Here is a 115,343-nt window from a genome sequence, read left to right as displayed (position 1 = left end):
GAGATCGGGGAAGATGTTGATCGCCGCGTCGGTGACAAAGATGGTATCGGCATAGGCCGGCACGTCCATGACGAAGACATGGCTGATGCGCCGATCGGTCCGCAATCCCCCGACCTTGGCCGTGACGGCTCGCATCAGCTCGTCGGTGTGAAGGCTGCCTTTCATGAGCAATTCGCCCCGCGCGGCATGGATCAATTCGACTCCCTTCGCCGCGGCATCGTCGCTGTGTGCGGCATCGACGATCTCGAAGCCGGAGATATCAAGTCCGAACCTGGCAGCGGTCCCCCTGATCTTCGCTTCCGGCCCGACCAGGAGCGGCCGGATGATGCCGGCGGAGGCGCTGTCGACCGCGCCGCGCAAGGATGTCTCGTCGCAGGGATGCACCACGATTGTCGGCGCCGGCGGGATTGCCTTGGCCGCCGCGATCAGGCGATCATACTTGCTGGGAGACTGCGTAGCCGTCGCATCTGCTGACATGATGTCGCTCCGGATCCTTCCAACTCGCGCTACGACGCCTTCGCCTTGGGATCGAAAGGGGCAACGTTCGACGCCCTTTCGGAACCTTCCGCGGTGTCGAGGCCAAACAGGCCGGCGATCTGCCGCAGCCGCCTTGCGCGCTCGCCCGTAACATCCGCACTGGCCGACAGCACCTGCTCAATCGCCTCGAATGCTGCGCGACGAACGTTCATGTCGTCAGGCAGCAATCTCGGGATTGCGGCGAGCGCCCCTTCTCGATCGAGCAACAGCATGAAGAACTGCTCGCGCACCAGCATCTTGAACTCGGCAAGAGACATGCGTGGGCCGCCGTGCTCCCGGCGGACCTCGCGCAGAGCCTCGATGCTGCGCTCGTCCACCATCCCCCGTGCCGAGCCGACATAGAGCAAGGCGCGCAGCGCCGCCTCACGGAGGCCGCCCTCACCGATCCGCGCCTTCAGCTCGGCGATGCGCTTGTCGAGCATCGCGCGATGCTCGGCGGACATCTCACGCCGGCGCGACGGCGCGGACGTTGGATCGATCCCGACCGCCGCTTGCAGCACCGGGGATCCGTAGATGCTGAGGAACATCGCTTCGCTGAGCGCCTCCTGTGAATCGCGCCAGCTGTCGAGGGCGTGAACGACCTGCTTCGAGATCTGCTCCTGGAACGCCAAGAACGGATTGTCCGTGGCGACCGGCTTGCGCTCCTCGGCGGCCTTCTCCGCTAATGATTTCACTGTCGCCATGTAGGGATTCTGGCTGCTGAACAGCTCGTATTGCAGCCGCAGCGGATGCATGTTGTGAGCCCATTCCGCCATCTGCGGCGTCACCATGCGCTTGACCCACGGTTGCACGAACTTCTGATAGGCCGCCAGGTTCATTTCCGAGATCCGCTTGGCCGTGGCAAAGCGCCGCTCATCTTCGGGCGAATTTCCGCCCATCGCGCGGATGTCGTCGAGCGTCCGCGCCTCGCAGCGCATCACCCACTGGCCGACGACCAGATCCGAACTCGCGGTCTCCTCACCCTTCGCCTCGAACGTTGCTTCATAGAGCCCGGGCGGCAGAACGTCGATCAGGTCGATGTTGCTGGAAAATTCCGCGTGCTCCTTCTTGGCGACGCCGCCGGAGACGAAGATGCCGAGATGGCCGACACTCTTGTGCACGGTGTAGACGATGGTTTGGCCATAGGCCCTGATCTCATCGACATCGGCGTAGCAATCGAGGATCCAATGCAGCGCCTGCTGCGGCGGCGTGATGTTGTCACCCTCCGAGCAGAACACCACGATCGGGGACCTGATGTTGCGGAGATCAACCTTCCGGCCATCAGACATTTCGATGTTGCCGGCGGCGAGATTGTTGCCGACGAACAGCTCATCGACGATGAACTGAATCTCCTCGGCGTTCAGGTTGACGTGGCCGCCCCACCAACGCTCGAATTCGAGGTATCGCTCTGCCTCGGTGTCGACCTTGGAATAGACGTTGTACTGCTTGGTCCAGAGCGTATTCGACGGGTTCTGGTTCTCGAAGTTTTGCACCAGCCATGCGCCATCGAATTTGCCGGCGCCGAGATCGGAGGTCAGGGCCGTCAACCAGCTTCCGCCCAAGAGCCCACCCGAATAGCGCATCGGATATTTTCCGTGCACGCCGGCCCAATAGGCCAGCGGGGCGCCGGCGATGATCAGCGGGCCGAACAGTTCTGGGCGCAGCGAGGCCAGGATCATGACGGCCCATCCGGCCTGGCAATTGCCGATCACGCAGGGCTTGCCGTCGGCATCCGGGTGAAGGCTCATGACCTTTTCGATGAAGATGGCTTCGGCACGCGCGATGCGCTCGATGGTCTGACCGGGCATCGGATCCGGCAGGAATCCGATGAAGTAGCAGGTATGGCCTGCCTTCATCGCCACCCCGATCTCGCTATCCGCCTTGAAGCCGCCGATACCGGGGCCGTGGCCCGCACGCGGATCGACCACAACGAACGGCCGCCGGCTCATGTCGATCTCGACGTTCTCGGGCGGAACGATGCGCACCAATGCGTAATTGACGGGTTCGGCGAGTCGGCGCCCGTCCATGATCAACTCGGCCGTATATTGCAGGACATGCGGGGCGGTTTGCGCGACGTGTTCCCGGTACTGATCGCCGCGCCGGCGCATGATGTCCAGGAACATGACACTGCGCTGTCCCGCATCGACCAGGTACTCGACTGCCGAGGCGACCAGCCCCGACATGGGACCACCCGGAATTTGTACCTTGTCCATGGACATGTTCTCGACCTCTCCGTCGCCTTGGCCAATTGACGGCGCTGGGCGAGGACGAACGTTGATCTAGGTCAAGATGATCTGCACGCTTCGGAGGCGTTTATCCTGCATTATAAGGCATGAGATTGGACCAGCGACATCGGCATGTCACAAGCTGCAACTTACAGCGTGCAAACCGTCCTGAAGGACGGCACTCCGATCCAGATCCGCGCGCTTCGCGCCAGCGACGAGGCGGACATGCTCGCTGCGATCGGGCGTACCGGGCCGCAGTCGCTGCAGAGCCGGTTCTTCGTTTTGAAGCGACATTTCTCCGAGAAGGAGCGCGCCTTCTTCATGGACGTGGATTTCCGCAATCACGTCGCGCTGGCAGTTCTGGTCGAGGAACAGGGTCGATACGCCATTATCGGCGGCGGCCGGTACGTTATCGTCGAGCCCGGTCAGGCCGAGATGGCTTTTGTCGTGGTGGATGCCTGGCAAGGTCGCGGCGTGGGCTCCCTATTGCTGAGGCACCTGACCGACATCGCGCGCGAGCAAGGCGTGCGAGAGCTCACGGCCGAGGTTCTGTCCGACAACGGGCCCATGCGAAATGTGTTCGCGAAGGCGGGCTTCAAGCCTGCGAGGAGTGACGATCCAAGAACAGTGCGCGTGTCTCTCAGGCTCGGATCCGCTTGAGCTTCACCTCAAAGCGATCGTGATCCGACTGATGTTGGCCGCCAGCTCGAGGCCCGCCTTCGGACCCTGCAGCACCATCGTGACGCCTTTTTCGTTGCGGAGGTGCACACCGTTGGCACCGCCGACCAGCGCGAAGCCGCCGCCGACCGAAGCGTAGGTGCCGGCGAAATCACCGACCTCCCGGATGCCGGATGCCCAGCCGTCGAGACGGCCGACGGTTGCGCCGACCGTGATGCCCAAGCTCACGCCGCTGACCGTGAAGGGATAGGTCTTGCCCCGGTACGTCAACACGCCGCTGCCGGCGCCGCCGCCGGCCAGGAGGCCTGCCTTGACGATCTTGACCCGGACCTGGCCGGAGGCTTGCGCGAAGGACGGCGTCGCCGGCGTGGTCAACCCGAACGCGAGCAGGAGCAGCGCGATCAGGCGAAATGCGCGCCGGCGCACGTGAGACTGAGGTTCTTGCGGTTCAGGGTTTTGCGGCATCGACCTTCTTCCAGGTTTCGTCGGGATCGAACAACGTGGTGCGCTCGGCGACGAATGCCGTGCGCTTGCCGAGATCCTTCTGATAGACGACGCCGGCATGGTTGACCAGGAAGGTCATCACGCCCGAATTGCCGTATTCCGCGGGCCAGGCGATCAGGGCGAAGCCGCCGATCATCTTGCCCTTGACGACGTAGTTGAGCGCACCGCCGGGCGCGTCCCGCCCCTGCCCTTTGAGGATCCTGAAGTAATAGCCGTGATAGGGTGCAGGCCCGACGTCACCGCCGCGATAGCCCTCCTTCGAGGCTTCGGCAGCCAGTGCGCCGAGCGGGCTCGGATCGCTGTCGTCGCGCCAGAACAGGCCATCCTTCTTGCCGGGCGAGGAGACGATGCGCTGCGCGTAGACACCGACGCCCTCGCCGCGGTCCTTCTCGGCATATTCGTTTTGCGCGTCGACGAAGGCCAGCGCGGTCTGGATCGCGTCGAGCTCGTTGCGGCCGATGCGACGGCGCAGCACTTCGATGCGCCCCTCGTCGGTGTCGAACGCCCAGCCCGTCCTGGTGTTGACCAGCGGAATCGGGAACGGGAAGTCGTCCGGCCCGAGTATCAAGGTGGCAGTCTTGTTGCCCTCGGCCTTGATGCCGTGCTTGGCGTCGTACATCGCGGTGAAGCGCGCCCGAATGTCGTTGTCGGCGACCTCGTCGCCGGATGACACGATGTCCTCCGCGTTCCTGCCGAGCACTTTCAAGATGTCTCTCGGGCCGCTCTTGACGGCTGCGGCAAGCGCAGACGCCGCCTCTTCCGGTGTCTTGTAGGATTCCTGCGCGAGAGAGGTCGATCCGAGCAGCGCGAGCGCGAGGACGCCGGGCAGCAACGCACGGCCAAACGATCTCAGACCGGTCATGGCATCACCTCCGCAGGAACCCTGGCGCCGCCGGCGAGCCAATCGCGATAGGTGCGGAACGTCAGCCCGAGCTTTTCGTAACGGACGCGCAGATAGCCGTCGCTGCCGCGGGTCACGGCATCGGGCATGACCTGCTCGACCTCCTGCGCCATCACGCCGACATAGGCCTTGTCGTTGCCGATATAGCTGAAGCGATAGTAGCCAAGGCCGTTCTGGAGATGACCGAGCAGGACGACATCGTGCTTCAGCGCAACGTCGGAACGCCGGCCGCCGCCGCCACCGCCGCGGAAGCCGCCTCCTCCACCGCCGCCACGCATCGCCATTCCGCCACCGCCGCCGCGGCCGGCAAAGCTTGGTCCGCCGCCGCCACCGCGCGGCATGCTCGCCATGCTGGCGCGGCCGCGCGCCGATGCTGCGGCAGCCGAGCGGCCGGAGGAGACGTTCATGGCACCGCCACGATTGCCGCCGCCGCGATTGGCCGCACCGCCACCGGCGCGGTTCGCAGCCTTGGCGCGATCGCCGCCGCCCTTGGTCGCACCTTTGGCACGATCACCGGCACCGGCACGATCGCCGCCGCTAGGCCGATCGCGCGTCCCCGCGCTGGGGCGATCGCCCGCGCCCGGACGGTCGCCGCGATTGCCGGCCCGATCACCTGGACCGCCGCGATCACCCGCACGATCCCCCGCCCGATCTCCTGCCCGATCTCCTGCACCCTGGTTGGGACGCAGCACCTGATTGCCGTCGCGGCCGCGGAAATCCATCCGGTCCGACACGCCGGCCTTCAGATTGTTGTTGCCGAAGCGCTGCTGAACATTGCTGTTGTTGTAGCGGACGCCGCCGCGATGCGCCGGATTGTGCTGCCAGCCATTGCCGATATTGGTGGTGCGATGGTTCACATAGACGTTGCGATTGCCCCAATTGCAGCCGCCGCCCCAGTAATTGCCCCAGCGTCCGATCGCCCAGGCCGTGCCGAACGCGATGCCGGCGGCGACCATGCCCGCGCCGATATAGGACGGGTAGCCCCAATAATGCGGCGGATACTCGGCATAGGGCCAGCTGCCGTAGACCGTCGCCGGGTCGTAATACGGCACGTACATCGCCGCGGGATCGGCCTGCTGGATCACGACGACCTGCTTGCCTTCCTGGGACTGGACACTGACCTTCTGCTGCTTGGTGGTGACCAGCTTCTTGTTGTCATAGGCTTTGGTGCGCAGACGCTGGATCGCGTCCATCACGTCCGGCTGCTGGGCGAGGAAGGCATCGCCCAGCTTCTTGGTCCAGTCGAGCTGGTCGCTCATCATGGTCAGGACATCGGCGGTGCTGGCCAGCGCCTTGACGCTGTCGTCCCAGGCCTGCTTCTCCACTTCCGTCTTCAGCGCGTCGCCCTTCAGGCTCTTGCGCTCCTTCAGCCAGCGGTCGGCCTGCACCACCTCCAGCGGATAGGTCGAGGCGGCCAGGACATTGGCGAGCAACTCGTCAGGATAAAGCGCGATCGGCGCGACCAAGGCTTCGAGCTGCTCGGGCTTCAAGAGCTCGGCCGCGGTCGCAGGCGGGCTTGCGGGCTGCGCCTGCGGCGCCGGGGCTGCAGGTGTCGTCGGAGTCTGCGCCATTGCGGCGACCGAAGTCGCCATCAAGAGCGCCAGCGCCATCAGGATATTGCCGCAACGAAACATCACATCCTCCCTCGACTTCCAGTGCGGGAGGATCGAGCCGGGACGCAGGCATTTGTTGATCGAGATCAACGAAACGACGCTTGCGAGCTTGTGCACCGCAAGGAGCTGCGACATTGGCTAGGATCCGCGGTAATCACGTTCCCGCCGCCGAACAGGACGGGGGATCGACGTGCCGCTGATCATTGCGCGGTCGGAAGCCGGATCGTGAACAGTGCGCCTCCCGCCGGCTGGTTCGCCCCGACGATGGTGCCGTGATGGGCCTCGACGATCGTTCTGGCGATCGCAAGCCCCATGCCCATGCCCTGCGGTTTGGTCGTGAAGAACGGATCGAACAGGCTTGCGAGATCGGAGGCGGGTATCCCCGGCCCGGTGTCGGCAACCTTGATTTCAGCCTGGTTGCCTGCACGGAGCGTCGAGACGCTGACCTCTCGCTTACCACTCCCCGCATCGGAGATCGCATCCATCGCGTTGATGATCAGGTTGAGAATGACCTGCTGAAGCTGGATCGGATCACCTTTGATGCGCAGATCGGTTAGGGCCGGTTCGTAGCTCAGGGTGATCCGGCGCCCCAGGGCGAGGGCCTTCACGAGATCAATTGCTTCGCGCACCGTATCGTTGAGCTCGATATTACTGACCTCGAACGGCGTCTTTTTCAGGACGCTGCGCAGCCTGCGGATCACTTCGCTCGCCCGTTGGTCGTCCCTTCTAATGTCGGCGAGGATGTGCCGGACCTCGACCAGATCGGGCTGGGCAGAATTGAGCATGAGCTCTGCCGTTTCGGCATTGGTCAGGATCGATCCGAGTGGCTGGTTCAATTCGTGCGCGATCGAGGTCGTCAGCTCGCCAACGGCCGAGTGGCGGTTGACGTGGGCCAGCTCTGCAAGCCGTTGGCGAGACTCGACCTCAGCCAACCGTCGGCCGCGGCGCTCATGCAGCAACCCGCTGATCAGACCCGCCTGAACCAGGAATACGGCCGCAATCATCAGCATCTGCCATTGGTAGCGCTGCCAGATGCTCGGCTCGCGAAACAGGATGACGCTTCCCGGCGGCAGGCTACTCTCGCTGATGCCCCAGCGCTGCAACTCCCGCCAGTCGTAACGCGGCGCGGCGAACGCGATCGGCTCATAATTGATGCTCGCCGGTTTCGCGCCGCCGAGAATACCGATCGCGGCGCTGACGGTTCTCGATGTCGTTTCCGCAATCAATTGCATCGGTCCGCCAACCGTGCCGTCGCCGAAAAACGGTTCCTGGTAGGAAAAGATCGGGGCGTTCGCGACGGCACGCAGGCTGCGCAAGGCCCAGTCGCTCTCATAGACGACTCCAGCCGCATCGACGGACATCAGCCCCCAGAACAGCGCGGTCTGTGCCGGCAGCTGAGATGAGCGCTTCAGGATCTCCTCGAAGGACAAATCCGAGTACCAGACCAGTTCGATCCGCTCGGCAAAAGGTTTCAGCTCCCGCTTCAGCTCTTCCATCCAAAACGTCTCGAGTGGCGAGGCACCGATGACGATCGCAACCGATTTGGTATCAGGCAGAATCCGAAGAATGTTATCGAAGGCCGCGACGAAATCGTTGCGGACGGCCACGACGACATCGTTGTCGCCAAGATCGGCGCGATCGATCAGTCGATGCTCGACTGCAGCTAGAATCAGTGGCGCGTTGGGGAACAGTCGGGCGCGGTGTTTCTGCGCAAACCGGGCGGCAGGAGCGCCGATGCTGACGACGACATCGGGAGTCGCCCCCTGGTACAGCGAGTGCAGATAATCGACAAAGGGCGCCTCGGGACCCGGATTGTTGAAGCGCGCAGTGAGAAGAGCGTGCTCCTGGATATCGAGTGGCCAGGGCGATTGCCGCTCGAGCTCGGCCTTGATGTCACGCGCATATTCGCTCCATGGCCGAAACTCGCGGCCGAAGGAATGCAGCACCAGCACGCGCTTGAGCTCGCCGCGCCGGCTCCGCTCGACCGCACCGGCTTGCCCGGCCAAGAGACACTCGGCCGCGAGCAGGCCGAGACAGAGGAACGCGGCCGCGATCCGCCGCCTCAGCAGGTCAATGGACGCGCCCCCGCTCATGCTGCACCCTCGCAGCTTACGGTAGCTGCTTTCCCAGCAATTCTAGCCGGGATCGCACCAAACCGACAGCCCCGAGACGGGCCTCAGCACCGCGTGACGACACGCCCATAGGCGTCCACGACTTGCGCGCAGGAGGGCGCATAATAGGCGCCGGCCGCCCCCGCCGCGGCACCGACCGCGACCGCACGGCGTGTCGTTCGACGCGCGACGCCGGCATAGCTCATGGGCGTGAGCGGGCGGCCCACCCTCGCCTGCGCCTCCGACAAGAAGCTGCTCTCGCCGATGCCAGGTGAACCATTCCAGGACAGTCCGGCGGCAAAGGCGACCGTTGCGGCCGCGCCGATCAAGGTCTTTCGCAGCATGATCATTTCTTGGCTCCTGTCGGTGTGCCCGGGGGAAGTTCGTCGAATTCGGCCATCGCGACCGAGTTGATCTCGATCTTGGTGGCGCCTGCCGGCGGCTTGAACACGAAGGTATCCTCGGCAAACGCGTCGGTCTTCCAGTCCCTGGTCCGCAGCGTGTATTGCGGCGCGCCCGTCACCGTCTTGCTGGTGATCACGTATTTGCGCGGCACCGGCTTGGCGCCCGTCTCGATCCAGATCTGCCAGTCGGTCTCGGGCGTGCGAAATGCGAGGTGCTCGCATTCGACCCCGTCGACCACGCCCTGCCCGATGTGCTTGCCGTCGGTCGCCGTGCCCATCAGTTCCTCGAATGCGTTGGTGAGCAGCAGATCGGTGCCGGGCATGCCGAGCCCGGAATGGGCCTGCATCTCACCGATCATCTGGTCCACCGTGCCCGCCAGCTCGGCTTGCATGTAGGCTTTGGCGTCGTTGCCGTAGAGCGAGACGGTCTTGCCGTCATAGACCAGCTCGACATCCGCATAGCCGCCGGTGCGCCTGACGCGGAGCTTGTCGGGCCTGCCCAGTTTGATCTGCCCGGAACTCGCGAACTGGATCTTCTGAAGCTCCGGCGTGATGATCTCGATGTCGCTGTCGAACGAAGCAGACAGGGTTTTCTGGCTGGTCAGATAGTCCGTCATCGATTTCAGGATCTTGGCCGGATCATCGGCGTGCGCGGGCGAGATCGCCGCGAGCAGCAGAGCCGTGCCGATGCCAGATAATTTGGTACGAAGAATTGTTGTTGATCTCATCGCATATCCTCCTCGGATGAAGGACATTGAGATGCGTCGGTGATCGTCTTGCTTGACATGAGTCAATGCTTGCACACCTCCTCGCGCGAGTTCCTATCGCGCGGGACCAGCTCAGGGCGGCCGAAACGGCAGGCGAGGACGAATTTCGGCGAACACATCTCGTCCGTCTTCCTCTCGCGATTCAATGGCCGCCGCTCAGCACGAGCGTCTGAATCGGCAGCAACAGCGCCTGGATGCGGAGCAGCAGCGCATGGACGAGGCCGACGCCGTCGACCACGTGGAGCGCGATCTTCCGGCTGGTCGGGGTGCCCTTGGCCGAGATCTCCTCGTGGTTGCTGGTGTAGGCATTGACGATGCAGCTCGAACCGGGTGTGACGCCGTCGAGGCCGCCCTTGTACAGCGGCTCCAGAAACACCAGGATCGTGCCGGGGCGGACGGCATTCTGCGGATCGATGAGCTGCTCGCCGGAGCGAAACTGCCCGGCCGCGATATAATCCTGCACCGTCGTGATCACCATGGGAATGATCACCCAGGGCTTCGAGATGCAGGTCGCTTCCGCGACCATGCCCTGCTTCATGACCTGCGCCTCGATCTGGCCGAAACCGGCCTGCAGCGACTTGCGGCCTGCCCCCTCCGGAACGAGAACACCGGCGGGGCGCATCAGCTGGTTGACGACGTCGCCGGGGCGCACCAGGAACTGCTCGACGCGCCCGTCGACGCCGGCGCGTACGAGGGTCTTGTCGAGCTCGACCTGGGCCTGGTCGAGCGCGGCTTCGGCGCTGGCCTTTTGGGCCGGCAGCAGAACCGAGACCTGCAAGGATGCCGACTGCTTCGCGGCGGTCGCGGCGTCGATGCCGGACTGTCGCTGATCGACGAGCACCTGGAGCTTGTCGATGTCACGCTGCGGAACGATGCCGGGATTGCGGCGCTGGAGCTCGGTCTTGACCTCGAGCTCGTCCTTGGCCTGCTGGTAGTTGGCCCTGGCTTCGCCGAGCTGCGCCTCGGCCTTGACCACGTCGGCCTGCGCCGTCTGCATCGCGGCATCGACTTCTGCCACCTTCCGCCTGGCGGTCTCGACCGCAGCTTTCTGCTTCGAGCTGTCGAGCGTGAACAGCACGTCGCCCTTCTTCACGGGCGCACTGAAACCCACGTTGACGTCCGCGACCCGACCGGAGCCCTCGGGCAGGATGGGCACCGTGCGGAAATAAAGCGTTGCCGAAGACGTGGCTGGATGGAAGTAGAAGATCATGGTGATCAACGACACCGTCAGCATCAGGCAGGCGGTGATGCCCCAGCGCAGCTCGTACCAGACCGAGAAAAAGGTAATCTCCTTGCCGAGGCGCTTGCCCTGGACGTAGCGACGGTAAAGGTAGTCCGGCAGGATCGTGACGAGGGAGCAGATCAGCAGCTCAAGCATGACTGCGCTCCTTCTCCTTGGCGGGTCCCGGCTTGTCCGCGGGAGGCGGCGCGACGGCCGCCTCGGCCAGGACTTCCTCCGCATCGGAGGCCGGCGTCGCGTCGGCGATCTTCTCGACGGACCCTGCGATGCTGCGCAGCGGCGTGCCGAAATCCGGAAGATCGATCATCGCGAGGAGCAGTCCGGCGATCCAGAAGATGTGCATGTGCGTGAACAGCGAGATCAGGCCGAGCACGGCGACTAGCTCGAACTGCAGTTTATGCGTTTTGTGCGCCATCCGCTCGGGCAGGCTGTGCAGCTTCCAATAGAGCGTGCCGACCCAGAGCACGGTCCCGATCAGGAATACGCCCATCACCACCATCAGCGTGTCGGTCCCGCTTCCCGGTGCGAGATAGAACGGCAGATGATGCGGTGCCATCGGATGAAGCTGCTCGCTCAAACGTCTCTCCCGGTCAAATCGTGCATGGGCACTGTGTTCTGGCATGTTCGCATTTGTTTGATTTGAGTCAAGGAACCGCGGCCGAGCCAACCTAGCGTCTGCAGCATGCTGATCGCGCAATCACCAGGAGCCGCCCATGCCCGGCCTAGACGATCTCATTCCAAGCGCCGCCCAGATTCGCAAGGAAGCCGCCCTCAAGGAGGCCGAAAAGGCGGATGAGTATGTGCGCCTTGCCGCCGCGGCCGAGGCCGAGAAGCGTGCCTTGATCGAGCGCCTGAGCAAGCCCTCGGGCAAGACCGAGGAGGAGAAGATCAAGCTCGCCTCGACGATCATCCAGCGCGCGGTGCGTAACGGCCTCACTGAAGTGCTGGTCTATCGCTTCCCCAACTCGCTGTGCACGGACAAGGGCCGCGCCATCAATCAGATGGAGAAAGGCTGGGAGAACACCCTGACCGGAATCCCGAAGGAGATCTTCCAGCTCTGGACCGATTACCTGAAACCGCGCGGCTACCGCATCTCCTATCAGATCATCGATTTTCCCGGCGGCGTGCCCGGCGACATCGGTGTGACCATATCCTGGGACGACTAGGAACGAGCGGCATGCCCAAGGACGCAGCTGCGCAGCGGATGAAGCGGAAGGATTATGAGAAGGAGCTCGAGAAGCTCCAGGTCGAACTGTGTCACCTCCAGGACTATGTGCGGGCGAACAAGCTCCGGGTCATCATCCTGTTCGAGGGCCGGGATGCCGCCGGCAAGGGCGGCACCATCAAGGCGATCACCGAGAAGGTCAGCCCGCGCGTATTCCGCGTCGTCGCCCTGCCCGCGCCGTCCGACCGCGAGAAGACGCAATTGTTCTTCCAGCGCTACATGGAGCGGTTTCCGGCCGGCGGCGAGATCGTGATCTTCGACCGGAGCTGGTACAACCGCGCCGGCGTCGAATACGTGATGGGCTTCTGCACACCCGCCGAGCACGAGCGCTTCCTCAACCTGTGCCCGCAGATGGAGAAATACGTCATCGACGGCGGTATCATCCTGGTCAAGATCTGGCTCGAGGTCGGCATGGACGAGCAGGAACGCCGCTTCAAGGCCCGGATCGACGATCCCGTCCGGCAATGGAAGCTCAGTCCGATGGACCTGGAATCGTTCCGGCGGTGGTACGATTATTCGCGGGCGCGCGATCTCATGCTGAAAAAGACGAGCACGAAGGACGCACCCTGGTTCATTATCCGGTCCGACGACAAGCGAAAGGCGCGGCTGAACTGCATCGCCCATCTTCTCGGCGCCATCCACTACCAGCGCATCAAGAAGGACAAGATCAAGCTGCCGAAGCGCTCGGACAAGGGACGCTACAACGACCAGGCCAGCCTGAAGGGAATGAACTTCGTCGCCGAAAGATTTTGAACGCGAGCGGGCTGCGCTGACGCAGCCCGCCGCCTGCTCCGATCACTTCAGACGGATCGTGACCCCGCCGACCGCGGCCGACACTTCCGCGCCGACCCTGGGACCGCTGAGCTGAAGGATCACGCCATTGGCGTTCTGCAGCTGCACGGCGCCGGCACCGGCGGCGACCGCCCCACCCGCACCGCCCACCGCGTAGGAGCCTTCGATGGACGCCGGCCCCTTCAGATTGAGCGCGCGGCCGGTGAACTTCGTCGTTGATGCTCCGATGGTGAGGCCCACGCTCATGCCCGAAACCGTGAATGGATATTTCTTGCCCCGGTAGAGCAGAACCCCCTCTCCACCGCCGGCGCCGACGATGAAGCCGCCCTTGGTGAAGACGACCGCGACCTGACCGGTATCGGCACGCGCGGACGTGCCGGAGCCGGCAAAGGCGGCGAGCGAGGCGACCAGGACAGCGCCGAAGGTGAATTTTCTCATGATGCTTCTTCCCCTTATTGAGCCAATATCATTGCGAAGTAGCCGAAGATGGTGAGAAGGATGCCCGAAACGGCATAGCCGACCGGGAATCCGATCCAGGGCACGGAGCTCTGGATCTCGACCGCGGCCTCGCGGCACGGACCGGAATGCGAGCGCGCGCCGGCAACGCCGCCCATCAGCACCGCCGGATTGATCTTGAACACGTGGAACCCGATCGCCCAGACGATGAACGGCGGGATCGTGCACGCGATGAAGCCGACGATGAAGATCTTCAGCGCCACCGCGCCGGTGAGCTGGGCCAACAGGCCTGCGCCGGCATTGACGCCGACGATCGCGACGAACACGACGAGGCCGAGATCCTCGAGCACGTTACGTGCTGCATTTGGCGTGTTGCCGAAGAAGCGCAGGCGCGACACGACCGAGGACACGATCACACCGGACAGCAATAGGCCGCCGGCATTGCCGAGGCCGACCTTGGCACCGAAGGCCGGGAATTCGATCATGCCGATCAGGAAGCCGATGATCATGCCGACTGAGAGGGTCAGCAGGTCCGTCGAAGTGTTGGCGCGCGCGATGCGGCCCCACATCTCGCCGAGCTCGTTGACCGCCGACTTCAGGCCGACCACCGAGACGATGTCCATGCGCTCCAGCTTGGTCTTGAGACCGGCGGGGATCTGCACGCCGCCACGCTCGACCTTGGTCACCTGGAGCTGGCCGGCGATGGCCGTATCGCGGAAGGATTCGAACGTGCGCCCGACGACGTCCTTGTTGAAGACGACGATATCAGCCTGGTCCATGGGTATCCCGAGCGTCTTGGCATCGGCGACCTCGGGACCGATCAGGCCCATCTTCTCGGTGAGATGCTCGGTCGAGCCGCCCAGCGCGACGATATCGCCCTTTTGCAGCACGAGATCTGGATCAGCACCCTGTGGCTCGCCGTTCCTCCCGACATTGACGATCCGGTATTCCGGATTCACCGTACGGAATTTGGCAATGCTCATCCCCACGGTCGCGGGATTTTCCAGCCGGTAGGCGCGCAGACCGAACTGGCGATAGCCGGTCAGACCGCCACCTTCGAGATCCTTGACGCCGAACTCCTTCTCATACTGTTTCGCGGCGGCCTTGGCATCGACGCCCCACCAGCGCGGCAGATACTTGCAGATCAGGATGATGCCGACGGTGCCCCAGATGTAGGTGATGCCGTAGGACAGAGCGATCATGCCCGAGGCTTCCTCGGGCTTCATGCCCTCTGGCAGCTTCACGACACCTGACGTGACGGCCTGCTCGGCTGAACCGATCGCGGCCGACATGGTTTGCGATCCCGCCAGCATCCCACCGGCGGCACCGGGCGGCAGTTCAAAGAGCTTCGCCCCCAGCACGACCAGTGTCAGGCCTAGAATGCTCGACACCACGGCGAGGAACAGGAACTTGATGCCGTCGCCGCGCAGGCTGTTGACGAAGGACGGACCGACACGCAGGCCGACGCCGTACATGAAGAGATAGTAGAACAGGCTCTTGGCAAAGTTGTTCAGCTCCAGCTTCACGCCATAGCTGGATGCCCAGACCGAGATGCCCGCACCGACCACGATGGCACCGGCGACCATGCCGAGGCCATAACCCTTGATGCTGGCCCGGCCGATATAGACGGCGAGACCGACGACGAAGAACAGCAGCAGATACGGATACTGCCGCAGAAATTCGAAAAATGCCTGCATGTTCGTCCCCTCCCGGCCTATGATGCGGCCTTGAGCTTCGGCTGCGCGCTGGGCTTTGGCTTGCCGAGCTTGGCCAAGGCTTCCGTCCGTACGAGTTTCAGCCCTTCCTTGGCGTCGTAGCCATGGATCTCCTTCACATCGAGCTTGCGCATGAAGTCGATGGTCTCCTGGGTGATGACCTGGCCGGGCACCATGATCGGGAAGCCCGGCGGATACGGAATGACGAAATTGGCCGAGACGAGCTCCGGTCCGCCCTTCAGCCTCCGATCGATCTCGGGGTCGTTGAGGCGAATGTGCTCGCAGCCGGCAACGTCATAGGCCGCGTAGAAGCCGCTGCGGATGTCACCTTCGTTGGTCTTGGTGCCGGCATCGCCGCGGAAGCTCGGATGGAAATGTGAGAAGTTCGGCAGGTCGGGCACGTCCTTCATGAGGCTCGTCACCCGTGCCTCGAAGGTCTTCCGCGCATTGGCACCGCCCTGGGCGAGGCCGCGGTCGATCTCGCCCGCGATTTCGGCGAGAACACGGACCAGATGCGCGACGTCGCTGCGGGTGTTGTTGATGTTGGACTGGACCAGGACCGAGTTGCGCGAGGTCTTGTTGACCTGAATGTTGTACTCGTTGGCAAGGATGCCCTTGAACTGCGTGCCATCATACCCGGCCATGCCGCACACCAGCGTCATGCGGGTGGGATCGAGGCAGAACTCGTCCTCGTCGAGGCTCTTAAGTGTATTCGCCCAATTGACGCCGGGGGCGAGGAAGTCGGTGAAGCCGCTCTGGCGGTACTGCGCCGGCACCATGGCGTCGGCGCCAAGGATGCGGAAGTATTTCGAGATCAGCGGATTGTTGTTGACCGCCTGGCGGATCGCGAACGCGATCTCGATTGCATTGGCGACGAGGCCATAGCCTTCCAGCTCCATCTGCCGCCGCGAGATGTCGAGGCTCGCGATCAGCTGCTGGTTCGGACTAGTCGAGGCGTGGGTGAATACGGCCTCCTTGAACTGCTGCTCGACGGTGTGGAATTCGACGTCCTTGACCGAGAGCATCGAGCCCTGGCGGATCGCCGACATCGACTTGTGGGTCGAGTTGGTCTGGTAGACGCGCAGCCGGATCTGTCTGGGGTCCGGGATCAGCCGGGTCTTGAGCAGCACCTCGTCGGACGGGTTCTTGCCGAGCTCGGCCTGTTGCTTCTCATAGGCCTCAACCGACTTGGGATTGCGCATCCATGCCTCGATCTCGTTGGCGGCGCCAAGTCCGGTGCGGCGGCGCAGGAACGGCGAGAACCGCGCGAAGCCGAACCAGGCTTCGTCCCAGAGGAAGATCAGATCGGGCTTGATGGCGAGGCATTCCTCCATCACCCGCCTCGTATTGTAGATATGGCCGTCGAAGGTGCAGTTGGTCAGGTCGACCATCTTGACGCGGTCGAGCCGGCCGTCGGCCTTAGCGCCCAGCAGCGCCTGCTTGATGGTCTTCAGCGGCACCGCGCCATACATCGAATATTCCGTCATCGGGAAGGCTTCGACATAGAGCGGCTGCGCGCCGGCCAGCACCATGCCGTAGTGGTGCGACTTGTGGCAATTGCGGTCGACGATCGCGATGTCGCCGGGCGCGAGCAGCGCCTGCACCGCCATCTTGTTGGACGTCGAGGTGCCGTTGGTGACGAAGAACACGCGGTCGGCACCGAGCGCCCTCGCCGCCTTTTCCTGCGCCTTCTTGATGTTGCCGGTCGGCTCCAGCATGCTGTCGAGACCGCCGGTGGTGGCGCTGCTCTCGGCCAGGAACAGGTTCGGGCCGTAGAACTCACCCATGTCGCGGATCCAGTCGGACTTGAAGATCGACTTGCCGCGCGCGATCGGCAGTGCGTGGAACGTGCCGATCGGACGCTGGGCGTATTTCTTGAGATTGTCGAAGAACGGCGTGTCGTAGCGATCCTGGATGCCTTCGAGGATCGACAGGTGCAGCTCCAGCAGCTCCTCAACGGAATAGAAGATGCGGCGGACGACGTCCGCCTCGGGATTGCCGGCCAATTCCTCCACGTCCCGGTTCGAGATCATGTAAAGGTCGAGTTCGGGCCTGACGCGCTTGATGATCTGGGCGAGCCGCAGCGCCGAGGCGTCGGTCTCGTCGCTGAGACCGGCCCCGGCCATGATCGAGCGCAGCACGGGCGCATCGTGGCGCGAACGCAGGCCAAAGCCCTCGTTGATGATGACGGCTCCGATGTTCGAATTGAGCATCGTCGCACAGAAAGCGTCCTCCAGGCTGCCGACGATCACGGGTTCATAGATGAACGCATCGACCGGGCGACGCAGCTTGCGCCATTCGGCGGCCAGCGCCGGCCACTGGCTGGATGATACGCCGGTGACGATCAGGGTCTCGAAATAGGGCCGACGCGCGGCATGCGCGCCGAAGCTTGGCGGCACCAGCTCCGTCGCATCGCCATTGCCATCATCCTTGGCGTTCCAGTCGCCGGCATGCTGGCGGAAGGATCGCGTCGCCAGCGCCTGGGCAATTCTCGTCGCGAGGGCGAACGATGATCCACCATCACCGGCGGCCGCAGCTTCCCGCAGCGCCCCCATCAGTTGCATGCCGGGATAGCCGTGAAATTCTTCGGTGATCGAAAGATCGGCCAGCGCCGCATCATAGGCCGAACGATTGCCCACGCGTGCCCAGGTCTTGGCTGCCTCCACGAGCTCGCGCCAGTCGTCCGCCCGCGCGCCCGGGCCGGAAAAGAACTGGTCGATACGCTTCTGTGCGGGCTTGGCGTCTTTGGACATCTGTCTCTCCCGGTCCTTTATCGAAAGGTGATGCGGGATCGTGGGTGCGACGCGGCTCGCTCTATTGATCCAAGTCAACGGTCGCGTGCATTCTGCGCGCCGACGCCGTGCCGTTCGCAGCGCAACACGGCAACATCAGGCCGTTCGTTGTGCGATGCTCGCCTGATCATCGCCGAGCAGGCTGTCGAGCGACCGCAGCCACTGGCTGCTGTCGGTCTTGTCTGCGAGCCCTTCGGCGCGCAGGAGGTCGCGGAGCTGCGCATGAGCGCCGACGATGCAGAAGGTCACCTTGCGTGACGCAAGCTCGTCGGTGAGATCATGCAACATGCGCGCGCCGGCGAGGTCGATATACGGCGACGCCGAGAGGTCGCAGGCTACCAGCCGGACGCCGGGCGACCTCCTGAGCGCAGTCAGCACGGTTTCCAGGATCGTCTCGGCATTGATGTAGAGCAGCGAGGCTTCGGGCCGGAAAGCGATGATCCCGACCAGCGGCTCGATGCCCTCGTGCCTGGCGCTATCCGAATAACGGCCGCTGCCGGGCAGGCGGCCGAGGAACGCGACATTCGGCTGCGAGGCCCGCGCCAGCAGCAGGAAGATCGAGGCGATCGAGGCCAGCAGAACGCCCTGGAGGATGCCGAGCAACAAAACGGAGATCAGCGCGATCGCCGCCGCGTAGAAATCGATCCGGCTGACCCGCCACATTCGCAGCAGCGCTCGAACGTCGACCAGCCTGTAGACGGCGGCGATGACGATCGCCGCGAGCACCGCCTTGGGCAGGTTCGTGAGCAGCCCCGTGAAGAACAGCAGGCAGAGCCCGAGCGCCACCGAACAGATCATCAGCGCCAGCGGCGTCCGCGCACCGGCATTGTCGTTCACGGCCGATTGCGACAGGCCGCCCGCGACGGGATAGCCATGGCCGAAGGCGACCGCGAGGTTCGCCGCGCCCAAGCCCAGGAACTCCTGACGAACATCGAGCGGATAGCCGTGCTTGGCGGCGAAGCTGCGGGCCGCCGATACGCCCTCGATATAGGCCAGCAGCACGCAACCTGCCGCGAGCGGAAACAGATCATCGAACGCCAGGAGGCCAAACGTCGGGGTTGCCAGCGTAGGCAGTCCTTCTGGTATCTTCCCGGTGACGGGCACACCGAGACCTGGCAAGCCCAGGAGCGTTGCCAGGGCGATCGCGAGGGCAACCACGGTGATGCCGACGGGTTTTCGCGGCAAGAGCCGTTCGCCGAGCAGAAGCAACAGCAGCGCGACCGCGCCGACGCCCAGCACCAGCAGATCGATGTCGCCGAGCTGGCCGGATAGCTTGATGGCGCGATCGAAGAAGTTGTGGCCGCCGCCGGCGATGCCGAGCAGGCTCGGCAGTTGGCTCATGATGATGGTGAGCCCGGCCCCTGCCTTGAAGCCGACCAGGATGCTGTCGCTGACGAGGCGAACCAGCACGCTGAGCTTGAACAGCCAGGCGATGAAGCACAGCACGGCCACCGCAAAGGCCGTAAGGCTTGCGATCTGCGCGTAGCGGACCGCATCGCCTCCAGCGAGAGCACCGACGGTCCCGGCGATCATCAGAGAGATTGCCGAGGTCGGGCCAATCGCGAGCTGGCGCGACGCCCCAAACAATGCATAGCCGATGCCCCCGAGCATGTAGCCGTAGACGCCGATCTGCGGCGGTAGGCCGGCGAGCGCGGCATAGGCGAGCGAGACTGGAATAGCGTAGGCGGCGAGCGTGATGCCGGCACTCGCGTCGGAGGGCAGCCATTCGCGTCGATAGGTCCCGACCCATTCGGCCGGTGGAAAGAAACGTGTCCAGGTCGGAATGGACGGCCGGTTCATCGCCCGTCCTCCGGACGGGACGCTTCGCAGCGCAGCAGCACGGTCAACAGCACGACCACAGGCAGACCCAACGCGAGATCGGGGATGCTCTTGGTCGCAAAGGCTCCGGCGGCGGCACCGAAGCCGAACACGCCGCATAGTGCGAAGAAGATGCCCGAGCGGCGCAGCGTTCCTAGTGGCGCGCCCCCTGCTGCGACTGCGAAGACGTTCTCGATGGCCTGACGCATATTGCCAGTGATCATCACCGTGCTGCACACAGCGCCTTCGACCTTGACGAACATTGCAGCCTGCATCGCCGCCACGACGGAAATACCGAGCGTTCCGGCCAGATCGGGCAACCGATTATGTAGGATGCCAATCGCTATCAGGAGCAGGATCTCGATCAACGTGCTGATAGCGCTGGCCCGCTCGCCCGCTACGCGGCGCAGCCAGACTGCGATCACGATTCCGGTCGCAAAGGCCAGGATCGGCGGCACGAAGTGCAAGGCCTTCGCCCAGTCGCCGGTCATCGCATGGACCCAAAGGAAGATCAGATTGGCGGTCTGGGCATTGGCCAACACGCCGTGGATGATCCAGGTATAGGCGTCGATATAGCCGCCTGCGAAGGCGAGCAGCAGGACAATCCCGACCGTCTCGTCGCGGCGGAACGCGCCGGCTGCGACGTCCAAGGTACTCATGTCGGCAATACGGGCTGTCGTGAACATTCCATCGCGTCATAGGCGCCGCCACGTCGCCGCCAAGGCTTGATCTGGATCAAGCAACGTCCCGTCGGGGCCAAATCAAATCACGCCAAAGCGCCGGGGAATGCCATGGAAACCGTCAGGTGGATCATCACCACCGCACCGGAAATCTTCCTGCTGCTCGCCATTGCAATCGGCACCATGCTGGGCCGCATCAGGATCCGTGGCTTCTCGATCGGAACCACCGCCTGCATCCTGATCGTCGCGGTGCTGATCGGGCAGCTCGGGAGTTTCTCGTTCCCGCCCATCCTCAGGGCGATCCTGTTCAGCCTGTTCGTGTTCACGATCGGCTACCGGTCGGGACCGGAGTTCTTCGCTTCCTTGAGCGTGCGGACGCTGGCTCAGGTCGTGCTGGCGCTGGTGATCGGAGCCACGGGGCTAGTCATTGTGCTCATCTTCGCCCGTGTCTTCACATTGGATACGGGGACGGCCGCGGGACTGACGGCGGGGGCGCTGACGCAATCCTCGGTGATCGGCACCGCATCCGGCGCGCTGGCGCAGCTCGGTCTGCCGAGCGACGTGCTGAAGCAACAGGAAGCCAACATCGCGGCGGGCTATGCGGTGACCTACGTGCTCGGCTACATCCTGACGCTGCTGTTCGTACCGTTCGCGGCGCCGCGGCTGATGCAGATCGATCTGAAAGTGGAGGCAAAAAAGCTCGAGGCGGAGCTCGCCGGCGGTGCGCCGGCGAAGACGGAAAACCTGTCCTATCGCAAATTCCAGGCCCGCGCCTATCGCGTGTCGGCCGGCGCCGGCCGCACCATCGGTGCCATCGAGGCGGAGATCGGCAGCCGCACGGTCGTGGAGCGGATCGTGCGCCGCGGGACCGACATCAAGCCGCAGCAGGACACCGTGCTCGAGGCCGGCGACGACATCGTGATTGCCGGTCCGACCGCCGCGATCGCCGCGGCCCAGCCGATCCTCGGGGCCGAGATCGACGCCGGAGAGCTGCTGGGCAACCTGCCGGGCAATGTGATCGAGGTGCTCGTCGAGAACCGCCAGCTGCACGGCCGCTCACTTCGCGAGATCGTCGACCGGCTCGGAGACAATGCACGCGGCGTTTTCCTGCGTGCGCTCACGCGCATGGGCCGGGAAGTGCCCCTCAGTCCCGACACGCGGGTCTATCTCGGCGACGTCATGACGCTGGTCGGGAGCACCAGCAATATCGCGCGGGCAACAACGCAAGTGGGATATGCCCTGAGTACCAGCGATCGGACCGACATCGCCTATCTTGCCGCCGGCATTGCAGTGGGTCTTCTCGCCGGCCTTGCCAGCTTCAAGGTCGGCACTGTCGCATTGACGCTGGGTGGTGGCGGCGGTGCGCTGATCGCCGGGCTTGTCTGCGGCTGGTTGCGGACGCGCCGGCCCGGCATCGGCGCAATGCCGCCGGCCGCGCAGCAGACCCTGAGCGACATCGGCCTTGGCGGCTTCATCGCGGCGATCGGGCTCGGCAACGGCCTTGCCGCCTGGTCGGCGATCCAGGCCCACGGTCTGTTGCTGGTCGGGATGGGCATCGTGGTCACGCTGGTCCCGATGACGGTCGGAACGCTGGTTGCCTATTATCTGCTGCGCATGAACCCCGTCGTGACCTGCGGCGCGCTCGCCGGCGCCATGACGGTCGATGCGGCCGTCACCGGCGCCTGCGATGTTGCCGAGAGTCAGACGCCGGTACTCGGCGTCGCCGTCCCCTACGCGGTCGGCAATGTCGTCCTCACGGTGCTTGGCCCGATCGTCGTGGCCGCAACCTACGCCGGTTGAAGGAGGCTGGGATGCGACGCCGGCTTACCTTGCTTCATTCTCTCGCGATCACCTTCCTCGCCCTTTTCGTGGCCGCATCGCCCGCGCGCGGCGGGGACGAGGTTCGCATCCAGGAGGAAATCTGGGCCCTGCCCCTGCCGCTGCCGATGTTCGCCTATCTGGTGCGCCCGGCCGGCGACGGTCCGTTTCCGCTCGTCATCATGAATCACGGGGTCTCGCTCGACGCGACCCAGCGCAGCCTGTTCCCGCTGGTCGAATTTCGCGACGCCGCCAAATGGTTCGCGAGGCGCGGCTATCTCGTGGTGGCGCCGGTCGGCAGCGGCTACGGCGCGCAGGCGATCGACATTCCCGAACGCGGGCTGTTCGGCCCGTTCTTCTCGAAAATCGGAAAGTGCACCAATCCCAATTTCCGCGATGCGGGCCTCGCGATCGCCCAGGTCGATCTCTGGATCATCGACTACCTCACAGCGGAGAAGCGGATCATCCCGAAGGACGTGATCGTGGTGGGCCAGTCCGCCGGCGGCTGGGGCGCGATCGCCCTATCGAGCGTGAACCCGCCGCCAGTGAAGGCCATCATTGTCTTTGCCGGGGGCCGCGGCGGGCGCGTCGACGACAAGCCGAACAACAATTGCGCGCCCGACCGCCTGGTCGAGGCCACCGCCGATTTCGGCCGCACATCGCGCGTGCCGATGCTGTGGATCTACATCGGAAACGACACGTTTTTCGGTCCCGAGCTGTCAAAGCGCATGCACGCGGCTTTCATCGCCGCCGGCGGCCGGGCCGAATATCACCTGATGCCGCCGTTCGGCGACGAGGGACATTTCTTTATCGGTTCGCCGGACGCGGTTCCGCTCTGGTCGCCCTTGGTCGCCAGGTTCCTCGATGCGCAGAACTGAATCCGGATCCCGGAGTTGCCGCCATGGCCCGTCCTCTTGATCGTCTCCTGATGGTTGCGGCCGTCGGCACCGCCACGGTCGCGATTGTCGCTCCGCTCAAGGCGGAGCAACCTGAGAAGCCTCCCGAGGTCGCAACACGCGGCCAACGCGAAGCCAACGACATCATCTATGGCAGCTGGCAGAAATTGTGCTTCAAGGCCGGCGGGGCGCCTACCCTCTGCCGAACCTCGATCACCGGCCGATTCCCGACCGGGCAGACGGCCGTGCGCATCGATCTGATCGAGCGGGAGGACGCGGCTACAGCCCGCCTGCAACTTTTCGTACCGGTCGGGATGTACCTGCAACAATCGCCGAAACTGGCCGTCGACCATGGCGCCGCGTTCCGCATTCCCTACACCTGGTGTCTCACCAATCTATGCGTCGCGGCTGACGTCGTGGCGCCAAACATCATCGACGAGATGGAAAACGGACAGACGCTTCTGCTCGAGCTCGTCGACTCGAATCTTCTTGTTGTGACGACCTTGGTTCCGCTCGCGCAATTTGCTTCCGCCCACAAGGGCGCGCCGACCAGGACGCTCGAGCAATATGTCGACGAATGACGGCCGGCGTGGAGCTACAAGACGCGGGCGCGCTCGACGGACTCGATCAAGGACTGCCCCGCAAACGGCTTGATCAGATAGGCGATGCAGCCTGAGGCGATCGCCGCGGCGCGGTTTGCCGGACTGTCATTGCCGGTGACATAGATCACCGGCGCCGCGATGCCCTTCTCGGCCAGGCTTCGCCGCACCTCGATGCCGGACTTTGCACCCAGATCGATGTCGAGGATGATGCAGATCGCGGTGTGGAACCTGTCATGATCGAGCAAGGCGTGAGCAGTGTCGAACAGTGTCGTGGCGAAGCCGTGTCCCCGCAGAAGCCTGTCCATGCTGGTACGCATGGATAGATCGTCATCAACGACAAAGACTGACTCGCGCACGGGCAAGGCGATGCGGCCTCCCTAAAGACGACGTTGGGATACTGGATACGTTCGCTCCGCTTTTTGACGCGGTATATGTGCATGTTGCACACAGCTTGTCGCACACTGTCACACGCCTCGGCATTGTCCTTTGGGACAGGCACATCAGGGGAACCTCGCGCCGTGCCGAAGCCGTCAGCGTTCGTCCGGATCGAGCATTCCGAGACGCTCTGCGATCGAAACGAGCTCCGCCAGTGAGCGAACCTGCATCTTCTCCATCACTTGATGGCGGTGTGCCTTCACGGTGCGCTCGGTGGTGCCCAGCTCATGGGCGATCTGCTTGTTGATCTGGCCGCGCACGATCAGGTCAAACACCTGTCGCTCGCGCTGAGTCAGCGTGGCCAGATGACCGCGAAACGCATCCAGCCTGCTGGCCTGGGCGCGCGCCGTCCGCTGACTGGCCAGCGCCCGCTCGATCGCATCGAGCAGCTGCTCGGAGGATATAGGTTTGGTCAGGAAGTCTTCCGCACCGGCCTTGATCGCGCGTACGGTCGTCGGCGTGTCGGCATGACCGGTGAGGAAGATGATGGGCAGCATCGATCCGGCGGCAGCCAACCGCGCCTGCAGGTCGGGACCGCTCAGGCCCGGAATCCGCACGTCGAGCAGGATGCACCCCGCCTTCCCGTCATCCGGAGCCGAGTCCAGGAGCTCCAGCGCCGAGGCGTAGGTCGCGACCTCGTATCCCGCGAGCTTCAGCCGGCGCTCGATCGCGGTCCGAAACGACTCGTCATCGTCAACAACGTGAACAAGGCCTGGCAACTCTACCTCTCGCCGAGTTTATGAGGACGCTGGACGTCCTTCTCGTTCTTTCAAGCCGATCTTCACGTTTGAAGCCCAAAATATCTGCTTTGCAATATGTCGCATCTGCCAGGTGGCAAGGGCTTCTCATCCAGCGCACCAATCGCCAACGGTGTCCTTTGGTACAATGAACCTTGGGACAATGGATAAGAATACTTCCTTGGCCGAAAATCAACTTCGGCGGGAGTGGGATTGCGCGGCGCATTTCCGGCAAAATATTTCGTCTGACAGACCAATTCGGCGGAAAGTCTGAGGAGTTGGCCTATGTTCGTTCGCATCACAACGGATTCCACGCTTCGCCCGAATACCCTCCGCGACCTCGGCATGGCAAGTCATTCAAATGCCCTGGTCAATTTAAGCGAATTTTCCTACCGAAAAGGCTCCGAGATCTACGGCGAGAAGGAGCCGGCCGAATATGTCTACCAGGTCAAGTCCGGCGCGGTGCGAAGCTACAAGCTGCTGTCGGACGGCCGCAGGCAGATCGGCGCATTTCACTTGGTTGGCGACATTTTCGGGCTCGAAAATGGCAACGAGCATCGGTTCACGACGGAAGCCATCGTCGACACCACGGTACGGCTGATCAAACGGCAGAGCTTGGAAACCGTAGCCGAGAGTGATGCCATCGTGGCCAGAAACCTGCTCAGCATGACCACGAACAACCTCCAGCATGCTGAAGACCACATGCTGCTTCTCGGCCGCAAGACCTCCCTGGAGCGCGTCGCCGCGTTCCTGCTTGAGATGGACAAACGCCTGACCGCTGCCGGGGTCATGGCGCTTCCGATGTCGCGACGCGATATTGCCGACTATCTCGGCCTGACGCTGGAGACCGTCTCGCGGGCTTTGTCGCGGCTCCATGAGCTCGGCGTGCTCGGCTTCATCGGCAACACCCAACGCCAGATCGTGCTGCTGGACCGGCACCAGCTCGCGAGCCTCGATCTGCAACCCTGAACCGGGGTTCACGAAGGGCCGCGATCGACCGTGGCGACGGCATCACGCGCGTGGCATGTCCGCGCCGGGTTTTTCCGTGAGCCCGAGATGTTCGAGGGTCCTGAGCAAGACTTCGAACAGGATGGCGGCGGACCAGCCGAACAGAAGAACACCGTTCATCGCGGTCAACGGGCCGATCAGCCGCCATTCGGGCACCGGCGTGATGTCGCCGTAGCCGAGCGTGGTGTAGTTGACGAACGCAAAGTAGAGCAGGTCCGCGTCGTCGGCGGCGTGGACGATATGATAGGTCGCAGCCCACATTAGAATTTCGAGCATGTGGGCGATCTTCAACACGACCGCGATCGCGATCATGACGCTCATGAGGTGCAATCTCGGCCGCCTGGTATGGCGCGGGACGGCGCTGCGGGCGATGGTCACGGCGACCACCGTCACGAGCGCGTGGATTCCGATATTGATCACGCTGACGAGCGTGCCGACAAGAAACTGGAGCATCATCGGTGTGAACCCAACCTCGTTTCAACCTGGGTCAACCGTGCCTCGATGGTTTCCTTTGCGACGACGGTCGCCTGATCCACCGGCGCTGACGCCGCACGGTCGATCCCCATCCATGCGGTCGCGAGCTCCCAGGCCACCGACAGGATGATCGGCCCAATGAACAGGCCGATGATTCCATGTGCGAGCGTACCGCCGATGACCCCGATCAGGATGACGAGCGTCGGCGTCGTCAGTCCGCGCCCCATCAGGAGCGGCTTCAGCACGTTGTCGAGCAGACCGACGACGACCAGATAGACCGTCAACAGCAGCGCGACGGTCAGGTCCTTGTCCATCCATATCCAGACCAGCACGGGGAGAAGGACGAGGGCAGCGCCGATCTGGACGATGGATAGCAAGAGCACGACGATCGCGAGCAGTCCCGCGCTCGGTATCTCTGCGAGCTTGAAGCCGATGCCCGCCAGCAAGGCCTGAAGGATCGCAACGCCAATGATGCCCTGCGCGACGGCGCGTATGGTGGCGCCTGCGAGCTCGAGAAAGTGCTCGCTCTGGCCGGGCACGACGCGCAAAAGGAAGCCGCGGAGCGCGGCGACGAGCTGCGCGCCGTGCGGAAGCAGAAAACCAGCGACGATCACCGACAGCAGGAATTGGAGCATTCCAATTCCGGTGTCACCGGCGAACGACAGCATCATGCCGGCGAGCGGTTTCAAGTACGGAGCCACCTCGCGCAAGGCCGCACGGATGTTCGTGTAGGCCTCGTTCCAGATTGCATAGAGCTGAGGACCTATCAACGGCCAGCTCCTGATCTGCTCCGGTGCGGCCTGGACCGCGAGATCGCCACTGCCGATCTGGCCCGCAAGATCCCGGATCCCCTCGACTGCACTGAGGCCGAGCCAGGCGGCGGGACCGATGACGATGCCCAGCGTGATCAGGGTGAGAATGGCTGAGGCTGTCCGGGGCCGGCCACCGAGGCGTTGGGCCAGCCAGGCAAAGGCGGGATGAAATGCCACCGCCAACACGGCGCTCCAGCTCAGGATCGGCACGAATGGCCGGATCACGAGGAAGGTCCAGAAGATCAGCAGCCCGAGCAGCGCGAGCCGAACCAAGAACTGGACAGCGTCCTCCGCGGACAGAAGCTGGCGAAGCGTTTTCAAAGGGCGTTGCCTTCAGGCCGACAGACCGCTGCTGGAAAGCTAGCGGAGCGGCCCACGGCAGGGGCTTGATCCAGATCAATCTAGGCGTTCAGTCGCCTTGCGCGGTCGGCGACAGGCGCGCAGCCAATTGCATCTCAGCGCAGATCGCGCGGTTCAGCGCCCGTCAGTGAGAATGCCCCGGTGCTGGACCTAAGCAATCGGACACGTCTACCGACCGAGTGGCCGTCCGAGCTCAGGAGTCGTGCTCACGTTGCTTGTGATGAGACCTTTCTTGATCTCCACCTGCACACATCGCGCACACCCGCCTTCTAACTAATTGAAAGACTTGAGCTCTCGCTCCAATCCATCATGGGGCCACGGAAAAGCGATGAGACAACATATGGATCGTATAGACTTTCGAGCCCTCGACGGGAGTAGCGGATTTCATGATCGTGCCGGGCCCGATGGCACGCTCTGCGAGCAATTGGCGCGGGGAAGGCCGGCGCCAGACCAGACGGCAAGCGGTTCGCGGCAGCACGGCGCTGCGCCGCGCTCGAACGCGTACACGTCGAGCGCGACCAGTCCACTGCCAGCGAGTAACGCGCGAAGAGCATGCTCACGTGGGACGCCGGAAGATTTGCCTTGATCTCCCGGTGCACATGTCGTGGACACGCCACCCTCTAACCAAGATGAGAAACCTAAAACCAAGATGAGAAACCTAAACTCTCGCCCCGATCCATCACGGGCCAATTTGGCCTGACAAGCTCCCGCGAGAAACAAATGCCGATACGGCCTTCCTATAACTGCACGCCGCGCGTCAAGGCACCGTCGACGACGAGGTTCGTGCCGGTGATGAAGCTCGCCGCGCGGCTTGCGAGAAACACCACAGCGTTAGCCATTTCCTGCGGTGTTCCCATTCGGCCCGTCGGATTGAGCGCCAGCGCGGTCTTGTAGAGCTCTGGATTGTTGTCCTTGATCATGTTCCAAACCCCGCCCTCGAAATAGGTATTGCCGGGCGAAACCGAATTGGCGCGGATGCCCTTCCCCGCGAGCTGATTGGCGAGCCCTTGCGTGTAGTGAATGATCGCCGCCTTGAAGGTGCCGTAGGGGCCGGCCGCGAAATCGACCTCACGCCCGGAGACGCTCGATATCGTGACGATCGCGCCGGCCGCGCTTTTCTCCAGGTACGGCATGGCCGCATTCACCAGCCGGACTGTGCCCATCATGTCGGTCGAGAATTCCTTTTGCCAACTTTCATCGTCCTGTCCGATCGCCAGCGCGCTGACATTGGCGACGACGACATCGATGCCACCGAGCTTTGACGCCATATCGCCGACCCAGGTCTTTAGAACCGCTGCGTCGGCGACATCGACCGCACCGCCAAAGGCGGCGACGCCCTTGGCCTTGAGTGCGGCGACCGTGCTTTCGACCTCGGTCAGGTTGCGGGAACACACACCGATATCGGCGCCCTCGGCAGCAAATGTCTCGGCGATCGCGCGTCCGATTCCCTTGGTGCTTCCCGTGACGAGAACCTTGGCGCCCCTGAGTCCCAGATCCATGGTCGGCTTCCTTTTCTTGGTTCAGTAGTTGTTCGCTGCCATCTTGACCAATCCGCGATAGCTGTGCGGCATGCGCATCGACACCAGATCCTTCCGCCGCACGACATTGGTCGGATAGACGCTGTCGAGATTGGTGGTGTCGACCAGCGCGGTTGCAAGCCCCGTGCCGCCGGTCGCGATCGCCTCCTGCCGCGGGAAGGCAAACGTGTCAGGGCCAAACACGCCGCTGATCCCGGGATAGCCGCGCTCGGGATCGACGACATTGGCGAAGGCCACATACAGATTGTTCTCGCCGGCGCGAACGCGGAAATGATGCCAGTGGAGCGGATCCGGGCCGGTCGGTATCGGCATCGGCTGCTCGACCTCCGTGCCGGCATGCGACGAACTGAAAGGTCCCTTGATGGCGGCAGGACAGGCGATGAGATCGCAGCCGCGCAGCGCCAGCACCCGGCCCGCCTCCGGAAACGACGCGTCGTGACCGATCAACAGCCCGATGCGGCCGATCGGTGTGTCGACGACGGTCCAGCCTTCTCCGGCCGTCGCCCAGCTTCGCTCGTCGGCGGTGAGATGCGTCTTGCGATAGACTGAGATGTCCCCATCCGGCGTGACGAGGCAAGCGCTGTTGTAGAGCGCGTCCCCGGCGCGCTCCGCAAGGCCGCAGACGAGATAGAGACCCAGCTCCTCGGCAAGCTCCTCGAGGCGATCGGTCACCGGCCCAGGTATCGGCTGCGCCGATGCCGTGGGATCACCGAGACCGGTCACTGCAAGCTCCGGGAATACGACGAGATCCGCGCCTTCCGCGCGGGCCTTGCGCGCAAGTGCTGCGATCTCCGTGAGGTTCAGCCCGACCTCATCGCGAGGTGCAAATTGCGCGACACTGACCTGCGACGTCCTTCCGGCCGGCCATGGCTCGTGGCCGTAAAGACCGAAGAAATCGCGCGGATTCCAGCTGAAGGTGTCGGTCAAGAGCTCCGGATAGAGTTCCGGCCGGCGCTGCGCGAAGACGGCTTCCCCAAGCACGCGGCGGGCGCGTGCGGCGTCGAGATCGATCTCCGACAGCAGCACGCCGTCGCCCTTGTCGCGCACGGCGATCACCTCTCCGTCCGGCGCGATCACGCAGCTCCCGCCGCTGAACTGCACGGTGCGTTCCAGCCCCCACCGGTTGCTCTCGATAACGTAGCAGCCGTTCTCGAAGGCGCGGCTGATCCAGTATGGTGCCGGCGTCCGCTCCGCCAGCCAGTTCGAGATGTGGCAGATGACGTCGGCACCGCCGAGCGCCATCAGCCGCGCGGTCTCCACGAAGTGGATGTCCATGCAGATCAGCAGCGCGATGCGGCCGATCGGGGTCTCGAACACCTGGTTGTGCAGGTCGCCCGCCGCGGCCCATTTCGGCTCGGAAATATAAGGATGAGTCTTGCGGTGACGGCCGACGATGCCGTCAGGCCCGATCAGGACGGCAGTGTTGAAATAGATGTTGTCCTCGTCGACCTCGGGCATGCCGACGACGATGTAGCAGTCATGCTTGCGCGCGAGCGCCGCGAAGCGACTCGTGGTCGGTCCCGGGATGGTCTCGACGAACGGCGCGACCTCGGCGCGGTTGAACCAGCAATAGCCTGTCGTTCCCATCTCCGGCGTCACGATCAGCTTAGCGCCGGCGGCCGCCGCCTGCTCGCAGAGCTCGAGCAGGCGCGCGATGTTGCGCGCCTTTTCGAACATGGTCGGCTCGAACTGGACGGCGGCGACTTTGTGAATGGTGGACATTCCGATCGGCCTCAGGCGAGATAGGACTTCTTGATGGAAGCACCTAACGTGTATTTGGGATCGACCATATTGCCGAGCCTGACACGGCCGGCCTGGGTCAGCAGCATATAGGCGTCGATCTCGTCGAAACCGTAGTCAGCCGCCATCCAGCGGCAGAGCTCGCGATAGGCGATGCGGGCTGCATCTTCCATCGGGCGTGCCGAGCCGATCGTCATGATGAAGTCCTTGGTCTCGAGCCGCGGCCAGGCGATGGTCCAGTTCTTGATGAGGTCGACCTGGACCGTGGTCACGGTCGGATGCTCGATGGCGACGCCGCAGAGCTCGCCATCGCCCTGCGCAGCATGGCAATCTCCGAGATAGAGCAGCGCGCCCTTGGTGTTGACGGGCAGGTAGATGATGGCGCCGACGCCGACGTCGGGCAGATCCATGTTGCCGCCATAATAATCCGGGACCAACGAAGATATCGCCTCGATCTCTGGCGAGGTACCGATGGTGCCGATGAAGGGTTCATAGGGCAACGTGATCTTGTCGTTCCACTTGGTGCCGGTCTTGGCGTCGATCTCGAGCTTCTTGACGCGCTCGGGCAGCGCCGGATTGAGCAGCGCCGTGTTGCCCGTACTGACCAGGCCGCCGAATTCCGGCATGATCACCGTGGTGCCACGCGGCTGCGGCCCGCGCGGCACGATGCTTTCGATATAGACCGCAAGCGTATCGCCCTTCTCGGCGCCATTGACGTGGATCGGCCCGTTCTGCGGATTGAGGAACGGAAAGTTGAGAATCTTCGACGGGCTGTCGGTCTCCTTCTTGATGGCGCCCTCGAACGCATCATGGGTCTCTGCGGATACGACGGCGCCCGGATCGACGGTCAGCACCGGCTTCACATAGGGGCCGTAGACATAGTGGTACTTGCCCTGCTCGCTTTCCGTGATCGTGTAGCCGGTGCCGCGCTCGCCCTTGGCGACGCCCTTGCGGGCCATGATGGAGTCTTTCTGCCAGGACATTTGCTTTTCTCCTTCTGTCGTTGGCTAGTCTTCACACCGCGAGATGGCGACGCATCTCGGCCGCATCGTCGAGGGCCGCACGATCGAGGTTCGCGACGATGCGTCCCTTGTCCATGACGTAGCAGCGCTGCGCCATGGCGCGGATCATGTCGAGGTTCTGCTCGACCAGGATGATGGTCACGCCGGTCCTGCGATTGAGCTCGACCATGTTACGTGCGATGTCCTGGACGATGTTGGGCTGGATGCCCTCCGAGGGCTCGTCGAGCAGGATGAGGTTGGGATCGGCGATCAGGACCCGTCCGATCGCGAGCTGCTGCTGCTGGCCGCCGGACATGGTGCCGGCGCGCTGATGCCAGCGCTCTTCGAGGATCGGAAAGGCCTCGACGATCTTGCGCCGGCCGGCTTCCGGAATGCCGCCGCCCTTGATCGCGGCGCCGACGGCGACGTTCTCACCGACGGTCAGCCGCGGAAACACATCGCGCCCTTGCGGCACATAGCCCATGCCGAGGCGCGCCCGCTTGTGCGCGGGAAGAAGCTCCACCGCCTCGCCGCGATAGACGATCGAGCCGCTCATCGCCGGCACGAGCCCGATAAGGCTCTTCATCAGCGTGGACTTGCCCACGCCGTTGCGACCGATGACGGCGACGATCTCCCCTTCCCGCACCTCGATCTCGAGGCCCTGGAGCACCGGCTTGCCGCCATAGCCGGCACGCAGGCCCAGCGTTGCGAGGATGACTTCTTTGCGCGGCACGTCAAGCATGAGCCTGCCCCAGGTAGATCGCTGCTACGCGCTCGTCGGCCACGATCTCGTCGATCGAGCCCTGCGCGAAGACCTGGCCGAGATGCAGCACGGTGACGCGGTGCGCGACCTGCCGGACGAACGCCATGTCGTGCTCGATCGCCAGTACGGTCATGCCGTCGGCATTGAGCCGCTGCACCATCTCGCCGGTCACGTGGGTTTCCTCGGGCGACATGCCGGCGGTGGGCTCGTCCAGCAGAAGAAGGCGCGGCTTCAGGCTGACCGCCATGCCGATCTCGAGCCATTGTTTCTGGCCATGGCTGAGATTGCCGGCGATCTGCGCCTGCTCCGATTGCAGCCCGAGGAAGCTCAGCAGCCGGCCGATCTCCGCTTCGAGCTCAGCGCCGCGATGCCGGCTCTGCAGGGCGATCTCGAGGTTCTGGCGGACCGACAGGCCCTTGAAGACACCGGGCACCTGGAACTTGACCGAGAGGCCGCGATGGATCCGCGCGAAGGATTTCAGCGCCGTGATGTTCTCTCCGGCGAAGAGAATGTCGCCGCTGCCGGGATGATGCTCGCCCAGGATCAAGCGGAACAGCGTGCTCTTCCCGGCGCCGTTCGGGCCGATCAGGCAATGGATCTCGCCGACCTGGAGCGCGAGATCGACGGAGTTGGTGACGTGCAGGCCGCCGAAATGCTTGTTCAGCTTGCGCAGCTCGAGCAGCGACATCAGCCGGCCCTCTGCGTGAAACGGGCGGCGATGCGGCCGAGCCAGTTCATCAGCCCGAGCACGAGACCGTTCGGGGCGATCAGGACCGTGAGCACCAGCAGCACACCCATGAAGACCAGCGCGTACTGGCTGCCGTAGATCGTGAGCGCCTGGAACGCGGCGAGCACCACCAGCGTGCCGATCACGGTCGACGTCAGATCGCTGCGGCCGCCGACCGCAACCCAGATCAGCGGCAATGCCGCGGCGGTCATGCCCATGCTCGACGGCGTGATATACTGCCCCCACACGGTGTAGAGCACGCCGGAGAGCCCTGCGAGCGCGGCGCCAATGACGAAGGTGATGAGCTGGTATTTGCGGATGTCGTAACCCAGCATCTCGGCCCTCTCCGGGTTCTCGCGGATCGCGACGATGACGTTGCCGAACGACGAGTTCATCAGGATGCGCAAGGCCAGATAGACAAACACCAGCAGGCCGAGCACGAGGTAATAGAGCCCGACGTCGGCGAACAGCACGATCGGCTCGCCCGGCCAGGGAATGGTCAGAGGCGGCATCGCACTCATGCCGTTGAATCCGTTGAGCCGCGCGGCTCCAATTCGCCATTCCGGTCCCGCGGTCTGCGCCATGAAGCGCTCCAGCATCAGGGTGACGGCGAGCGTGACGATGCCGAGAAAGACGCCGGCGATACGGCCGAAGAACATGAAATAGCCGAGCAGGACCGCGAACAGCGCGGCGATCGCCACCGCGATCACCAGGGCCAGCAGCGTGAAGCCGTAGGCCGAGCCGAAATTGATGGTGAGGATGCCGTAGCCATAGCCCGCGATCCCGAAAAAGGCGGTCTGGCCGAAGGAGAGCGAGCCGCCATAGCCCCAGATCAGGCACAGGCTGAGCGCTATGAACACCCAGACGAAGAAGTAGACGGTGTTGCCGACGGTGTAGCCGTCGCTGAACAGCGGATAAGCGAGCGCGGCGCCGAGCACGAGTGCGAACAGGCCCCAGAAGGCCGGACCACGACCTGCGGTCTGCGGCCCTTCGAGACGGCGGAACATTGCGAGAAGACCGGTCACGACGCCATCACCCCGTCAGGTGCGTTCGCGCAGCACGAAGCCGGAAATGCCTTTCGGCAGCACCCGGACGACGATGATGACGGCGACCAAGAGGCCGATCTGGCCGAATAGCTGTCCCTGCCAGGACGTCATTACTGATTTCACCACCGCAAGCACACCACCTGCCGGTGCCGTGCCGAGGAAGACATCAGCGCCGCCGATCACGACGGTGACGAAGGCCTCCATGATGAAGGTCGCGCCCATGGTCGGCACCAGCGTCATGGTCGGTGCGTATAGGCCGCCGGCAAGCCCGGCGAGCCCCGCCCCGCAGGCGAACGTCAGGCTGTAGATCAAGCGCGTGTCGACACCGAGTGCCGCCGCCATGTGCGGCACCTGGATGGTGGCGCGTGCCAGCACGCCGAAGCGCGTCCAGTTGAACAGCGCATAGAGCGCTGCGAGCACGCCGAGCGCGGCGCAGAACAGCACGATGCGATAGATCGAATAGGAGTAGTCGCCAACCTGGAAACTGCCGAACGGCGTTCCGACGCCCGCCATGGTCGACCCCACCATGATCAACGTGCCCTGCGTCGCGATCAGGCTGAGGCCCCAGGTGGCAACGATGGTGTCGAGCGGTCGGTCGTAGAGATGGCGGATCACCGCGAGCTCCACGACGACGCCGACCAGCGCCGACACGAGCGTGCCGGCGAGAATTCCAAGTGGCAGCGGCAGGCCGGCATGCACGGTCGCAGCGGTGACGTAGGCGCCGCACATGATGAATTCGCCATGGGCGAGATTGATCACGCCCATCATGCCGAAGATCACCGCGAGCCCGCAGGCCGAAAGCACCAGAAACGCGAAGGCGTCGCCGAATTGATAGAGCGCCGAGAAGACGTGGGCCGCAATGTCCATGAAACAACCAGGATGCAGGAGGATGCGGCGTTGCCATCGCAGATGTCCGTGGTCGCCCCGGCGCGCCGCAGGCGCCGGGGCGACCTGCCGCCGGTCAGGGCTTCGGCGGCGGATTCGACGGCGTGTACTGGGCCATCGGATCCTTCTTGGTGAGGTCGCAGCCGGCCTCACCCAGCCAGTACGGCTTGATGTCCTCCCAGACCTTTGGGAAGGAGATCGAGTGATCGGCGCCGACCTTGGCGAGATAGATCGTGTGCGACATGTGCTGGCTCTTCGGGTCGATGCAGACCTTGCCCTCCGGAGCGTCCATGCAGACGTCGCCCAGCGCGATCACCTTGCGGATCTCCTCGCGCTTGGTCGATTTCGCGCGCTCCACCATCTGCTTGTAGAGATAGACCGCGAGATACGAGTTCTCCGCCTCCTGGTTCACATAGGGCTCGCTCGGGAACTTGGCCTTGAACTTGGCGTAGAACTCCTTGCTCTTGGGCGAGTCGATCTCCTCGATGTAGTTGGTGGTGACGAACATGTCCTTCAGGCTCGGCGGCTTGAAGCGCTTGTGCTCGTAGCCCTGGCCGACGTTGACCGAGGAGGCCATCGGCAGGTTGACGTTGGCGGAGGCCGCCTGCTCGTAGTAGGAGGCCTGCGCGGTGCCGACCAGCAGCGTGACCACGAAGTCGGGCTTGGCCTTCTGGATGTTCTGGATGCTTTGGGAGAACTGAGACACACCGAGCGGGATGAACTCCTCGCCGGCCATCTTACCGCCGTTCTCCTTGACGATCTTGCGCACCCACTCCGCCGAGATCTGGCCGAAATTGTAGTCGGCGGCGAGCGTGTAGACGTTCTTGCCATACTTCTCCATCATGTAGGGGATGAGCGTGGAGAACTGCTGCTCCGGCACCGCGCCCGTCACAATCATGTGGCCGTCGCAGACGCCGCCTTCGTATTGGTTGTTGTAGAAGGCGAAGCCGTTGAACTGGTCGACGATCGGGCGATACGCCTCGCGCGAGGCCGAGGAGAAGCCCGCGAACACGACGTCCACCTTGTCGCGCTGGAGCACGCGGCGCATGAACTCCTGGTAGCGGGTGTTGTCGGACTGGGTGTCATAGGTGACGAGCTCCAGCGGCCGGCCCATGATGCCGCCGGCCTTGTTGATCTCCTCGGCGGCGAGCTGGATGGCGTGAACCTTGCCGATCGTGGCCGCGGCGAAGTCGCCGGACTGATCCTCCAGCACGCCGAGCTTGATCGGGTTTTCCGCCGCAAGCGCCAGGTGCGACCCGAGGGATGATCCGAGGACAAGCGTCCCCGTGAGGGCTGCGGCGCGCAGCCCCCGCAATACAGACTTGGTCATTTTGCTTCTCCTAGATGGCCTGCTTCTTGCCGCCTTGCAGCGTGATGCCGGTCGTGCGGCCGGACGTATCGGGCGGCTTCGCCCGCCTGCTCAGAAACTCTTCGCAATAGAGTTCCATGTTCTGCCGCGCGCGCATGCTTTCGCGACGGAGCTGGGAATAGGCACCTTCCTCGTCGAGGCCGTCCTGCTGTATCAGCAGGATGACGGCCCGGATCACCGCGCGGCGGCCGCGGCGACGCTCCTCGAGGCCCTGCAGGCGCTCGTACATCTCGGCGCGCAGCAGGAACTGGTTGATGCCCATAAACAGAGACGTGTAGACCGCGCCGCCATGCACCGGCTTGCGCAGGAACGAAGTAGCGCCGAGATTGACCAGCGCCTTCAGCCGGCTCGGCGCCTCGACGCCGACGAGACCGATTACCGGCACCGGGGGCAGTCGCGAGGCTGGGTTGACTTCGATCGCGACCGCGCCTTCGAGATCGCCGTCGATGAACAGGATGTCACGGTCGGCCTGGAGGCTCGCCGCATTGATCTGGGCGCGGCCGTCGATGATTTCGGGATACTCGGTGGAGACGCCGAGCTTAGCCAGCGTCGTTTCGAGAGCGCTTTCCCACCCTCCTCGCCTGGTGACGACGATGGCGCGGCCGCCCTTGAAGTTCTGTAGCAGTCGGGAGCTCATGATTGCACCACTTTCAAAAGCGGAGAGCGCATTGCGCTGGCAAAGCGCGGCGACGACTGAACGAGATAGGGATCCGGCGCGATCGGCTCGCGTGATTCCAGCAGCACTTCGAACTGGCCGTTGGCGGCCGAGCGGCCGATCCGCGGCGTAAGCCAGGCATGAAAAGTCTGCCGGTCGATACGGACCTCGCCTTGCGGCGCGCGCAGCCGCTGGTCGGCAACAGCAGCCCGCACCGTGCGGGCATCATCGGTTCCGGCCTGCGACAAGGCCGCAGCGAGCAGCTTGACGGCGATGTAAGAGGCTTCGGCATCGGCCGAGGACACCGGTCCATCCGGAAAGGCGCGCGTATAGGCGCCGATGAAGGCGGCATTTTCGGGCGAGTTCAGCGACGAGAAATAGACGCTCGAGGACAGATGCCCATCGACCGCATCGGGGCCGATCTCCGGCAGCTCCGGTTCCGACAGCGTGCAGCTCGCAACCGGGATCTCCGAGGCTTGATCGATGCCGCGGGCTCGGCAGGCGGCGCGGAATGCACGGAAGAACGCGTAGGCGCTGGTGCCGATCAAATTGTTGAAGACGAAGTCGGGGCGCTGGTCGATGATCGCCGCGATGACCTGGTCGACCTCGATATCGCCGACCGAGAGGTAGCGCTCGGCCAGCACGGTACCGCCCCGCGCCGTGAGCGCCTCGCGGAAGATGCGGTTGTTCTCCCACGCCCAAATGTAGTTGGAACCGACGCAGAAGGCGCGGCTGCCGACGCGCGAGGCGAGATAGTCGACCAGCGGCAGGACGTGCTGATTGGGCGCCGCACCGGTGTAGATGACGTTGTCCGAGCTCTCGAAGCCCTCGTAATGCGACGGATACCAGAGTAGGCCATCGAACTTCTCGAAGCAGGGAATAACCTCCTTGCGGCTCGACGAGGTGTAACAGCCGACCAACTGGCGGATGCCTGAATTGAGCAGTTCGTGACTGAGCGAGCGGTACTGGGCGAGATCGCCAGCCGGATTGACCACGACCGGCTCCAGCACAATCGCGCCGGCGGCGGCGTTGATCTCGTTGAACGCGAGCAGTGCGCCGTTGAGCATCGAACGCGCGACGACGCTGTACGACCCCGTCGTCGAGAACATCACACCGATGCGATATAGCGTCCGCGTCATCACTCGATCCAAAACAAAAAAGCGCCCGCCGGCCGTTAAGCCGAGGGCGCCCTCGCCGCCAACCAAACACGCAAGATGCGTGGCGTTGGAAATGGTTTGAACTCGTCGCGTTGACGGGCTGTGCTGCCCAACGCGCTTGAACGATACGGTCGTTGAGATCGAAACCGAAGTCAAGCGCGTTATTGCAGCGCAGATTGCTGTAATTCATATCGCCGTGCAGCAAATCTGTGCAACGCGGCGGCATGTGCTGACGAGATAGCATGCGTTGCATTGTCCTGCATGGCAGGTGCGAACTCGAATGTGCGGATCGCGATCGGCGCCAGTAGAGGTGCAAGATTGGCTGTTCGACAGCTTGGAGACAACGCGTTGCGCCTGGTCATGCGATCTCGTTTGCGCGTTCGGCGTCCACGCGGGCATTCGGCCGCGAAACCGAGCGAGACGAGCTAGCCTTATTGGAACTGACAGGGATTACAGGAGCAGGCCACGGCCATGCGGAGCCACTTGGTGCGAACGCTCCTCTGGGACCGAGGCGATCGCCGATGAGGAAAGGCAACGACGGCTGCCTTTCCTAACGGCCGGATTCCGGAAGGCAAAGTGACAGATGACGCTGTCTAGGCTTTCACCGACATCGCGGAGGCGATGTCCATGAGTGGCCATCCACTTCTCGATCCGGCGCACGCCAATATGCCCCAGTCCCGGCTGAGCAAGGAGTTCGGCCCTGGTATGGAGCGACGCAATCTCGAGGAGATATTTCATGCGCGTCAACGGCTCTCTGCCGATCAATGCCGCAAGGGGGCTGTGAACCAATATGACTGCAATCCGCTCCGGCAACTGACCGTAGCTTTGCTCGAAGGCTCTCCTCACGGTCAGTTCCACCCGAAGCTGCAAACATTCCAAGGATCGTTCTAAGATCACCTCTAGCAGAGCCGTATGGCGTTGTCCTTGCTGTACACGCCTCGGTTGATCTCGATTAGACAAGTTCTAGATCGAAGGCGCTCCAAATCGAAATCGGAACACGCCAAATTCCGCCGAACGGATCGCGAATGAAATGGGATGGGACCCGTTAAGCGATGAGTTCCCGGCGCGAGATTGTCGAGAGCAGAGACTCCGCAATCTCCTGCGACCGCACGGCAATCACCGAAAGCAGCGTGTCGCTCAGGCCGTGAGAGGATTCCGAATAGCCCTGGAGGTGGATCTGCGGCCGGAACGCTGGATTGGTCACGAGCCGGTAGTTGCGATCCAGCGCCGCATCGCGAATGTAGCGGCGGATCGGTTCGAGAAACCCGTGCGGCGTATCCCTGTCGTATCCCGTCGCCAGAATGACCACGTCATAGGTCGAACGACGGTTTTCGCCGCGAAACTTGTCGATCACGCCGATCTCGATGCCGTCCGGTCCCGCATCCACATTGCTAATCTCGCTGCGGGGACGCAACACGACCCTTGCGTCGCCGCCGACGCGCTGCTGGTAGAGCAGCCGATACAGCTGGTCCAGCAGGTCGGAATCGACGACGGCATAGTTGGTGTTCCGGAAGTTGCGGACGATTGCATCCCGCCGGTCGGCAGGCTGCGCGTAGACGAAGTCCGTATAGTCGGGGTTGAAGATCTCGTTGACGAAGGGACTGCTGTCGGACGGCTTGAGAGCATGGCCGCGGAAGATCAGATCGATATGCGCTTCGGGACATCGGCCCTGAAGATCGACCGTTACCTCGGTCGCGCTCTGTCCGCCACCGACGACGGCCACGCGCACGGGCCGACCGCGCGGGACAATGCGCTCGATCAGGTCGAGATAGCGGCTGGAATGCAGCAGCCTGCGATCGTCGGCAGCCTTGGCAAACACCTGCGGAACATAGGGCTGGCCTCCCACCGCGACCACGAGATTTCGCGCCAGCCGCACGGTCTCCCCGCCGGCGAGCGAGCGCGAATGCACCCGCAACGACGTCACCGTCTGCCCGGCCGTCACCGGCTCGACGGCGACGATGGTCTCGCCGTAAGCGGCCTGCGACTTGAAATGGCCCGCCACCCACTGCAGGTAATCATTGAACTCGACCCTGCTCGGATAGAACGTCCGGCAATTGATGAAATCCAGCAGGCGGCCGCGCTTGTGCAGATAGTTCACGAAGGTGAAGGGACTGGTCGGATCGCGCAAGGAGACCAGATCTTTGAGAAACGATATCTGCATGTCGCTGCCCGGAAGCAGCATGCCGCCATGCCAGGTGAAGTGCGGTTGCTTCTCCACGAACAGCGGCGTGCATTTCAGCCGTGATCGCTTCGCGCATTCGTCCAATGCGATGGCGAGTGCGAGGTTGGAAGGCCCAAATCCGACGCCAATGACGTCGTGCTCGATCGCAAGTTGATGTGACATGAAGCCGCGCTCCGCTTGCGCTTTAAGAGGAGACCGTTGGGCCGGCGGCTGCCGGAAGCCAAAGCCGATCGCCGAAGAAGCGCTCGCGCAACAGCATGACCAGGGTCGCGCGCTTGTGGGGAAAGTCGAAGTTCTTGATCTTCGCAAACCCCGAGCGCTCGAGATTGCGAAGCTGCTGGGAGTGCGCCGCCGCCGGCTCCCCGACGATCCGCTGCGTACGGCAATCGTCGAGAAACATGTAGTGCATCAGAGACGGCAGCCACGCGCTGATGTAGCGACCGCCGCGAAAAGCGTCCTCGCCCACGACCACGTGCCATCCCCGGTCATAGTCATCGGCATCATAGAACGGCGCGATGCGATTTTCCTTGGCCCAATAGAGCTCGAAATAGCCGAACGGCTCATCACCGAAGCAGCCTATCAGCGGCAGCATATGGGGATCAGCCAGGATGCCGGCCAGATACCGCCGATGCTTGTCGAGATCACCCGCCTCGTTCCAGAACGCATCGACGCGGGGGTCATTCATCCAGCGATGCAACAAATGGAGATCATTCTCGAGATCGGCCACGCGAAACGAGATGACCTCCGACAGCCAGGGAATGAAACGGCCGTACACCTTTCCCGCCGGCTTTGCGGCGCGGCGCGGATGGCGCTTGCCGTCCGTCATGACGTGGAGTTGCGGCAATGGCGGTCGTCCGGGGTTGACCAGCCAATTGTCCCGCCGCTGCATGACCAATTCGGGCATCAGCACCAGCTGCCCCTCGGACACGATGGCGAGACCACTCTCCGTCAGCTCTCGTGCAAGCGGCGCTCTTCCAGCGAAGTCCAGAACGAGCCGATCGGCGCCCGGTCGCCAGGCAAACAGCGCCTCGGCGGACGCCGACACCGCCCGTGCCGCAACCTCGCGGTCGTCCGAAGCATTCAGGATCTCGATGTGATCGACGCGCTCGCGCAGACGCAGTTCCAACGCGGTCACATCCGCGGCGACGACGCGAAGACGATCGCCCTCCTGGAAAACGGTCTGGGCGGAATATGGGCCGACCGGGAACGCACGAGGTCCACTCCCGGAATCCGAAGCCTTGTTCATCCGGCCCTCGCATCTCGATCATTGCTGAGGCGTGGTGTAGATCACTCACCTACAGGCTGACAAGAAATGCGCGCACACGCAGATTAGATTCTCTACAAATCTGACGGCCTGTCACGGAACGGGATCGCATGACGTGGTTTGCGTGCGACAGATGGCACCAGCGGCTCGCTAAAATGTGTCTAAAGCGGCGCATGGGTTGGAACTGCTGAAGCCCCAACGACGTTGCTGGCCTTCGCCTCGCTTGCGACGATCTTGCCGTCGCGCAGCCGCACCAGATGATCCGCAATCCCGAAGTAGCGATCATCGTGTGAAATCACGATGATGGTCTTTCCGAGACGCTTCAGATCGGGCAGCAGCTCCGTATAGAAGATGTGCCGGAACGCCGGATCCTGATCTGCGGCCCATTCGTCGAACACGAGCACGGGTCTTTCCTCGAGCCATGCATTCATCAGCGCCAATCGCTTGCGCTGTCCGGTCGACAGGTCCGTCGTCGTGAACACGCCGTTCTCGACCGAGACCTTGTGCGCAACCTCCAGCCGCTGGAGATAGCGTTCCGCGACATCAGGAACCACGCCCTCTCCACGAATGAGATCCTCAAACAGATAATAGTCGGAGAAGATGGTCGTGAAGAGCTGGCGGTAATCGTCGCGTGTCTCCGTCAGGACCGGCGAACCGTCCCGCAGCACGGCGCCGCCATGCGGAGCATAAAGGCCCAGCAACAACTTGATCAGGGTCGTCTTTCCGCTGCCGTTCTGCCCCACGATGAAGACGATGTCGCCTTGCCGAACGAGCAGATCAACCGGCCCGAGGACAAAGGGATCGCTGCCCGGCACGGCGCGAAAAGCATAGGTTACGCCGCGGAGCTCGATGGATTCGATGGTGGTCTTGGCGGGCGCAGCGGGAGCACTGGCCAGCAGATCGTGCTCGGGGGTCGAGAACTGCTCCGAGAGCTCCGCAATGCGGCGCATCGCGACCTGGGCGCGGCCGAGCGCCGGCAGGATGCCGATGACCTGGTCGATGGGCCCGCGCATAAAGAGCAGCACCAGCACGAACCCGCTGGACACCGCAGCGGGACTGTCGGGCCACAGGAACGGTCGCAAGGTCAGCGCCACGCCGATCACGACGAAGAACAGCATCGTCCCGAACGCCCGCGCCGTCACGAACAGATTGATCGACCTGATCTGCACCGAGCTGATCCGGTCAACGGTCTGCTGGAGCTGCTCGACATAGACGCGCCGACGGCGCACGCGATTGAGACGCAGCTCCTTGGCGCCTTCGGCGATCGCGCGATACTGCTTGTGCAGCTGATCTTCGGCCTCTCGCGCGGCGCTGAAACCGCGAACGCCGCGCGTCCTCGCATATCCATGCGCCAGCGATCCCAGAACGATGACGACTCCCGTGATCAGGAAAAGCTGCCAAGACAGCACCGCCAGGTAAACCATGCAGCCGAGCGCGATCACGAGCGACACGAAAAAAGACGAAAAGAAGAACGCGAAATCGCTGATCGTGTCGACGTCCTGCGTGAGAACCGGGATCAGGCGATGCGTCCGGTAGATTTCGAGCTGATCGATCGGCGCAGCCAGGATTTTGGCGGCGAGCGACTTACGAAGCTCGGCGATGATCCGCTGTCCGACATAATTGGCGCTGATGTCGGCGCCAATGGAACCGATCAGGATCAGAAGGCACAGGCCAGCGAAGGCGAAAAACAGCGTTACCACGTCGGCCCGCGTGGCATAAAGCCCATGATTCACGACCGCGAGCAACGCCGCGACGGAGGCACCGCCGACCACTCCCAGAACGCTGCCGCCGAGCACGAGTGGCCAGTAAGGCCGCAGGAGCTGCAGGATCTGCGTCGTCAGGCCGCTTCGTGAGTTCATGATGAGAGCCGCGCTGGAGGAGACCTGAAGCCAACCTATATGGCCGGACAAGCCGTGCCGAAGTGATGCGAATACATGATGGCGGCCCCGCAACTCCAGCGCTTATTTTCGCTGCTCTTTCGATGGATTCTAATTTGGGATCGGCAATGCCTTTAATATGATGCGGGTAGTATCGCTTTTGCATCGCAGCCGGCGAGCGAGCAGGATTTATGATCCAGAGCCGTGCCAGGCCGCGACATCCGGACATCGAAGCGCTTGCAGGCTGGCATCGGACAGGGCCGGTGGAGAATGACTTTGGACTTGCTGATCTCCGAAACCCGCATCGCGCTTCCCGACGCCGCCGGCCTCGCCGCGCGGATGATCGATCATCTGGCCGAGCATGACATTGCCTTCGAGGACCGGGACGGTCTCATGGTGGCAAAACTGCCGTTCGGCACCAGTTCCCTCGCCGTCGAGGCCGAAGCGCTCAAGATCCGCGTCGAGGCCAACGACAAGGGTAATCTGGAAATGCTGCGCTCGGTCGTCGCCTCGCATGTGATCGAGTTCGCGGGCGACATTGCCCCGACCATCATTTGGTCCGGTCACGAATCCAGCGGCGGCACGCTGGCCAATTTCCGTGAAGTGCGGCTGAAGTCCGCGAGCGCCCTGACGCCGCACATGCGGCGGCTGACCTTCACGGGCGACGATATCGCCCGTTTCGTGAATGACGACGACCTGCACGTGCGGCTGTACTTCCCGCCCGAGGGCCTCGCCAAGCCCGAATGGCCGTGGCCCGCGCCCGACGGACGTATCCTGTGGCCGGAGCCGGACCGCAGGCCCGTCACCCGCTATTACACGATCCGCCGCATCGACTTGCAGAGCCGCGAGATCGACATCGACTTCGTGGTCCATGATCATGCCGGGCCGGGCTCGGCGTTCGCCGTGAACGCGACGGCCGGCGCCATCTGCGGCATGGCCGGCCCGCTCGGCCGGGGCATTCGTCCGGCGCGCTGGATGCTGCTGGCGGGCGACGAAACCGCCCTGCCCGCCATCGCGCGAATCTTGGAGATGCTGCCCGCGACAGCGGCGGGTGAGGCCTTTATCGAGGTCGCAGACCGGCGCGAGGAAGTTCCGCTGGTCGCGCCGGCCGGGGTAGCGATCCGCTGGTTGCATCGCGAGGGCCGTCCGGCCGGGACGACGCAGCTCCTGGTCGACGCTGTCAAGGCGGTGCGATGGCCGCACCATCAGGACGTCTTCGCCTGGATCGCGTGTGAGGCGCAGGCGTTGAAGGCCCTGCGCAACCATCTGCGCGATGAGCGAGAGCTTTCCCGCGACCAACTTCTGGCCGTCGCCTATTGGAGCCTGCGCCAACCATGACGATCCAACACGCGCAGACGAGCGAAAGGACGCTCGCCTTGCCAACCGACGTCACGCAGGCCTCGCTGGAAGCGCCCGCCCCCTTGTTCCAGCTCGACCAGGTCGGCTTCGCGGTGGCCGGGCGCGCGCTGCTCGAACCGCTGACGCTATCCCTTCCCGCACGCAGCGTCGTCGGGCTGATCGGCCATAATGGCTCCGGCAAATCGACCTTGCTGAAATTATTGTCGCGCCAGCAGCCAAGCTCGTCGGGAACGATTCGTTTCGAAGGCCGCGCACTGCGCGCCTGGAGCGATCGGGACTATGCCCGCAAGGTCGCCTACCTGCCGCAGCAGACGCCGCCCGCCGCCGGCATGCTGGTCAAGGAGCTGGTCGCACTCGGCCGCTACCCCTGGCACGGCGCACTCGGACGGTTCGGTGACATCGACCGCGAGAAGGTCGCAAACGCCATGGCGTTGACCCATATCGAACCCTTTGCGGATCGCCTAGTCGATACGTTGTCCGGCGGCGAGCGCCAGCGGGTGTGGATCGCCATGCTGGTTGCGCAGGACGCCGAGTGCCTGCTGCTTGACGAGCCGACCTCGGCGCTCGACATCGCTCATCAGATCGAAGTGCTGTCGCTGGTCAGGCAGCTCGCCCGCGAGCGCAATCTCGGCGTGGTCGTGGTGCTCCACGACGTCAACATGGCCGCCCGCTTCTGCGACGAGATCATCGCTCTGCATTCCGGGAAGCTGATCGCGCGCGGCACACCGGACAAGATCATGACGCCGGCCGAGCTCGAAACCATCTACGGCATCCCCATGGGCGTGATGCCGTCGCCGGACCATGGCCATCTCATCAGCTTCGCGCGGTGAGCGCCGTCAACCGCGCTGCGGTCGCAGCAGCCAGATGAGATAAGGTCCGGCAAGCATCATGGCGAAGATCCCGGCGGGCATCTGGAACGGGAAGATCACCATGCGTCCAGCCCAATCCGCCGTGACCATCAGGATCGCCCCGATCAACGCGGCCAGCGCCGCCTGATGCAGCGCGCGCTGCGCCCCCATCATCCGTGCCATATGCGGCGCGATGAAGCCGACCAGGCTCAGAAGACCAACCATCAGCGTGGCCGTCGCCGTCAGCAACGCGGTCAGCAGCATGATGATGACGCGGCTCCGCGTCAGCGAGATGCCGATCGATCGCGAGGTCGCAGGTCCCAGCGGCAGGATATCGAGCCAGCGCGACAGCATGGGCACCATGATCAGCAGAACGAGCGCCGCGGCGGCGAGGATTGCGGCCTCGGCCGGACCGATCTGGTAGAGCGAGCCCGTCAGCAGCGACAGCAGCGTGCCGATGCGGGGATCGCCGGTCGCCAGCGCCATGGCAATGATCGCACCGAATGCCGCGCTCATGGCGACGCCTGCCAGCAGCACGCGCTCCGGACTGAACTCGGACCGCCGGCTGAACAGCAGCACCAGCGCCAGCACGATGAAGGCGCCGATCCCGGCCGCTGCTATCTGCTCCAGCCGGGTATGGGCGGGAAAGAGATAGAGCAGAACGATCACGCCCATCGCCGCGCCATAGCTGATGCCCATGACCTCCGGCGCGGCCATCGGGTTTCCGGTCATCCGCTGCAGCAGCACGCCGGCGACCGCCAGCGTCGCGCCTGCTGCCAGCGCCGACACCACGCGCGGCCAGCGCCACGGCCAGAATTCCTGCAAGCCCGACAGGCCGCTCCAGCGCCAGCCGTCGGAGCCGACGCCGAGGGCGAGTGCAATCCAGACGGCAAGCAGCAGCAAGACGAGCGCGAACAGGATCACGCGCCAGGGATGATCGAGCCGCGCCGGAGCGGATGGCGTGAGGTTTCCCATCGGCATGGTGGCCCGCAGCCGCGGCAGCAGCACGAGCAACATTGGCGCGCCGATCAGGGCCGTCACCGCACCGGCCGGCATTTCGCGATAGCCGGGCGGGATCAGAAGCACGAGCTGATCCGTCAGCCACAGCAGCAGGGCGCCGCAAAGAGGCGCCCAGATCAGCCGGTCGCGAAAGCGGCGCGCGCCCGAGAGCATGACGATTGCCGGCGCGGACAAACCGACAAATCCCATGACGCCGACCACGCTGACGACTGACGCACTGAGCGCGATCGCGATGACGAGCGCGAAGACCCGGGCCCTCGTCAGTCCGAGGCCCAGATTGCGCGCGGTCTCGTCGTCGAAGCCGAGCAAGGTCAGCGGACGAACCATCGCCGCGATCAGCACGATCGAAATCAGCAGCCGCGGCGCCAGGAACGTGACGTTGCTCCAATCCTGCTGATTGAGGAAGCCGGCGCCCCAGATGAACAGCCCGATCAGATATTCGTGGTTGAGCAGCACCAGCGCCTGGGTGGTCACCGCGCAGTAGTAGCTGACGATCAATCCGGCGAGCACCAGGACGACGGGCGACAGCGCACGCTTCCAGGTCAGCCCGAACACGCACAGGAACGCAGCGAACCCGCCGCACAGCGCAATCCACTCGCGGCCGAAGGCCAGCAGCGACGGCGCCCACAGCGTCGTCACGGCCAGCGCAAGATAGGCGCCGTTCAGGACGCCGATGGTGCTCGGCTCCGCAAGCGGATTGCGCAACACCTGCTGAGAGACCGTGCCGGCAAGACCGAGGGCGGCGCCGGCCAGCAGCGCCACTGCGATGCGCGGAAACACGGTGTAGTGCACGAGCATCTGGTGGGGATCGGTGACGTCGGGCCGCCACAACACCGGCAGCCAGGCGCCGACGGGCAGATATCCGGACAGGTTGCGCCAGGTCAGCGCGGCCGCGGCTGCCAGCAGCAAGCCGATCAGCACCGCCGGATGCATCTCCAAGCCGGACCGGCCCGGCAGTGCCTCAACCTTGCTCATGGCTTTCCCGCGGCAGACGTTCGGCGAGAAGGCGGGCGAAACGTTCTGCCGCCGGCACGCCGCCATAGAAGAACTGATTGCCAAGGACCGTCAGCCGATGCGAGCGAAGAGACGGCAGGGTTTGAAGCACAGGGCTTGCCTTCAGTAACGCTTCGACATCGGCCACCCGCGAGGTCATCAACACCAGCCGCGCGTCCGGAACCGCGGCGAGCACTTCGAGCCCAACACTGGTATGGCCCCAGGGGCCGCTCTGTCCGGTCCAGGCATTCCTCAATCCACACTGATCGAGCACCTCCTGGTAGAGGCTGTTCGGACCGAACACGAGCGCGCGGTTGCGCGCGATCTCGCTGACGAGATAGAGCGGCTTGCCGCCGCGACCCCGGAGCCGCTCGCGATAGCCGGCCATGGCGACGTCGAAACGGGCGAAATAGGCTTCGCACGCCGACTGCACCCCGAGGCGTTTGGCAAGCTCCAGCGTCGAACGGCGCGCCGTGTCGAGAGGATGCCCGCCGGGTCTGAAGATCGTGAAGGTTTCGACCGGCGCGATCAGCTTGAGCCGGGGGACGGCGGCCGCAATGCTGGGATCGATGACGATGATGTCGGGGGCGAAACTCTGCAGCAGTTCGAGATTCGGCTCCGAACGCAGACCGACCTCCTGAACGCTGGGCGGAACAGGCGGCTCGACGACGAGCCGGCCATAGCGCTCGATCTCCGGAATCACCAGCGGCACGACGCCGAGCGCCAGGATCGTCTGGGCACAGGCCCAGCCGAGCGCGGCAATTCGGAGCCCAGATTGCGGTCCACTGGTTTGGGCAAATGCCATTGGCCATGGGCCCGCAATGGCCACCCCTCCGATCGCCGCGCCCGCGCCGAGGAGCGCACGGCGCGACAGCCTATGGTCTGCAACAGACGTGCTCATGGGATCCGTTCAGGCGCCTCTCGCACAGAAGCGCGAGAGATGATGATCATGACATACTCTCGTTCACGCTGCATTGCCATATCAGGCCGCCTTTTCGCCAGCGGCGAGAAAGGCCTTGGCCAGCGCCCGCCCGATCGTCGCCCTCGCCTGCAAAGCATCGGCCACGACATTCCCCATGCGCAGGAATTCATGGATCATGCCGGGATAAACGTGCAGATCAACGGGAACGCCGGCCGCCGCCAAGCGGGCTGCATATTCGCGCCCCTCGTCCACCAGGGGATCGAACTCGGCGAGGACGATGCATGCGGGAGCAAGGCCCGACAAATCATCCGCTGCGAGCGGCGCAAAACGCCAATCGTCGCGATCCGACTCGTCGCGGAGATATTGCCGGAAGAACCAATCGACGGTGGAGCGCTCCAGGAGATGGCCGGTACCGTAGCGCTCGTAGGATGCGGAGGTCTGTCGGGAGCTGAGACCGGGATAAGCGAGAATCTGAAGCACCGGCTGCGGAAGGCCCGTGTTTGTCCTTGCTTCGATCGCGAGCGCGGCGGCAAGCGTTCCGCCGGCGCTGTCGCCGCCGACGGCGACCCGGCGCGGATCGAGCCCGATCGCACGGCCCTCGCGGCCGATCCAGGCCAGCGCATCGACGGCATCCTCGAAGGCGGTCGGAAACTTGTGCTCCGGTGCGAGCCTGTAGCCGACCGAGAGCACGGCCGCACCGCTGTCCTTGGCGAGGCCGCGGCACAATGGCTGATGCGAATCGAGGCTGCCGACGACGAAGCCGCCGCCGTGCAAGTAAAGAAGAACAGGAATGGGAGTGCGTTCGCTCGGCTGCGCGCTCGCATAGAGCCGCGCCTCGATCGTCGCGCCATCCCGCACCGGCAGCGACAAACGCCGCTCGTAGGCAAGCGCCGGCGGATCGACGTCGAGCAGCGGCGAGGACGCATCGAAATCGGTCCGCGCCTGCGCAGCAGTCAATTGCGGAAACGGAATGCGCGCGCCGCTTTCGGTGCCGGCCTGCACCATCTCGAGCAATGCCGCGATATCTGGATCAAGACTCAAAGGCTTACTCCGCCGGCTCCGGGACCGTATCCTGCGCGATCGTCGACGCCGCCGCCGGCACGAGCAGACCGCAGATCTCATCGAGCAGGCCGGCATCCCTCAGGATCGTGAAATGGTTGTCGCCAATGAGGCCGCGATCGACCGCCTTCGGCAAGTGCAATTCCAACCGATCACGCTGCGCCAGACGGGTCGACGTCCACCAGCAGAGCGGCGTGGCTTCGAGGCCCCGCGGCAGCGCGGTGTTCTGCGCCAGCCTGTTGAGATGCCGTCCGACTGCGAATGCAGCGGACAAATCATCCGCACCGAGCGAGGCGTCGTCCGCTCTCGCGCCCCTGCCCTGCTCCAAAACAGAAGCAACGAGGTCGCGAATGTGCCCCGGTGTCTCCGGCAGATCAGCACGTTTCCATGCCTCGACCTGCGCCTTGATGCGAGAGGCCGCAGCGCTCGGAAGAACCGCCGACAGCAATCCTGCGAGATCGTCGGCCCAGTGTGCCATCGACTCCTGCCGGTTCGATCCGTCCGGCTGTCGCGGCACGAAGCTGTCGACCAGCGCGAGACGATCGACGCGCTCACCGCCGCGTTCGAGCTCGGCCGCGACGAGACCGACCAGCAGTCCTCCCAAGGACCAGCCGACCAGGCTATAGGGACCGCGCGGCTGCATCCGCCGGATCTCGGCCGCGTAGTCCACGGCCATGGCTTCGAGGGAGGCGTCGGTCCACGAGGGATCGACCAGCATTCTCGATTGCAGCCCGATCACCTGCCGGTGCCCTTCGAGGCGGCGCGCCAGCGGCCCATAGTCGAACACTGTGCCGAAGCCGCCATGCACAGCGAAGACCGGGTTCACGCCGCGAACCGCGGCATTCAGCGGCAGCAGCGCCGATGGTGCGACGGCGGACGCCGCGATCGCGCTGCCGGCGAGCAAGGCGCGAATCGTCGGCTTCTGAAGCAGATCGCGCAACTTGATCTCAATCCCGAATATCTGGTCCTGACGGACCCGCGCCACGACCTTGAGACACAGGATCGAATTACCGCCAAGCTCGAAGAAATTGTCGGTGACGCCGACCTTCGGCACCTCCAGGATCTCGGACCATAGGCGCGCCATTGCAATCTCTGCCGGGGTTCGCGGGGGGACGAAGCTCCGCATCGACGCATCGGGAGCCGGCAATGCACGCCGGTCGATCTTGCCGCTCGACAATGTCGGCAACCGCTCCAGCACCATGATCCGCGCCGGCACCATATAGGCCGGCAGGATCAGCTTCAGGAAACCGGTCAAGCGCGCGACCAGCGTCTCGGCCGCATCAGGCGCGGCGTCCTCTGCAGCCTTCGGTGCGACATAGGCAATGAGCTGATTTCCGGCTGCACTCGGCACTGCCACCACCGCCGCCTGCGCAATCGCCTCGTGACGAAGCAGTGAGGTCTGGATCTCCCCGAGCTCGATGCGGAAGCCGTTGACCTTGACCTGGTCATCGCTGCGGCCGAGATATTCGACGGTGCCGTCCTCGCGCCACCGCGCCAGATCGCCAGTGCGATACAGCCGCGCTCCCGGGGTCGACGAGAATGGGTCAGGAACGAAGCGCTCGGCGGTCATGCCGGCCTTGCCGTGATAGCCGCGCGCCAGGCCGAAGCCGCCGAGATAGAGCTCGCCGGCGACACCGGCGGGAATTATGTCGAGTGCGCCATCCAGAATGTAGGCGCGACGGTCTCCGACCGGCAGGCCGATCGGCGCGTAGGGCGTGTCGCATTCGGACGCGCCATCGACCTTCCAGACCAGCGGCGTGACGACGGTTTCGGTCGGACCATAACCATTGATCAGAATACGTGGCTTGAGAACGCGCCTGACCTTGTCGAAGCCCGCCTTCGGCATCGCCTCGCCGCCGAACGAGTAGAGCTTGACCGGCGGCGGATTGCCGCTCTGCGCGACGCAATCGGCGACCTGCTGGAGGTAGGCCGGCGGCAATCCGATATGGCTGACGCGATGGGCGTGCAGGTTCTCGACCGTCTGTTCCGGCGTCCACAATTCGGCGTCACGCATCAACAGCCGTGCACCATGCGACAGAACTGTGAGCCAGCGCTCATGGGCGCCGTCGAAGGCCAGCGATAGGAAATGCAGCTCGCAGGAGCTTTCGTCGATCTCGTAGAGGCTGCCCGTGACGTGACAGTGCATCGCCAGCGGACCGTGGCCGACAGCCACGCCCTTTGGCGTCCCGGTCGAGCCCGAAGTGTAGATCAGGTAGGCTAGGTTTTCGGGATGCAGTTCACGTTGCGGCGAATGGTCGGCTCCCTCGTCGAAGTCGAACGTGGACAGCGAGATTATCTGGACACCATCCGGGATGCCATCGATCTCGAGCCGTCCGGTCAATAGAAACGCGATCGCGGCATCGCGCATGACGAATGCGCGGCGTTCCGACGGCAACTCGGGATCGAGTGGGAGGTAGGCTCCGCCCGCTTTGAGCACGGCCAGCAGCGCGATCATCGTGACTGCGGTTCGCTCGACCACCACGCCCACGCGCTGCTCGGGTTTGAGCCCGCGGGCGATCAGGTGGTGGGCCAGGCGGTTGGCCCTGCGCTCGAGGTCTCCGAACGAGAGCACCGAGCTGCCGATGGTCAGCGCCGTCCGCTCCGGATGACGCCGCGCATGGCTGCTGATCGTCTCATGCACCAGCGGCAGCGGCGCGCTCGACGTCGCGTGCCGATTGCAACGATCCGCAAGGACGGCGTCGAGCTCCGTCACGGGATCGATGCTGCCGAGCGGAACCGTGGCGTCCCGCGTCAACGCCGCCAGCAAGTGCTCGAACTGCGCCTTGATCTGCGCCGCCTGCGCCGCCGTAAAATGGCTGGGCATATAGGTGTATTCGACCTGGAGCGTGTCTTCGACCAGCACCGAGAGGTCCATCGGATAGTTCGTCACGTCGACATTCTTGAGGCCGCTGAACCGCAATGCGCCTGCGCCGCGGTGCATGCTGCGTTCGATCGGATAGTTCTCGAAGACGATGATGCTGTCGAACATGGTCTGACCGGCGCGGCCGGCCCAGCCCTGGATGTCATAGAGCGGCGTATGCTCGTAGTCCCGGATCGCCGAATTGCGGTCCTGCAGCGCGCGGAGCCATTCTCCGATCGGGCTTTCGGGCGGAAGCGTTTCGATCACGGGCAGCGTATTGATGAAGAGCCCGAGCATCTGCTGTGATCCGTCGAGACCGGCCGGACGACCGGCCACGGTTACGCCGAACGTCACGGTGTTCTGGCCCGAATAGCGTTGCAGCAGCAGCGCCCACACGCCCTGGACGACGGTGTTCAGCGTGATCCGTTCGCGCCGCGCGAACGCCTTCAGCTCGGCGGTCGCGGCCTCTCCGAGACGCGTGTAACAGCGTTCGTGGCCGGGCGCCTGGTGGCGGCGCGCGCCGAAGGCATCGGCGAGCTGCGTCGGCTGATCGAAGCTCCTGAGTTGTTCGCGCCAGAAAGCTTCGGCAGCTTTGGCGTCCTGCGCCTGCAGCCAGGCGATATAGTCGCGGTAGCGCGTCGCATTCGCGGCGGCAGCACCGACGTAATAGCACTCCAGGACTTCTCCGACGAACCTTGCCGAGCTCCAGCCGTCCATCAGGATGTGATGATAGGTCCAGATCAGCCGATACAGGTCGTTCTGGAAGCGCAACAGCCGCACCCGCTGGAGCGGCGGCCTCTGGAGATCGAACTCGGCGGCGCGCTCATCGGCAAGGGCCGCCGCAATTCTTTCATCACTGATCGCCTGCCCTCGCCAGTCCTCCTGTGCGAACGGCACGGTGGCGTCGCGATAGACGGCTTGCAGCGGGGAGCCGGAGAGCTCACGCCAGAGGAAGCCGGTCCGCAGCATCTGATGACGCGCGCTCACCTCGCGCCACGCTGTGCCGAGCCGTTCCGGGTCGAGGCCCTGGATCTCGACACTGACCTGGTTGACATAAACGCCGCTGCCGGCATCGCGCAGGCTGTGAAACAGCATGCCCTGCTGCATCGGCGACAGCGGATAGACGTCCTCGACGCGGCTCCAGTCCAGACCGAGCCGTCCGAGCTGCTCACTGGAGAGTCCCGCCAGCGAGCCGCGCTCCGATGCGGGGTCTTCCTTATCGGGCTCGACATCTCGGGACGACGCAATCAGCGCCTCGATGGTCTGATGCCGGAACACATCGCGCGGCTCGATGAGCACGCCTTCGCGCCGCGCGCGGCTCACCATCTGCAGGGAGATGATGGAATCGCCACCGAGCTCGAAGAAATTGTCGGTGACGCCGATATTGGGCTGGCGCAGCAGATCGGCCCAGATCGCGGCCAATGCGGCTTCGGCCGGCGTGCGCGGCGCCACATGCTGGGCGGGCGCCGCGAGCTGATCCGGCGCCGGCAATGCCTTGCGGTCGATCTTGCCGTTCGGCGTCAGCGGCAGACGCTCCAGCACCACGATCCGCGCCGGGACCATGTAGTCGGGCAGCGTCGAGGACAGCGCCGTTTTGAGCGCCGCCCCATCCAGCGCTTCGCCGCTGACATAGCCGACCAGTTGGCGGCCGGCGCCGGCCTCGCGCGCCACCACCACGGCCGCGCGAACGCCCGGCTGCGCCTGCAGCCGCGCCTCGATCTCACCGAGCTCGATGCGGAAGCCGCGGATCTTCACCTGGAAATCGGCCCGGCCGACATAATCGAGCACGCCGTCGGATCGCCACCGCGCGACATCGCCGGTGCGGTACAGCCGCGCGCCCGGCGGACCGAAGGGATCAGGGATGAAGCGCTCCGCGGTCAGGCCGCCGCGCCGCCAATAGCCGCGGGCGAGCCCGCTTCCGCCGATATAGAGTTCGCCGGCAACGCCGACCGGTGCGAGGTTGAGGTCACCGTCGAGAACGTAAAGCGTGGTGTTGCCGATCGGGCGGCCCAGCCGCGGACGATCGTCCCTCGCATCGAGCCGATGGCGCGCCGACCACACCGTGGTCTCGGTCGGGCCGTACAGGTTCCAGACCTCGCCGGCTTGGGCCACCAGCCGCCGCGCCAGATCCGGCGGCAGCGCCTCGCCGCCGCACAGCACCCGGCAGCTCGCCGGCAGTGCAGGGCCGTCGTGATCGAGCAGCATGCGCCAGGTCGACGGCGTTGCCTGGATCAGGGACACGCCATGCCGCTGCACGATCGCCTTGAGCTTGGCAGGATCATGCGCGGCCGCACGATCCACCAGCACGACACAGGCGCCGATCGTCAGCGGCAGCCACAGCTCCAGCACCGCGATGTCGAAAGACAGCGAGGTCAGCCCCAGCACGCGGTCGCCGGCCGACATGCCGGGCTGCTCCGCCATGGTCGCGAGGAAATTGATCACGGCGTCATGGCGGACCATCACGCCCTTGGGCAGACCGGTCGAGCCTGAGGTGTAGATCACATAGGCGAGGCTCTCGCCGTGAACGACGACATCGAGATTGCCGGCATCGCCGCCCTCGCCGTCCTGTCCATCAACGAGCCAGGCCTCTGCGCCGGTCTCCGCCAGGATGGCTGCGAACTGATCGCACAATCTCTCTTGCGTCAGCACCAGCGCCGCGCCGCTGTCGCGCAGCATGTGCGCCAGCCGCTCCGGCGGGTAATCCGGATCGAGCGGCAAATAGGCCCCGCCGGCCTTCAGCACCGCCAACAGCGCGACCAGCATCCCGACGCCGCGGTCGAGCACCAGCCCGACCACGATTTCGGTCCCAACGCCGTGATCGCGCAATCGTCGCGCCAGCCGGTTGGCGCGTGCATTCAGCGCGGCATAGCTCAGCTCCGCCTCGCCGAACACCAACGCGATCGCTTGCGGCGACTTCCGGACTTGCGCCTCGAACTGCGCAATGATCCCCGCGCGCGGTTCATCCCGACGCGTATCGTTCGCCCGTGCAAGCAGGACGTCATCCGCGGGATCGCGGGCCGCGATCATCCCGACCGGTCGATCGGCATCCATGCTCAGCGCCTCGATCAGCCGCACAAAGGCTCGCTGCAGCCGTGCGATCTGGGCCTCATCGAAATATTTGCGGTGATAGTTGAAGACGAGGCGCAGGCGCTCATCGACGCCGATGCTGGCGAACAAGGGATAGTTGCTGGTCTCGACGATCCGGGTTTCGCCGACCTGGATCTGCCGGTTCTGTCCGATCAGCGCGCGGTCGACCGGGTAATTCTCGAATACCAGGATGCTGTCGAACAGCGGCCGTCCGGGGCGCCCTGCCAGCCGCTGGATCTCATATAGCGGCGTCGCGCCGAATTCGCGCAAGGCCAGATTGCGATCCTGCAACTCGCGGAGCCATGCGCCGACGGCCTGCTGCGGGCTGACGCCGTCGATGACGGGCAACGTGTTGATGAACAGGCCGACCATCTCTTCGGCGCCGGCGAGTTCCGGCGGTCTGCCCGACACGGTGACACCGAAGCAGACCGTGCCTTGCCCGGTATGCTGTCGCAGCAACTGCGCCCATGCCGCCTGCACCAGCGTGTTCATCGTGATCCGCTCGCGCGCCGCAAATTCCTGCAAGCGTCCGGTCAGTATAGAATCCAGCTCAAGCGCGAGCGTGCCGTGGCCGGACGATTGCGCGCCCGTCGGTTCGGCGAGGCTGCCCGCCAGGAAACTCGGCTCGTCCAGTTCTGCCGTCGCGTTGCGCCAGAACGCCGCCGACGCGTCGCTGTCGCGGGCCTTCAGCCACGCGATGTAGTCGCGATAGCGGTGATGCAGTGCCGGCAGACGGCCCTCGCCATTATGCTGCATCACCTCGGCGATCAGCCGCGCCGAGCTCCACCCATCGAGCAGGATGTGGTGATGCGTCCAGATCAGCCAATGCCTGTCGTCGCCAAGCCGGATCAGCCGGACCCGCTGCAAGGGTGGTCGCGACAGGTCGAACCCGGCGGCCTGCTCCTGCCGTGAGACAGCGGCCAGCGCTGCGTCCAGTTGCGCTTGGTCCCACGTCGCACTCCGTGCCCGCCAGTCATCCTCGACAAAAGGCACCTCGGCCCGTCGATAGACGACCTGTTGCGGCGCGCCAGACAGGTCACGCCAAACAAATCCCGTCCGCAGCACCGCGTGACGATCGCTGGCTGCCTGCCAGGCGCGGCGCAGCTTTCCGGCTTCCAGCCCACGGATCTCCGCCGCGACCTGGTTGACGTAGAGCCCGCTCTCGCCGTCATGCATCGCATGGAACAACATGCCCTGCTGCATCGGCGACAATGGATAGATGTCCTCGATCTCGCGCCAATCGAGCGCAAGCCTGTCGAGCTCGGTCTGACCCAGCCCCGACAATGCCACATCCGATGGTGTCAGGCCGCAAGCGCCGCCGGTGCAGTGATCGACCAGCTCACGCAACGCAGCCTCGTACAACGCGGCCAGCCGCTCGACCGTCTCGCGCCGATAGCGCTTGCGGCCGAAGCCGAACGATAGAAACAACCGACCATCGCGCACCGTGCCGTTCACGCTCAGCCAGCGTCGCAGCGGGCTCGATGCATCCCGCGATGGGCCGGCGCTTTCCGCTGCCATCTTGAACAGCACCGCCTCATCGCCCCCATCGATCTGTCCGAGATAGTTGAACGCAATCTTCGGCTCGCCGGCATGCGATAGCGCCAAGCGTTGCTCTTCGGAGCCAAGATAACGCAATACGCCGTAGCCCAGTCCGCGGCCGGGAATGCCGCGAAGCTCCTCCTTCACGGTCTTGACCAATGACGAAGGATCTTCCGAGCCACCGGCCAATCGCACCGGAAAGGCCGTCGTAAACCAGCCGACCGTGCGCGAGAGGTCGAGATCGCCGGACAGATGCTCGCGGCCATGCCCCTCCAGCTCGACGAGAATGTCGTCCTGCCCACTCCACTGCCAGACGGCGCGTGCAAGGCCGGCAAGAAGGAGATCATTGATCTGCGTACGATAAGCCGATGGCGCCTCCGCCAGCAGGCGCTGCGTCCATTGCTCTTCGAACGACAGCAGGATTTCATCGGCATCCGCCATGCGATCGAGGTCGGCATGATCGTCGTCGCAGGGAATGTCCGCATGCGCGCCGCGGCTGGCCCAGTAAGGCAATTCCGCCGCCAGTTCAGGGGACGTTGCGTAGGTCCGTAAGCGCTGTCCCCACAGTGCGTACGCGTGGCTCTTGGGCGGAAGCACAACCGTGGCGTCGCCGTTTCCAAGCCGCGCGTAAGCTGCGGCGATGTCCTCCAGCAGAATGCGCCATGACACCCCGTCGACTACCAGATGGTGGATCACGATCAGAAAACGCTGGCTGCCATCGGCGACATCGATGCCGACCGCCCGTAACAGCTCCCCGCCGGAGATCGACAGGCTTGCCTGCGCCGACGATGCCAGCGCCGTCACGGCGACCCGGTCGATCGCCTGCCGCACCCAGAGCAGCGCATCCGCTGCCGGAGCAGAGCCGTGCTCGGCATGCCAGCTCCCCTGCCTCTGCGCGAAGCGCAGGCGCAGTGCGTCATGATGATCGACCACGGCGGCGAGCGCGCGCCGCATCACGTCCCAGTCGAGACGTTCTCTCGGCTGCAACAGCACCGCCTGATTCCAATGATCCCGGTTCTCCATGTCGTCCGCAAAGAAGCGGGACTGAATCGGCAAGAGCGGATGCGAGCCGGTGACCTGCCCCTGATGGGCGAGCGTCCCCGTGCGCTGCTCGGTCCGCGCCCCGCGCGCCAGAGCTTCGAGCGTCTGATGTTGGAATACGTCGCGGGGCTCGATCAGGTACCCGACGCGCCGGGCGCGGCTCACCATCTGGAGCGAGATGATGGAATCGCCACCAAGCTCGAAGAAATTGTCGGTGAGGCCGACGGCCGACCGGCCGAGCAGCTCGGCCCAGATCTTTGCAAAGGCGATCTCCGTCGGCGTGCGTGGCGCCTGATGATCCGCGTGGCCATGGGCCATATCGGGCGCCGGCAGCGCCTGGCGATCAACCTTGCCGCTCGGCATCAAGGGCAGCCGCTCCAGCACGGCAATTCTTGGCGGCACCATGTAATCCGGCAAGACGGCCGACAGCGCGGCCCGTAAGGCTGCCTCAGTCCACTCGCCGCTGCCGCTGACATAGCCGACAAGCTGACGGCCGGTGCCGACATCGCGCGCCACCACGACGGCGGAGCGAACACCGGGCTGCTCGAGCAACCGCGTCTCGATCTCGCCGAGCTCGATGCGGAAGCCGCGGATCTTGATCTGGTGATCCGCGCGTCCGACATAGTCGATCGCGCCATCGGCGCGCCAGCGCGCCAGGTCTCCCGACCGATAGAGCCGCTCGCCTTGCTCCCCGAAGGGATCGGGAATGAAGCGCTCCGCCGTCAGCTTCTCGCGCCGCCAATAGCCCCGCGCCAAACCGGCCCCGCCGATGAACAACTCGCCGGTCACGCCTGCCGGAACCATGTTCAGATCGGCGTCGAGGATGCGGATCGTCACGCCGGGAATGGGGCGTCCGATCGGCACGCGCGTTCCATCCTCGTCGCGACAGGTCCAATAGGTGGCGTTGATGAGAGCCTCGGTCGGTCCGTAGCGATTGTCGAACCGCACATTGGGGAACGCCGCACACACACGCGTCATGAGATCGAGCGACAGCGCCTCGCCGCCAGCAAACAGGCGCCTCAGCGAGGTGCAGCGCGCCGCGCCGGGCTCGGTCACGAAATGCTCGAGCATCTGCGGCACGAAGTGCAGCGTCGTCACGTCATGGGCGATGACGGCGTCCACCAGGAGTCGCGGCTCGCGATGCGCGCCTGGAGCCGCGATCACGAGCCGCGCGCCGGTTGCGAGCGGCCACAATATCTCCCAGACCGAGACGTCGAAGCTGAACGGGGTCTTGTGAAGCAAGGTCTCGGCAGGATCGAGACGATACTCCGCCTGCATCCAGCCGAGCCGTGCCGCGAGTGCGCGATGCGAGCAGGCGACGCCCTTGGGTAGGCCGGTCGAGCCCGACGTGTACATCACATAAGCCAGGCTGTCCGGATGAAGCGCCGGGTCGGGATTGCCGGCAGGCGCCTCGATCCGAGCTTCACCCTCGCCGTCGATTGTCCAGGCCTCGGCGTCCGCATCCGCGATTACAGAGGCCAGATGCGGAAGCAGCCGCTCCTGGGTCAGCACCAGCGCCGTTTCGCTATCACGGAGCATGTGGAGCAGGCGATCGGACGGGTAGTCGGGATCGAGTGGCAGATAGGCGCCGCCGGCCTTCAGCACGGCCAGAACGCCGACGATCAGCTCGACGCTGCGCTCGAGCGCCAAGCCGACCAGCCGGTCGCGGCCGATCCCGTGCCCCCGCAGCCGCGATGCCAGGCGATTGGCACGCGCGTTCAACTCGCCATAGCCGATCTGCCGTTCACCGAAGATCAACGCGATCGACGACGGCGAGGCCGCGGCCCGGGCTTCGATCTGCGCGACGATGCTGTCGCCAAACTTCGGTGCCCGCTCGGCGCTGCCGCCCCAGCCGAGCAATCTCTGCTCCTCATCAGCATCGAGGCTGTCCAGCGCGCCCAGCGGCCGCGAGGCGTCCGCCACGATCCTGGCCAGCAGTTGCGACAGCGAGGCCTGCAGATATCTGATATGATCGTCGTCGAAGCGGCTGCGATCGTAGCGAAAGCCCAGATTGATGCCGTCGGGCTTGGCGAAGACCGCCACCGTCAGCGCATAATTGGTAATCGAGACCTGCTCGACCCGGCCGAACCGGCGTCCGCTTTCGCTCTCGCCCCGCAGCGCCTGATCGATCGGATAGTTCTCGAACACGAGGATGTTGTCGAACAGCGCGCGACCGGAGCGGCCGGCAAGTCGCTGAATTTCGTAAAGCGGCATCCAGCCGTGATCGCGCAAATCCGTGTTGCGCGCTTGGAGATCGCGCAGCCACGCTCCGATCTCGGTTTGCGGGCTTGCCTGATCAACGACGGGCAGCGTGTTGATGAACAGGCCGACCATCTCCTCGGCCCCGCTGACCTCGGCCGGTCGGCCGGAGACCGTCGAACCGAAGCAGACCGCGCGCTGGCCGGTGTGACGACGCAGCAGCTGCGCCCAGGCGCCTTGCACCAGCGTGTTGAGCGTGACGCGCTCGCGCCGCGCAAAGGCTTGCAGGCTTGCCGTCAGATCCGCCGTGAGCAGCTGGTCCAGCGAGCCATGGCCGGAAGCACCGCGGGCTGCAGGTCGTCCCACCGTGTCCGCTAGGAAGCTGGGCTCGTCCAATTCGGCCAAGGCCGATCGCCAGAACGAGGCCGACACCTCGCGGTCCTGCCTTTGCAGCCACGCGATGTAGTCGCGATAGCGGCCCTTCACTGCTGGCAAGCGTGCGCCGCGTTCGTGCTGCAGGATCTCGGCCATCAGACGCGCGGCGCTCCAGCCGTCGAGCAGGATATGGTGGTGGGTCCAGATCAGCCAGTGGCGCGCCTCGTCGAGCCGGATCAGCCGGACCCGCTGCAATGGCGCCTGAGACAGATCGAATGCCCTGGTACGTTCGGCTTGCGCAATTCCCGCGAGCGCAACCCGCAGCTCCTCCTCTTCCATGGCGGCCGCCCGCGAGCGCCAGTCTTCTTCATCGAATGGCAAAGGCGCAGAGCGATAGACCACCTGCTGCGCGGCCCCCGACAGCTCGCGCCACGCAAATCCGGTTCGCAACACGGCGTGGCGCGAACTGATCTCGTGCCAGGCTGCGCGCAGCCTGCCGGCCTCGAGACCACGGATCTCCAGGCCGATCTGGTTGACGTAATTGCCGCTCTCGCCATCACGCAGGGCATGGAACAGCATGCCCTGCTGCATGGGCGACAGCGGATAGATGTCCTCGATCTCGCGGCAGTCGATCGTTGCGACCAGCGCGTCGAGATCAGCCTGCTTCAGCTTCGACAAGGCGAAGTCCGACGGCGTGATGCCGCGGGCGCCGCCCGTGCAATGCGCGACGAGTTCGCGCAAGGAAGCCGCGTAATGCTCGGCGAGACGTTCGATCGTTGCGCGCCGGTAACGCCTGCGGCCATAGCTGAACGACAGGCGCAACTGTCCTTCGCCGACCTGACCGTTGATGCTGACCCAGCGGCCAAGCGGCGCGCTTTCGCTGCGCATCGGCCCCGAGCTCTCGGGCGAAAGGCGAAACGGGGCACTCTCTCCCATGCTGGAATCGAATTGGCCGAGATAGTTGAAGACGATGCGCGGCTCGGGACGTGCCGCCAGGGCGCTCCGCTGCGCCTCGGTGCCGAGATGACGCAGGACGCCGTACCCCAAGCCGCGGTTGGGAACGGCCCGAAGCTCCTCCTTGACGGATTTGATCAGCGAGGCATCGTCCCCGGAGCCACCCGGCAGCCGCACCGGAAAAGCAGTGGTGAACCAGCCGATGGTGCGGGATACATCGGCGCCCGCGAAGACATCCTCGCGGCCATGGCCTTCGAGCTCGACGACGACATCCTCAGTCCCGCTCCAGCGCGAGACGGCACGCGCGAGTGCCGCCAGCAGGAGATCATTGACCTGGGTGCGGTAGGCGGTCGTGGCTTCCTTCAGCAGCCGCGTGGTCAATCCGGCGTCGAACGCCAGCAGGACTTCCTCGCCGTCGGCAACCCGATCTACCCCGCCATGATCGTCATCGCAGGGAAACGCTGCATGCGATCCTCGCTCCAACCAATAGTCGAACTCGGCTGCCAGCTCGTCGGTCGCAGCATAGGCCTGCAATCGCGCGCCCCAGGATGCATAAGAGTCGCTCCTCGCCAGCGCGACTGAAGCCGCGCCCTGGCGGAGCTGATCGTACGCCGTTGCAAAGTCTTCGAGCAGCACACGCCATGACACGCCGTCAATGACGAGATGATGCACCACCACCAGAAGACGCTGGCTACCGTCCGCGAGATCCATGCCGACCACACGCAGCAGCGGCCCGGCCAGCGACAGGCTGGCCTGAGCTTGTGAGGCGACCTTCGTGACTGCGGCGGCATCCTGGAGGTCACCACGAGTCCACAGCAGCTCGGACGTTGGCGGCGTAGCGCCGTAGGTCGCGCGCCAACCGCCATCGATCTCCTCGAAGCGCAGGCGCAGGGCTTCATGATGCGCGACGAGAGCGGCAAGCGTGAGCTCGACGAGCTTCCAGTCGAGCCGCGACTTCGGCATCAGCAGGACGGCCTGATTCCAGTGATGACGGTCCCCTGCATCCTCACCGAGGAACCGCAACTGGATCGGCAGCAGCAGGTGCTCGCGGCCGTCGAGATCGACCTCGGCGGCGACGATCTCCGCTTTGTCTTCACTCCGCGCCACGCGCGCCAGATCCTGCAAGGTCTGATGCCGGAAGACGTCACGCGGCTCGATCAGCAGGCCCGCCTGGCGCGCCCGGCCGACCAGCTGCAGCGAGATGATCGAATCGCCACCGAGCTCGAAGAAATTGTCAGTGGCGCCGATGGCGGGCTGGCCGAGCAGCTCGGCCCAGATCGCAGCGAGCACCGTCTCGACTGCGGAGCGCGGCGCGACATGCGCGGTGGTTGCGGCCGGCATCTCAGGCGCCGGCAGGGCATCGCGATCGACCTTGCCGTGCGCGGTGAGCGGCAGCCGGTCCAATCGCACGATGCGGGCCGGCACCATGTAGTCGGGCAGCTCATCCGAGAGCGCCGCGCGCATCGCCGCTTCGTCGAACGGCCCATCGCCGGCGACATAGCCGACCAGCTGACGGCTGACGCCGGCTTCACGGGCAACGACCACGGCCGATCGCACGCTGGCCTGCCGCATCAGCCATGCCTCGATCTCGCCGAGCTCGATCCGGAAGCCGCGGATCTTCACCTGATGATCGGACCGGCCCACATACTCGATGACGCCATCGGCACGCCAGCGTGCCAGATCGCCGGTGCGATACAGACGCGCGCCCGGTGCGCCAAACGGATCAGGGACGAAGCGCTCCGCCGTCAGCTCGGCGCGCTGCCAGTAACCGCGCGCCAGTCCCTCGCCGCCGATGAACAGTTCCCCGGTCACGCCGACCGGGACGATGTTGAGATCATTGTCCAGGATGTAGGCCGAGCGGCGGCCCACCGGGCGACCGATCGGGGCATAGTTGCCGTCGATCTCCTCGCTCGCATCGACCTTCCAGACCAGCGGCGTAACCACGGTTTCGGTCGGCCCGTAGCCGTTGATCAAGGTGCGCGGCTTGAGCGCGCGCTTGACCTTGTCGAAGCCGGCCTTGGGCATCGCCTCGCCGCCGAACGAGTACAGCTCGACTGGCGGCGGATCGCCACGCCACATCGCGAAATCGGCGAGCTGTTGCAGGTAGGCGGGTGGGAACCCGGCATTGGTGACGCGCTGCCGGCGCAGAACCTCGATGGTCTGTTCGGCCGACCACAGGTCGGCATCCCGCATCACAAGCGCGGCGCCGCAGGTCAATGCGGTCCAGAGCCGCTCATGGGCGCCATCGAAGGTGAAGGACAGGAAGTGCAACTCGCGCGAGTGCCGATCCATGTCGTAGAGCCCGGCCGTCACCTCGCAGTGCATGGCGAACGGACCGTGTTCGACTGCGACGCCCTTGGGGATGCCGGTGGAGCCGGAGGTGTAGATCACATAGGCAAGGCTGGTTGGCACCACCGCGATCTCCGGATCGCTTTCGCTTTCCCCCACGAAATCGACCGCGCCGAGCGGAACGACCTCGACGCCAGCCGGCGGCGCCGTCAACGCCGAACCATCCGCGTCGACCAGCACGACACGCGCGCCGGCATTGCGGAGGATGCCGACCTGTCGTCTGGCCGGATGCTCGGGATCGAGCGGCAGATAGGCTGCACCCGTCTTCAAGATGGCGAGCAGCGCTGCAACGAGGTCTGGCGAACGCCGTGCCGAGACGCCGACAAGGTCGTCGCGCCCGAAGCCGAGACGGATCAGGCGGCGCGCGAGGCGATTGGCGCGACGGTTGAGCTCGGCATAGCTGATTTCATCGTCGCCGAAGACCAGCGCCGGCGCGTCGGGCGTTTCGGCGGCCAGCCGTGCAACCGTCCGATGCACCGGTGTGAACGATGAGCTTGCCGTTTCGTCATCTGCGCGATTCCATTGCCGCAACTGCCCCAGTTCCTGTTCGGACAGCAACGCCACATCGGCGATCCCTCGCGCGTCGTCGGCGACCATGGCCTTCAGGATCGTGGTCCAATGCGCGGCAAGACGCTCGATCGTCGCCGCCTCGAACAGCGCCGTCGCATAGGTGAAGACGGCGCGGATCTCGCCTGACAGCCCCTCTTCGGTATCGAGCGCGAGGTCGAACTTGACGGTATCGACCTCTGTATCGATCGTCTCGATCTGTAGACCGGTCCGATCCGGTAGACTAGCCGACGCCCGACGACGCTGGTGATTGTAGAGGACCTGGAACAGTGGATTCTGACTCAGGCTGCGCGTGGGCTGAAGGATCTCGAGCAGACGTTCGAACGGAAGGTCCTGGTTCTCCTGTGCCTCGACAGTGGCCGCATGAACCACCGCAATGAAGTCCGCGATCGCCGCGCGGCCGTCGATCTGCGTGCGAAGCACCTGGGTATTGACGAACAGACCGATCACGCCGCGCGCTTCATCGCGATGCCTGTTGGCGACGGGCACGCCGATGTTGATGTCGGACTGTCCGGTGTACCGATAGAGCAGCAGCTTGAAGCTCGCCAGCAGGACGGCGAACAGGGTCGTGCGATGCCGCCGCGCGAGCGCGCGCAAGCCATCGGCTAGCGCCGGGTCGAGCGGGATGCGAAGTGCCGATCCCGCCAGGTCCGGGACTGCCGGGCGCGGCCGGTCGAGCGGCAGCTGGAGCACCGCCGGATCGGCGAGACGCCTGGTCCAGTAGCCGACCTGCCGTTCGCCATCGACCGCGCTCATCCAGAGACGCTGCCATTCGGCGTAGTCGGCATAGTCAATTTCCGGCTCAGGCAGCGCCGGCGCTTCACCGCGTGCGAATGCCGCGTACAGCTTCCAGAACTCGTCAACCAGCACGCCCATCGACCAGCCGTCGGCCACGATATGGTGCAGGCTGACGACGAGGGAGTGATCGCGCTCGTCGAGCGTCAGCAGCGCCGCGCGCATGAGCGGGCCGGCCTCGAGATCGAACGGCAGCGAGGCCTCCTGCCGCGCCAGCTCGCGCGCCTGCCGTTCGCGGTCGTCGCCATCAAGGGCCAGGTGCCGCAATGCGGCCGGCTGCGGAAGCTGAATGACTTGTTCGGCCTGCTCCCCTTCCTGCCGAAACACGGTACGAAGCGCGCTGTGGCGGGCGACGAGCATATCGAACGCCTGTTGCAATGCGCGTGGTTGCAGCTGGCCGCGCACGCGCACCGTCGCCGATATGTTGTAGGCGGCGCTGGACGGATCCATCCGCCACAGGAACCAGAGGCGCGCCTGCGCAAAGGACAGCGGCGCCCGCTTTCGCTCCTGGCGCACGATGGGCAGCATGGCGAGGTTGACGCCCTTCGCCGCGAGCTGCGACAGGAACGCGTGCTGCTTGCCGGAATCGAGACGCATCAGGCGCCGTGAAATGTCGCGCAGCTGCTGCTTTTGCGTGGTTGCCGTGTCACTCATCGGACAGTTCGACTTCCTTCAACATGTCGAGCATCGCTACGATGTCGTCGCTTCGCTTGTCGGTCTCGCTCTCCAGGCTCAGCGCAGCAGCCATGGTTTCAACGGACGTCAGTTCAAACAGGCGATTGAGCGGCAGGTCGTGGCCGAGATCGCGCTTGATGCGGCTGACGAGCTGGACCGCGATCAAGGAATCGCCACCGAGCTCGAAGAAGTTGTCGGTGACGCCGATATTGGGCTGGCGCAGCAGATCGGCCCAGATCGCGGCCAATGCGACCTCCGCCGGCGTGCGCGGCGCCACTTGCTGGGCGGGCGCCGCGAGCTGATCCGGCGCCGGCAATGCCTTGCGGTCGATCTTGCCGTTCGGCGTCAGCGGCAGACGCTCCAGCACCACGATCCGCGCCGGGACCATGTAGTCGGGCAGCGTCGAGGACAGCGCTGTTTTGAGCGCCGCCCCATCCAGCGCTTCGCCGCTGACATAGCCGACCAACTGACGGCCGGCGCCGGCCTCGCGCGCCACCACCACGGCGGCGCGAACGCCCGGCTGCGCCTGCAGCCGCGCCTCGATCTCACCGAGCTCGATGCGGAAGCCACGAATCTTCACCTGGTGGTCGGCCCGGCCGACATAATCGAGCACACCGTCGGATCGCCACCGCGCGACATCGCCGGTGCGGTACAGCCGCGCCCCCGGCGGACCGAAGGGATCAGGGATGAAGCGCTCCGCGGTCAGGCCGCCGCGCCGCCAATAGCCGCGGGCGAGCCCGCTTCCGCCGATATAGAGTTCGCCGGCAACGCCGACCGGTGCGAGGTTGAGGTCACCGTCGAGAACGTAAAGCGTGGTGTTGCCGATCGGGCGGCCCAGCCGCGGACGATCGTCCCTCGCATCGAGCCGATGGCGCGCCGACCACACCGTGGTCTCGGTCGGGCCGTACAGGTTCCAGACCTCGCCGGCTTGGGCCACCAGCCGCCGCGCCAGATCCGGCGGCAGCGCCTCGCCGCCGCACAGCACCCGGCAGCTCGCCGGCAGTGCAGGGCCGTCGTGATCGAGCAGCATGCGCCAGGTCGACGGCGTTGCCTGGATCACGGACACGCCATGCCGCTGCACGATCGCCTTGAGCTTGGCAGGATCATGCGCGGCCGCACGATCCACCAGCACGACACAGGCGCCGATCGTCAGCGGCAGCCACAGCTCCAGCACCGCGATGTCGAAAGACAGCGAGGTCAGCCCCAGCACGCGGTCGCCGGCCGACATGCCGGGCTGCTCCGCCATGGTCGCGAGGAAATTGATCACGGCGTCATGGCGGACCATCACGCCCTTGGGCAGACCGGTCGAGCCTGAGGTGTAGATCACATAGGCGAGGCTCTCGCCGTGGACGGCGACATCGAGATTGCCGGCATCGCCGCCCTCGCCGTCCTGTCCATCAACGAGCCAGGCCTCTGCGCCGGTCTCCGCCAGGATGGCTGCGAACTGATCGCGCAATCTCTCTTGCGTCAGCACCAGCGCCGCGCCGCTGTCGCGCAGCATGTGCGCCAGCCGCTCCGGCGGGTAATCCGGATCGAGCGGCAAATAGGCCCCGCCGGACTTCAGCACCGCCAACAGCGCGACCAGCATCCCGACGCCGCGGTCGAGCGCCAGCCCGACCACGATTTCGGTCCCGACGCCGTGATCCCGCAATCGTCGCGCCAGCCGGTTGGCGCGTGCATTCAGCGCGGCATAGCTCAGCTCCGCCTCGCCGTACACCAGCGCGATCGCTTGCGGCGACTTCCGGACTTGCGCCTCGAACTGCGTGACGAATGATCGGTCTTGCGGATAATGCGCCAGCGCCCGATTCCACACGTCCAGCAAAAGCTGACGCTCCTCGAGCGGCAAAATGTCGAGCTGCCGGACCGGCGCACGCGGCGCATGTTCCAGCGCATCGGCCAATTGGTCGAGCGCTTGCTGCATCAAGGCGCAGATGCGATCAGCCGAGAACGGATCAACGATCTGAGCGGTCAGACCAAGCGCCTGGCCATAATCCTCGACGGCCAGCATCAGCGGATAATTGGTACGCTCCTCGCCACCGAGCCATTCGATCGCGGAGTGCTCCCTGTTGGCAGCCAGATCCGCCGGCATTGCATTGTGCCGATAGTTCAGGATCGCACTGAACAGAGGCGCGGGTGCCGTGACGCCGCTGCATCGCTGCGCGAGCGCCAGCGAGGCGTGCTCGTGTGCCATCAGCTCGGTCAGCCGACGATGCGCATCACGAACGCTGTCCTCGACCGCTGTGTCGTCGAGATCGAGCCGCAGCGGCAAGGTGTTGATGAACAGGCCCATGGTGCGATCGCCGCCCGCGGCGGCCTGCATGCGACCGAACAAAACAGTCCCGAACACCACGTGCTCGCGCCCGCTGGTTCGCGCCACCACCTGCCCCCAGGCGAGATGGCAAAGGCTGGCGAGGCTGACGCCCAGCCGCCGCGCCTGCGCGCGAAGCCTTGCGTTCAAGCTCTCGGGCAGCATCAGTCGGGCTTCGGCCACGCCGGCACCGTCGCCATGCACCCGGTCCAGCCCAAATGGCGTGGTCGGCTCGTCGATGTCGGCGAGCATGCCGCGGAAGAAGCGCTCATGCTCCGCGGTCGCCGCCGATCCGCGCGCCTGTGCCACCAGATTCCGGAACGGATAGGGCGGCGGCAATTCGTGAACTCGCCCGGACAGGATCTTCACCACCTCGTCGTGCATCACCTCGAGCGTGGAATGGTCGCCGATGAGGTGATGCAGCAGGACCAGGAGCAGCCAGCGCCCGCCCTTTGGATCGGCGGCGAGCGCAAAGCGCAGCAATGGCGGCTGTCCAAGATCAATCCGATGGAAACGCGGATCGAATCGTCGAGCCAGCTGCTCATCCGCCGGACCTTCGCCATCCAGCACGACCTCGGTGACGACCAAGGGCGCCTGCCGCCAAACCACCTGTGCCGGCGTGGACAGTCCGTTCCACACGATGGACGTTCGCAGAATGTCGTGACGGGCGACCACCTGCCGGACCGCGTCGAGATAACGATCGAGCAGGCCGCGGTCAGTAAAAGCCATCCGGCCAACCAGCAGATAGGGATCGCCTTCCTTCGACAGCAGGTGATGGAAGAGGATGCCATCCTGAAGCGGCGAGAGGCCGTAGACGTCCTGGATGTTGGCGACGCCGCCGGGAACGCCGGCCACGATGCTGTCGATGTCGGATTGTGTCAACGTGATCAGCGGCAGCAATTCCGGTGTGATCGCCGTCGTCTGCTGGGTGATCCGATTGACCGGAACGTCGGCTTCTACGCCGCCATCGAGGCTGGCGGCAAAGTCCCCCAGCACCGGCTTCGCGAACAGCATGCGCGCATCCGCCTTCAGCGCATGCCGCTGCAATCGCTCCAGCATGCGCACTGCGAGCAGCGAGTGGCCGCCGAGCTCGAAGAAGTGGTCACTGCGTCCGATCCGCTCGACGCCCAAGAGCTCGGCCCAGATACTTGCGACAATCTGCTCGACCTCGCCTCGCGGCGGCTCGAAACGGCGCCGCGCATATGCATCGTTCTCCGCCGCCGGCAGCGCCTTGCGGTCGACCTTGCCATTCGGCGTGAGCGGGAGTGCATCGAGACTTACGAACGCTGACGGCACCATGTAGTCCGGCAGACACGCACGCAGGTGATCGCGCAACGCGCTGGCCAATTCATTGGCATCGAGCCCCGCGCCATTGCCGCGACGTACGGCGACATAGGCGACAAGCCGCGCGTCACCACCGTGATCCCGCTGCACCAGCACGGTTGAATCGGCCACGTCGGCGTGCTCGTTGAGCCGAAACTCGATCTCGCCGAGCTCGATGCGAAAGCCACGGATCTTGACCTGATGGTCGTTGCGGCCGAGAAACGCAATATTGCCATCCGGGAGATAGCGGCCGAGATCGCCGGTGCGGTACATGCGTGCATCCGCATCGCCGCAGAAGGGATCGCGCACGAAGCGTTCCGCCGTCAGATCGGCGCGATTGAGATAACCGCGCGCGACACCGACCCCTCCGATATGGATTTCGCCCACCGCGCCGAGCGGAACGGGCGTACCGAACCGGTCCAGAAGATAGATTCGCGCATTCGGCAGCGGTCGACCGATCGGAGCGGCGTCGCCGTCAAAACCCTGATGCCGCAACCAGCTCGTGGCGCAAACCGTTGCCTCCGTCGGCCCATAACCGTTGAAGACGGCAATACCAGGAGGCAATCCCTTGACCAGCTCGGCCTTGGGCAATTCACCGGCAAGAACGAGAACCCGCAACGAGGCGAGCCGTTCGAGATCGGTCCGCCCGTGCAGCATCGCCGGCGGCAGGGTCGCATGCGTGATCGTGTTGTCCGCGAGATAGCCGAACAATGCCGTGGTGTCCTGATGCTCGCGCGTGCCGGCCAGAAACAGCGCGGCGCCCGAGCACAGCGCCATGACGATTTCCCAGATGCTGGCATCGAAGCTGAGCGAGGCAAACTGCACGACGCGGCTGCTCGAATTGACGCTGAACAACGCCCGCTGCGCCAACGCCAGATTCACCAGGCCACGGTGCTCGACCATTACCCCCTTCGGCCGGCCGGTCGAGCCGGACGTGTAGATGATGTACGCGAGGCTTCGCGCAGTCAGTCCTTCGACGAGACCACTCGGATCCGAGGTCGCCTGCCCTGTGCCTGCATCGGGGTCGACGATCTCGCAGGTCCCATCCGGAATGATCGCGCGTCCTGTGCCGTCTGCGATCAGCAGGCGCGGCCTGGCATCGTCGATAATCTGACGTAGCCGCTCTGTGGGATAAGCGGGATCGAGCGGCAGATAGGCACCGCCCGCCTTCAGCACGGCCAGCAGGCTTACTACCATGGCAATGCCGCGCGGCAGGCAGATCGCAACGGGCTGATCCGGCACCAATCCCAAGGTGATCAAGTGCCGCGCAAGCCTGTTCGCTCGCGCATCGAGCTCGCTATAGCTCAGACGAACGTCCTCGTGCGCCAGCGCAATGGCATCCGGCGCCCTTCTCACCTGCTCCGCAAATAGATCGTGAATGCAGCTTTCGGAGGGAAACGGCGTGGTCGTCTCGTTCCACGTGTCCAGAACGCGCCTGCGCTCATCGACACCAATGATATCGATCCGGTCGACCACCTGGTCCGCATCGGAGATCATGGCCCGCAGCACGGTCAACAGATAGCCCCGATGGCGCGTGATCGTCGCCTCGTCGAACAGCGACGTCGCATAATTCAGGGAGCCGACAATGCGCCCGTCCATCTCGCCGAGATTGAGCTCGAGATCGAACTTGACCTGTTGCAGCGGAATATCAGCGACCTCGGCCTTGAGGCCAGGCAACTCGAGGGCTCCCATGTCGTTGCTTTGCCAGGCGAATACGACCTGGAAGACCGGCGTCTGCTCCGGCCGTCGCAGCGGTTGAACGATCTCGACGACCTGCTCGAACGGCAGATCCTGATGATCCTGCGCCGCGAGCGCCGCCGCACGCACGCGGCGGAGGAGCTCGGTGACGCTCGGCTCGGCCGCGAGATCGACGCGGAGAGCCAGCATGTTGACGAAGAATCCGATCAGGCCCTCGATCTCCGGCCTGCCTCGATTGGCCGTCGGCGTCCCGATCACGATATCCGTCTGCCCGGAGAGTCTCGACAGCACGGCTGCCCAGGCTGCCAGCACCGTCATGAAGGCGCTGGCGCCATACGCCTGGCTCAGTCGCCTGATACCGGATGCGAGCTCCGCATCGATCTCGATCGGCAGGGACGCGCCGGCGAGCGACCTGATTGGCGGACGCGGCCGGTCTGTCGGCAATTCGAGCACGGCAGGGGCATCCGCGAGCGCTTCTCGCCAATAATCGACCTGCCGCTGCAAGCGCTCGCCCGACAGCCATCGGCGCTGCCAGGCGGCATAGTCCGGATACTGAATTGCCAATGGCGGCAGAGGATCGTCCTTGCCTGCGGCGAACGCCCGGTAGAGAGCACCGAGCTCACGCATGAGCACGCCGATCGACCAGCCGTCCGAGACGATGTGATGCTGGGTGAGCAAGAAGAGATGGTCTCGCTCCGCCATCCGGATCAGGCGACCGCGGACCAACGGTCCTGCGGCGAGATCGAACGGCGTCGCGGCCTCCTCGCGGCAGAGGCGCGCCAGCTCCTGCTCGCGATCGTCCCGACCACTCAGATCATGTTCGAGCAGCGGCACACGTTCATCCGTCGGCAGCAGCACCACGCGCGGCTGTTCGTCCACCACGCGAAAGACGCTGCGCAGCGCTTCGTGGCGCGCGAATACACGATCGATGCTGCGACGCAAGGCTTCGAGATCGAGCTCGCCCGTAAGCCGCAATGCGCCGCGAATGTGATAGCTGGAATTCGTACCATCGAGCTGCGCCAGCAGCCAGAGCCGCTGCTGCGCAAAGGACATTTCCAACGATCCGCTCCGCGCCACCACCGGGATAGCGCTAGCGTCACTCCGGCCACGATTCCTGGCCAGCGCGACGAGCTTTCTCATCTGCTGGGGATCCAGATCGCGTAAGCTCGGCTTTGCCGTGTCAGCCATGCTCACTGCTCCGTTCCCACCAGTTCCCGGAGCTCTTCGGCATCGAATTCTTGCTCGATGAGCCTGATCGACACGACCCGGGCAAATGACGCAAGGTCGGGATGAGCGAACAGATCCGAGACCGCGATTGACACGCCGATTTCCTGCGACACCCGGCTCAGCACCCGCACGGCGAGCAGGGAATGTCCGCCGAGCTCGAAGAAGTGATCGTTGCGTCCGACCTGATCGACGTCGAGCAGCTCCGCCCAGATCCCGGCCAGCGCAAGCTCGATCTCGTCCTCGGGTGCCTCGTAGGTGCGACGCGCCAACGCATCCTCGCCCGGCGCCGGCAGTGCACGCCGATCGATCTTCCCGTTGGGGGTGAGCGGCAGCTGCTCCAGCACCGTCACCGACGACGGCACCATGTAGTCAGGCAGAACGGCAGACAGTGCCTCGCGCAAGGCGCGGCCGTCGAGCGACGGCTCGCCGCTCGCATAGGCGAGCAATTGGCGCCCGGTCCTGCCCTCCCCCGTCACCACGGCCGCCGCACGCACGCCGCGCTGCTCCAGCAGGCGCGATTCGATCTCTCCGAGCTCGATACGGAAGCCGCGGATCTTCACCTGCTGGTCGGCACGGCCGACATATTCGATCACGCCGTCGTCGCGCCAGCGCGCGAGATCGCCGGTGCGATAGAGGCGCGTGCCATCGTCGCTGAACGGATCGGGGACGAACCTCTCCGCGGTCAGTGCAGCCCGTTTCAGATAGCCGCGGGCCTGGCCAACACCGCCGATGAACAGCTCGCCGGTGACACCGACGGGAACGATATTGAGGTCGGAATCGAGGATGTGCGCCGACCTCGCACCGACGGGCCGTCCGATCGGTGCGGACTGGTGAGGCTTCAGCGCGGCGGCGTCGACGATCCACGCCGTCGGCGCGATCACCGTCTCGGTCGGGCCGTAGGCGTTGACCAGAAGATCGATATCGACGGCCTCGCGAAACGCCCTGACCCCGGTATCGGACCAGGCTTCGCCGCCGACGATACAGGCCCTGATCGCCAGCCTGCGCCCGCCCTGCCGCAATACCGCGCTCAATTGATCCGCATAGGCCGGCGGCAGGAAGATCGAGGTCACCGCATTACGGGTCATCTCGCTGACGAGATCGTCAATCAGAAGACCGGGCTTCGAAGGCAGGACGAGCGAACCGCCCGTCATCAGCGGCACCAGCCATCGCTCGTGGGCGATGTCGAAATTGATCGATGCCGTCTGGAACTCGCGGTCACGCGAGGTCATGCGGTACAGCCGGCCGATGGCTTCGCAATGCATCGCCAGCGGTCCGCGCGCGACCGCCACGCCTTTCGGCGCGCCGGTCGACCCGGACGTGTAGATGACATAGGCCAGGCTGTCCGGATGGATTTCGATGTCGAGGTTCCCGCCGTCCTCGCCGGCGCGCGGCGATGGCTCCTCGATGCAGAGCGCCTCGACCCCGGCTTCGCGCAGCACCGGTGCAAGCGGCTCGAGCAGCGCGCCTTGCGTCAGGACCAGCGCCGCGCCGCCGTCACGCAGCATGTAGGCAAGCCGCTCGGACGGATAATCCGGATCGAGCGGCAGATAGGCGCCGCCGGCCTTCAGAACCGCGAGCAGCGCGATGATCATGTCCGGGCTTCGGCTCAAGGCAATGCCGACCAGCCGATCCGGACCGACGTTCCAGAGGCGAAGGCGTCGTGCGAGCGCGTTCGCACGCACGTTCAACTCGCCATAGGAGATGCGCTGGTCGCCGCAGACGATGGCAATGGCAGACCGCGCCTGCGCGGCCTGCGCTTCGATATGCATCACGACGTCGGCGCAGGATGATGCGGAGGTCAGCCGCGCTGCGCCACTCCATTCGAGCGCTCGTCGCGCGTCCCGCTCGACTGCCGCAGAGAGATCACCGAGCGCACGTTCCGCATTCGCCGCGATCCGTTCCAGCAGGCCGTGGAGAATGTCGCGAAGGCGCAGGATCGCCGCCTCGTCGAACCGGCGGGAATCATAGTTGAATTCGATCTTCAGCCTGTCGCTCGCAGCGAACACCGCGACTGCCAGCGCATAGTTCGTCGGCGTCACATGCGCCACACGTCCCAGCCGCGGACCACCTTCCCCGCCCCGCAGCACCCCCTCGTCGATCGGATAGTTCTCGAACACCAGGATGCTGTCGAACAGCGGCTGCCCGGCATGGCCGGCGAGGCGCTGAATGTCGTAGAGCGGCGTCCATCCGTGCTCACGCAGCGCCAAATTCTGCTCCTGCAACTGGCGCAGCCAATCGCCCACGATGGCTTGTGGGCTGGTCGCATCGACGATGGGAAGCGTGTTGATGAAGAGACCCACCATCTCCTCTGAACCTGGCAATTCGGCCGGACGACCCGATATCGTCACGCCGAAAGAGACCGCGGACTGCCCCGAATGACGCCGCAGCAGCTGCGCCCATGCCCCTTGTATGAGCGTATTGAGCGTCACCCGTTCGCGCTTTGCGAAGGACTTCAGCCGCTCGGTCAGCGCTGCGTCCACCGCAAGCCCGACGCTGGCATGGCCTTCGGCCAGGGATGTTTTGGGAGACGCCAGTGTGTTCGCGAGCAATATGGGCGTTTCGAGCCCTGCCAAAGCCTCGCGCCAGAACCTCTCGGCGCTTTCGCGATCACGGCCCTGCAACCATGCAATGTAGTCGCGATAGCCGCCCTGCACGGCCGGCAGCGGGTGACCGCTCGCCTGCTGCAACACCTCCGCCACGAGCCGGGCCGAGCTCCAACCATCGACGAAGATGTGATGATGGGTCCAGATCAGCCAGTGCCTGTCGTCATCGAGCCGGATCAGGCGGATACGCTGAAGCGGCGGCTGCGAAATGTCGAAGCCCATCGCGCGCTCACGCCGGGATATCTCGGCTAGCGCGGCTTGCAGGTCCGCAGGCGCGCTGTCGCGCCAATCCTCCGCGATGAACGGCACCGTCACTTGGCGATGCACCATCTGCTGCGCTGCGCCCGACAGGTTCTGCCAGACAAAACCGGTCCGCAGGGCCGCATGCCGGTCGCTGACCATCTGCCACGCGGCTTTCAGCTTGCCTGCATCGACGCCGAACAGCTCGAGCCCGACCTGATTCACATAGGCGTCGTTGGCACCATCGCGCAGCGCATGAAACAGCATGCCCTGCTGCATCGGCGAGAGCGGATAGATGTCCTCAATGCCGCGAATATCCAGGTTCGCAGCTAACCGATCGAGGTCGGCTTGAGCGAGCCCAGACAGCGGGACATCCGATGGCGTGAGGCCGAACGCTCCATTGCAGCAATGGGCGATCAGTTCGCGCAGTGCGTCTTTGTAATGTGCGGCGAGCCGCTCGACCGTCACGTGCCGGTAACGCTTGCGTCCATATCCGAGAGACAATTCCAGCCGGCCCTCACGCACGAGGCCTGTAATGTTCAGCCAGCCGCGCATGGGCGCCGTGGCGCTACGCGAAGGACCTGCGCTCTCCGCTGCGAAGGAGAAGCGCTGGTTGGTTCCTATGTTGGCGTCGAAGCGGCCTAGATAATTGAAGACGATCTGCGGCTCCGCCAATTGCGCCAGAGCATGGCGTTGCTGCTCGGAGCCGAGATGGCGCAGCACGCCATAGCCGATCCCGCGGTTCGGAATCGCACGAAGCGTCTCCTTGACCGCCTTGATCAGCGACGCCTCGTCGCCTGCATCTTTCAGTCGGACCGGGAAGGCCGTCGTGAACCAGCCGACGGTGCGCGACACATCCGCATCCGGGAAGATCTCCTCGCGGCCATGGCCTTCGAGCTCCACGGTGATCTCGTCGTGCTGGCTCCAGCGCGACACCGCGCGCACGAGACCGGCGAGCAGGAGATCGTTGACCTGGGTCCGATAGGCAGCCGGCGCCTGTTCGAGCAGTTGCGACGTCAGGTAGGCATCGAACACCAATGATACCTCGCCGCCGTCACCGACACGATCGACGTCGCCATGGTCGTCGTCGCATGGCAGGCGCGCGCCGGCACCACGATCCAGCCAATACGGCAATTCGGCCGCGATCTCCGCCGTTCCCGCATAGGCATGCAGCCGCTCGCTCCACGAGGCAAAGGAGTCGCTCTTTGGCGGCAGCGCGACGGGACTGCCACGCTGCAGCTGGTCATAGGCCAACGCCAGGTCTTCCAGCAGGATACGCCAGGACACGCCATCGACGACGAGATGATGGATCGCAAGCAGCAAGCGCTGGCTACCGTCCGCCAGGTCCATGCCGACCGCGCGCAGCAGCGGTCCCGAAGACAGTGAGAGGCTTTCCTGCGCGGCACCGGCGAGCGCCGTGACCTCCGTCGCGCCGCCGACGCCCGCATGAAGCCATAACAATTCTGCTGACCCCGGCGCCGGCGCCTGCTCCGCCCGCCAGGCGCCATCCACCTGCCTGAACCGCAGGCGCAACGCATCGTGATGATCCAAGATGGCCGCAAGCGCGCGCCGCAGCGTCTCCCAATCGACCTGCATCCGGGGCAGCAGCAGAACCGCTTGGTTCCAGTGATCCCGGTTGGCAATGTCCTCGACGAAGAAGCGCGTCTGAATCGGCATCAGATGGGACATGCCAGATGCGGTGTCGCCGACTGACGCCTTCGCCGCCGGTCTCTCCTTCTTGGTCGTCCCAGTCGATATCACGGCAACCGTCGCCAACCCGGCAACCGTCTGCTGGCTGAAGATCTGCTTCGGAGTAAGCCGGATGCCGCGCTTGCGCAAACGGGCGATGATCTGCAGGCTCAGGATCGAATCGCCGCCGAGTTCGAAGAAATTGTCATTGCGGCCGACGCGCTCGCGAACGAGCACCTCGCACCAGACCGCCGCGATCGCAATTTCAATATCCCCCGCAGGCGCGGCATAGCCGGCCGACGCCCCCTCTTCGGCCGGTTCGGGCAAGGCGCGACGATCGACCTTTCCATTGGGCGTCAGCGGCAATTGCGCCAACATGACGATGTGTGACGGAACCATATAGTCCGGCACGGTTGCAGCCAGCTGTTGCTTGATCGCATCGGCCGGTGGAGCGGCGCCGCTCTCAGCCACGCAATAGGCGATCAGCTCCTGGCGCTCACTCGCACCGATTGGCCGTGAAACGACCACCGCGTCACCGATCCCCTGCAGCGCCTTGATGACACGCGCGACCTCGCCCAACTCGATGCGATAGCCGCGCAACTTGATCTGGTCATCAGAACGACCCAGGAATATCAGCCGACCCTCGCGGTCGCAGCGGCCACGATCCCCGGTTCGGTAGAGGCGCTCGCCCGCGGCGCCGAACGGATCCGGCACGAAGCGTTCCGCGGTCAGGCCCGCCGCGCCGCGATAGCCGCGCGCCAGCCCGGCGCCGCCGACATAGAGCTCGCCAACCACGCCGATCGGCACCTCGTTCAAGGCGTCATCGAGGACATGGACGCGCAGATTGGCAAGAGGCAGACCGATTGGAACCGGACCGTCCCCGCGGCCTGCCGCGCACTCATGCGTCACCGCACCGACGGTCGTTTCCGTGGGCCCGTAGTGATTCAGGATCCGGCATTCCGGCCGCAAGCGCCGGACGTCGTCCAGGAGCGCACCATCGCACGCTTCGCCGCCCAGGACGAGCGCGTCGCGGGGGAGCAGATCGGCCGAGCGCGAGGCCTGAAGCAGCCCTCGCAGATGGCTCGGCACGATCTTGAGAATGTCGACCTCGCCCTCGCGCATCGCTTGCGCAAACGCATCCGCATCGAACACGGCCTCCGGTGACAGCAGATGCAACGTGCCGCCGGATGCGAGCGCACCGAACAGGACAGTGTGGCCGAGGTCGGCCGCTACCGTCGAAACCATCGCCATGCTCGCCGACGGGCGCGGCTTCAGGCGCTGCAACAGGGCTTGCACGTAATTGGCCAAGGCCCCGTGCGAGACGCTGACGCCCTTAGGCGCGCCGGTCGATCCGGAGGTATAGATGACGTAAGCGGTCTGCGTTGGATGAATGGTCGTGTCGAGCGGCAGGCTCGACACCTCGGCGCGCGCCGCTTCCGCCTCCGCGTCGAGCACCAGGCAGCCCAGCTCGCGCGCATCCGCCAATTTGTCGCCCGCCGCAAGCATGATGTCGATGCCGCCGTCGGTCAGGATACGGCGGACGCGCTGCAACGGCCATTTCGGATCGAGCGGGACATAAGAGCCGCCCGCCTTCAGCACACCGAGCAAGGCGACGACAAAGGCCGGCGAGCGCTCGATCCACAGCGCAACCGGTGTCTCGCGTGCCACGCCCGTGGCGATGAGGGCGTGCGCGATACGGTTCGACCGGTGCTCGAGCGCCGCAAAGGTCAATTGCTCCCGGCCACATCGAATGGCGATGGCGGTCTGTCGATCCGCGATCGCCGCGCGATGAAGGCTCACCACATCGGCGAAGCCGAACGCCGCAGCCTCGCTCGGCAGGGTCTGCCGGTGTTCGTCGTCGATGACGAAGTCCGATATCCGCCGCTCGGCATTGTCGGCAATCTGGCGCAGCATCGAACCGAATTGCGTCGCCAATCGCGCGATAGTCGGACGATCGAACAGATCGGTGGCGTAGTTGAACGTGACCTTCATGCCGACGCCATCGATGACGTCGAGGGCGACATCGAAATGCGAACCAGCGAGATCGACAATGTCGATGTCGGCGGCGAGCCCCTCGACGCCGGAGAAACCGCCCGGCGCCGTCATGTAGTTGAACTTCGCCTGGAACAGGGGATTGTGCCCACCGCTGCGTTCGGGCTTGAGGCCGTCGACCAGCATTTCGAATGGAAGATCCTGGTGCGTCAGCGCCTCGACCACCGACTCCCTGACCTGACGCAACAGGCTGGTGAAGCTCGCTTCGGCGGCCATCTCGGCCCGCAGCACCAGCGTGTTGACGAAACATCCGATCAGTCGTTCGAGCTGCGTATGCCGACGCCCGGCGACCGGCACGCCGACACGCAAATCGCTCTGCCCGGTGTAGCGATGGAGCAGCGCGTAATATGCCCCAAGCAGCAGCATGAAGACGCTGACGTGATGCTCGCCGGCGATTTCCCGGAGCCGGGACGCAAGTGTGCCGTCGATGGCAAGGCCGATCGTATCGCCGGCATGGCTCTGGATCGTCGGGCGCGGCCGATCATGCGGCAGCGCCAGCACGGGGTGAACATCGCCGAGCTTGGCGCGCCAATAGGCGAGCTGCCGATCGCCCTCCCCGCCCGCAAGCCAGCTTCGCTGCCAGGCCGCAAAATCAGCATATTGAATCGCCGGAACCGGCGGCACGCTTGTACCCTGACCGGTACCGGCTCGATAGAGAGCGGCCAGCTCTTCGAGCAACACATCAAGCGACCAACCATCGACGATGATGTGATGGGCAAGCAACAGCAATTCGTAGGCATCGTCCGCCAGCTGAAGCATCACCGCCCGCAACAGCGGCCCGTTCACGAGATCGAACGGCTTGCCGAGCTCGGATCGCCTGATCGTCTCCGCGCGCTCCGAGCGTTCCCGTGCAGAATAAGCTCGAATATCCTCATGCCGGATGCCGATGCTCATGACATCGTGGACGAGCTGCGTTCCGCGGCCGTCCCTGGCGACGAATGTGGTCCGCAATATCTCGTGACGACGGACGATCTCGCCGAAAGCACGCGAAAGCACTGTACAGTCGAGCCGTCCCTTCAGACCGATTGTGCTCGCAACGGTATAGGCTGTCCCAGCAGGGTCCATGTTCCAGAGGAACCAGAGCCGATCCTGCGCGTGCGACAGCCTCGCGCGATCGGCCGCGGCGGACCATGGGATCGGCGGGAGCGCCCGGCCAGCACCGGTGCCCGCCAGGGCATCGATCCGGCCAGCAAAGGCCGCAAGCGCCGGCGCGTCGAAGAAGGTGCGCAGCTCCACTTCCACGTCCAGGCGGTCGCGGATCGCCGCGGCGACTTGACCAGCCGCGATCGAGTTTCCGCCCAGCACAAAGAAATCGTCCTCGCGATGCACCGCCGCGACGCCAAGTGCGTCGCACCAGATCGAGGCGACGGCGCGCTCGGTATCAGTCGCCGGCACCGTCAGGGATGCAGCGCCGCGGCGACGTCCTCTCTCGAACACCGCGAAGCTGTCGAGCGTGTTGTCGGCGAGACGCGCTGCGCAGGCCGACCGCTGCAGCTTGCCGCTCGTGGTCAGCGGCATCGCTTGCGGATTCAGCAGAACGATCACGGCCGGATATTCCTGCGCCTGCCGGAGGACGGCTTCGCCGATCGCATGTGCGAGCGCTTCCGGGTTGGTGCGCTTGAGCACGGCGCGGCTGAACTCCGCCGCCACTCCGATGGCTTCACGCCCGTCGACCTCGACGGGAAAGGCGGCAACCCGTCCGCGGCGGACGGATTCGACCTCGGCTTCGACCGCCTGCTCAACATCCGTCGGATAGACGTTCTGCCCGCGAACGATCAAGAGGTCCTTGAGACGACCGGCCACCACGAGTGCGCCGTCGCGAAGGAAGCCGATGTCGCCGGTCCGCAGCCAACGCGCGCCATCTCGCTCGACGAAGGCGTGATGCGTGGCCTCGACATTGTTCCAGTAGCCGAGCGCGACACTGGGACCGGCGACCCAGATCTCACCCACCTCACTCGCCTCCGTCCCCGCCGATCCGTCGACACGCATGATGCGCACGGCGTGACCAGCAGCAGTTCGGCCGCATGCCACGAGGTCCGTACCTTCGCTGGCGCTCGCGATGCGGCCGGCAGCGAGTTCCGCGGTGTCGAGCGTATAGCTCACGGTCTCGGCGGTGATATCGCCGGCCGTGACCAGCAGCGTCGCCTCCGCAAGGCCATAGCAGGCCGTCAACGCCCGCCGATTGAAGCCGGCACGCGCAAACCGGTCGCCAAATTTCTCGAAGGTGGTCCGGCGGACGAACTCCGAGCCCGAGAACGCAAACCTCCACCGGCTGAGGTCGAGCCGACGGATGGTCTCTTCCGAGATGCGGTCGGTGCAGAGTGAGTACGCGAAGTCGGGGCCGCCGCTCATCGTGCCGCCGTGGCGGTCAATGGCCTCGAGCCAACGTCGCGGCCGCTCAAGGAAATTCCGCGGCGACATCAGGACGCCGGTAAAGCCCGTGAACAGCGGGTTCAGAAGCCCGCCAATCAGTCCCATGTCGTGATAGAGCGGTAGCCAGCTGACAAAGACGTCGTCCGGCGTTCCGCCAGCGGCCGCTTCAATGGCTCGTTCGTTGGCCGCCAGATTGCCATGAGAGACGCAAACGCCCTTCGGCTGCGAGGTCGATCCGGACGTGTATTGGAGAAATGCGATCTCATCGGCGGCAGGCCTCGTCTCGCACCAGTCCGCCGCGAGATCGGACGAAATCGTGTCCACCGCAACGATCTCCACGTCGGCGAGCTCGGGCAATGCCGCCTCGATGAGACCGCGCAGCCCCGTCTCCACCAGGATGAAGCGAGGCGCGGCATCGCGCAGGATACCGTTGAGTCGTCCCGCATAGCGATCGGGGCCGCCCTCAGGCGGATACGCCGGCACGGCGATTACGCTCGAATACAGGCAGGCATAGAATGCGACTGCATAGTTGATCCCGCTCGGAAGCAGAATCACCGCCCGTTCGCCTGCCCCACCCATCTGCTGCAACCACGCCGCAAGTGCCCTGATCCGAGCGTCGAGCGCGGCGAACGTCAGCTCGTGGGCGACGTCGTCGCCTTCGAGGAACCGCAAAGCCACCTTCTCCGGTCGCAAGGCAGCGTGCTCTCGCAAGCGTTCGACGAGGTTGGATCTGTCCATGTTCTCGAATTCCTATCCGGCCGCGCGCCGAAAATCCCCACCGCCCGAATGAGACGTGCCGCCGATCACCCTTGCCGATCACCGCTGCCGATGAGCTTCGGCCATTGCGACGATCACCTTGCGCGGCCCCTTGAACGGGGCACGCGCGTGCGCCGTGAGCATGTTGTCGAGCATCACGACGTCGCCGGCCTGCCAGGGAAAGCTGATCTTATGCTTCTCGAGAACGGTCCGGACCGTTGACAGCGTCTCATCCTCGATCGTCGAACCGTCGCCATAGAAGACGTTGCGCGGCAGATCGGCTTCGTTCTCGACCACGTCGAGCAGACTCTCGCGCACCTCCGGCTCGAGATTGGAGACGTGGAACAAATGCGCCTGGTTGAACCAGACCCAGTCACCGGTGATCGGGTGCTGCGCCGTGCCCTGACAGATCTGGCGCGTGCGGAGCTCGCCGTCTTCCTTCCACTCGCATTCGATGTCGTGGCGAGCGCAGTAAGCCTCCACCTCCGATCTGGAGTCGGTGCCGAACACCTGCTGCCATTCGACGTCGAGCCCGTTGCCGTAGTTCCGCACATACATCACGCCCTTGTCGGCAAACCGCCCGCGAATCGCCGGCGGCATGTCGCGATAGATGGCGCGGCTGTCGGCGATCGGCGTCTCGCCGCCTTCCAGCGCCGGCTGCATGCAGTAGAACCAGATCTTCATCGGCCAATCGCGGGTATAGGCCTGCTCGTTATGCAGCGGGATATGCTGGTGCGGCGGATACTCCGTGGACGTGTAGACGCCCGAGGTCACCTGCGAACGCGGCGTCGACCCGAACTCGTAGGTCAGCAGCGGATGACCGAAATCGGCCGCGAAGGCCCGAAACGCATCGGGACCATCGAGCGAGAAATCGCGAAATACGATGCCGCCGCTGTCGGTCAGGTACCGGTCGATCGTCGCACGCAGCATGGGAAGGGATTGGCCGAGCGGCTGCCCGGCCTCACCTGGCCTGAGCAGCATGGGGAGAGTCTTGCCGTCAATGAGTGGCTGGACGGAGAATGCGCTCATGATCCTCGCTCCGATGCGAAGCAGTCGATCGCCCCGATTGCCGGACCAGCGCCCAGCCGATCCGGTCGATCAGCTCGGCCTGCTCTGTGTGAATGAAGAAGTGATGCCCGGGCAGAATATCGAGCGTGAATGCCGCCGAGGTCTCCTGCCGCCAAGCCTCGAGTGCTTCGCGGCTGGTCTCGTCGTCCGCTCCGCCAAAAACGTGTACCGGGCACGGCAATGGACGCCGCGGCCGGTAGACATAGGCCCCGCACATCAGAAAGTCTGCGCGCAGCACCGGCAGCGCGGACCGCATCAGCTCTGCATTCGACAGCGCCTCGTCGGGCGTGCCCTGAAGATTGCGCAGCTCCTGCATCAGCGCTTCGTCGCTCAGGGGATGGCGCCACTTGCTGCCGTCCCGAACCGCCGGCGACTCCGCACCCGAGGCGAAGAGAATGGCCGGCGCAGGCACTCCGCGATCGAGCAGGCCATGTGCGAGCTCGAACGCGATCACGGCGCCGAGGCTGTGCCCGAACAACGCGTAGGGCCCGTCGAGCTGCGCGGCAAGCTCGCCAGCGAGCTGCGCTGCCAGCACGCGCGGATCGGTCGCCAGCGGCTCGTCCATGCGCGCGCCGCGCCCGGGCCATTCCACCGGCCGAACGTCGATCCACGACGGCAGCAGCCTGCGCCACCGCGCATAGAACATGGCGCTGCCGCCGGAATAAGGCAGACAAAGAAGCCGCATCGGACGACCGAGCCCCGCTGGCTACGCCGACTGCCGAGGCGCCGCATCGTCCATGAATTTGCGCAAGCTGAGCGGGCGCATGTCGGTCCACACCTGTTCGATGTGGTCGAGACATTCCTTCTTGCTGCCGGTCTTCCCCACCGCCTTCCAGCCGCTCGGAATTTCCTTGAACGTCGGCCAGATGGAGTATTGCTCCTCGTGATTGACGACGACGGTGAAGGTGACGTCGTCCCTGTCGAATACCATCATGACTCGGTCCCCTTTTCGGAAAGCGAAAGCAGAGACGTTTGACTAGGTCAGAAGAAGACGAGGGTCAAAGCAATATCGACGCGCCTTTTTTTAAGACCTCAAAACTGGCGACGCGCGAACACAATGCAACCTCCGCGCTTGCCCGGCAACACGCGGGAAAATATTGGGATTTCGGGACAGATCGCGGATTGCTGTAATTCTAAACGCGCAAGCAGGAACTTTCTCGAGGCGGCAAGATCGCGCATTCATGTCGAACAGCGCTTCATTGTGCTGTCATCAATCTCGAAGAATAGCTTTCCTGACCATGGACCAACGAAAACCGCCGCGGACGAGTTCCGCGGCGGTACGCATCGGAAGTACCAAGGACTTGGCGTTCAGAAGTTGAACGTTGTCGACAGGAGGTAGGTGCGCGGCGCGCCGAGCGAGACTGCACTGCTCACGGTACGATAAGAATTCCAGTACGCCTCGTTGAACACGTTCTCTACGCTGGCGCGAACAACAATCGGTTTGCCGTTCCACGGCGACAGAAAGGTGTAGCGTGCGCCAAGGTCGACTCGCGTCCACGCAGGAAGCTCCTGTGTATTCGCATCGTTGGCGTAGCTCTCGCTAGTGTAGATAACCCGGCCAGTCATAGTCAGCCCCGGCAGGAACGGGGTGTCCCACTCGGCGCCCAGGTTCAGGTTAACCGCCGACACGCCAACGGGAACTTTGCCGTTGTAGTTGACGATGATCGATCCGACGGAGACCGCCTGCCTCACAACCTCGCCGTCAATGAAGGTCACGCCACCCAGCACCCGGAACGTCGGGGTCAGCTCACCGAAGGTGAACAGTTCGAAGCCCCGATTGCGCTGCTCGCCGGAAAGCCGCCTCGCAGGTAGGGTTTGCCCCGGCACTGCGACCGAAATAATGTTCGGGCTGGTAATGTCAAATGCGCTAGCCGTAAATCCGATCCGGCCCATATCGACCTTCATGCCGACTTCCTTCTGCTTCGTCTGAGCAGGAGGAATGATCTCGCCGACGTTGGAGTACGACGTGGCGCCGACAACGACTTCAGGTGCCTTTAAGCCTTCGATGTAGTTTGCGTAAAGGGAGATGTTCTCCACCGGCTTGACGATGACCGCATAACCGGGGCTCCAGGTCGGAACGTCGACACTCGATTTGGCAGAGGTCAACAGGTTCACGCTATCCACGCCTGCCGTTTGCCGCCTCGCGCCGACAACGAACTGAAGCCTTTCGTTGAACATCGACATCGTGTCAGCGATACCGACGCTGCTAAGCTTGGTCCGCGTCTCCAAATTCTGGACGACAGTAGCGAAGTTCGGATAAGGGATCGGAACCGGATTGTACAAATTCGAATTGACCGCAGCGCCTGCCCTACCGAACGAACTGTAATCGCGCTCGAAAGCCGAGTAGTTCACAGTCAAGAGGTGATTGATGGGGCCGGTATCGACCGAGGCTCGCAGCCCGACCTCACCCGTATAATTGTCATAAACATCTCGCCCGCTGAATGGAGCGGCCGTCCAGTTGCCGTTCGCGCTCGTGATGCGCGGCGATGGATAGACGTAGTCGATCTCGCTCTTGTGGTATCCAGCCGCACCATATGCAGTCACCGACTCCGTCAGATCGACTTCGCCACGCGTCATGGCAAACGCATCTTTCGGTTTCCATGTCGCCCATTCCGGCATGTAATTGGCGCCGGGCTTCGGAAGGGCAGGAACCGGAATAGTGGTCGCGAATGGAGGACTAGTGGTAAACGTCAGGAACCGCAGCGGCGGCTTCAGATTATCGGCCTGATAGCCGATATCCGTTGAAAAGCGCACGCGTTCGCCCCGGTAGTCGAGATTGAGCACGGCGTTGCCGAACTGATCAGTCTGCCGATCATACGCAGTCGAGCCGCCCCGCGCCTCACCATTGAACCGGACGCCCCATTCCTTATGTTCGCCGTATCGACGGCTCACATCGGTCTGCAATCCGAACTGAGACTTTGATATATAAAGTGCAGTAAGTTGTGTGATGTCGAAGTCCGGTGCGCGCTTCGTCACCAAGTTAATGCTGCCACCATTGGCGCCTGCAGGCGGCATGCCGCCGAGAAGCACCCCCGGGCCCTTCAGAACCTCGACCCGCTCCAGGAAATTCGCTGACGTGGAATAGAACGGCGCCATTCCATAGAGGCCGTTCATGGCATAGTCGCCACTGTCATGATAGAATCCCCTGATGTAGACGCCATCAATGCCGTTGCCGGCAGGAGTCTTCATTCGGACCGAGGGATCGTTGAACAGAACGTCGCCGACAGTTCGCGCCTGCTGATTCTTGATCAACTCCGCCGTATAGCTCGTCTGGTTGAACGGCGTGTTCATCACGCCGCGATTACCGAGCAGGCCGAGACTCCCGCCGGTCGCGACCTGGCCGCCTGCGTAGGCGGGCGGCACCGTGCCGACCGTACCGGTCGAAGGCACCACATAGGGAACGGGTGCAGCCTGGCGCGGAGCCGCCGCGGCGACGGATCGCTGTCCACGCGAGGCGCGCGTCGACTGTGATCTCTGGACCGGCTGACGGACTCTCGGCTTCGGAGCATCGACGGTCACGGGCGGCAGATTGGATTGCGCAGCCGCATGCTGAAGGTCACCCGAAGATTCCATCGACAGTGCGAGATAACTCACCGCCCCCAACGATAGTGTACGCACGATTTTCCTGGCCGAGAGTTCACGCGTCATTCCTACGCCCCAATTCCACTAGCAAGCAAGTCCCCGTCGCTTCCTAACATATGACGGCGCTGCGAGAAGGAATTGGGACCTAGAAATCATCTAAGGTTGCACGACAAACCGTCGTGGTCGGAGAGCGATTACCTGTTTCGAATCTCACCGCGCAAATTCGAATGCTTCTAGATTCAAATCGTTCTAATCGGCGATCCAACGTGTGACATGCAGGCGGTACGCTGTCACTCCGTCCGGAATTCTCGATTTAGCCAAGCAGGTTGCGTATAGTGCGCATGAATATTCTTGCACCAACGTCTATCAACTGATCCGGAAAGTCGTAGTTCGGCTCATGCAACCCGGGATGCTCTTTGCCGGCTCCCAGGAAAAACATCGCCGACTTCGCACGGGAGCCAAAACGTCCGAAGTCCTCGGAACCACGCAGCGGAAGGCCCTCCGCCGAATGTCGCACCCCCTCTGCGTCCAGCGCGCTTCTAAGATGGGCAACAGCATCGACGTCGTTTGCGCAATGATTGAAGACGTCGCGATAAGCGATTTCCGTGCTCAGCCCCTCACCGGCCGTCACGCGTCGAACCAAGTCTTCCGCCTCCAGTCGGAGCCGTTCCATCATCACGTCGGTGCATGTTCTCAGTGTCGCCCACAACTCGCCGAAGCCCGGCGCGATACCGAACGCAGGCTCCCCAAGTCTTGCGTGGGTGACCGTCAGCATCGAGAAGTCGTCGTCCAGCTCCGTACCGTGCCCAAGCGCGGGAATCTCCAGCAGAAGCCTGGCGAGCGCGTCTTTCGGGGAGATACCGAGCTCCGGATTCGACGCGTGCGTGGTTCGTCCCAATAATCTGATCCGCATTCCTTGCGAGGCGCAGTTCACCAAGCCCTCGGCAAGGGAGACCTGTCCAAAACCGAGCCCAGGTAGGTTATGCAGCGCGAAGACAAAGTCGGGCCGCACCTGCTCAAACTTCGCGTCAGCCAGAACGGCGGCCGCACCGGACCCGTCCTCCTCGGCCGGCTGAAACAGGAGCGCTACGCGACCTCGGCTTGGACGTTGCTGGCTCAGATTTTGCGCTACGGCCGCCAGAATTGCCATATGACCATCATGACCGCAGAGATGGGCTTTTCCTGCTACCAGTGATCGATGCTTGAGTTCTGATTTTTCCTGGATCGGCAGTGCATCCAGTTCGGCCCGAAGCATGATCGTCGGGCCAGACTCACGTCCATCATAGATTCCAAGCACGCCGTGACCACCGAGGCCCGAAACGATCCTGTCGGCACCCGCCGCCTGAAGACGGGCCCGCACGGCTTCCGCGGTGTTTGCCTCTTGCCCCGACAGTTCCGGCACGGCGTGAAGATGGCGTCGCCATGCCACCAATTCATTCAGATCGTTCTCGGTCAGGAACATTGGGCTTCTTTCTCTCTCATGACCGGCGGCGAAACGCCTGTTGTAGTCGCTGCACTGCTCTCGTCAATTCGATCGCGCGGAAGCCGAGGTCAGCATCACGCCTCAGACCGCCTGCTCAGATTTGCCGTCGATAGATTTCTTTGCATCTCCCGGTGCACACATCGTGCACACGCCGCCCCTTAGCCGATTGAAAATATTGAGCTCTCGCTCCAATCCATCATGGGCGCCGTAGAGAGCTTTCCATCGTCGCGGTCTCGCCGCGGGCCTGCGGCCGACGCCTTCGTCAGCGCGGGACGACGGCCGTCGCTTCGATCTCGACACGCGAGGATGGCTCGACGAGACGCACGATCTGCACAAGCGCCATGCTGGGGTAGTGGGCGCCAATGACCTCGCGATAGACCTTGCCGAGCGCCTTCAGGTTCGACACATATTCGTCCATGTCCACGACGTACCAGGTCAGGCGCACGAGATGGTCCGGCCGCGCGCCGCCCTCTGCCAGGATCGCGACGATGTTTTCGAGCGTCTGGCGGACCTGCGCAACGAGTCCGTCGGCAAATCGCCCGGCTGCGTCCCAACCGACCACACCACCCGTCACGATGAGTCGTCCTTCAGCCATGACGCCGTTCGCATACCCCCTCGGCTGCGGCCAGCCGCTGGGCTGAAGCAGTTGCAGACCGCCCGTCGCGGGGACTTCCGGCTTGCTGATCGTGCACATGCGTAGTTCTCAATCCTCTCAGCGCGGCTTCAACAGCTCGCGGGCGACAATCAATTTCTGGACCTCGGTCGCGCCCTCGTAGATGCGCAGCGCGCGGATTTCGCGGTAGAGACTTTCGACGACCTCTCCCTTGCGCACGCCGCGCCCGCCGAACATCTGGACGGCACGGTCGATGACGCGCTGCGCGGTCTCGGTGGCGGTCAGCTTCGCCATGGCAGCTTCGCGCGTCGTCGGAAGCTTCTGCACATCGCGACGCCAGGCCGCGCGGTAGGTCAGCAACGCCGCGGCGTCGGTGTCGGTCGCCATGTCGCCGAGCGCGGCCTGGGTCAGTTGAAGATCCCCCAGCGTCGCACCGAACATGTTTCGGCTGCGCGCATGCGACAATGCCTCGTCGAGCGCGCGACGGGCAAAGCCGACGGCTGCGGCGGCGACCGATGCGCGGAAAATATCCAGCGTCTGCATCGCGAGCTTGAACCCGCCCCCGGGCGCGCCGAGCCTGCGGCTCGCGGGAATCCGGCAATTGGTGAAGCGCAACGTCGCCAGCGGGTGCGGCGCAATCACGTCGATGCGCTCGGCAATGCTAAAACCGGGATCATCCGGAAAGACGACGAAGGCCGAAATGCCGCGGGCGCCCGGCGCCTCGCCCGTTCGAGCGAACAGCGTATAGACATCGGCAATGCCGCCGTTCGAGATCCAGGTCTTCTCGCCGTCGATGACGAAGTTGTCGCCGTCGGCCCGCGCCGTGCAGGACATCGCCGCGACGTCCGATCCCGCCTCCTTCTCGGACAACGCGAAGGCCGCGAGCCATTCGCCGGAACGCACCTTCGGCAGCACGGCCTTGCGCAGCTCCGCCGAGCCACCCAGTGCAATCGCTCCGGAGCCAAGCCCCTGCATGGCGAAAGCAAAATCGGCGAGGCCATCGGCATAGGCCAGCGACTCGCGCGACAGGCAGATCGAGCGGGAATCGATCGACGTCGCATCGCCATCGGGCGCCGCGACCGCGCAATCGAGCAACCCCGCCTCGCCCATCGCGCGCACAAGCTTGCGACAGGCGCCATCCACATCATTGTGATCGATCTTGTCGAGGGCTCCCGACTGCACGAAGCGATCGAGCGCTTCGCCGATCGCAAGATGGCGGGGCTCGAAGAACGGCCAGTCCAGCCATTCGCGCCGGATCATCTTTACCACGGAGTTCATCCGATCCCTCCTTCGCTCACGGCGCGGCCACGGCAGCGGCACGCGCCAGATTGGCTTCGTATTGTCCCTTGGCGGACAGATATTGCTTCGGCCAGTTGACCGCTGTGATGCCGATGCGCGCGGCTTCGTGCAGCGTCCAGGCCGGGTCGGCAAGATGCGGCCGCGCAATCGCGCAGAGATCCGCGCGGCCAGCCGCGAGAATCGAGTTGGCGTGATCGGCCTCGGAGATCGCGCCGACTGCAATCGTCTCGATGCCGACTTCGTTGCGGATCAGATCGGCGAATGGCGTCTGGAACAGGCGGCCGTAGATCGGCCGTTCCTCCTTCCAGACCTGTCCCGAGGAGCAATCGATCACGTCTGCTCCCGCCTCCTTGAACATCACAGCGAAGATCGCAGCGTCGGCCGGCGTGTTGCCGCCTTCGGTCCAGTCATGGCAGGACAGCCGCACCGACATCGGCCGATCGGAGGGCCATGCCGCGCGCATCGCCCTGAACACCTCCAGCGGAAAGCGCGCACGATTCTCGTGGTTGCCGCCATATTCGTCAGTTCGCCGGTTGGTCAGCGGCGACAGGAAGCTCGACAGCAAATAGCCATGGGCGCAATGAAGCTCGAGCCAATCGACACCGGCGTCGGCTGCACGGCGCGTTGCGGCGACGAAATCGTCGCGGACGCGGACCATGTCGGTGCGGTTCATTTGCCGCGGCAACTGGCTGCGCGGCAGATAGGGCAGCGCGGAAGCCGAGATCAGCGGCCAATTGCCTGAAGCCAGCGGCTGGTCAATCCCCTCCCAAGCGAGCCGGGTCGATCCCTTCCGCCCGGCATGGCCGAGCTGGATGCCGACCTTGGCGTGTCCGAGGCTATGGATCAGATCGACCAGCCGGCACCATTGTGCCGCTTGCTCATCGTTCCAGAGCCCGAGACAGCCCGGCGTGATCCTGGCATCCGGTGAGACGCAGGTCATCTCGGCAAAGATCAAAGCGGCGCCACCCATGGCGCGCGCTCCGAGGTGAGCGATGTGGAAGTCGTTGATCAGCCCATCCTTCGCCGAATACATCGCCATCGGCGAGACCATGATGCGGTTCGCCAGCGTGAGGCCGCGCACGCGGTGCGGCGTCAGCATCGGTGGCGGTACCCGTTCGTCGTCCTCGACGGCGATGCCCGAGCGCGCGGCAAACCATCGCTCGAATCCTTCCAGCCAGGCACGGTCGCGCAGGCGCAGGTTTTCATGGCTGATACGCTGCGAACGCGTCAGCATCGAATAGAAGAACTGCGGCGGCTCGAGCGTATCGGCATAGCGCCGGCCGACCACCTCGAACCATTCCATGGCATTGCGCGCCGCGTTCTGGATGCGCGCCACGTCGACGCGGCGCACTTCCTCGTAGGCCTCCAGCACGGTCTGGATGCGGTCGCGACCGTGACCATGGCGATCGAACTGGTTGGCGAGCTCGATGGCGTCGTCGAGCGCAAGCTTGGTGCCCGACCCGATGGCGAAATGCGCGGTGTGCGCTGCGTCCCCCATCAGCACGACGTGGGAGCGGCCGTTGAACACGCTCCACTTGCCGCAGATCAGGCGGCTGAAATTGAGCCAGGCCGAGCCGCGCAGATGGCGGGCGTTGGTCAAAAGCTTCGCACCGTCGAGCGTCTCGGCAAAGATCTTTTCGCAGAAGTCGATCGACCCCTGCTGATCGAGCTCGCCCAGCCCGTGAGCATTGTAGGCTTCTTCCGTGGTCTCGACGATGAAGGTCGAGGTTTCCGCATCGAACTTGTAGATATGTGCCTGGAACCAGCCGTGCTCCGTCCTCTGGAAGTCGAACGTGAAGGCGTCGAACGCCTTCTTGGTGCCGAGCCAGATGTAGCGGTTCGGCCGGATCACCATGTCCGGCTGGAACTGTTCGGCATAGCGGGCGCGAATCCTGGAGTTGACACCGTCGCAGGCGACGATCAGGTCGGCGTCGGGGAATTCGAGATCGGACTCCACCTCACGCTCGAAGGCGAGCTCGACACCCAGAGCCTCGCAGCGCCTCTGGAGAATGTTGAGCAGATGCTTGCGGCCAATGCCGATGAAGCCGTGGCCGGTCGTGCGCTGGCGCGTCCCCTTGAAGACCAGTTCGATGTCGTCCCAATGATTGAAGGCGTTCTCGATCTCGGCCGCGCTCTCGGGGTCGGCAAGACGCATCGCAGACATCATGGCATCGGAGAATACCACCCCCCAGCCAAACGTATCGTAGGGCTTGTTGCGCTCGACGACCGTGATGACATGTTCCGGATGTCGACGCTTCATCAGGAGGCCCAGATAGAGGCCGGCCGGCCCGCCGCCGATACAGACTATGCGCATGATCCCTCGCTTTCGCGCGTTGCGCCGAGCTCTCACCCAAATTATTTTAAGTATAAAATATTTCCTCGATGCGTGCATTGTCAAGACGGTTCTGCAAAGACCTCGGAGGGCACGCCCCTCACCGCAGCGCCGATCCTGAAATTTAGTGTAAATCGGATACACGGCGGCGCCGATTCCGGATCCCTCGGACCCAGCCTTGAATTTACTTTTGGCACGAACTATCTTGCCAATGTCCACGAGAGCTGCGTCAGCTTTCGTAAGCCACGACGCCCGGGAGATTCGATTGGCACTCGCGAAGGAGTCCACGCCTGTTTCGGCCAGGAACGAGACGGATCAGGAGGCTGAGTACAGGGCTCAAACACGCCTTTGGCTCCGACTGCTCGCCTGCACGTCCCTCATCGAAGGCGAGTTGCGGCGCCGGTTTCGCGAAGAGTTCGACTTCACGATGCCCCGCTTCGACGTTCTCGCCCAGCTCGACCGCGAACCAAGCGGACTTGTGCTGGGAGAGCTGCCCAAGCGCCTGATGGTCTCGGCCGGGAACCTCACGCCAATCGTCGACCGCCTGGTCGCAGATGGATACATCACTCGCACGGCGTCGAACCTCGACCGGCGCGTGCAGATCGTCTGTATGACGGTCGAAGGCCGCAAGATCTTCAGGCGAATGGCCAAGAGCCACGGCGCATGGCTTGCCGAGCTGCTGGCGGATTTCCCGGCAGATCGGTTCGATGGATTGATCGGCGAGCTCGACGAACTCAAGGCCGCCGTCAGGGACGCCTTGCAAAAACCTTGAGCGAATACGACGTCAGCGTCGTATCTTCACGCCGGCCGCTTCGCGATCCCATGTATCCGTCGTGACACCGGCATCGCGCAGCACGCCCTTCTTGATCTTGCCGTTCTCCGTCAGCGGCATCTGACTGAGGATTCGCACATAGCGCGGAATGGCGAAATAGGCGATCCGCCCTTCGCAATGCCTGACGATGTCGACCGGCTGTAGCAAGTGCCCCGGTTCCAGCAGAATCGCAGCAGCAACTTCGTCCTCACCCAACTCCGACGGCAGCGGGTAGATCGCGCAGGCAGCGACCGCGGGATGCGCCTGGATCGCCTGCTCGACCTCCCACGAGGACACGTTCTCGCCACGCCTGCGGATGGAATCCTTCATGCGATCGATGAAGCGGTAATGCCCGTCGGAATCGCGAACGACCCGATCGCCTGAGTGGAACCACAGATTTCGCCAGGCCTCCACTGACTTCTCCGGCATGCCGAAATAGCCGGACGCGAACGCAAAGGGTTCTCGCGCGCGAAGCACGAGCTCGCCGGCCTCTCCATCAGGCAGCTCGGAATCATTCTCGTCGACGATCCGCGCCTCGATACCATCGGCCAGGTACCCCATCGTCCCCGCCCGATCCGACGGAATCGTGCCGGCGAAGACAAAATTCGTCTCGGTCGACCCGTAGCCGTCGACCAGCGGTACGCCGAAGCGCTCGTGGAACGGGCCGTGGATTTGCGGCGGCACGCCGCCGCCAAGCGCGACACGAAGACGATGCATTGACTCGTCTGCGCTCCTCGGCTGCGCCAGGAGCATCGACGCCATCGCACCGAGCAGATAGCCGACCGTCGCATTGTGCTGTCGCGCGGCAGCCCAAAAGCCGGAAGCAGAGAATTTCGGCTCGAGCACGTACGTGCATCCGTTCAGCAGCGCCTGATAGAACGCATTCAGCGCGTTGGTGTGGAACAGCGGCAGCGTCGTGAACAGCACATCGCCCTCGCGGATTCCGAGCGCCCGCGCCGAATAGATGCCCCACCAGAACAGCTGCGCCTGCGGACAGCACACACCCTTCGCAGGCCCCGTGGTGCCCGACGTATAGAGGATCGCAACGGTGTCACCGGGACGCACGGCGCCGGCCGGGGCTGCGGCGCCAAGAGACGGCAGCGAGACCGCGGAAAGCCTGGCACCGATTGCGTCGGCAGCAGCTCCGATGATCCAGGTCCGAGGCGGCAGCTCGACATCCGCCTCGACACTCTCGACCGCGCTGCCGAACTGAGCCTCGACGACGAGCAGCGCGGGGCGCGAGTTGCGGAAAATGTGGGACAGCTGGAAGCCGCGCAACGCGGTATTGATCGGGACCGCAATCGCCCCCAGCCACGCACAACCGAGATAGACCTGCAAGAACTCGGGACGGTTCGAGCACATCAGCGCGACCCGGTCGCCCGGCTTGATCCCGGCATCGACCAGCGTCTGGGCCGACGCGGCCGCAATCGCCGCGGCCTGCGCAAAGCTCCAGCGCGCCTCTCCGGCAATGAGCAGAAGGCGATCGCCGTAACGCTCCGCCTGCCGCGTGAGCATCGTCGAGAGGATGCGCTCAGACGGCGGAAACGACGCCATCGCCCGCGCCCAGGCAGGCGTCACGTCGTCACCGCCGACCACCTCGGTGATGTTCGCCAGCGCATCTTTCTCAATTGCGACCATGCGCGCACCTCAAGGCAACAGCTTGTACTTGCCGTCCTCGATCTGAACCATGATGCGCGAGCGATCGTCCACCCCATGCCGGTCCGCCGGCGTGTAGGTGTAGACGCCCTGCGTCCCCACGACCTCCTTGGTGGCGAACAGCGCCTGGCGAATCGCGGTACGGAACTCGGGTGAGCCTGGCTTGGCACCGGTTGCCAGAGCACGCTTGGCGGCGTCGGCGAAGATCAGCCAGCCGTCGAAGGAATAGGACGAGAATGAATCCGTCGGCGCCTCGCCGTTGGCCTTTTCGAAGGCCGAGCGGAAATCCAGGGCGACCTTCTGGATTGGATTGCTGGCCGGAAGCTGCTCCGCCGCGGTCACAGGTCCCGTCGGGCACATGATGCCGTTGGCGGCTTTGCCGGCCAGACGAAGGAAATCGGCGCTGATCAGCCCGTGATTGCCATAGAGCGGTCCCTTATATCCCCGCTCGGACAGAGCGATGACCGGCAGCGCGCCTGGCGTGCCGGTGCCGCCGAGCATGATGGCGTCGGGACGCGCGGCGAGTGCGCGCAGCACCTGAGCCGTCACCGAGGAGTCCGACCGGGCGTAGCGTTCGTTGGCGACGACCTTGATGCCGGCGGCCTTCGCACTCTGCTCGAGCGAGCTGTACATGAGATCGCCGAACGCATCGGAAAAACCGATGAAGGCGACGGTCGTCAGGCCCTTCGCCTTCATGTGGTCGACGATTCCTTGCACCAGAAGCGGCGTGGGCTGCGGCGTCTGCACGACCCAGGGACCGCTGTCGCCTGACGGCACCGGTGCGATCGGCGACACCGCGATCATCGGAATCTTCATCTCGATGGCCGCGGTCGCCATCGCGAGCGTCTGGGGAGCGCCGGACGTGCCGATCAGGATATCGACCTTCTCTTGCTCGACCAGCTTGCGCGCATTGCGTGCCGACGCGGTCGGATCGGAGCCGTCATCGAGCTGGATGACCCGCAGCTTCTCGCCGCCGATTTCGCCGATATAGGCCTGACCTGCCGCGATCCCCTTCGCGTTGGGAATACCGATCGATGACACCGGCCCGCTGAGGCCGGTGACGAATCCGACGAGGATCTCGGCTCGCGCGAATTGCGGAACGGCAAGCAGCAATGCAGTGGAAGCCACCAGGCTCTTGATCAAGTTCATGGCACCTGTCTTTCGGGAGAATTTCTTGGTCTGATTGGCGAGCGCCATGGATTGGGCTCAGGTCGACGACATCAGAGCGATAACTCGAAGCGGGCTGCCGGAACCGTTCTGGATCTTCAGTGGCGAGGCCACGATGACGGCGCCGGTGGCCGGAAGCTGATCCAGGTTACACAGGCATTGCAGGCCGTAGCGGCCCGCGCCGTGCAGAAAGTGATGCGCCGGATAAGGCGGCTCGAAATGCCCGGCCTGCCCCGCATCCGTGCCGATGGTTTCGGTGCCGAAACCGATGACACCGCGCTCCTCCACCAGCCACTTCATCACCGCCGGGTTCGGGCCCGGCGTATGCGCGCCGTCGTCCCCGAGATTGGAGTAATCGCGCCAGCCCTTCTTCGACCAGTCGGTCCTGAGCAACACCCAATTCCGCTCGGGGATACGGCCGTGCCTGGCTTCCCAGGCTTCGACAATCGGGACCGTCAGCAGAAAATCAGGATCCTGCGCCGCCTGCGCCGAGCAGTCGATGACACAGGCCGGTGCGATCATGTCCTTGGCGGGCATCGTGTCGACGGCATTGTTCGGCAGGTTCTTGCCGGTGAACCAGTGAATCGGCGCGTCGAAATGCGTGCCGGTGTGTTCGCCGAACGTAACGTTGTTCCAGTACCAGGCCGGGCCGCGACCATCGTATCGCGATATCTCCTGGATGCGGACAGGCGCGGCCTGACCGAACTCCGGCGGGAGGACGATGACCGGAAAGTCCGGACTGAGTGTGAAGGTCAGATCGACGACGCGGACCGCGCCGGAAGAAATCGCACTCGCCAGCTCCAGGAGACTCTTGCTTTGCATCGTCACGTCCTCCAGCTCGGTTGAAATCCCGCTTCTTATCGGTCGAGCTCGCGCTCGAGCGCTTTCGGATTGGCCGCGAGACGTTGCCGGATCTCTTCGGCGATGTCTCCGACATACATCTCTTCGAGCCCGTCCTTGAGGCCCGACACGATCGCCTGCGCGATCGCGCGCGGTGCGACCTTCGGCGGCGGCACGGTCTGGAACCATTCGGTGTCGACAGGGCCGGTAAACAGGTTCATCACCCGGACGCCGCCCGGCCGCAGCTCCGCGCGCAAGCAATGCGACAACGACAGGCAGGCGGCCTGCGAAGCAGAGTAGGCGCCGAAGGCGGGCCAGTTCGCCAGCGCATAGACCGAGAGAATATTGACCCATGCCGCGCTGCTGTTGATGCCGTCGGCACCGCGCATCCGCATGGCGGGGCCAAAGGCTTGAGCCAGATTGATGAAGCCGAGATAGGCCTGATCGATCTCGTCCCGTGCGATGCTCGTGCCCCTGCGGTCGAGCAGGCCGCCCGGCCGGACATACTCCGTCGTGTTGACGAGAATATCGACCTTGCCGCCGATGTCGGCCGCAAGATCGGTAGCCGATTTTTCGTCAGCCGCATCGAGAGTCACGATCTCGATCCCGTCCTGACCGCGCAGCCGCTCCTCGCCAGCGAACGGCCGCCATGGTTCGGCAATGCCGACGAACACCGTCTTGGCGCCCGCCGCCTTCAAAGCGGTGACGGCTTCCTGACCGATGACGCTGCGGCCATTGGTGACGAGCACGCGACGGAATTTCGGATCGGCCGTCATTTCCCGCCACTGCTTGTCGTCTGCCATGTTGGGAGTCTCCCTTTCGGGACGAGCAAAGGCCACCGCCTGGCCGCTCTTGTCGAGTTGCAACGACATGCTGACGGCCGCGCCCTCTGCGCAGTCGGCATGAAGATGTGCGACGATCATCGGACCGCAATCCATCTTGATGAGGCCGATCCGCCACGGCGCCCGTTCGCGGAAATAGACGTCGCTCGGCACCCGTGCCGTTGTCTCGGCAAGCAATACACCTCGCCGCGGCGCATCGACGAAAGCGAGGCCGGCCGAAAGACAGGACGGGCAGGCTTCGCGCGCCGGGTAGGCAAAGGTGCCGCAAGCCTCGCAACGCTGCAGCATGAAGCGGCCTTCGGCGGCCGCGCGCGTGAACCCGTGCGACATTCTGCTGCGCGGTCGCGGTGGCGAGGCCGGTAGCCGCGTCCGCAGCAGCGGGTTCTTGCGCCGGGGCGGCTTGATCGGCTCAATCATCGCGAAGGTCCAACAAGGATCGCGGCACCTGAGGCGAGACCACGATCATAGTTGATCATACCGAACCCCGAGGCCAGGGCGAGGCTGGCATTCCTGACCTGCGTGGGACCGGCACTGCCCAGAACCTGCCGCAGCCCTTCAACGAGACCGAGATAGGCGCCGGCGGCACCGGCCTGCCCGACCGAGAGCTGTCCGCCCGAGGTATTGTGCGGGAAGTCGCCGTCGATGGTGAGATCGTGTTGGCGCACGAACTCAGCGCCCTCGCCCTTCTTGCAGAATCCGAGATCCTCGAACTGCATCATCGTGATGACGGGATAGTCGTCATAGGTTTGCACGACATCGAGATCGTCAGGCTTGACGCCGGCCATCGTATAGAGCTCGCCGACATCCATCGCCCAGCCGCCGCGCACCTGCATCGGATCGTCGGCAAAGGCATTGTGCCGCTCGATCGTCGCAAGGAGCCGCGCGGCGGGCAGCTTCAGGGATGAAGCCGTCTCATCGCGCATCACGAGGAAAGCTTCCGCGCCCGCACAGGGCATCACGCAATCAAACAGGTGGATCGGATCAGAAATCGGCCGGGCCGCCAGGTATTGCTCGAGCGTGAGCGGCGCCTTCATCAGCGCATGCGGGTTGCGCAGGGCATTGGCGCGCTGGGCGACAGCGATCTTGCCGACGTCCTCGCGCGCGACGCCGAACATCCGCATATAGTTGCGCGCAATCAGCGCAAAGCTGGCATTGGCGCCGCCCGCGCCGTAAGGATAGACGGCGTCCTGATTGAACCGCGAGAAATTCTCCAGCGTCAGCCTGAACGAATCAACGTGATTGGTGTCGCCAGCGACGCACGCCACGATGTCGGCATCGCGCGCCTGAACAGCGCGCGCCGCCTTGCGCAGCGCCGCGATGGCGCTGGCGCCGCCGAGCGGGATCGTGTCCAACCACCGGACGCAGAGTCCGAAATGCTGCGTCAATCCGATGCCACTGTCCGTGCCCATGGTGAAACTGGAGACGCACAGGCCGTCGATATCGGAGGCCTTGATGCCGGCCTGCGCAACGAGCGCGCTCAGCGCCCGCCCGATCCACCACTGCGCGCTCTCGATGGAGTAGCGCATATAGGGAATCGTGACGGGAGCCGCGATCACCACGCCGTCATATGGTGCGCGCAAGGTGTTGGTCACCGACCGCCCTCGTTCATCCGCCTCAGACCACCGTCAGTTTCACGTCAATATTGCCGCGGGTTGCGTTCGAATAGGGGCAACGCTCATGCGCACCGGCAACGACCTCTTCGGCCACGGCCTTCTCGACACCGGGCAGGTTGACCTTCAGCTCGACAGCGAGCGCATATCCGACGGGCACCGGCCCCATCGCAACCTTCGCAGTCACGGACGGCTCGGCAGAGGGCACCACCTTCCGCGTGCGCGCGACGAGCTTGACCGCGCCGAGAAAGCAAGCGGCATAGCCGGCCGCAAAGAGCTGCTCGGGATTGGTGCCTTCGCCACCGGGACCGCCCATCGATTTCGGCAAGGACAGGGACACCGAGAGCAGACCGTCAACGCTGGCCGCCTTGCCATCCCGACCTCCGGTCGCCGTCACCTCGGTCTCGTACAGGATCTTTTCGGGGGTCATTATGATTGTTCTCCAGGAACGGCTTTTCGAGCACTAGCGACTGTTGCGGGCAAGTAGCGCGCGGAAGTCATCGCGGGCCTGGGCGCTGGCCCGCCTGAAGCTCGGCCCGCGGCTGGGCTCGGTGCCATTGAGCTTCCGGAGCTGTACCCACATCTCGGCACTCTTGAGCGCCACGGCCGCGCAGTTGACCACCGGAGCGTGGCCGACCTTCAGGCCATGCTCTCGCCCGATCAAGAGGCCTGGCAACACGCCGGCCGGGATCACGACATCCGCGCCGCGTTCCACCAGCGGGAGCGCGCAGGCGACGAAGTCCTTGATCATGCGGGCTTGCGCGGCAGCGTTTCCGGCGAACGCATCGGCGAAATCATCCGGCCTGCAGCCAAGGCCGGTCACATGGACGACGCGATCGCCGAGGCCGTAACGCTCAGCCTGCTCATAGTGCAAGACCTCGAAGACGGGATCGAGCGTCACAAGACCTAGCCGCCGCCCGAGTTGTGAGGCCGCCAGCAACGTCGCCTCGCCGGTCCCGATCACGGGAATGTCGAGCGTCGAGCGCAGCTCGTAGAGTCCGGGATCCTGAAAATGCCCCATGACGAAGGCGTCGAACCCACCCTCCTCCGCTGCGATGCCGTTGTCGATTGCCTGGACCGCACAGCGCAATTCCGCAAGCCGTCCGAACTCGCGGTCGGGCGGACTGATGCCCTGGACGTGGACCATCGTGCCTGGCGCAGCGATGTCGTTCAGGTATTCCGACAGCCGCGCCATGTAGGGCGCATTCACGCTCGCATCAACAAAGCTCTGCCAGAAGATGCGCATCGTCCTTCTCCTCAAGCGGTGATCGGAGGATCGGTCGTCGGCTGCCGATGAATATATTTCAATCATAAACTAATTGACGCGTCAAATGCGCGCGGCGGCGACGGCGACCAGTGCCGTAGGGGTCAAGGCGAGCACGGCGTTTTCGATCGGTCGAATAGCGCAGAAGCGCCGCACACTGACGAAATTGTATGCAACAACATTTTTTTCTGACAGCCCCGTGACACGTGTTGACGGCGCCACCGGAGTTACTTTAGGCTTTAAGTAATTCCTCGCCGGTCAAAGACCGGTGGCCATGACAATGATGTTGCAGGGCACCGATTTTGAGAGACTCGATCGTGTGGACAGTCGCCGTGCTCGAACAGCCGGCCTTAGCAGCAGCATCGCCGGTCGCGCATCGCGGCCGCATCGACGACCATTCATCGCTCCGGAAAACGCCCGCTTGCATGTACCGGTGGGCCTATCGTTCGCGCGGCACGCAACATCATGGCTGCTGAGCGCCGGGCGAGCACACTCTCTTCGGTCGCGCCCGGTATTTGGCGCCGCAGCAATGTTTTCAATCGGTCGGTTCGTCGTTCGGGGACCCCGCGCGGCAGCATCGAAGCATTCCTATCCAGCATCAACGGAGGAGAACGCATATGCGCAAGACTCTGAGCTTACTTGCACTTGCCGCCGGCATCGTCACAGCCCCCGCCGCACGGGCCGATATCACCATCGGCTTCGTCACCTCGCTCAGCGGCAACGGCTCGTCGATCGGCATCCCCTACGGGCGCGGCATCAACGCGGCCTATGAATACAAGAAGACCGTCAACGGCGAGACCATCCGCCTGATCCAGCTCGACGACGGCTCCGACCCGTCGGCCGCGACCCGCAACGCGCGCAAGCTGGTGGAAGAAGAGAAGGTCGACCTTCTGATAGGCACCGCGACGGCGCCCTCGACCATCGCCATGGCGGCGGTGGCGAGCGAATTGAAAGTGCCGATGATCGCGGTCTCGCCGATCGGCAAACTGCCGGAAACACCCGAGCAGTGGGTGGTGTCGGTGCCGCAGCCTGCGTCCCTCCTCGTCAAGATCATCGCCGATCGCATGAAGCGCGATGGCATGAAGAACATCGGCTATATCGGCTTCTCCGACGCGTGGGGGGATCTCGTCTACAACGGCGCCAAGGCGGCGGAAGCCGCCGGCGACGTCAAGATCCAGACCAACGAGCGCTATGCGCGCACCGACACTTCGGTCACCGCGCAGATCCTCAAAGTGCTCGCGGCGCGGCCGGACGCCGTGCTGGACGGCGGCTCGGGGACGCAAGGCGCGCTGCCTCTCCTCAGCCTCGCGGAGCGCGGCTTCAAGGGAAACACCTACGGCACGGTGGCGCTCGTCAATCCGGACTTCGTGAACGTCGGTGGCAAGGCGGCTGAAGGCATCCAGGTCTCCGCCGGTCCGGTCATCGTGGCCGAGCAGCTGCCCGACGAACATTTCGCCAAGAAGATCGCGCTGGATTTCCGCAGCGTCTACCAGAAGGTCCATAACATCCCGACCACCGACGGCTTCTCCGCGTACTCGTTCGACGCCTGGCTGATCTTCGTCAACGCAGCGGAGCGCGCGCTCAAGACGGCGAAGCCCGGCACGGCGGAATTCCGCGCCGCCCTGCGGGACGCGATCCTCAGCACCAAGGAGCTGCCGGGCGTGCATGCCATCTACAACTTCAAGCCCGGCGCGGTGACCGGCGTCGATGAGCGCGCCCTGGTCGTGGTGCGCCTGACGGGCGGCGCCTGGAAATACGCGCCGTAGTCGGACGGCGGCAGGCCACCAGAACAAGGGGACGGCGTTCTCAATGACGAGCGACATCGCAGCCATTCTTGCGATCGACGGGATCGCCACCGGCGCAGTCTATGCGCTGGTGGCGATCGGGACCGTCCTCATCTTCACCGTGACACGGGTCATCTTCATTCCCTTTGGCGACATCGCGGCCTTCACGGCGCTGACGCTGGCGGCGCTCGACGCGAAGCGCTTTCCGGGCACAGGCGCGCTGGTCGTCATCCTTGCGTGCCTCGCAACCCTGATCGAGATCATCACGCTGCTGCGCAACGGCGAGCGTCGGCTGCTTCCGCGCGCTCTCTTCTTCTATCTCGCATTGCCGCTGGCCGTGGTTGGCCTCGCCTGGCTGACCATGCGCGCCGAGCCGCCGCTCGCCATCAGGCTCGTGCTGGCCTTGATGCTGATCACCCCCATCGCCCCGCTGCTGGACCGGATCGTCTTCCGTCCCATTGCGGACGGAACGGTGCTGCTGCTCCTGACCGTCTCCGTCGCCCTGCACTTCGCGCTGGTCGGCCTTGGGCTGCTCTTCTTCGGTCCCGAGGGTGTCAGGACCGAGCCGCTGACGTCATTGTCGACCGAGTTTGCGGGCGTGCTGATCTCGGGCCAGACCATGCTGATCGTGATCGCAGCCCTCGTCTTCTCCGGCCTGCTCTATCTCTTCTTCGACTTCACGCTGGTCGGTAAATCGCTCCGCGCGACGGCCGTGAACCGGACCGGCTCCCGCCTGATGGGCATACGCCCCGCCCGCGCCGGCACCATCGCCTATCTCCTGGGCTCGCTGATGGCCGGCGTCTCCGGAATCCTGATCGCGCCCGTCAACACCATATTCTACGATTCCGGCTTCCTGCTTGGCCTCAAGGCCTTCGTCGGCGCCATCGTCGGCGGCATGACCAGCTATCCCGGCGCGGCCATCGGCGCCGTCGGCGTCGGTATCCTCGAAAGCTTCGCATCGTTCGAGAGCAGCGCGCTGAAGGATGTCATCGTGTTCTCGCTTCTGATCCCGATCCTGATCTGGCGATCCCTCGCCTCGCTGCATTCCGAGGAGGAGATCGAGGAATGACGCGCCTTCACGTTCAGCTCGCAGCGGTGGCGGCGGTAGCGTGCCTCGCGCTCGCGCCACTCGTCCTCAACCCCTTCAGCATCACGCTGATGAACTATATCGGCATCTATTCGCTGGTCGCGATCGGCCTTGCCCTGCTCACCGGCGTCGGCGGCATCGTGTCCTTCGGACAGGCCGCCTTCGTCGGCGTCGCGGCCTATGCCACCGCCTGGGTCTCTGCTCTGAATGGACATTCCCCCTGGCTCGGCCTCGTGTTCGGGGTGGCGCTGACCTGCGGTGTCGCGACCGTCCTCGGCGTCGTCACCTTGCGGCTCCAGGGCCATTTCCTGTCGCTCTCGACCGTCGCCTGGGGGCTCGCCATCGGCTTCCTGTTCGGCAATGTCGAGGGGCTCGGGCGCTTCAACGGCATCTCCTCGATCCCGCCGATCAGTATCGGATCACTCGCGCTCGTCTCGAGCGCCCAGATCTATTTCCTGATCTGGGGCATCGTCGTCGTGGTGCTATTCCTCGGCTACAATCTCCTCGACTCCCGGGTCGGCCGCGCCATGCGCGCGCTGCGCGGCGGCAACATCCTGGTCGAAAGCCTCGGCATCAACGCGTTCCGGATCAAGCTCGTAACCTTCGTGATCGCGGCCTTCCTCGCCTCGCTCTCCGGCTGGCTCTACGCCCATATGAGCCGCTTCATCAGCCCGGGCCCGTTCGATGCCGGCATGGGCATCGAATATCTGATGATGTCGATGGTCGGCGGCGCCGGCAGCCTGCTCGGCGGCGTCGTGGGCGCCGCTATCGTCACCCTGCTCAAGAACAGCGTGCAGGACTATCTGCCGCTGATCGCCAAGGGCGCGTCCGGCCAGCTCGAGATCGTCGCCTTCTCCGCGCTGTTCATCCTGTTCCTGCAATGGGCGCGGCAGGGCATCGTGCCGTTCGTCGCGCGCTACTTGCCGAAGATCAAGCGCGAACGGCCGCAAGCCGCCCCGCCCCTGCCTCGCCGTCCCCAGCCGACACCGGGCGAACTGCTTCTGAAGGTCGACGGCGCCGAGCGGCGGTTCGGCGGTCTCGTCGCGGTCAACAATGTCAGCTTCGAGGTCCGCTCCGGCGAGATCCTCGCCGTCATCGGCCCGAACGGTGCCGGCAAGAGCACAATGTTCAACTGCCTGACCGGTGCGCTCAGGGTCAACAAGGGCGAGATCGTCTTTGCCGGCCGCGCCATCACGCGCGACCCTCAATCCCGCATCGCGAGGGACGGAATCGCCAGGACATTCCAGCATGTGAAGCTGCGGCCGCGCATGAGCCTGCTCGAAAATGTCATGCTCGGCACCTACGCGCGCACCAGCACGGGCCTGTTCGCCGGCGCCCTCCGCCTCAACCAGCGCGAGGAAGCCAGCACCCGGCACGAGGCCTTGAAGCAGCTCGAACGCGTCGGGCTCGGCGACAAGCCGTTCGAGCTCGCGGGCAATCTGCCGCTCGGCAACCAGCGCATCCTGGAGATCGCGCGCGCGCTCGCCGCAGACCCGGCGCTGCTGGTGCTGGACGAGCCGGCCGCGGGCCTGCGCCGCCAGGAGAAGCTCAGGCTTGCGGAGCTGCTCCGCTCGCTGCGTTCGGACCATCTGACCATCCTCATCGTCGAGCATGACATGGAGTTCGTGATGTCGCTGGTCGACCGCATCGTCGTGCTCGACTTCGGCTCCAAGCTCTGCGAGGGCGCGCCCGCCGCGATCCGCAGCGACGAACGGGTTCAAGAGGCCTATCTCGGAGGCGTCGCGTGAGCGAGATGTTTTCCATGACGGACGTGACCGTCTGCTACGACAATGTCGAAGCGGTCCGCAACGTCTCGCTGTCGGTCGAGGAAGGCCAGATCGTTACCGTGATCGGCCCGAACGGCGCCGGCAAGACCACGCTGCTGATGGCCGCGATCGGGCTGCTCGCCTCCCGCGGCCGCCTCGTCTTTCAGGGCAACGACATCGGCAGGATGTCGGTCGAGGACCGCGTCGAGCGCCGGCTGTGCCTCGTGCCGGAGAAACGCGAGCTGTTCTCCGACATGTCGGTCGCCGACAATCTCCTGCTCGGCTCCTACAGCCTGCGCGACCGCTCGGGCGTCCAGAAGACATTGGACGAGGTCTATGATCGCTTTCCGCGCCTGAAGGAGCGGCAGCGCCAGGCGGCTGGCACCCTCTCCGGCGGCGAGCGCCAGATGCTGGCGCTCGGGCGCGCGCTGATGGCCAAGCCGAAGCTGCTCATGCTCGACGAGCCGAGCCTCGGCCTCGCACCGCTGATCGTGCGTGAGATCTTTCGCACCATTGCCTCGCTGCGCGATCTCGGCGTCTCGATCCTGCTGGTCGAGCAGAACGCCCGCGCCGCGCTGGAGACGGCCGACTACGGCTATGTGCTGGAGACCGGCGAGATCGTGCAGTCCGGCCCCGCCAAGGATCTCATCCACGATCCCCGGCTAATCACGGCCTATCTCGGCGGACACTAGCGCCGGCCTGGACAGGCCCCGCTCGCTGAAAACACAAAACGTCGAAAACAACCCCATGCACAGTAGCCGGTCACAGCGATTTCAATGACTTGGCGGCGAGCCTTGCGGATTTTACGAAAACCGCTTGTTCCGTCGGGCAAAACAGGGGCATAATGCCATCATCGCCGCTCCGGATGCCGACGGCTTCAACCGCCAACCTGGACTTCCGTTTTCATAGGTCACTGCAAGACGCGCCGACAGTCTGAATGCCGTGCGACGCCAATTCTCCAACGCTCTCGCCAATCCAGGGCGTGGACTCATAACGCGCGGCCAGCCATAGCCGGATAGATGCGAGTTGGACGAAGGCGAGGTTGTTTCCCGCAAGCCTGTCGTAGCGCGTCGCCACACGACGACATTGTTTGATCCTGCTGAAGAAACGTTCGACCTGGTTACGAGCGCGATAACGGCTGAAACAGATCGGGTCGCGGCGATTGCTTTCCCTTCGGGTCTTTGGACATAGAGTGACTTACATCACCCTTTTCAAGTACCCCCCTCCGATCGTGCGCCGCACGTCGCGCTGATTTTGAACTCCCCCGCTTTGCGTGGCCACCAACGGCTACTCTGAACTCGAACTCCATAGGGAGGAAACCATGATTACCAAGACGCTGTTCGTCGGACTTCTTACAGCCGGATTTTTCTCTGCATCTTTCGCAGTTGATGCAGAAGCCGAACCAACTCGTTCCCAGCAGGTGAAAAACGTGGGAACCAGCCAGAATGGTGCCCGGGCGGGCTCCATGGATAGCTGGCCCCAGACGATGGACGAACTGACCAACGCCTATAATTGTGGTCCGTATGCGGACAAAGAGTCGGCCAAGAAGTGCAAGAAGTAAGCGCGTTTTTTGATCGCTCCAGTGCTGCTGAAGGGGTCAGCTACCCGCTGGCCCTTTCACTTTGGGCAGTAGCTCCGTGACGACCACAACTTGTCAGGGACGGGTGACGCTCCTCTTACGGCCGTGTTGCACTGGGACGCGGACTCACTAAGGCGCAGCCACAGCTTGATTGACGCGAGTTGAACCAAGCTACGGTAGTTGGCAGCAAGCCTGTCATAGCGTGTCGCCACGCAACGACATTGTTTGATCCTGTTAAAGAACCGCTCGACCCGATTGCGGTGCGGTAGAGATAGGGCTGAAGCAGATCGGATTGGTGCGGTTGCTTTTCGGCGGGATGTTGGCCACGCGCCCTTCCGCTCATGCCTTGGCGGAACGCTCCTTCCTGCGGCCCCTTTGCAGCCGCGATCCGGCGAGTTAGCCTCCCTTTGCTTTAGTCAACCCAGCCAAGGGGCACCTCATGGAGATTGATGGAAGCTGTCACTGTGGTGACATTCGATACAAGGCGGAGGTCAACCCGGACAACGTGATCATCTGCCACTGTACGGATTGTCAGACACTATCAGGCGGTGCCTTCCGTACGGCGGTTCCCGCCGTGGAGGGTACGTTCGTGTTGTTGTCCGGCGCGCCGAAGCGCTACGTCAAAACCGGAGAGAGTGGCAACAAGCGCGAGCAAGCATTCTGCGGCAACTGTGGCACGCACCTCTACTCCGCTCCACCGGGTCTCGCTTCGAGAGTGGTGGCGTTGCGGGTCGGCAGCATCCGACAGCGAGATCAACTCGTTCCCAAGGATCAGTACTGGTGCCGCTCGTCTCAGAAATGGTTGCAGGGCCTCTCCTCGATAAAGAGGACAGAGAAGCAGCCAGTCTTCGATCCCAAAGGCGGCTTCGGCAGTTCAGCCATCGACTAAGCAGATCTGCAGCTGTGAGCCGGAGACTGCAGAGGCGAGCACTACGCAAGGACGCGGCTTTCGATTTCGCCGCGCTCGATCGTCAGCGTCACGTCGGCGAAGGTCTCGAGCAGCTTCGGGTTCGACTCCGTGATCAGCAGGGTAATGTCCCGGTCCTGCGAACGAAGCCGACGCAGCGCCTCGGCGTACCTCTGCGCCAGCACAGGGGCGAGGCCCTGGAACGGCTCGTCCAGAATGACGAGGCGGGTGCCTAGCATCAGGGCGCGCCCGAGGGCGACCATCTTGCCTTGGCCGCCCGAGACGGAGCCCGCCGGGCGACCTGCCAGTTCCCTGAGCTCCGGCAGGACGGAGTAGGCTCGCTCCAGCCGCCGGCGCGCCTCGTCCGCGCCAAGTTTCGCGACGCGAGCGGGCAGAAGAATGTTTTCTTCCACCGTAAAGGCCGAGAAGAGACGACGGTCCTCGGGAGCGTAGCCGATGCCTAAGAAGGGCCTGCGGTGCGGAGGAACATGTCCCAGGTCCTGACCGCCCAGGCGCACGATGCCGCTCGCCTTCGTGAAGCCCATGATGGTCCGTACCGTCGTGGTCTTGCCGGCTCCGTTTCGCCCGATGAGCGCGGCGGTCGCGCCCGGCGGCAACGAGAAGGTGACGCTGCGCAGCACCGGCGCATCGGCGATCGCGACGTTGACGTTCTCGAAGTCCAGCATCGCCGTCATATGCCGATCACCTGTTCGCGGACCTTGGGATCGGCCAGAACCTCCGCCGGCGTGCCGACCTTTTGGATCTTCCCGACGTTCCACACCGCGACTCGGTGGGCATAACGCTCCACCATGTCCATGTCGTGCTCGACGAAGACCGAAGTCACCTTCTCCTTGGCGAGCGCGGACGTCAGGATGTCCATGATCTCCAGCTTCTCGGCGGAGGCGACGCCCGAGGTGGGCTCGTCCATCAGCAGCAGTCTGGGCTTCAGCGCGAGCGCTAGAGCGATGTCGACCAGCTTGCGTTGTCCCTCGGGAAGCTCCCTCGCCTTGCGAGATGCGTACGACTTGACGCCGACGAGATCCAGAAGGCGCTCCATTTCAGGCAGCTCAGGCAGCGTAGAAAGAGCCGTGAAGCCGGAAGGGCTTCCCAGCCGTGAGGCCGCGGCGATCAGCATGTTCTCCATCACAGTCTGATCGAGAAAAAGCTGCGGTATCTGAAAGGCCCGCGCGATGCCGAGCTTGGTGATCGTGCGCGGGAGCTGCGCCGTGATTTCCTGGCCTAGGAAGGTGATGCTTCCGGCCTGCGGCCGCAGATAACCCGTCGAGATGTTGAGGAAGGTGGTCTTTCCGGCGCCGTTCGGTCCGATGATCGCGAGGTTCTCGCCTTGGAGCACGTCCAGATCGACACCGTCGGCGGCGACGACGCCACCGAACCGAATCTTGATGCCCTTCGCGGAAAGGAGGACGTTGGCCATCAATGTCCTCCCTGCTTCGCCTGGCCGTAGCGCTGCCTGAGACCTATCAGTCCGTTAGGCGCATAGAGAATGATGACGATCAAGACCACGCCGAGGATCAGCTGCCAGGTATCGGCCAGGTGGGCCGCCGCATAGAAGCGCACGCACTCGAACATCGCCGCGCCGGCGAACGCTCCGAAGGCGTGGGCGCTGCCGCCGAGGATCGCGATGAAGACGAACTCGCCCGACTTCGTCCAGAACCCGAACTCGGGCGTGGCGATCTGCTGGATGATCGCCACCAGCGTGCCGCCGATGCCGCCGAGAAAAGCCGAGATCACGTAGCCTATCAGAAGCACGCGCCGTGCGGACGTCCCGAGGTACTCGAGCCGGGTCTCGTTCGATTTGATGGCACGCAGCATGTGTCCGAGCGGACTATCGAGATAGCGTTGCACGCCGTAGAAGGCGACGACCGCGATCAAGAGGCTCACGTAAAGGATGACGTACTGGAAGGTTTCGGGCGCAAACGACAGCCCCAACAGGGCCGGACGAGGGACGCGGATGCCGTCGGCGCCGTTGGTGTAATGAAACATCTTCTCCAGCAGCGACCACAACACCATCGAAAACGCCAGATTCAGCATTCCGAAAAAGATTTCCCGGTAGCGCACGACGAAGAGCCCGACGATGAGGCCGAAGATTGCGGAGGTTATGCCGCCCAACGCGATGAAGAGCACGATGTCGCCGCCACCGACGTACTTGCCCCAGAACGCCGCGGTGTACGCCCCGGTAGCGAAGAACATTGCATGTCCGAACGACACCTGCCCCGCCTGCAGCAGAAGAATGATACCGAGAACGACGATGCCCTTCGCGAGGATCAACGCGAACAAGGTCGCCCAGCTCGATACCAAAAGGGGCGCGACGGCGCTGACCAGAAAGAAGATGATCGCGATCGCGGTGACCGGCTTGATGCGACCGCTCATCATATTTTCCTTACCTGCACGGCGCCGAACAGTCCGAACGGACGCACCAGAAGCACCAGCACCATCAGCAGATAGGGAACGAGAACTTCGAATTCCGGCTGGAGATAGATCACGAAGGCACGGGTCAGGCCGATCATCAGCGCGGTGAGCGCGGTGCCCTCGATCTGGCCGAGACCCGCGGTCGCAGCGACGGCAAAGGAAAGCACGATCATATCGGCGCCCATACCGGGGACCAGCGAGGTGGTCGGCGAGGCCAGCGCTCCTCCCAACGCGGCCAGACTCGCGCCGATGACGAAGGTGACGAAATAGACGCGTTTTGCGTCAATCCCGATGGCCGTCGAAGCTTCGCGGTCCTCCGTGACCGCAAGGATCACCGCTCCCGACAACGTCCTGCGCAGGAAGTAGCGGAGCCCGAACAGCGTCGCCAATGCGACGCCGGGCAGCAGAATGACCTGGTACGACGTGTAGCTGACGCCGAACACGGCGATGTTGGGAAGCAGTCTCAACGGCTCCGCGGCGAAGATGGGCTGCACGCCCCAGATCAGACGCTGCAGGTTGTCCATGATCATGAAGGCGGCGAAAGTGATCAGAAGCTGGAGGACGTCCTCCTGTCCGGAGAGCGGTCGCAGCAGAAACCGTTCGATGAAACCGCCGCACACGACGCCGATCACGATGGAGGCGGCCAGCAGCGCGGGATAGGTGAGCCAAGGCGATATCGGCGCGACTGCAAGGCTGAACGTCGCAGCCAGGTAGGCGCCGAACGCGTACAGCGACCCGTGCGCGACGTTGACCACGCGCAGCACGCCGAAAATCAGGCTGAGCCCGACCGAGACCAAGAACACCAATGCGGCGTAGCTGATCCCATCGAGGATCGCCAAAATAGCGAGTGTCGAGTTCATGATGGCCTTCGGAAAGGTCCGTCCTCCGGGACGAGGCTCGGAGGACGGGAATCAAAAGTCGAGCGTGCCGTTACTGAGCTTTGAAGGTCGGCACGTCCATCTTGACGAAGTCCGGCTTGAGCGTCTTGAGCCACTCAACCGACCGTACGCCCGCCGGGTTGGTGATCACCTTCGGATCGAAGATCATCATGTTGTCGAGCAGCTTGAAGTCGTACCCCGGAACGGACTTGGTGACGCCGACCAGCTGAGCTTCGAGACCCTGGTTGTCCTCGGGCCGCAGCGTAATCGGACGGCCGAAGCCGGTGGCGAACTCGATGCCCACCGTCGCGTCGACGACCTGTTCGCGCGTGGGCCAGTTGCCGCCGTTGGACTTGATCGCCTTGTCGTAGGCCGTCTGCAGGGCCTTGAACGCCTGCGCCATGTGATAGACCGGGTAGATCGGCCATGCACCGGTCTTCGCCTTGAAGGCTTCATTGAACGCCTTGAAGGCCGCGTCGTTCTTCTTCTCGGGATGCAGGAACCAGTGGTCTCCGCGCGCGCCGACGATCAGGCCTTCAGGCAAGTCCTTGCCCAACCGCTGGATCGATGATTCGCCGATCCCGAGCACGAAGGTCGACTGCTGCAACAGGCCGCGCTGACCGGCCTGGCGGACCAGCGTGTCGAGATCTCCGCCCCAGGACGTGGTCAGAACCACATCCGGCCGCAGCGCCAACAGACGGGAGACTTCAGTGGAGTAGTCCGGTGCGCCGAACTTCGGGAAGAGCTCCGCGACGACTTGCACGTCCGGCTTCATCGCCTTGAGTGCGGTCGAAAAGATCTCCCAGCTCTCCCGACCCCATGCATAATCCTGATTGACCACCGCGATCGTCTTGAAGTCGGGCTTGGTCTTGAGCAGGTAAAGGAGCACGGCCAGCATTTCCGGCGTGCCGTTCGCCTGAGTCCGGAAATTGTAGCGGTACTTCTTGGTTTCGAGGATGGAGGCCGCACCGCAGTCCCACATGAAATTCATGACTTTGAGGTCTTCGGCGATCGGCACCAACTGGGTGCAGCTGCCCGACGAGATCGAAGCAAACGTGGCATCGACCTTTTCGTCCTGCACCACGCGTCGGTAGTTCGAGACGAGCGCTTCGCCTCCCGCGCCTTCGTCGATGAAGGAGAGCTTGACCGGCACGCCGCCGATGCCGCCCTTCTTGTTGAGGTCCTCCGCGATCATCTCCGCCGCGGCCTTCGCCGGCACACCGAAGACTGACGCAGGGCCCGACAGGAACGTCGTGATGCCGATTTTGAGCTCCGACGGCTTGGTCTGCGCAAGCGAGGTGCCGGTAAAGGCCGCAACGACAAGCCCGGCCGCAACCGCAGTCTTGAGAAACTGCATCGAAAGTCCTCCCTGTTTTATGTGTCGCGCCCGGCTTCAGCCGCCGTGCGCTTCTTCTTGCAACAACGCTACTATAATTGTCGCGTGTTGCCAGCCCTCTTCTGCCATTCGTGAGCCGACGAATTCAGTTCGACGCCGCCCCCCATTTTGCCGGAAGCGCATCGATTGGAACGGACAAGGTCCCCAAAATGGTCGATGCCTTTAATTCCATGGTGCGATAAAAGCTCCGGCCAGAGCCCGCAGCGCGCCATTCGTGCCTGCTGTTCATCTGCGACGTAGGCGCTCTCGTTCCAGCAACAAACACCGAGCGCGCTTCCGCTTATGGCCCATCACTGCCGCATCCCACGACCGAGAATATGTCGGCTGTTAGGGGCAGACCGGGTCTAACTTTAGCCGGGCCAGATCGCCGCGATTGGCCCAAGGCGGACCGTCAGCTGCGATGGCGTCGCTTGCTCGTTCGGTCTCTGCCCGGACTAGTTCATTCCTCCACGGCGAGCCCTTCGCCATGGCAATACCAGTCGGCGCGAGACCCCCAATGCACATGACGGTCGGGTGTGGCACCGAGCGGGTTGTCGAACGCACCTGCATGAATGATCGCCTCACGTCCACTGCGCGCAATATGCGGCATTGGGCTGCCGCACCGCTTGCAGACGGCTGTTGCGAAACTCTTTGCCTGCGGCAGGTCGAAACGCGCGACAGATGTCTCGCCGCGAAACCAGCGAAAGGCCGACGCCTTTACGATCACCTCGCAAGAATGGGCGGTCCCTGTAGCCTTCCGGCAGCGCGAGCAGTGGCAGTTCAGAAAACGGTCAAAACGGCCCATCGACCTGGAATACAACGTCGCCGCAGATGCAGCTTCCTTGGTGTGTCGCCATCCTGTCTAGAATCGAGGGGCTTTTATAGCCGCTCCTGTGTTTCCCGTAACGTCAGCATTTGGCCCAATTCGGACATCGGCGTGTTTTGACGGGATTGTATGTGTGGCATCTTACCCAATATGAAGGCCCTTCTGGATGGGCGTTGCATCCTGTAATGTCATGTTGAAGCTGCTTTCGAACGGGACGTGCCGACGTCGCCGTCGGAGGCGAATGGGCAGATGGAACTGCCATCGGCGAGCATCGCACTCTCAGCAAAACGACAATCGTTTTTGCTGGTCTTTCACTGGGCGCTCGACGTGCGCACCGGGCACGCGGGACGCTTTTTCTGACCGCAAGGAGGAAAAGCGATGAAATCCAGATTGGGAACGTCCGTCACAGCGCTATTCATAACCACGCTCACTTTGCGCGCGACAATCATAATAGCCGGAGTTTGCATCGTGCTGGCCTGGGCTCCCATTCGCGCCGAAGAAAGAACGATCAAGATCGTCGTGCTTGGGGATACCCTCATTGAAAATAAGGGCGTTCCCGCCTTCCATCGTTTTCCGGAGCAACTTGAACTGGCATTGAGAGCCAAAGGTCAATCGGTCGCGGTTGTCAATGCCGGCCTAGTGACCGATACAGCTGCAAGAAGTCTCAGAAGATTCGACCGAGTGGTCACCGACGATACCGATGCCGTAATCTTGGTGCTAGGCGGGAATGACATGCTCTGGGGAATTGACGCAAATGTCGTACGCGGAGCGCTCGCGGAGATTTTAGGCAAACTCGAAGCCCGGCGGATAGCCGTGCTCCTTTGCGGTTTGCGGACCCAATCCAAATTTGGAGACGAATACAAGAACACTTTTGCCGCTATGTTCTCTGGTCTTGCCAGCGAACACAATGTGCTGTTCTACCCGGCTTTCGACGATGCGTTTGTTGAAAATGCTCAGCTCAAAGCGCTGGACGGTCTGCACCCTAACGCGGCTGGAAACGAAGCAGTCGTCACGCGCATGTTGCCAACAGTTGAGACCCTGATCGGCCTAGCGCGTCGCAGACACTCGGTGGACAACGGGCCCTCGATGTCGCCAATGCCGCGATGAAAATCCTAGAACACCACGTCCGCACATGGCCCATCGCGACATACTGCGCCGCCGCACGAACTCGGTCGCTATAGGAGCAAGGCAGACGTTGCTTTTGGCCGCATCACGCCGCCGGGTTATGGGTACACGGCCTAGCACTACTTTGGCAGATTGTTGATTTTGTCGCGTTTTATAGGATTCCCGAATCGATTTTTCAATGATTCATGGGTGGTCGGCTCTTGGAGGGCTGACCATGCCGGGATGGGAAGACGAACTCGAACGCTGGCTGATGCCGTTCTTGGACCGGCTGGGTCATAAGACCCGACAGCGGATGTGTCCTCTGTATGTTGCGGGACTGATCGGT

Annotated in this window: 77 protein-coding genes and 3 pseudogenes (1 of these 80 running past the window's edge); 19 read left to right on the top strand and 61 right to left on the bottom strand. The window is 64.2% G+C overall.

Annotation, left to right across the window (positions count from 1 at the left end):
* Positions 1-477, bottom strand: the 5' end (the start) of a protein-coding gene (locus tag P0R31_RS10065; RefSeq protein WP_275513941.1) for a phosphate acetyltransferase. It extends 486 nt beyond the left edge of the window; 477 of the gene's 963 nt are visible here — the first part of the coding sequence; its start codon is at positions 475-477; its stop codon lies beyond the left edge, outside the window.
* Between the two features lie 29 nt (positions 478-506).
* Positions 507-2,735, bottom strand: coding sequence for a DUF3141 domain-containing protein (locus tag P0R31_RS10060; RefSeq protein ID WP_275513940.1), 2,229 nt, complete (start codon positions 2,733-2,735; stop codon positions 507-509).
* Positions 2,736-2,873: 138 nt separating this feature from the next.
* Between P0R31_RS10060 and P0R31_RS10055 the strand changes: the two genes are divergently transcribed.
* Positions 2,874-3,401 carry a GNAT family N-acetyltransferase gene (locus tag P0R31_RS10055; RefSeq protein ID WP_275513939.1) on the top strand — a complete coding sequence of 176 codons (528 nt, stop codon included), beginning with the start codon at positions 2,874-2,876 and terminating at the stop codon, positions 3,399-3,401.
* 3 nt (positions 3,402-3,404) lie between these two features.
* Here the strand turns inward: P0R31_RS10055 and P0R31_RS10050 are convergent, their stop codons facing one another.
* The 8 genes from P0R31_RS10050 to P0R31_RS10015 all read right to left on the bottom strand — a co-directional run bounded on the left by P0R31_RS10050 (position 3,405) and on the right by P0R31_RS10015 (position 11,515).
* Positions 3,405-3,884 carry a hypothetical protein gene (locus P0R31_RS10050; RefSeq protein WP_275513938.1) on the bottom strand — a complete coding sequence of 160 codons (480 nt, stop codon included), beginning with the start codon at positions 3,882-3,884 and terminating at the stop codon, positions 3,405-3,407.
* Positions 3,868-4,785, bottom strand: coding sequence for a DUF2950 domain-containing protein (locus P0R31_RS10045; RefSeq protein ID WP_275513937.1), 918 nt, complete (start codon positions 4,783-4,785; stop codon positions 3,868-3,870). Before P0R31_RS10045 ends, P0R31_RS10050 begins: the two co-directional genes overlap by 17 nt.
* Complete coding sequence (locus P0R31_RS10040) at positions 4,782-6,458, bottom strand: DUF3300 domain-containing protein (protein WP_275514065.1); 1,677 nt, start codon at positions 6,456-6,458, stop codon at positions 4,782-4,784. Before P0R31_RS10040 ends, P0R31_RS10045 begins: the two co-directional genes overlap by 4 nt.
* Before the next feature lie 179 nt (positions 6,459-6,637).
* Complete coding sequence (locus P0R31_RS10035; protein WP_275513936.1) at positions 6,638-8,530, bottom strand: sensor histidine kinase; 1,893 nt, start codon at positions 8,528-8,530, stop codon at positions 6,638-6,640.
* Positions 8,531-8,613: 83 nt separating this feature from the next.
* Complete coding sequence (locus P0R31_RS10030; RefSeq protein ID WP_275502014.1) at positions 8,614-8,898, bottom strand: hypothetical protein; 285 nt, start codon at positions 8,896-8,898, stop codon at positions 8,614-8,616.
* Positions 8,895-9,680 (bottom strand): DUF2092 domain-containing protein, encoded by a 786-nt coding sequence (locus P0R31_RS10025; RefSeq protein ID WP_275513935.1) that lies wholly within the window; start codon positions 9,678-9,680, stop codon positions 8,895-8,897. Before P0R31_RS10025 ends, P0R31_RS10030 begins: the two co-directional genes overlap by 4 nt.
* A gap of 181 nt (positions 9,681-9,861) precedes the next feature.
* Positions 9,862-11,097, bottom strand: coding sequence for an HlyD family secretion protein (locus tag P0R31_RS10020; RefSeq protein WP_275513934.1), 1,236 nt, complete (start codon positions 11,095-11,097; stop codon positions 9,862-9,864).
* Entirely contained in the window at positions 11,090-11,515 is a 426-nt protein-coding gene (locus tag P0R31_RS10015; protein ID WP_275514064.1) for a hypothetical protein, read from the bottom strand. The genes P0R31_RS10020 and P0R31_RS10015 overlap by 8 nt, the downstream gene beginning before the upstream one ends.
* Before the next feature lie 157 nt (positions 11,516-11,672).
* On the opposite strand from P0R31_RS10015, the gene P0R31_RS10010 reads away from it, so the two are divergent.
* Entirely contained in the window at positions 11,673-12,125 is a 453-nt protein-coding gene (locus tag P0R31_RS10010) for a hypothetical protein (protein ID WP_128261714.1), read from the top strand.
* 11 nt (positions 12,126-12,136) lie between these two features.
* Positions 12,137-12,937, top strand: coding sequence for a polyphosphate kinase 2 (gene ppk2 / locus P0R31_RS10005; protein WP_275513933.1), 801 nt, complete (start codon positions 12,137-12,139; stop codon positions 12,935-12,937).
* Positions 12,938-12,979: 42 nt separating this feature from the next.
* Here ppk2 and P0R31_RS10000 read toward each other — a convergent pair whose 3' ends face one another.
* The 5 genes from P0R31_RS10000 to P0R31_RS09980 form a co-directional block, all read right to left on the bottom strand.
* Complete coding sequence (locus P0R31_RS10000; RefSeq protein ID WP_275513932.1) at positions 12,980-13,414, bottom strand: hypothetical protein; 435 nt, start codon at positions 13,412-13,414, stop codon at positions 12,980-12,982.
* 14 nt (positions 13,415-13,428) lie between these two features.
* Positions 13,429-15,129 carry an aspartate:alanine exchanger family transporter gene (locus P0R31_RS09995; protein WP_157284327.1) on the bottom strand — a complete coding sequence of 567 codons (1,701 nt, stop codon included), beginning with the start codon at positions 15,127-15,129 and terminating at the stop codon, positions 13,429-13,431.
* 17 nt (positions 15,130-15,146) lie between these two features.
* Positions 15,147-17,900, bottom strand: coding sequence for a decarboxylase (locus tag P0R31_RS09990; RefSeq protein WP_275513931.1), 2,754 nt, complete (start codon positions 17,898-17,900; stop codon positions 15,147-15,149).
* A gap of 135 nt (positions 17,901-18,035) precedes the next feature.
* Positions 18,036-19,739 carry a SulP family inorganic anion transporter gene (locus P0R31_RS09985; protein WP_275513930.1) on the bottom strand — a complete coding sequence of 568 codons (1,704 nt, stop codon included), beginning with the start codon at positions 19,737-19,739 and terminating at the stop codon, positions 18,036-18,038.
* A complete protein-coding gene (locus P0R31_RS09980; RefSeq protein WP_275514063.1) occupies positions 19,736-20,416 on the bottom strand; it encodes a YoaK family protein in 681 nt (226 codons plus the stop codon). Before P0R31_RS09980 ends, P0R31_RS09985 begins: the two co-directional genes overlap by 4 nt.
* Positions 20,417-20,548: 132 nt before the next feature.
* Here P0R31_RS09980 and P0R31_RS09975 point away from each other — a divergent pair, with 132 nt between their 5' ends.
* Genes P0R31_RS09975 through P0R31_RS09965 form a run of 3 tightly spaced genes read left to right on the top strand, consistent with a single transcriptional unit; the run spans position 20,549 to position 23,732 of the window.
* Positions 20,549-22,237 (top strand): aspartate:alanine exchanger family transporter, encoded by a 1,689-nt coding sequence (locus tag P0R31_RS09975; RefSeq protein ID WP_275513929.1) that lies wholly within the window; start codon positions 20,549-20,551, stop codon positions 22,235-22,237.
* 11 nt (positions 22,238-22,248) lie between these two features.
* Positions 22,249-23,133: an alpha/beta hydrolase family protein gene (locus P0R31_RS09970; protein WP_275513928.1), complete on the top strand. Its 885-nt coding sequence runs from the start codon at positions 22,249-22,251 to the stop codon at positions 23,131-23,133.
* Positions 23,134-23,183: 50 nt separating this feature from the next.
* The gene (locus P0R31_RS09965) at positions 23,184-23,732 is read left to right on the top strand and encodes an invasion associated locus B family protein (protein ID WP_275513927.1); all 549 of its coding nucleotides are present in this window, start codon (positions 23,184-23,186) and stop codon (positions 23,730-23,732) included.
* 14 nt (positions 23,733-23,746) lie between these two features.
* Here the strand turns inward: P0R31_RS09965 and P0R31_RS09960 are convergent, their stop codons facing one another.
* Entirely contained in the window at positions 23,747-24,109 is a 363-nt protein-coding gene (locus P0R31_RS09960; protein WP_343299307.1) for a response regulator, read from the bottom strand.
* A gap of 174 nt (positions 24,110-24,283) precedes the next feature.
* On the bottom strand, positions 24,284-24,907 hold the full coding sequence (locus P0R31_RS09955; protein ID WP_275513925.1) for a response regulator transcription factor: 624 nt from the start codon (positions 24,905-24,907) through the stop codon (positions 24,284-24,286).
* 303 nt (positions 24,908-25,210) lie between these two features.
* On the opposite strand from P0R31_RS09955, the gene P0R31_RS09950 reads away from it, so the two are divergent.
* Positions 25,211-25,894: a helix-turn-helix domain-containing protein gene (locus P0R31_RS09950; protein ID WP_275513924.1), complete on the top strand. Its 684-nt coding sequence runs from the start codon at positions 25,211-25,213 to the stop codon at positions 25,892-25,894.
* Positions 25,895-25,936: 42 nt separating this feature from the next.
* Here the strand turns inward: P0R31_RS09950 and P0R31_RS09945 are convergent, their stop codons facing one another.
* The 12 genes from P0R31_RS09945 to P0R31_RS09890 form a co-directional block, all read right to left on the bottom strand.
* Positions 25,937-26,389: a potassium channel family protein gene (locus tag P0R31_RS09945; RefSeq protein ID WP_275513923.1), complete on the bottom strand. Its 453-nt coding sequence runs from the start codon at positions 26,387-26,389 to the stop codon at positions 25,937-25,939.
* Positions 26,386-27,540 (bottom strand): AI-2E family transporter, encoded by a 1,155-nt coding sequence (locus tag P0R31_RS09940; protein ID WP_275513922.1) that lies wholly within the window; start codon positions 27,538-27,540, stop codon positions 26,386-26,388. Before P0R31_RS09940 ends, P0R31_RS09945 begins: the two co-directional genes overlap by 4 nt.
* Positions 27,541-28,316: 776 nt before the next feature.
* Positions 28,317-29,078 (bottom strand): SDR family NAD(P)-dependent oxidoreductase, encoded by a 762-nt coding sequence (locus P0R31_RS09935; protein ID WP_275513921.1) that lies wholly within the window; start codon positions 29,076-29,078, stop codon positions 28,317-28,319.
* A 21-nt stretch (positions 29,079-29,099) separates the two neighbouring features.
* The gene (locus P0R31_RS09930; RefSeq protein ID WP_275513920.1) at positions 29,100-30,839 is read right to left on the bottom strand and encodes a nitrilase-related carbon-nitrogen hydrolase; all 1,740 of its coding nucleotides are present in this window, start codon (positions 30,837-30,839) and stop codon (positions 29,100-29,102) included.
* An 11-nt stretch (positions 30,840-30,850) separates the two neighbouring features.
* Positions 30,851-31,840 carry an acetamidase/formamidase family protein gene (locus P0R31_RS09925; RefSeq protein ID WP_275513919.1) on the bottom strand — a complete coding sequence of 330 codons (990 nt, stop codon included), beginning with the start codon at positions 31,838-31,840 and terminating at the stop codon, positions 30,851-30,853.
* 31 nt (positions 31,841-31,871) lie between these two features.
* Complete coding sequence (locus tag P0R31_RS09920; protein ID WP_275513918.1) at positions 31,872-32,600, bottom strand: ABC transporter ATP-binding protein; 729 nt, start codon at positions 32,598-32,600, stop codon at positions 31,872-31,874.
* On the bottom strand, positions 32,593-33,309 hold the full coding sequence (locus tag P0R31_RS09915; RefSeq protein WP_275513917.1) for an ABC transporter ATP-binding protein: 717 nt from the start codon (positions 33,307-33,309) through the stop codon (positions 32,593-32,595). Before P0R31_RS09915 ends, P0R31_RS09920 begins: the two co-directional genes overlap by 8 nt.
* Entirely contained in the window at positions 33,309-34,355 is a 1,047-nt protein-coding gene (locus P0R31_RS09910) for a branched-chain amino acid ABC transporter permease (RefSeq protein ID WP_430516821.1), read from the bottom strand. Before P0R31_RS09910 ends, P0R31_RS09915 begins: the two co-directional genes overlap by 1 nt.
* Before the next feature lie 33 nt (positions 34,356-34,388).
* Complete coding sequence (locus P0R31_RS09905; RefSeq protein ID WP_275513915.1) at positions 34,389-35,261, bottom strand: ABC transporter permease subunit; 873 nt, start codon at positions 35,259-35,261, stop codon at positions 34,389-34,391.
* 94 nt (positions 35,262-35,355) lie between these two features.
* Positions 35,356-36,609 carry an urea ABC transporter substrate-binding protein gene (locus P0R31_RS09900; RefSeq protein ID WP_275513914.1) on the bottom strand — a complete coding sequence of 418 codons (1,254 nt, stop codon included), beginning with the start codon at positions 36,607-36,609 and terminating at the stop codon, positions 35,356-35,358.
* 10 nt (positions 36,610-36,619) lie between these two features.
* Entirely contained in the window at positions 36,620-37,285 is a 666-nt protein-coding gene (locus P0R31_RS09895) for an ANTAR domain-containing response regulator (protein ID WP_275513913.1), read from the bottom strand.
* Complete coding sequence (locus P0R31_RS09890) at positions 37,282-38,442, bottom strand: transporter substrate-binding domain-containing protein (protein ID WP_275513912.1); 1,161 nt, start codon at positions 38,440-38,442, stop codon at positions 37,282-37,284. The genes P0R31_RS09895 and P0R31_RS09890 overlap by 4 nt, the downstream gene beginning before the upstream one ends.
* A 645-nt stretch (positions 38,443-39,087) precedes the next feature.
* Between P0R31_RS09890 and P0R31_RS09885 the strand changes: the two genes are divergently transcribed.
* On the top strand, positions 39,088-39,351 hold the full coding sequence (locus tag P0R31_RS09885) for a hypothetical protein (RefSeq protein ID WP_275513911.1): 264 nt from the start codon (positions 39,088-39,090) through the stop codon (positions 39,349-39,351).
* Between the two features lie 154 nt (positions 39,352-39,505).
* On the opposite strand, the gene P0R31_RS09880 is transcribed toward P0R31_RS09885, so the two are convergent.
* The 3 genes from P0R31_RS09880 to P0R31_RS09870 form a co-directional block, all read right to left on the bottom strand.
* Positions 39,506-40,804, bottom strand: coding sequence for a lysine N(6)-hydroxylase/L-ornithine N(5)-oxygenase family protein (locus tag P0R31_RS09880; protein WP_275513910.1), 1,299 nt, complete (start codon positions 40,802-40,804; stop codon positions 39,506-39,508).
* A gap of 22 nt (positions 40,805-40,826) precedes the next feature.
* Complete coding sequence (locus P0R31_RS09875; protein WP_275513909.1) at positions 40,827-41,888, bottom strand: GNAT family N-acetyltransferase; 1,062 nt, start codon at positions 41,886-41,888, stop codon at positions 40,827-40,829.
* Between the two features lie 179 nt (positions 41,889-42,067).
* Positions 42,068-43,765 carry a cyclic peptide export ABC transporter gene (locus P0R31_RS09870; RefSeq protein WP_275513908.1) on the bottom strand — a complete coding sequence of 566 codons (1,698 nt, stop codon included), beginning with the start codon at positions 43,763-43,765 and terminating at the stop codon, positions 42,068-42,070.
* 222 nt (positions 43,766-43,987) lie between these two features.
* Here P0R31_RS09870 and P0R31_RS09865 point away from each other — a divergent pair, with 222 nt between their 5' ends.
* Both P0R31_RS09865 and P0R31_RS09860 read left to right on the top strand, forming a co-directional pair.
* Positions 43,988-45,121, top strand: a complete 1,134-nt coding sequence (locus P0R31_RS09865; protein WP_275513907.1) for a siderophore-interacting protein — start codon at positions 43,988-43,990, stop codon at positions 45,119-45,121.
* On the top strand, positions 45,118-45,972 hold the full coding sequence (locus P0R31_RS09860) for an ATP-binding cassette domain-containing protein (RefSeq protein WP_275513906.1): 855 nt from the start codon (positions 45,118-45,120) through the stop codon (positions 45,970-45,972). The genes P0R31_RS09865 and P0R31_RS09860 overlap by 4 nt, the downstream gene beginning before the upstream one ends.
* Positions 45,973-45,978: 6 nt before the next feature.
* Here the strand turns inward: P0R31_RS09860 and fhuB are convergent, their stop codons facing one another.
* From fhuB to P0R31_RS09790, 14 genes are all read right to left on the bottom strand, one after another.
* Positions 45,979-47,985 (bottom strand): Fe(3+)-hydroxamate ABC transporter permease FhuB, encoded by a 2,007-nt coding sequence (fhuB, locus tag P0R31_RS09855; protein ID WP_275513905.1) that lies wholly within the window; start codon positions 47,983-47,985, stop codon positions 45,979-45,981.
* A complete protein-coding gene (locus P0R31_RS09850; RefSeq protein ID WP_275513904.1) occupies positions 47,972-48,904 on the bottom strand; it encodes an ABC transporter substrate-binding protein in 933 nt (310 codons plus the stop codon). Before P0R31_RS09850 ends, fhuB begins: the two co-directional genes overlap by 14 nt.
* 81 nt (positions 48,905-48,985) lie before the next feature.
* The gene (locus tag P0R31_RS09845; RefSeq protein ID WP_275513903.1) at positions 48,986-49,966 is read right to left on the bottom strand and encodes an alpha/beta hydrolase; all 981 of its coding nucleotides are present in this window, start codon (positions 49,964-49,966) and stop codon (positions 48,986-48,988) included.
* A gap of 4 nt (positions 49,967-49,970) precedes the next feature.
* A complete protein-coding gene (locus tag P0R31_RS09840; protein ID WP_275513902.1) occupies positions 49,971-66,404 on the bottom strand; it encodes a non-ribosomal peptide synthase/polyketide synthase in 16,434 nt (5,477 codons plus the stop codon).
* Entirely contained in the window at positions 66,397-72,942 is a 6,546-nt protein-coding gene (locus P0R31_RS09835; protein ID WP_275513901.1) for a non-ribosomal peptide synthetase, read from the bottom strand. The genes P0R31_RS09840 and P0R31_RS09835 overlap by 8 nt, the downstream gene beginning before the upstream one ends.
* A 2-nt stretch (positions 72,943-72,944) precedes the next feature.
* Positions 72,945-82,676 carry a non-ribosomal peptide synthetase gene (locus tag P0R31_RS09830; protein WP_275513900.1) on the bottom strand — a complete coding sequence of 3,244 codons (9,732 nt, stop codon included), beginning with the start codon at positions 82,674-82,676 and terminating at the stop codon, positions 72,945-72,947.
* Between the two features lie 78 nt (positions 82,677-82,754).
* Positions 82,755-83,723: a TauD/TfdA family dioxygenase gene (locus P0R31_RS09825; protein ID WP_275513899.1), complete on the bottom strand. Its 969-nt coding sequence runs from the start codon at positions 83,721-83,723 to the stop codon at positions 82,755-82,757.
* Positions 83,692-84,447, bottom strand: a complete 756-nt coding sequence (locus P0R31_RS09820) for a thioesterase II family protein (RefSeq protein WP_275513898.1) — start codon at positions 84,445-84,447, stop codon at positions 83,692-83,694. The genes P0R31_RS09825 and P0R31_RS09820 overlap by 32 nt, the downstream gene beginning before the upstream one ends.
* Before the next feature lie 21 nt (positions 84,448-84,468).
* Positions 84,469-84,696: an MbtH family protein gene (locus tag P0R31_RS09815; RefSeq protein WP_275513897.1), complete on the bottom strand. Its 228-nt coding sequence runs from the start codon at positions 84,694-84,696 to the stop codon at positions 84,469-84,471.
* 374 nt (positions 84,697-85,070) lie between these two features.
* Positions 85,071-87,410, bottom strand: coding sequence for a TonB-dependent receptor (locus P0R31_RS09810; RefSeq protein ID WP_275513896.1), 2,340 nt, complete (start codon positions 87,408-87,410; stop codon positions 85,071-85,073).
* A 247-nt stretch (positions 87,411-87,657) separates the two neighbouring features.
* The gene (locus tag P0R31_RS09805) at positions 87,658-88,806 is read right to left on the bottom strand and encodes an amidohydrolase (protein WP_275513895.1); all 1,149 of its coding nucleotides are present in this window, start codon (positions 88,804-88,806) and stop codon (positions 87,658-87,660) included.
* Positions 88,807-89,089: 283 nt separating this feature from the next.
* Positions 89,090-89,521 carry a RidA family protein gene (locus P0R31_RS09800; protein ID WP_275513894.1) on the bottom strand — a complete coding sequence of 144 codons (432 nt, stop codon included), beginning with the start codon at positions 89,519-89,521 and terminating at the stop codon, positions 89,090-89,092.
* A gap of 18 nt (positions 89,522-89,539) precedes the next feature.
* Positions 89,540-90,718 (bottom strand): acyl-CoA dehydrogenase family protein, encoded by a 1,179-nt coding sequence (locus tag P0R31_RS09795; protein WP_275513893.1) that lies wholly within the window; start codon positions 90,716-90,718, stop codon positions 89,540-89,542.
* A gap of 16 nt (positions 90,719-90,734) precedes the next feature.
* Positions 90,735-93,053, bottom strand: coding sequence for a bifunctional salicylyl-CoA 5-hydroxylase/oxidoreductase (locus tag P0R31_RS09790; protein WP_275514062.1), 2,319 nt, complete (start codon positions 93,051-93,053; stop codon positions 90,735-90,737).
* A gap of 283 nt (positions 93,054-93,336) precedes the next feature.
* Here P0R31_RS09790 and P0R31_RS09785 point away from each other — a divergent pair, with 283 nt between their 5' ends.
* Complete coding sequence (locus tag P0R31_RS09785) at positions 93,337-93,843, top strand: MarR family winged helix-turn-helix transcriptional regulator (protein WP_128262334.1); 507 nt, start codon at positions 93,337-93,339, stop codon at positions 93,841-93,843.
* 12 nt (positions 93,844-93,855) lie between these two features.
* Here the strand turns inward: P0R31_RS09785 and P0R31_RS09780 are convergent, their stop codons facing one another.
* Genes P0R31_RS09780 through P0R31_RS09750 form a run of 7 tightly spaced genes read right to left on the bottom strand, consistent with a single transcriptional unit; the run spans position 93,856 to position 101,243 of the window.
* A complete protein-coding gene (locus P0R31_RS09780; protein ID WP_275513892.1) occupies positions 93,856-95,520 on the bottom strand; it encodes an ATP-dependent acyl-CoA ligase in 1,665 nt (554 codons plus the stop codon).
* 9 nt (positions 95,521-95,529) lie between these two features.
* The gene (locus P0R31_RS09775) at positions 95,530-96,687 is read right to left on the bottom strand and encodes an ABC transporter substrate-binding protein (RefSeq protein ID WP_275513891.1); all 1,158 of its coding nucleotides are present in this window, start codon (positions 96,685-96,687) and stop codon (positions 95,530-95,532) included.
* A 57-nt stretch (positions 96,688-96,744) separates the two neighbouring features.
* The gene (locus P0R31_RS09770; protein ID WP_275513890.1) at positions 96,745-97,527 is read right to left on the bottom strand and encodes a cyclase family protein; all 783 of its coding nucleotides are present in this window, start codon (positions 97,525-97,527) and stop codon (positions 96,745-96,747) included.
* 35 nt (positions 97,528-97,562) lie between these two features.
* Positions 97,563-98,804 (bottom strand): SDR family NAD(P)-dependent oxidoreductase, encoded by a 1,242-nt coding sequence (locus P0R31_RS09765; protein WP_275513889.1) that lies wholly within the window; start codon positions 98,802-98,804, stop codon positions 97,563-97,565.
* Entirely contained in the window at positions 98,801-99,979 is a 1,179-nt protein-coding gene (locus tag P0R31_RS09760) for a thiolase family protein (protein ID WP_275513888.1), read from the bottom strand. The genes P0R31_RS09765 and P0R31_RS09760 overlap by 4 nt, the downstream gene beginning before the upstream one ends.
* A 22-nt stretch (positions 99,980-100,001) precedes the next feature.
* Positions 100,002-100,427 carry an organic hydroperoxide resistance protein gene (locus P0R31_RS09755; RefSeq protein WP_275513887.1) on the bottom strand — a complete coding sequence of 142 codons (426 nt, stop codon included), beginning with the start codon at positions 100,425-100,427 and terminating at the stop codon, positions 100,002-100,004.
* A 33-nt stretch (positions 100,428-100,460) separates the two neighbouring features.
* Entirely contained in the window at positions 100,461-101,243 is a 783-nt protein-coding gene (locus tag P0R31_RS09750) for an aspartate/glutamate racemase family protein (protein WP_275513886.1), read from the bottom strand.
* Between the two features lie 635 nt (positions 101,244-101,878).
* On the opposite strand from P0R31_RS09750, the gene P0R31_RS09745 reads away from it, so the two are divergent.
* The 4 genes from P0R31_RS09745 to P0R31_RS09730 are packed head-to-tail and all read left to right on the top strand — an operon-like array spanning position 101,879 to position 106,590.
* Positions 101,879-103,027 carry an ABC transporter substrate-binding protein gene (locus P0R31_RS09745; RefSeq protein ID WP_275513885.1) on the top strand — a complete coding sequence of 383 codons (1,149 nt, stop codon included), beginning with the start codon at positions 101,879-101,881 and terminating at the stop codon, positions 103,025-103,027.
* 43 nt (positions 103,028-103,070) lie between these two features.
* Positions 103,071-104,114, top strand: a complete 1,044-nt coding sequence (locus tag P0R31_RS09740) for a branched-chain amino acid ABC transporter permease (protein ID WP_275513884.1) — start codon at positions 103,071-103,073, stop codon at positions 104,112-104,114.
* Complete coding sequence (locus tag P0R31_RS09735) at positions 104,111-105,880, top strand: branched-chain amino acid ABC transporter ATP-binding protein/permease (protein WP_275513883.1); 1,770 nt, start codon at positions 104,111-104,113, stop codon at positions 105,878-105,880. The genes P0R31_RS09740 and P0R31_RS09735 overlap by 4 nt, the downstream gene beginning before the upstream one ends.
* Positions 105,877-106,590, top strand: a complete 714-nt coding sequence (locus P0R31_RS09730; RefSeq protein ID WP_109144179.1) for an ABC transporter ATP-binding protein — start codon at positions 105,877-105,879, stop codon at positions 106,588-106,590. The genes P0R31_RS09735 and P0R31_RS09730 overlap by 4 nt, the downstream gene beginning before the upstream one ends.
* Before the next feature lie 286 nt (positions 106,591-106,876).
* Here the strand turns inward: P0R31_RS09730 and P0R31_RS09725 are convergent.
* Positions 106,877-107,068, bottom strand: a pseudogene (locus tag P0R31_RS09725) (transposase); the annotation flags it as partial.
* 151 nt (positions 107,069-107,219) lie between these two features.
* Between P0R31_RS09725 and P0R31_RS09720 the strand changes: the two are divergent.
* On the top strand, positions 107,220-107,459 hold the full coding sequence (locus P0R31_RS09720; protein WP_128262342.1) for a hypothetical protein: 240 nt from the start codon (positions 107,220-107,222) through the stop codon (positions 107,457-107,459).
* A gap of 152 nt (positions 107,460-107,611) precedes the next feature.
* On the opposite strand, the pseudogene P0R31_RS09715 reads toward P0R31_RS09720, so the two are convergent.
* Positions 107,612-107,740: pseudogene (locus P0R31_RS09715) on the bottom strand (IS5/IS1182 family transposase); the annotation flags it as partial.
* Positions 107,741-107,916: 176 nt separating this feature from the next.
* On the opposite strand from P0R31_RS09715, the gene P0R31_RS09710 reads away from it, so the two are divergent.
* On the top strand, positions 107,917-108,366 hold the full coding sequence (locus P0R31_RS09710; protein ID WP_225145823.1) for a GFA family protein: 450 nt from the start codon (positions 107,917-107,919) through the stop codon (positions 108,364-108,366).
* Positions 108,367-108,407: 41 nt separating this feature from the next.
* Here P0R31_RS09710 and P0R31_RS09705 read toward each other — a convergent pair whose 3' ends face one another.
* The 6 genes from P0R31_RS09705 to P0R31_RS09680 form a co-directional block, all read right to left on the bottom strand.
* On the bottom strand, positions 108,408-109,079 hold the full coding sequence (locus P0R31_RS09705) for an ABC transporter ATP-binding protein (protein WP_275513882.1): 672 nt from the start codon (positions 109,077-109,079) through the stop codon (positions 108,408-108,410).
* Positions 109,076-109,819: an ABC transporter ATP-binding protein gene (locus P0R31_RS09700; RefSeq protein WP_275513881.1), complete on the bottom strand. Its 744-nt coding sequence runs from the start codon at positions 109,817-109,819 to the stop codon at positions 109,076-109,078. The genes P0R31_RS09705 and P0R31_RS09700 overlap by 4 nt, the downstream gene beginning before the upstream one ends.
* Positions 109,819-110,775, bottom strand: a complete 957-nt coding sequence (locus tag P0R31_RS09695; RefSeq protein WP_275513880.1) for a branched-chain amino acid ABC transporter permease — start codon at positions 110,773-110,775, stop codon at positions 109,819-109,821. Before P0R31_RS09695 ends, P0R31_RS09700 begins: the two co-directional genes overlap by 1 nt.
* A complete protein-coding gene (locus tag P0R31_RS09690; RefSeq protein ID WP_275513879.1) occupies positions 110,775-111,674 on the bottom strand; it encodes a branched-chain amino acid ABC transporter permease in 900 nt (299 codons plus the stop codon). The genes P0R31_RS09695 and P0R31_RS09690 overlap by 1 nt, the downstream gene beginning before the upstream one ends.
* 70 nt (positions 111,675-111,744) lie before the next feature.
* Positions 111,745-113,049, bottom strand: a complete 1,305-nt coding sequence (locus P0R31_RS09685; protein WP_275513878.1) for an ABC transporter substrate-binding protein — start codon at positions 113,047-113,049, stop codon at positions 111,745-111,747.
* Positions 113,050-113,527: 478 nt separating this feature from the next.
* Positions 113,528-113,872 (bottom strand): GFA family protein, encoded by a 345-nt coding sequence (locus P0R31_RS09680; RefSeq protein ID WP_275513877.1) that lies wholly within the window; start codon positions 113,870-113,872, stop codon positions 113,528-113,530.
* A gap of 399 nt (positions 113,873-114,271) precedes the next feature.
* On the opposite strand from P0R31_RS09680, the gene P0R31_RS09675 reads away from it, so the two are divergent.
* Both P0R31_RS09675 and P0R31_RS09670 read left to right on the top strand, forming a co-directional pair.
* A complete protein-coding gene (locus P0R31_RS09675; protein ID WP_275513876.1) occupies positions 114,272-115,000 on the top strand; it encodes a GDSL-type esterase/lipase family protein in 729 nt (242 codons plus the stop codon).
* Between the two features lie 196 nt (positions 115,001-115,196).
* A pseudogene (locus P0R31_RS09670) lies at positions 115,197-115,343 on the top strand (IS701 family transposase); the annotation flags it as partial.

Source organism: Bradyrhizobium yuanmingense, from assembly GCF_029167105.1.
GTDB lineage: Bacteria > Pseudomonadota > Alphaproteobacteria > Rhizobiales > Xanthobacteraceae > Bradyrhizobium > Bradyrhizobium yuanmingense_A.
Note: the sequence above shows the minus strand (reverse complement) of the source record. Positions and strands in the feature narration are given on the sequence as shown.

Excerpts from the sequence above, each read along its gene's own strand:
- P0R31_RS10010 (WP_128261714.1), top strand. The coding sequence starts at position 11,673 with ATGCCCGGCCTAGACGATCTCATTCCAAGCGCCGCCCAGATTCGCAAG.
- P0R31_RS09890 (WP_275513912.1), bottom strand. The coding sequence starts at position 38,442 with ATGACGCGGACGCTATATCGCATCGGTGTGATGTTCTCGACGACGGGG.
- P0R31_RS09810 (WP_275513896.1), bottom strand. The coding sequence starts at position 87,410 with ATGACGCGTGAACTCTCGGCCAGGAAAATCGTGCGTACACTATCGTTG.
- P0R31_RS09840 (WP_275513902.1), bottom strand. The coding sequence starts at position 66,404 with ATGAGTGACACGGCAACCACGCAAAAGCAGCAGCTGCGCGACATTTCA.
- P0R31_RS09740 (WP_275513884.1), top strand. The coding sequence starts at position 103,071 with ATGACGAGCGACATCGCAGCCATTCTTGCGATCGACGGGATCGCCACC.
- P0R31_RS09905 (WP_275513915.1), bottom strand. The coding sequence starts at position 35,261 with ATGGACATTGCGGCCCACGTCTTCTCGGCGCTCTATCAATTCGGCGAC.
- P0R31_RS09920 (WP_275513918.1), bottom strand. The coding sequence starts at position 32,600 with ATGCTTGACGTGCCGCGCAAAGAAGTCATCCTCGCAACGCTGGGCCTG.
- P0R31_RS09895 (WP_275513913.1), bottom strand. The coding sequence starts at position 37,285 with ATGAGCTCCCGACTGCTACAGAACTTCAAGGGCGGCCGCGCCATCGTC.
- P0R31_RS09985 (WP_275513930.1), bottom strand. The coding sequence starts at position 19,739 with ATGAACCGGCCGTCCATTCCGACCTGGACACGTTTCTTTCCACCGGCC.
- P0R31_RS09980 (WP_275514063.1), bottom strand. The coding sequence starts at position 20,416 with ATGAGTACCTTGGACGTCGCAGCCGGCGCGTTCCGCCGCGACGAGACG.
- P0R31_RS09820 (WP_275513898.1), bottom strand. The coding sequence starts at position 84,447 with ATGCGGCTTCTTTGTCTGCCTTATTCCGGCGGCAGCGCCATGTTCTAT.
- P0R31_RS09870 (WP_275513908.1), bottom strand. The coding sequence starts at position 43,765 with ATGAACTCACGAAGCGGCCTGACGACGCAGATCCTGCAGCTCCTGCGG.
- P0R31_RS09720 (WP_128262342.1), top strand. The coding sequence starts at position 107,220 with ATGATTACCAAGACGCTGTTCGTCGGACTTCTTACAGCCGGATTTTTC.
- P0R31_RS09970 (WP_275513928.1), top strand. The coding sequence starts at position 22,249 with ATGCGACGCCGGCTTACCTTGCTTCATTCTCTCGCGATCACCTTCCTC.
- P0R31_RS09825 (WP_275513899.1), bottom strand. The coding sequence starts at position 83,723 with ATGAGCGCATTCTCCGTCCAGCCACTCATTGACGGCAAGACTCTCCCC.
- P0R31_RS10035 (WP_275513936.1), bottom strand. The coding sequence starts at position 8,530 with ATGAGCGGGGGCGCGTCCATTGACCTGCTGAGGCGGCGGATCGCGGCC.
- P0R31_RS09850 (WP_275513904.1), bottom strand. The coding sequence starts at position 48,904 with ATGAGCACGTCTGTTGCAGACCATAGGCTGTCGCGCCGTGCGCTCCTC.
- ppk2 (WP_275513933.1), top strand. The coding sequence starts at position 12,137 with ATGCCCAAGGACGCAGCTGCGCAGCGGATGAAGCGGAAGGATTATGAG.
- P0R31_RS09995 (WP_157284327.1), bottom strand. The coding sequence starts at position 15,129 with ATGCAGGCATTTTTCGAATTTCTGCGGCAGTATCCGTATCTGCTGCTG.
- P0R31_RS09925 (WP_275513919.1), bottom strand. The coding sequence starts at position 31,840 with ATGTCCTGGCAGAAAGACTCCATCATGGCCCGCAAGGGCGTCGCCAAG.
- P0R31_RS09675 (WP_275513876.1), top strand. The coding sequence starts at position 114,272 with ATGAAATCCAGATTGGGAACGTCCGTCACAGCGCTATTCATAACCACG.
- P0R31_RS09780 (WP_275513892.1), bottom strand. The coding sequence starts at position 95,520 with ATGGTCGCAATTGAGAAAGATGCGCTGGCGAACATCACCGAGGTGGTC.
- P0R31_RS10040 (WP_275514065.1), bottom strand. The coding sequence starts at position 6,458 with ATGTTTCGTTGCGGCAATATCCTGATGGCGCTGGCGCTCTTGATGGCG.
- P0R31_RS09685 (WP_275513878.1), bottom strand. The coding sequence starts at position 113,049 with ATGCAGTTTCTCAAGACTGCGGTTGCGGCCGGGCTTGTCGTTGCGGCC.
- P0R31_RS09965 (WP_275513927.1), top strand. The coding sequence starts at position 23,184 with ATGGTTGCGGCCGTCGGCACCGCCACGGTCGCGATTGTCGCTCCGCTC.
- fhuB (WP_275513905.1), bottom strand. The coding sequence starts at position 47,985 with ATGAGCAAGGTTGAGGCACTGCCGGGCCGGTCCGGCTTGGAGATGCAT.
- P0R31_RS09750 (WP_275513886.1), bottom strand. The coding sequence starts at position 101,243 with ATGCGCATCTTCTGGCAGAGCTTTGTTGATGCGAGCGTGAATGCGCCC.
- P0R31_RS09690 (WP_275513879.1), bottom strand. The coding sequence starts at position 111,674 with ATGAACTCGACACTCGCTATTTTGGCGATCCTCGATGGGATCAGCTAC.
- P0R31_RS09835 (WP_275513901.1), bottom strand. The coding sequence starts at position 72,942 with ATGGCTGACACGGCAAAGCCGAGCTTACGCGATCTGGATCCCCAGCAG.
- P0R31_RS09790 (WP_275514062.1), bottom strand. The coding sequence starts at position 93,053 with ATGCGCATAGTCTGTATCGGCGGCGGGCCGGCCGGCCTCTATCTGGGC.
- P0R31_RS09770 (WP_275513890.1), bottom strand. The coding sequence starts at position 97,527 with ATGCAAAGCAAGAGTCTCCTGGAGCTGGCGAGTGCGATTTCTTCCGGC.
- P0R31_RS09950 (WP_275513924.1), top strand. The coding sequence starts at position 25,211 with ATGTTCGTTCGCATCACAACGGATTCCACGCTTCGCCCGAATACCCTC.
- P0R31_RS09765 (WP_275513889.1), bottom strand. The coding sequence starts at position 98,804 with ATGATTGAGCCGATCAAGCCGCCCCGGCGCAAGAACCCGCTGCTGCGG.
- P0R31_RS10025 (WP_275513935.1), bottom strand. The coding sequence starts at position 9,680 with ATGAGATCAACAACAATTCTTCGTACCAAATTATCTGGCATCGGCACG.
- P0R31_RS09975 (WP_275513929.1), top strand. The coding sequence starts at position 20,549 with ATGGAAACCGTCAGGTGGATCATCACCACCGCACCGGAAATCTTCCTG.
- P0R31_RS09900 (WP_275513914.1), bottom strand. The coding sequence starts at position 36,609 with ATGACCAAGTCTGTATTGCGGGGGCTGCGCGCCGCAGCCCTCACGGGG.
- P0R31_RS09710 (WP_225145823.1), top strand. The coding sequence starts at position 107,917 with ATGGAGATTGATGGAAGCTGTCACTGTGGTGACATTCGATACAAGGCG.
- P0R31_RS09755 (WP_275513887.1), bottom strand. The coding sequence starts at position 100,427 with ATGACCCCCGAAAAGATCCTGTACGAGACCGAGGTGACGGCGACCGGA.
- P0R31_RS09745 (WP_275513885.1), top strand. The coding sequence starts at position 101,879 with ATGCGCAAGACTCTGAGCTTACTTGCACTTGCCGCCGGCATCGTCACA.
- P0R31_RS09805 (WP_275513895.1), bottom strand. The coding sequence starts at position 88,806 with ATGTTCCTGACCGAGAACGATCTGAATGAATTGGTGGCATGGCGACGC.
- P0R31_RS09945 (WP_275513923.1), bottom strand. The coding sequence starts at position 26,389 with ATGATGCTCCAGTTTCTTGTCGGCACGCTCGTCAGCGTGATCAATATC.
- P0R31_RS09880 (WP_275513910.1), bottom strand. The coding sequence starts at position 40,804 with ATGTCACATCAACTTGCGATCGAGCACGACGTCATTGGCGTCGGATTT.
- P0R31_RS09680 (WP_275513877.1), bottom strand. The coding sequence starts at position 113,872 with ATGGGCCGTTTTGACCGTTTTCTGAACTGCCACTGCTCGCGCTGCCGG.
- P0R31_RS09915 (WP_275513917.1), bottom strand. The coding sequence starts at position 33,309 with ATGTCGCTGCTCGAGCTGCGCAAGCTGAACAAGCATTTCGGCGGCCTG.
- P0R31_RS10000 (WP_275513932.1), bottom strand. The coding sequence starts at position 13,414 with ATGAGAAAATTCACCTTCGGCGCTGTCCTGGTCGCCTCGCTCGCCGCC.
- P0R31_RS10060 (WP_275513940.1), bottom strand. The coding sequence starts at position 2,735 with ATGTCCATGGACAAGGTACAAATTCCGGGTGGTCCCATGTCGGGGCTG.
- P0R31_RS09875 (WP_275513909.1), bottom strand. The coding sequence starts at position 41,888 with ATGAACAAGGCTTCGGATTCCGGGAGTGGACCTCGTGCGTTCCCGGTC.
- P0R31_RS09910 (WP_430516821.1), bottom strand. The coding sequence starts at position 34,355 with ATGTTCCGCCGTCTCGAAGGGCCGCAGACCGCAGGTCGTGGTCCGGCC.
- P0R31_RS09735 (WP_275513883.1), top strand. The coding sequence starts at position 104,111 with ATGACGCGCCTTCACGTTCAGCTCGCAGCGGTGGCGGCGGTAGCGTGC.
- P0R31_RS09935 (WP_275513921.1), bottom strand. The coding sequence starts at position 29,078 with ATGGATCTGGGACTCAGGGGCGCCAAGGTTCTCGTCACGGGAAGCACC.
- P0R31_RS09775 (WP_275513891.1), bottom strand. The coding sequence starts at position 96,687 with ATGAACTTGATCAAGAGCCTGGTGGCTTCCACTGCATTGCTGCTTGCC.
- P0R31_RS10045 (WP_275513937.1), bottom strand. The coding sequence starts at position 4,785 with ATGACCGGTCTGAGATCGTTTGGCCGTGCGTTGCTGCCCGGCGTCCTC.
- P0R31_RS09930 (WP_275513920.1), bottom strand. The coding sequence starts at position 30,839 with ATGTCCACCATTCACAAAGTCGCCGCCGTCCAGTTCGAGCCGACCATG.
- P0R31_RS10030 (WP_275502014.1), bottom strand. The coding sequence starts at position 8,898 with ATGATCATGCTGCGAAAGACCTTGATCGGCGCGGCCGCAACGGTCGCC.
- P0R31_RS09795 (WP_275513893.1), bottom strand. The coding sequence starts at position 90,718 with ATGAACTCCGTGGTAAAGATGATCCGGCGCGAATGGCTGGACTGGCCG.
- P0R31_RS09885 (WP_275513911.1), top strand. The coding sequence starts at position 39,088 with ATGAGTGGCCATCCACTTCTCGATCCGGCGCACGCCAATATGCCCCAG.
- P0R31_RS09815 (WP_275513897.1), bottom strand. The coding sequence starts at position 84,696 with ATGATGGTATTCGACAGGGACGACGTCACCTTCACCGTCGTCGTCAAT.
- P0R31_RS09705 (WP_275513882.1), bottom strand. The coding sequence starts at position 109,079 with ATGACGGCGATGCTGGACTTCGAGAACGTCAACGTCGCGATCGCCGAT.
- P0R31_RS10020 (WP_275513934.1), bottom strand. The coding sequence starts at position 11,097 with ATGCTTGAGCTGCTGATCTGCTCCCTCGTCACGATCCTGCCGGACTAC.
- P0R31_RS09830 (WP_275513900.1), bottom strand. The coding sequence starts at position 82,676 with ATGGACAGATCCAACCTCGTCGAACGCTTGCGAGAGCACGCTGCCTTG.
- P0R31_RS10015 (WP_275514064.1), bottom strand. The coding sequence starts at position 11,515 with ATGGCACCGCATCATCTGCCGTTCTATCTCGCACCGGGAAGCGGGACC.
- P0R31_RS09860 (WP_275513906.1), top strand. The coding sequence starts at position 45,118 with ATGACGATCCAACACGCGCAGACGAGCGAAAGGACGCTCGCCTTGCCA.
- P0R31_RS10055 (WP_275513939.1), top strand. The coding sequence starts at position 2,874 with ATGTCACAAGCTGCAACTTACAGCGTGCAAACCGTCCTGAAGGACGGC.
- P0R31_RS09800 (WP_275513894.1), bottom strand. The coding sequence starts at position 89,521 with ATGTGCACGATCAGCAAGCCGGAAGTCCCCGCGACGGGCGGTCTGCAA.
- P0R31_RS09700 (WP_275513881.1), bottom strand. The coding sequence starts at position 109,819 with ATGGCCAACGTCCTCCTTTCCGCGAAGGGCATCAAGATTCGGTTCGGT.
- P0R31_RS09990 (WP_275513931.1), bottom strand. The coding sequence starts at position 17,900 with ATGTCCAAAGACGCCAAGCCCGCACAGAAGCGTATCGACCAGTTCTTT.
- P0R31_RS10050 (WP_275513938.1), bottom strand. The coding sequence starts at position 3,884 with ATGCCGCAAAACCCTGAACCGCAAGAACCTCAGTCTCACGTGCGCCGG.
- P0R31_RS09695 (WP_275513880.1), bottom strand. The coding sequence starts at position 110,775 with ATGAGCGGTCGCATCAAGCCGGTCACCGCGATCGCGATCATCTTCTTT.